Consider the following 115343-nt stretch of genomic DNA (forward strand, 5'->3'; position numbering starts at 1 on the left):
CCAGCTGCTCGGCGTGGCGTAAACGCGCCGCGCGCTCGGCCGGGCAGGTGGACTGGGATGCCGCCTGACGCTCCCGCTCTGCCCGAGCCCGCCGGAAGTTGGGCAGATGATCCCAGACGGCTTGTATTTCAGCGTCCAGGTCGATCTTCGCTATCCTGGATATGCGGCGAATCAGATCCGCGTGGGACCTTAGGGTCTCCAGAGCGGATTTCGGGTGTCCCGCGGCTTCGGCCTGAGACAGGATTCCATCCAGCGTGGGCGCGGGTTTTGGCTCTTGCGGACACGGTGAGGGTGCTCCGGACGCCACCGCCTCCAGGTCATCGAGTTCAGACATGGATCCCCCTTTCACTGAACGGTTTGCGTGGAGGCGTCCGCCACCATCAAAGCGGCGGTCTGCTCGGACAGCCAGGCCAGGGTATGCGGCTTGTCCGCGTGCGCTTGGAGCCAGCCCCGGATCGCTTCGGCTGGAGTTTGAGACAACTCCTCGAAAGCAGGCGCGAGGTGGCTGAGTCCGGCCTCCATGGCCAAGGCCACCGGGTCGTGCCAATACCTGCCCTTGGCTGCGTCGCAGTAATGCAGGGCAAAAATGTAGGGCTCCCGCTCGCCGGGATCTTGCAAGCAGGCATCGAGGCCGGACTGCAGGTCGGTCAGCAGATCCCGGCAACGGCCGTCGAAATCCTCCTGCCGATCCACAGGGCTGGTCTCCTGGGCGACCAAAACCAAGTTGGCAAAGAGGCGGGCGGTTGCCGCCGCCGCGAGGGTGTGAAAATCGTCTTCCAGCATTGGGGTTCTCCGGTTTCCAGTGCGTATAGCCCACGTACCGGGGTATAGCCGGAGCCGGCTGGGATCGGTAGCCGGGATTACGCAACGCTTTTGCCGAGGATGTGGTGCGAGGCTACCGCGTGCCCTATCGCCAGGGCGACCGGCTCGGGAAGATAAATCTGGATGGAGGGCTTCGCCATGTCCACGTCGATCACCAGCCGCTGCCCTTCCGCCGCCGCCCGGTAGGTCCGGTGCGCATGGGTGGACTGATCCGTCAGCAGGACCAGATAGTGAAAGAGCAGACATCCGACCAGGAATCCGGCCGGAGACTGGAACATGGGGAGGTATCCCTCGGGCTTACGCGGAGCCTCCGGGTTATCCGCTATCCACGGCGCATTTCGCACCGTGAGATCGTGGGCCTGGGACATGTGCAGAAAGGCCAGGCTATCGAGGGCGGGACGGATGACCGCATCCCGCAGCAGCCCGGCCACGATCGTGGCGTTCAAGACGCCTGGCGGGGCGGGCGGGACGCCCTGCTCCAGAAACAGACGGGCTTCCAGCAGGGCGAGGGTCAAGTCCGTGGCCGGCAGGACCCGGGCCGCCCGGTCTTTTTTGCTGGGCTTCGGTGTGCTGGTTTTCTTCATGACAACGCTCCAGGATTCCTAGTTCCTGTCGGTATAGCCAGAGCGTGTTGCGATAGCCCGCAAAAAAGGCCGCCAGCAAGGCGGCCAGGGCAGGTGTTCAAGATGGCAAACCATTCTATCCGGTCAGCGAACGCAAAGGGATGGCCTCCCAAGGGACGAAATACGTCTTGACGATGCGATCCGGGAAAGCCGCTGCGCGTTTCTCCACACCGGGCAACGCTCGCAACGGTTCCCGCCAGGATCCGTTGCGATGCCAGAGGGTACCGCTGAGCACCTCAGCAAGTTCAGGACTGCGTACCGCCACCACAAGGTAGGGGAGGCCGTTTCGCCACTTTGCGGCCAGACCCACAAGGGCAAGGGCGTGTTTACTGGCAAGATCCTCACACATAGCCGATTCATACAAGGCATGGCCTACCAGCGTCGTCTCTGGACCTCTCCGCAACGGGGCACAGATCAACGCTCTCAGGAAGGCCTCCGGATCTCGGAGCCCGGATCGGTCAGTTTCCCAACCCCGCTCAGCAGCGCGCTCCTTCGGCAGAAACGCCCGCAGATCTATCCCGTGATGGTCCCACATGGCGTTGAGGAGGGCTTCCTGCCGGTCGGGCAAGCCCATCCCCATGGCCCGGAAGTTCCGGGCATAGGATTCAACGAGCCGGGCCATCCGGCTTACCCGCTCTACTTCCTGGGGGTCGAAGTCGGGAATTCCACAGGAGGGCTTGCGGGGCCGCTCCCGCAACGCCTTCTCGCAGGCGATGAAGTACCTCCGGGCTTCCCGGCCCTTGTGGTTGTTCTCGACCATGGCCAGCTCCTTGGCCATGTCGAGGGTGAGCAGGTACTCGATGGTGCGCTGGGCGCGGGATTTTGAGCTCCCCAAATTTGGGGAGCTCAAACTTTCAATACAAACATAGTCTTGCCCTTCGATGAATCCGAACTTGGCAATACGGTCCTTGATCCAGGTCGAAAAGTCCTTGCCCGCCTCCAAAAAGCTGTGCAGATCGCGGGCATTGGCGGTCGGGAGGGCTTCCTGGTCCAGATCCGCAGTCTGGATGGGCAGCAAACGGGCTATTTCCAGGTCCTGGTTCTGGGAAATGCGCTTTTCCATGGTGATCTCCTTGGCTGTGAGTTCCATGGTGGTATAGCCAAGAGGCGTTGCGGCCAGGGGCTGCGCGGCGTCCGGCATGGCAGCCTGCATTCTGGCGATAAACAATCCTTTATTTTTCAACAACCTTACCACTCTTACCAAAAGCTATACCAGATGGTAAGGGAAAAATGTCTTAATTTTCATAGGTCTTACCATCCTTACCACCCTTACCGCAAAATGACACTCGTAGCGAGGAAAAATTTCGTTTTTTAGATGGAACTGATTCTCATATAGGGGAGAGGTTCGGAAAAATTTTTTTCTCCATATTTTGGTGTCAAAAGCGGTAAGACCGGTAAGGGGCGGTAAGGTATCTGAAAAATAAAGAAAAACTCCCTTACCATCTGGTATAGCTTTTGGTAAGACCGGTAAGGGGGTCGGTCGTTGAGAGGCTCCAGGCAGCAAAAAAAGACCGCCCATCAGGCGGTCAAGGCAGGTGATTGGAACTCACAGCTACATCAGGAGACTGGCCACCGGATGTCTGGGATGTGGGGCCTCCCCCGAATCTGCATCCAACACGATCGGCAAGGCCGCTACCGGTATGAGATACACCTTCACCGATGTCCCTCGTAGCCACGCGACTTTTTTCTCTACGCCGGGCACTTCCCGAAGCGCCGACCCCCAGGATCCGTCCGCGTGCCATCGGGTCCCGCGAAGCAAATTGGCCAGGCCCGGGTTGCGCACCGCCACAGCCAAACATGGACTATCTCCCGTCGTCTTGACGGCCATTCCCGCCATCGCAAGGGCTTTTTCGTCATCGGGGTCCGGGGTGGGCTTTCGCAGCACACGGGCGATGGTCTCCCCCACCGTATCGGTGACCCGCTGTACCCGGTCGTCACCGTTTTCGGTGCTGACGGTCTCTTCGATGGTCAGGATCGCCGAGCAGAGCGCCTGCAGAAACATTTCGGCCTCGCTGGCCTGCTCCCGGGCTTCGGTCACCTGTTCGGCGTGGTCGTACATGACGGCCTTCGCCATGTCCTGCATGGGCACTCCCGGCATGGCTCCAGCCGTCCATGCGGCGGCGATGAGCGTTCCGAAGGTGTCCGCCTCGCGGGCATCTCCCCCGGGGGAGAGATGGGGCCACTCCGATTTCAAGGCGTCCAGGGCCTTCCTGAAGCGGTCCCAGCGCTGGATCGTTCCCCAGAAGAGTATCCGGGCCTCATTCAGGGACAGAACCGCTGGTTGCCTGGACCGGGTGATGAGGGGTCTCAGGTAGATCCGGACGATGCGGCTGGCGTCCGCCGGTTCGAGCGTGGGGTCCGATATGGACCCCAGGGCAAAACTTGTGGCGATACGGAAGCTGCGCCCTTTCTGGTCGGACGTGCCCTTGCGCACGTCGCCGCGGGCGCTGTAGGCCGAGCGCATGAGGGAGAGCATCCCGGCCGCGTTCTGCGCCGCACTCGCGGATTGGCTGGTTGCCTCCCGCTCCAGCTCATCGAGGATGCACGGGGAAGAACTGCTCTCCAGCGCCTGCCGGATGCCGGCGGGGGTGGATTCCTTGCCCATGTCGGTGAACCAGGCGTAGCCGCCCAGAGCGTGGTTCAGATAATCCAGCAAGGTGGATTTGCCGGAGCCTCTGGGCGAGATCAGCCAGATGCTCGGCCGGGCTTCCAGGGCTCCCAGAAACACCGTGGACAAGGCCCAGCCAAGGACCAGGAGGGCGGAACTCCGGTAGCGGAAATTCCAGGTGCCGAAATCCCCCAGGATTCGGCGAAGCACCTGGTCGTATTCCGCCTCGCCCGCCCGGACGTAGGACGGTGGCTGATTCTTGCCCTGGGCCGTGTAAATGTTGCGCCGGTCCTCCGCCAGCCGCTCCACCGGCTGGCCTGTGGCGTCGAGCGCCCCGTCCCGGCGGACGATGACCAGACCACCCAGGTCCGGATCGTGCCAGACCCCGCAACCCCGCACCCGGCTTTCTTCCGAAAAAACTCCCCGGGTGATGCAGGCGTCGGTGATCTCCCGCCCGGCGCGGGCTGCGTCGAAGCGGGGATTGCCGTGCGCGTCCAGGTCCCCATAGTGGCTCTCGAAATACCCCCTGCCCATGATGGCCACCAGCATGGGCTGCTGCGTCAGGGCCGAGAGGGAAACCGTCATGAGGTTGTCTTGCGGCCGCGACCAAAGCACAACCGCGTGGCTATCGCTGCTCATGCCCAGCGGCAGGTATCCTCCGTCCCGCGCCGTGGCATCCGTGTTGGTGGCCCGCTCCACCAGTGGAGCAATCAGGGCAGAGTACGCCTGGCCGGCGTCTTCTCCCGCATCGACTAGCAGGTCGTCGAGGCCTCGATGGCGGAGCGTGCGGGACTTCCCTTTGCCTTCCTGGGCCGGGGTCACCCATCCGGCGGATACCCGCAATCCCGTGATAGTCCCCCGGATGAGCTTCGCCGCCTGAAGCGCGGCGAAGTACACGTCGGCGTTGAGGACATATCGCCCGCCGTTCAATCCGGTATAGCTGTCGATCCGTTCCAGCGGGACTTCGGATTTCTTGAGGGGCCTGCCGTCGGAGTCGAGGAGGACAATCAGGGTGTGGAGCCCGTAGTCTTCCACCAACCGGTGCAGCAGGTCGGCCAGCTCGGGGAGCAGGCCCCGTCTTGCTTCCTCGTCTTTTCCAAGCGGGTTCCGGAACATGCGGATGCCGGGCAGGGCCAGGGTCGGGATGCCGGCCTTGCACCCGGCGATGGCTTTTTTCTCCCCTTCGGTGAGCACGGCGACCCCCGCAGAGGCGTGGGGCAGGGCATCCAGGAATTGAGACGGAACATAGACGTGTGAGCCTGACCCCGAGGGGGCCAGATAGCGGGGCGTTTCCCCATCGTGGGCCCCCAGCAGGCGCAGCCGCAAAAAAGGGACATCCTGATCGGCCATCGGCGCTCCCTTCAGAGCGTAGTACGGGATGCTGTACGCGCCTTCGGCGTGGATGCGTTGCTCCCGGTCCCGTCGCAGAGCGGCCCGGGCCGCGACATGATCCAGGACCTGCGCCCCCCGAACATCGGCCAGCGTCAGGCCCGACCGCGCAAGGTCGGCCTCCGCGAGATTTTGCAGCGTTTGCTTTTCGACCATCTCTGTCACCTGCGCAAGGTTTATGTACATATAGCGGCTATTCGTTGCGTCCCGATGCCGACCGCCTTTCCGGGTATAGCCGGGATCCGTTGCGATTCGTCACCAAGCCCTTCGATCCCCGGATCCCCGCGGGAAAATCCCGCTGTCTGCGCATCGCAACAACCCGCGGCTATACCTACCCGTGGGCCTGGTTCGTCCAGGCGTCGGGAACAGCAGGAGGAATTCTGATGAACTGCGTAGTGGTGGTGGGCAACCGGATTTTTACCCCGGATGAAGTCATGGATATCGCGCTTGGAGACGCCGTCTGGGACAACGCGACCAGGACGCTGACCTATGTCAAAGGAACCCAGGCGGAGGATTTTGAATCTTCCGTGGGTACCCCTATCCAGCTGGCGGCGAACGATGGAAACGGCTTGGATCTATCCAGAGATCCCGGGGGTACCTGGGAAAACGAAGAAGATACGGATCCGCACCTGGGCCTCGATGATCTGGGGGAACCGACGGTGCGATCCCCGGTATTGGAACCCGGGTTTACCGCATTGGAGGAAGAGCGCTTTTCGCCAGCGGCCGCGGAGGAGGCAGCGTTTGCAGGATCCGAGCGCCTGCCGGAGACCCTGGCCGTGCTGTCCGCTGCCGATGCCGTGGTGCTCGACGTCGAGACGACGGCCCTCTCGGCCTATGATCACCCGGTGGCACCGGCCTTCTCGCAGAAGATCGGAGACAAAACCATCAAAGAACTGCTTGTAGCCGGCTGCTCCCTGGACATCCGGCCCAGGGCACGGGTGCTATCCCTCTACGTCCCACAAGACGGGTATCGGGTGGCTTTCGATCTGGCCCGTTTGATGGAAGACCACCGGGCCGCACTGGCCGGAGCCCTCCACGACAAGGTATGGATCGGCCATAACCTGGGTTTCGACTACGCCTGGATGCTGGCCTTGCATCCAGAGGTCCGGCCCCGGCGCATCATCGACACCCTGTTGCTGGCCACGACGCACCGGCCCCAGGCCCTGTACGAGATGCAGGCGGCGCTGGTCACCAACGGGATCCACGAGTGGAACATACGGGACGCCCTCTGGGACTATGTGCAAGGGAAGCTGTCCCGCAAAAAACAGGACGACGGCGACGGCGGGGCGCTGTCCCTGCAATCTCTGTCCCTGCTCTACCTGCAGGAAAGCCTCGACAAATCCTACCAGAAGCCACACAACTGGATGGTGGACCGGCTCACCCGGGCGCACTGGGAGTATTGCATGGGGGACGTGGAAACCCCTCTGCGCATTGCCCGCAAGCTCTTGCACCTGCCCGAAGAGGCGGACGCCGTCCAGATATTGCAAGCCCTGGATGGCGATGCCCGGGCGGCTCCGGCGTACCGGATCCTGGAAACGGCGCTCCATACCATAGCCCGGATGCACCACAAAGGGGTGCCCTGGTCCGCCGAGCGGGCTGCCGCTCTCGATGCGGATCTGGCTCGGGAGGCCCGGGAAGCGGCGGAGAAACTGCTGGAGATCGCGCCCGAGCTGAGGCAGACCATCGAGGTGCCCGGCAAGCCCACAAAGAAGCACCCCGACCCGGAGCCCTGGAAGATTTGCCCCATAGAAGATCTGCTATCGCCCAGCAAGGGGCTGACCGCCCCCGTAAAAGAGGCCATCGCGCACGCCATCGTGCAGGAGACGGGCAATTCGGCCCTGTTTCACTCGCCGGGCGGCGACGGCCCGGCGGAATCCATCACGCTGGACGCGAAGCAGTTGGCCTTCGACTATCCCGATTCCCAAGTGGTCAAGCTGCTGGCCGCCGTGCAAGGCGCGGTAAAAGAGCGGGCGATGCTGTGTACGCTGGCCGCCTGTGCGCGAGACACGCGGGACGGGCGTATCCACCCCCTGACCGGCGTCACGACGATCACCGGACGGACCTCCGCCACCAATCCGTCCTTGCAGCAGGTACCCCGGGACCCCCGATTCCGGGGGGTGTTTGCGGCTCGTCCCGGGCACCGGATCGTGGCCACCGATTTTGCTTCCATCGAGCTGCGAATTGCCGCGGCGCTCGGGGTGCGGGCCTGGGAGGTGCTGTCCGTGGTGGTGGACGCCCTTTCCCGCGGCCGGGACAGCCCACACTACAAAAGCCTTCCCCGAATCCGCAAGCGGATTGGCTGGATACTGGAGCACTGCCCGGACTTGGTAGCGTATCTGAAAAGCGGCGATCCGGACCCGCCGGATAGCCTGATAGAAACCGATCCGCCCGTTTTCGGCGAAGCCGCGATCGAGGACTACGCCCGGTCCGCGGCCTGCGATCTGGCAAAGTGGGTTTCCCGCCTACGCAAGGCAACCGGAGGGGACCCGCAACGCTTACCCTTCCGCGCAGTGTACCTGCACGGCCTGGATCCGCATTTGCTGACGGCCATCGCCATGCGGGCTCAGTCCGGAGAATTTGACCTGCGGGGGATGTCGCCATTGCAGTACCTGCAAAGTCTCCCGGCAGAGGAAACCGACATCCTCAAGAAGCGGATGAAAGACGCCCGGCAGGCGGCGAAGGTCGTCAACTTTGGTGCGCTATACGGCCAGCAGCCGGCTGGTCTGCACCGCTTCGGGGTGGTGGGGTACGGGCTCAGATGGACCGGGCAGGAGGCCGCCCAGGCCCACGAAGCCTGGTTCCGCCTGTACCCGGAGATTGGCCTGTGGCACTGGCTGATCCGTCGGTTTTTCGTGCAAAAAAAGCAGCCGATCCTGAATCCGTACAATCCGGTAGAGGCGGACCTGACCGGCAAGATTTATCGCTGGTCCACGCTGTCCGGCAGGATAGTCCTCTCTTCCAAGCTGACGTCCGCAGCCAACTATCAGGATCAGGGTACGGGAGCGGAAATCGCACTGCTGGCCATTGGCACCCTGCCCCAGGACATCCAGGCCATGCTCATCAATTTCGTGCACGATGAACTGGTTCTGGAGGTCCCGGAAAGTCGGGTAGATGAGGTAGTGCAGATCGTCGAAAAGACTATGGTGGAGGCCGCCAACCGATTCCTGATGCCCTATGGAGTGCCCGCCGCCGTCGAGACGCAGGTGGGGGACGCGTGGGTGCATTGATCTGGCTACCATCCCCACTATCCGCCCATCGCAACAACCCGATGCTATACCCACCCAAGGCCGGATTTCCCAGCCTCTGAAACGCAAGGAGAACGCCATGTCTGGAGTCAACAAAGCCATTTTACTCGGTCACCTGGGCCGGGACCCGGAAATGCGGTACATGCCCGACGGGACCGCCAACGCTACCCTGAACGTGGCAACGTCCGAGACCTACAAAGACCGCGACGGCAACAAGCAAGAGCGTACGGAGTGGCATCGGGCAGTTTTCTGGGGCCGGACGGCCGAGGTCGCGGGGGAATACCTTCGCAAAGGCAGCATGGTCTACATTGAGGGTCGCCTGCGCACCCGCAAATGGACGGACAAAGAGGGTCAGGACCGCTACACCACAGAGATCGTCGGCGACCGTCTCCAGATGGTTGGTGGACGACGGGATGGCGACGCTGACGACCGCGACGGCCAAGGTGAGTCGGACAGAGGTAAGGGAATGGATCCGGTCCCTGGGGACGAGTTCGACAATATCCCGTTTTAGGGGCCCACCATCACCGCGACTCCTGTCAACTACAGTTGACACATGCTTCAGGTGCTTGGCCTGCGGCTTTCGTTCAAAACGGCGCGCTCGGGCCGACCCGCTCGCGGGTAATAAAGTCCAGAACGGGTATAGTTACGCCAGACAAGACGGTTTACAGCGGGCTCGCCAATGGTGCGTCAACGACAGGTACGCAGCGGAAGCAGACATTGCCCCACCCGCAAGGATCGGATAATATCGATCAAAGGCAGACATTGCGTAAGCCATAAATATACGGCCGTCCTAATCAAGCATCGAAAATCTCCCATCAAAAATATGGATATCTTCGAATTCATCAGAAGTTGGAACCTAGATAAGAACCCTACCACGCCACGAACCTTTAAGAAGCGGGAAGTGGATCTGCTTCTCGAAGACATAGAGGCACTCTACACGTCTCCTGCTGAGCCAAAGATTGGGTCACTGAACCCCGGTATCCGGGATGGGCTCGATCTATTCAGTAGCCAGCCGCAGCGCCGTCTCGATTCGCTCAGCGTCCCCATCCTTCTTTCTAAGCGTGTATGGCTCCCAGACCCTGTCTTTTCGGCAATTGCACCAAGTGCAGCCAGTGTTTGGGAAAAAATGCCAGACTCAGGCAGCACCTACTTCACAAATGCACCCGTTATCCACACCGGATGGAAACATGTGGCTCAAATACCAGCTTCACAGCGGAAAGACGCACTCAGGACAATCTTTTCTGTGGCGATACCTCGCCTACTCAAGTTGGAACAGCTCGTACAGTGTGGTGCCATTGGTTTCTACTCCTGGGAGCGACTGGTAGAGGATGATCTCCCAAAATTTCAGGAAACTGCGATGACTCTTAAGGAGTCCGGTTTGGTCGACAAAGTTGGAACGGCTTATCCGCAACATGATTACAGTCTCGGGACGCGCTTGTCTGGCATACGCATCACTATTCAAGACGATCATCCCGTAACAGGAGCGAAAGCTGGAACGCCTCTTTGGATAAGTGAGAAGATGCCTATCCTGGTATACGGATTACTAAACGCGCTTACCTCCGACCGGCTGGCGAGTCGTTTTGAACCTTCGCTGCCAGGTGATCGCATAGTCTATGATTTTGTCCGGTCAAACGGGAAAAGCTATACAGACAAGCCTTCGCAAGATAATTTCCTTCAACTTCCAGCGCTCGACGCTGCGGTATGGGAGGATGTTGTTGCAATCCGGAAGGATTCCGAACTACTGGATCGATTCCGCGAAATGCTTGCTGAGTTGAGTATCGCGGAATCATCACTAGCGGCTGAAGCGATACGGGGTGGGCTTAAGGACCTAGCCAAGGAGTTAAACGCAGACAAAGCCCTGCTTAAGCGAACTGGGTCGTCTACGTTGAATTTCCTGCTGGCGATCCTCGGCGGCACACTAGTTGGGGGTTATACCGGCAATTTAGCTAGCGGTGCCTTAACGACAGCAATGTCGGCCGGGATTCCATATTTAAAGGACCTTGCTGTAACAGCCTTTGGGGGGCAGGCGCGGGAGACTAAGCTGAGGTACGAAGTCGTGACCCGCATCTTACATCGATTCTAAGACATGCCTCTAAACTATTTTCAATGGGAATCTGCCACTCCATGAATATCATAAGTATTGTTGGGCAACCCATTTTTCGCGCAGCGGGCAAATGCCAACTGCAATGCGTTAATATTGCTGGTCGGATTGCACCCGCCCCATCAGATCATCTGAGGGGCACCTCGAATAACCTCAAATTCCCGCATGGACATCGGCGCAACTCTCTGATTCAACGGCATCAGAATTTTGGCGAAACGGGTTTTTCGAGGTCCCCTGAGAATAGTTCATAGGCATGTTCTAAGATCACGGAAATGCACAAGCCTATTTTCGACGCTAGGAAAGTCGGTTATGGGGTCGGATGCTGTCAATCTATCATCGGCAGCAAATGACCGCTTTCTTTGCGACCGTGAGCATCAAGGTGAATTTATCGCTTTCCCTTGGCGCTCGGCAAGCAGCATCGCCTCCCAGGTGGTCGCCTCGCGCAACGACAGACATCCTTGCCCCGTCATCGTCAGAGGATTCCATCTGGTAGACTCTCCTGGTCAGGTGAGGAGGTTACCGATTGCCCAGCCCAACACCAGAGCGCAGCCCGGAGCTCCGCAAGATCATCCACGTGGATATGGATGCCTTCTTTGCAGCGGTCGAGCAACGCGATCGGCCAGAGCTCCGTGGTCTGCCGGTGATTGTCGGTGGCGACCCCAATGGCCGGGGCGTCGTTGCGACGTGCAGCTATGAGGCACGACGATTTGGTATCCGCTCGGCCATGTCCGCAGCCAAGGCCCGTTCGCTCTGCCCCCAGGCCATCTTTGTCCGTCCCCGCATGGAAGCCTATCGGGAGGCCTCCCGCCAAGTGATGGCCATCCTGCGCAGTTACACACCGCTGGTGGAACCCCTGTCTCTGGATGAGGCCTTTCTGGATGTGACTGCCGTAACGGCCAACGGAACCCTGGCAGGCGAGATCGCTCGGGAGATCCTGGATCGCATCCATCAAGAAACGGGGCTAACGGCTTCAGCAGGGGTCTCCTACAATAAGTTGCTCGCCAAGCTAGCCTCCGACTGACGTAAGCCCCACGGGCTTTTTGTCATTCCACCTGAGCGCGGCCTCGCTTTCTTGGCGCCGCTGCCCGTTGGCAAGCTACATGGCGTGGGTCCGGCAACCGTCAAAAAGCTCTCGGCGATGGGCGTGGAAACGGTCTTGGATCTACGGAACCTCTCGCTGGAGTTTCTTGTGACCCATTTCGGCAAGTCGGGAGGCTGGTTTTACGACGTGGCGCGGGCGATCGACGAGCGGCCGGTACAGCCGTCCCGCCAGCGGAAGTCGGTGGGAACCGAACGCACCTTCTCCAAAAACTTGGAGGATCGAAGCGTCATGCGGACTACGCTACAGGAAATGGCCGCGCAAGTTGCGGCCCGCCTCCAGGCCTTGAACCTGGCGGGCCATACCGTGAATATCAAAGCGCGCTTTCCCGATTTTACCACGGTCACCCGAGCATATACGGCGACCGAGGGCATCGGAAGCGTGGATGCTATCGCGGCCTTGCTACCAGAGTTACTCGACCGAGCCGTTCCCAAGAGCGCGTCCGTGCGCCTGCTGGGGATCACCGTGAGCAGCTTGGTCGACGTCCTGGAAGCGAGCCAGGTAGCACACCAGTTGTGCTTGCTGGACGAAATCCTCAACCCGCGGTAAGAATATCGCCAGGGAATGGGCGGTGATGCAGCGGGAGCGGACATTCAGCAGGCTGGCCATCGTCTTCTCAAAACTCATCATCATGGCCGAAAACCGTGCCTTCATACCGATATGGCATTTTGAGAATTACAACTCATTGATTTTCGTTGCGGGCATAATCGGCATAAAAGGCCTCTCAAAAACGGTGGGTTATGACTTCAGAGTCATGCATCCATTTTACCAGGCTATCGGCCGTCATGGGTTTGGCAATCCAGTATCCTTGAAGGGTGTTGCACTGGATGGTCTGTAGTAGATCGGCGCACTCGACGGATTCCACGCCTTCAGCGATCACCCCGACCCCTATACCGTTTGCAGCTACGATGATACCGGAAACAATGGCGAGATCGTTTTTGTTCTTCAGTATGCTTTTCGTGAAGCTGCCATCGATTTTGATGGATGTTGCTGGAAACTTCTGCATATAGGTCAGAGACGAGTATCCTGTGCCGAAATCGTCCAGGGATACGCCCAACCCCCACAGCCGACATTGCTGCAAAATCGAACAGACCAGTCGAAAGTCCGATATCTCTGCGGTTTCCGTGACCTCCAGCGTGATATTTCCCGGAGACACGCTGGGATTTTCAAGCACCAGGCTCTCGATATCCTCCAGAAACTTCGGATCAAGAAGATGAGTAACGCTCACGTTGACGGCTATAGGGATATCGAGCCCCTGGGTTTGCCACGCTTCTGCTTGAATGAGTGCGTTCTGCAGGACGAATCGACCAACCGGGCGCGCCAGTCGCTGGTGGTTCAGGGCGCTTCCGAAACTGGCCGGTGTCAGTACCCGGTCGTCCGAGTGTATTCGGAGCAGAGCTTCCACGCCGACCAATCGCACGCTACCTTGCGGAGCGCGGTGGACGATTGGTTGATAGTGTAGGCGTAGCGAGCCGTATTGCAGCGCCTGGGTAAGCAGCCGTACCGGCTGGATATCGTTTTCTGGGGTTGTTTCGGAAGACGCATTGTACAAGGTGAACTGGTCCTTTCCCCCATGCTTTGCCGCGTAGAGTGCACGATCGGCATGCCGAAGCAAGGTTTCCGGATCTTCATTCTCCAGAGGGTAAAGGGTCCAACCGAGGCTTGCCGAGTTCTCCACACACAGGTCGTCGTTTATTGTGATGGGTTCTCTCAGTGCGTCGAGGATACGGTGGGAGAGAATTTCCAGATCGTCCACACAAGTCAGCTCGCGAACAATCAGTCCAAACTCGTCGCCACCCAATCGGGCACACACATCGCCCGTGCGCAATGCGGACAAGACTCGTCGAGCCGTCTCCTGGAGCACGGCATCGCCGACGGCATGCCCCAAGGTATCGTTGATATCTTTCAGATTGTCTAAGTCGAGCATTCCGACCGCGAGCAGACGGTCGCTCTGGAGGGTAAGGGTACAGTGTCGTTGCAGTTCCGATTGGAACTTGCGTCGATTCGGAAGCCCTGTAAGAACGTCGGTAACGGCCTCACCCTTGAGTTGATCTATCAGGGAGCACTGATGCAGCATGGACTGGGCGGATCGCGCAAAGGCCAGGAAAGGGGCCTCCCCTACCTTCTGGAAATAGTCCTCTGAGTCTCCGTAAAGGACGATGACTCCCGATTGTCTCTCGTCTGGACACGAGAGCCGCAAGGCAATGGCCGTTTGAAACCCGTACCGGCGCGCAGATCGACGCCAAGGTCCGTAGAGTGACCGCTTGGATATACCCATTTCCACCAAGTCGGCTCCGGAGATGGCTTGAAATACAGGCCCTCGCTTGGTGAGCAGATTGCGGCGGATTTTGAGGGTGTTTGCATACTCCAAGGCAGGCCCAACGGCGATCTGCGGGACGATCTCTTGGCTATTGCTAGGACCGATCCACAGCCAAGCCAAAAGGATGTGCGGAGTAGCTTCTACGAGAGTGCGACACAGCCCCTCCAGAAGGGCGCTGTGATCCATTGTGGTGACGAGCTCGGTGGCCTTTTCCAAGAGCGTCGCGGTCAGGCGATAGCGCTCTTCTGCGATCAAGTCGTCGGATATGGGGACCGATTGGCTGGGATAGACGGGCTTCTGTGGCTTGGAGAACATAGGGCCATAGTTAGAACAGGCTGGTTTTATGTCTACGCTATATTACCAGACACAAGGCATCATCGTGTCTGGTGGGTGCTGACCTCTGTGGGCCGATGGCCTAATTTTCTGGGTTTTCCATCTGTCCAGTGAGGGCTGTTTCGAGACAAAACGATTGAAATCATTTCAAGTCCTCCGGAGAAAGGCCAGTCTGCTTGGCAAGCCGCGCCAGCATCTTCGGGCCGATTTCTTCTCCGTCATGAAACGCAAACACCACGTCCGGCCTGCCGAGCGTTCGATGTGATCCTGTCTGTCGCTTGACGCGCCAACCAATCCGGAGAAGTGCGGCCAAGACCAGTCGCGCCTTCAAAGAAGGCCATTGGCTCATGCCTCAGCACGTTCCAGCGTCTCGATAGTGATGGGGGATGCCGCCATTTCACCTTCATCGAGGCGATCCGCTATAGCCCGCAGCGCCAGGGCCTCCACCTTAGCCGCCGCGTCGTTACGCGACACGCCATAACACATGACGCCAGGCAGTTCGGGTATCTCTGCTATCCAACGCCCGTCTTCTTCCTGTTCGTACTCAACATGGAGCTTCATCTGATCCGCCTCGCGCCCTGCGCTCACAATCTGCCTGTAGGGCTATAATCCCAGAATAATTTTGATTATCAACGAATTACCGCTATCAGTCTCTTACCGCCCACGGCGCAGCACCTTGGCTGAATTTACCGCTTTCTATTGGCGGACGGCAAGCACAATCGTCCGATGCCCGTCAGCCCCAGATCCTTGGTCTATAGCCGCCCTCGTTACACGCCATCTGATAGACTCTCCAGATCAGACGAGGAGGTTATCGATTGCCCAGCCCACCAGAGCGCAGCCTCGCTCTCCGCAAAATCATCCACGTGGATATGGACGCGTTCTTTGCGGCTGTGGAGCAACGCGATCGGCCAGAGCTCCGTGGTCTGCCGGTGATTGTGGGTGGCGACCCCAATGGCCGGGGCGTCGTCGCGACGTGCAGCTATGAGGCTCGACGATTTGGGATCCACTCGGCCATGTCGGCGGCACGGGCTCGCTCCCTCTGCCCGCAGGCCATCTTTGTCCGTCCCCGCATGGATGCCTATCGAGAGGCCTCCCGTCAGGTTATGGCTATCCTGCGCAGCTACACACCACTCGTGGAGCCACTGTCGCTGGATGAGGCCTTTCTGGACGTCACTGCTGCCACCGCCGATGGTATCCTGGCGGTCGAAATCGCCCGTGAGATACTGGGCCGCATTCATCGGGAAACGGGGCTGACCGCTTCGGCAGGGGTCTCCTACAATAAGTTGCTCGCCAAGCTCGCCTCCGACTGGCGCAAACCCCATGGGCTTTTCGTTATCCCGCCCGAACGTGGCCTCGACTTCCTGGCGCCGCTGCCCGTTGGCAAACTGCATGGTGTGGGTCCGGCCACTGTAAAAAAACTATCCGCTATGGGTATCGACACCGTCTCGGATTTGCGGGCGATGACGCAGGAGCGGTTAATGAGGTGTTTCGGTAAGGCTGGAGCTTGGTTTTACGAAGTGGCGCGGGGGATCGATAGGCGGCCCGTGCAGCCGACCCGCCAACGGAAATCGGTGGGTACGGAGCGGACATTCTCGGAAAATCTGGAGGATCGAAGGACCATGCTGGCGACGTTACAACAAATGGCCGGGCAGGTTGCGGCCCGTCTCCAGGCACTCGCCTTGGCGGGCTGCACGGTGAACATCAAGGCACGCTTTCCCGATTTTGCCACGGTCACCCGAGCGCACACGGCGACCGAGGTCATCGGGAGTACGGAAACCATCGTGGCATTGCTACCAGAACTACTGGATCGGGCAGTTCCTCAGAGGGCGTCCGTGCGTCTGCTCGGAATCACAGTGAGTGGCCTCGCCCAAATCCAGGCGGCGAGCCGCGGCGCCCGCCAGCTGAACTTGCTGGACGAAATCTCCGATCTGCGGTAAGAACATGTTAAGAGAATGGGAGGTGATGCAGCGAAAGCTGTCATTCGTAATCAATCGGTGTAAATTGCGGGAATCAAGTTCTGAAGCGATTGAATGTTGTTCCGTGAACAGTGCCTGAGTCTGTACTGAGATTCTTGGAGGAATGCGTCATCATGTCAAATTATACCCAGAAACATGATAAATCGGCTCTACGGGTGGCCATTGGAGTAATTACCATTGCCTTTCTCAGCGGCTGTGCCAATATGAGCCCAACGGGTCAAAGAGCACTGAGCGGTGGTGCTATTGGCGCTGCAGGTGGGGCAGTTTTGGGGACGGTAGTTGCTGGCAATCCAGCGGTAGGTGCAGCGGTGGGCGGGGCTGTTGGCGCCGGGGTTGGAGCAGCGCTCCCACAAATTGAGAACGGATTAAACGGCAACTGACCCAAGGCACACGTATCCTTTTGAAAAGTCATGTATCATTCGATATTTCAATTTCCTGGCCGCAGCAGTTGCTGTAGATCGGCAATTCCCCTTTCAACCTCATCTCTCGCAACCGATGGTGAACCCACGGGGGTTGTTGATAAACACAATGGCGAAACTACGGCTCGAATTTGAGCTAGTTCGTTTCTTCCATTGGAAGCAAGGGGATGTTTGCTCCCGCGGATCCGAAGTTTGTGAAGAATCTCGTGATATCGGATGCACTCCCTTGATATGCGGGAGGCACCGCTGGAAGAATCACGCAGTCGTTGCACTTTTTCGTTAGCCCCTTGGTTGGTTGCTATGTTGGAGTTCTGAACTATGTGTTGTTCTGGCACGGATGTTGCGCAACCCGTCAAAAAAGAGAGCACAATGAATATTGTTCCGATTGGTGGCGATGTTGACTTTCCCATCGTGACTCCTTCCAACAATATCTGGCTTTTGCGTTATAGTCTACAAGTAGCCCCTATGCGGGAGGAAGGAGATGGAGCGCATCTCCCCCATTTCTGGTGGCTTATAACTTCTTGTAGATCGTACTGGTAACCGTCCTGCTTGAGTGTTTCATGCAGTACTGCCATCTGCGGATAGTAGGGCTGATCGGATCGCAGATAAATCGTGCCGCTGGCGGACTGCACCGTTCCAAGCCGAAAGCTGGCTCCAGTCCCACGGAGATCGGCCAATCCCCTTCCGCTGACGTCAAAATGATATGCCAATGTTGACTTTCCTCTGATGGTTTCTCCTGGTATTTCCGTAACGTTCTGCAGGTACGGCTGAAGCCGTTGCCAAGGGATAGATGTGAGAATTTGAATAGGGAGAGTCCCGGTGTGACAGCTCCCTCCAGGAGGGGAGGTGTGATACCATGCCTGGTTGCCGATGGTCTCGCTGCTCGCAGTTGCGGAAACCCTAGCAAAGAATTCGGTTTGCGCAGAGGCTTCGCTTTCCCTATTAGTCGGATCTACCGCTCCCCAAGCAGTGATTTGTGCCGGCGGGAACTTACTGATGGCGCTAATCCGAAAATGGAAGGGCGTCGATAAGAAATTCGTGATCCCGGACCGCAGCACTCTGGGCAGAGTTCCGGGATTCTTTACCGAAACTGGAGAGACGCTGGGTGCGACGGGCAAATCCATAACCTGCAGCGAGACCCCATAAACGATCCGCAGAGAAGAAAAAGTAAACCCCCTAGACGTTGCGAAAAAACGTGCCATTTCTTGAGTGAGTTTATATCGCAAAACTCCTCGGGAGTTCAGCCTCTGCAAAAAACAGAGGCAGGACTCCTTGGCTAATTGGCTCAATCCTTAGTGCCGCCAGACACCAGCCCATGGTGGCGGCCCTCGCCGCGGTGCTGGTGCGTAGTAGACCGGCGCCGCAGGTTCATACACGACGGCAGGCGGTGGGGGTGGCGCATATACTACGGGCGGAGGGGGTGCGTAGTATTCGGGTGCGGCATAATAAGCCCCCTGGTTGCTTACCTCCGCACTCAATCCTGGCAGCCCCAACCCCAAGGTGAAACCCAAGCCGTCTCCGTCATCATCATCTGCATAGGCCCCACTTGCACTAAGCAGCAACAATGCTGCTGTAATCAGAGCCATCCAACTTCTCGATTTATTCTTGTTCATTGTTGAACCTCCTTTTTCAAAGAGTCTCACGAAAAGACATATTGTACCCCCAAGCCAATACCGTAATCCGGACTGCCATTGGTTAAGCCTTTATCCACAAACAGCTGGATCCCTGAGCCTGCGGAAGTGAGATTATAGTTCCAGGCTAGGATTAGATCAGCTGGCCCACTGTAGCCGGGCTGTTCTGATTGCGCTCCAGAAAACATCGCCGTGAAAATATTTCGCGGGGTGACTTCAAAGCTGGATCCAAGATTGTAAGTCCAGATGTTTTGCAGATTATCGCCGGGAGGATTGCCCACAATCCGATAGGCCAGGTGCGCGAATGGAAAGATGCGCGTGCCTATGTTGTCATTCAAGCCGACCCCAAACTCATAGTCGTTTCGTCCCGTGCCCAGCCCTTGGGCTGCCGAAGCAGTGCCAAGCTTCACCTTCGCGAAGGGCACAACCGAAGGGACCAGCCCTTGGTTTTGGATCGCAGTATAGTGAGCTGCCAGCCAGATGTCCCCTATGCCACTTGCGCTATGCGTTCCTGTGTTGGTTTGACCCCTACTGGCGATTCCGCCGCCTGAGAGAGTGGCGCCATTAGGTAAACCTGACACGGACAGTTCGGGAACGGTAAGTTTTAGCCGAAGTGTGGAATTCTGGTACTGAAAGTAGGTAGAGTTATAGAAAATATTAAGGTTGCTATTGGTTCCGAAGGAGCCTTGATAGAAGGCTGGCAAATCTCCGATGGTAAACTGACCGGAGGCCTGCGCGGATCCCCACGCCAAGGCAGGAGATGCAATCAGTAGACAGAGACCCGTTTTGTATTTGCGCATTCGAGATCCTCAAAAACGGAAGGAGCTCCAGAGGGCATGTCCTCTGGAGCGAGCACGTCAGTGGCTGAAATGCGGCACCTGAATGTGTGGCCTTTGAATATTCGGGCGCTCTATGTTAGGACGCATAATCATGGGACGAGCCATCATTCCATGCGGATGCATCGCACCGGGTCCAAAGTGATTGCCCCGCATCATACCGTCGTTATCGACGTAACCGTGCCGATGCTGCTGGACTTGGTTGTATGCCTGTGGGTTCCCAGGCATTGCCGGGGTGGCTGGATTTCCGGGACCATTAGGCTGTGCGGGGGTGGCTGCATACGAACGGGCTGGATAGGGAGGGTTCGTGGGCATAGGAGTTGGTGTGCCGGCCGGCTGAGTGGGCACCGAACCCCCAGGTGGCGGTGGTGTCATGGCTGCGGGCGGTGGGGGCATGGCTCCAGGGGTGGGAGCAGTTCCTCCTGGCGGTGGTGGAGGCAATGCCGCAGCGGCATAACCTGCAGTCATCGCAAGACCTATTCCAAAAAATGCTGACGCAAGAGCTTTATTCATGGGTGATCGTCCTCCGTTCGAGTTACCGCCAAGGAATTCAAGCATGAACTATGCCAGATGTGGCCGCAAGTGTTTATCATGGGACAGCATTCGTCGCATGTACTCAAATGGCGACGGTCGTGCATTCATCTGACGGACAACACGCGCAATCACCTTGCACTGCGCCAGTTAGCTTCATGTCTACTTGTCGTCATATCGTGACAGCGGGGAGCTAGTGCCTCTGAGCCTAGAGCAAACCCAACAAATACCCTGCACCGCCCCAAAAGCTGACCCAGGTCACGGCACCGAGAACATTCCAGAGGTAGAAGTCTCGTAATGGAACTTCTGCAGATCCGGAAATATATCCCTGAAGCTGTCGCAGTGGCACCACAAAACGCCCAAAGAGGACCACAATGCTGCCGTATTTCTCGAGGAATCGATGAGTTTTCTGTAAACGATCAGGTGTCACACCGATCCATTTCCCGTGTTTGCGTAGCCAGGAGATGCCCACTCGGTCCGCAAGAAAATACGCGAGAAACCAACCCAGGGAGGTGCCAGCAACGGCGAGAAGGAAAAGCAAGCCCGGATTCAGCGTTCCTTGCGCGGCCAAAAAACCAGAAGCGATCAGAAAGGTCTCCCCGGGAGCAAAGATTACTCCTGCACTCTCGATCAGCAGACTGCCAAACACCATCCAGACGCCGTATTGACCAACAACTCCAGCCCCTGCCTGCACGGTGGCGTGAAGTTCCTGCAGGTATGCCATTGCCTCATGATGCAACCATTGCACGATGTATCGTCATCCTTGCTGTACTGCCCGTTTCTGGGCGGAGATTTTGGGTAACCAGTGATCCGTGGCAAAGTCTGGGAGTCTCTGCAATCGCTCTAGCGCCGCGTAGGCCGCTTTGGGATTGTCTTTGCGTAGCCACAGAGTGGCTTGTTTCTCGGAGGCAAGAATCGCACGATCCGCGGTCCTACGCCCCCACCAGCGAGCAAGCCCAGAAAACAGTCCAGAGGGCGGGTTTTCTGCAGCATGCAGCATCATTTTGTAGGTATGAGGATGCTCTAGTCCGCCGATTCCAACCAAGGTCAGCCAGAGCCTTTCTGCGGTAGTGAGCGGATCAAGCCAAACCGGGCTGACTGCGACACATCGAGCTTCTCTGCCAACAATCGCCGTGAGGTAGGGTGCATCCGGAATGTGCGCGACGTGCGCAATCGTTTTGCTACGATCCAGGTAAATGCTGGTTTTCGTCCCCGATAAACGGCGCGCCTGCGCAAAGATCCTTCGAGTCCTGGGCGATGGCTGAACCGCGTTCCTGCGCAACCAATGGCACGCACTTCTGGATGAGAGGATGACATGCGCGGATACCGTAGTGCTACCCATTCCAGCGGATAGGCCCAGTACCGCGGGGCGGCTCGAAAAACCTCATGGCCACTCGGGGTTTGATAGAATAGCGGTAGGCCGGATTGCAACGGAGTAGACGGGATGATTGCGCGCAGGACTGCGGTGAAGAAGGACCTATTGGCCGATGAGGGGTACGTCCACAAGGTGGATGCCATTGGGGATCCTCTGCAGAAGATCGAGGCGGTGGTCGATTTCTCTGCGTTGGCGCAGGCGGTAGAAAAGATCGCTCCCCGCCCGGAGCAGCCCAAAGGTGGGCGCCCGCCATATCCGACCGAGGTGATGGTTCGGGTCTTGGTGGTCAAGCGTTTGCATGGCCTCTCTGACGAGCAGACGGAGTTTCAACTGCTGGATCGTCGCAGTTTCCGGCGTTTCTGTGGCCTGGAGCACTCCCGCAACATCCTCGATCGTACGACCATCTGGAGCGTTGAGAACCGGATCGGGGTAGACGGTGTCACCGCCCTATTCAACGAGCTGGACCGACAGATTCGTGCCCATGGTCTGGAGGCCCGTGCCGGTCAGATCGTGGACGCCACCTTGGTTCCGGCACCCAGGCAACATTTCACGAAAGAGGAGAAGGCGCTGCTGGAACAAGATGCGGTCCCTGCGGACTGGAAGCCCGCCAAGCGGCGGCAGAAGGACGTCGATGCCAGCTGGACCAAAAAAAAGCATGGCAAGTCCCACCACGGCTACAAGTTCACCGTGAGCGTGGATCGCAAGCACAAGTTGGTTCGGACCTGGATTGCCGACACCGCCAAGGTCCATGATTCCCAGCACTTGGAAGCAGCGCTGGACGAGTGGAACACCAGTGCGGAGATCTATGCCGACAAAGGGTATGTTGGGGCCGATCGAGAGGAGCGTTTACGGGAGCAAGGCTATCGTCCGCAGATTCAGCGCAAAGCGAAGCCAGGCAAAGCGCTTTCTGCCTGTCAGGAGCGACGGAATCGACGCATCGCGAAGGTCCGAGCACGCGTAGAGCATGTTTTTGCCGCCATCCACCAGTGGGGTGGCAAGCAGATCCGCACCATCGGCCAGGCCCGTGCCACCTTCGCCATGGGCATGATGGTGCTCGTCTACAATATGCGTCGCTTGGCCTTTCTGGGGGCGTAATGCGTCCAGAGGTCAGGAAATAGAGGAAAAAATCCTACAACAGGATGAGAAAACGGCTCAAAAAGTCCATTTTTGAGCCTCGACAGGTTTCTTCATGCCGTGTGGTCTGATTTTTGGGGTTTATCGAGGTGCCCCGCGACCAACACCAGCGGCCATTTCCAGGAAGATTCTGTCAAGACTTTCTCCATGCGAATCATTCTTCCCAAAAGATAACGCCCACGGATCTATACGAGAAACGGGGGTGGTTTCCGAGGCTATCTGGGCGGTGACCCTCCCGGTGGTGGCTGTGGAAGGGGCCCTTGGAGGAGGTGGCGGTGGAGGACGAATCCCCAAGCCCGCGAAATATGCCCCAAGGGGCGGCGGAGCCGGTGCCCCTCGAGGAGGGGGCGGTGGCGGCGCTGGGTAGTACTCATAGTAATGCTGGGGGTAGTTGGAGAACCCTGTGGTCTACCCAGACCCACCCAAATCGAGGCTGAAATTCAACGGGTCGGCGTGCGCAACTGCAACCCAGCCAAGACTCGATACGAGCAACACCGAGAGCAAGGATTTCTTCGGCGGCAACATGAAAGACTCCTTATTCCATCACGGAATGCTTAAAACGCCGCTCCAATTCCCACCGTGCCCCGCAACAGGTTGGGGGCGCCGGCTTGGGTGAAATCGTCATCGTGTAGGCCCACAAAGAAATTCAGATTGGCAACCAGAGGATAATAGGCGGTCACCCCCATCTGCAGCAGATTCGAGGATCGGTTATACCGCAGGGGCGGAAAGCCTGTGACGTGGCTGGTTTCCGAGACACCCCCCAGATATCCCAGATACCCGGTTACGTTCGCAAAAGGTAAGGAAGCTGCAGCGTACAAACCGCCGCCAAGGTTGTCGAGGCTCTGAGACGATTGGGAATTCAGATACGCATCGTTCTGCGAGAATCGGTTGTATTCGTAGCCCAGATACGGTCCGACTGCGAGAATCGGGCTTGCTGGGAAGAGGTAACCGATTTTCAGACCAAAGGTGTTGCTGTCACCGCTCGTATAGCCTTGATAGGCAGTGCCGAATTGATGGCGATACTTGGCGGTACCGAAAAGTCCATTCGAAAACAGGCTTCCCCGCACACCGAGGCCGCCGGTAGTGTTGCCATACTGGTTGGTGGTGCCCTGGACATTGCCGGACACGTCGGCCTGATTCATGACCGAGTAAATAGAGGCCTCTGCCGTTGCGGTAGCAGCGAGCAGACCGGTGCCAATCAATACTGCGAACAACCGATTTCTTTTCATGGGATCACTCCTGTTTCACGGCTTGTGAGCAAGGTCAGCAATCCTCGTGCCAACCGCAAAACGCCCTTCCTTTTCGTGGGGATACCGCGGCAAACAGTGTAACCCCTTGGTCACTTCCCCCAGAACTGTCGCCTGAAGGAGACGAGATCAGCCCCAATCGGCCTGGGGAGTGGCATCTCAGCGTTGAAGATGCGAGAGTTTCGCAGCCTGGCAGCGGATTTTACGGATTGGCATCTTTCCTGCTTGGGTTTGCAGAGTACGATAGGGAGGCAGCAATGAATAGCAAGCTTCACAGCCGTATAGTTCTTTGGGGAATCCCATTGGTCTTCTGGGCCGTTTTCGCCACAAGCCTCAGCAGCGCGCGGGCCGATACGCTCAGTTTGGCTTTGGGAGTACCCTCTGCCAGTGTCTGGGTACAACCTGCAGGAGGGGACCTGTATACCGATGGCTACGGTCCGGCATATTCCTGGCGGGCGTATCGGAGAGAGGCGCATTGGGAGCGGCGCTGGGAGAAGCGTCAGCGTAAGGCGGAACATCGCTACTGGAAGGCGCGCCGTAAATATTACAAGAGGATGTACAAAGCAGAGCGCAAGTACGACCGCTCGATCTATGGGTATTGAAGGAGAACACGAATGAACATTGATGGGCGCAAACGCAAGGGCGTGAGGCTAGTTGGCTGGTTGACCCTCCTCGGGCTGAGCCTGGGGCTCACGGGTTGTTACGCAGAAGTTTCACCGCCGCCTCCGGGTCCCGGAGGAGTTTACGGGCCACCGCCACCACCCCCTCCGCCCGGGCCAGGGGCTCCTCCGCCACCACCACCGGGTCCGCCACCACCGCCTCCCGGATACTACAACTGATGGAGGAAGCGCTTCTGCGGCGACGAATCGGTTCTAACCTCTGCCCGCCGTAGAAACGTTTCAACGGTTTTCGCGTAGGTGACGGCAGATGGTGGAGGCGGTTCTCCCGAGGCTACCCGGGTGGGGCCGGCGTTATACGCCTCCAATGCCAAGGTCAGGTTTCCATGAAAGAGCTTGAGGAGGCTTTGCAGAAACTGCGCCCCACCCAGAATGTTCTGTTGCACTTGCCAGGGGTTGACGTGCAAAACCGTCCATGCGGTGGCTGGCATCAGCTGCATGGGGCCAATGGCCCCAGCAGCACTGACTGCTCCTGCCCGCCCTCGACTCTCCACATAGACCACAGCGGCCAGAAGAGCTGGCGAAAGACCCGTCTTGTGGGATGCCAGCCGGATTGGCGCTACAAGGGATCCCGCCAAGCGATGCCAGGCTTGATTCCGCTCCGACACCATCACTTTCCATTGCAACACAACAGGGATACCGGGCGGGGCGGGTTGCAAGGATTGGGGGAGAAAAACGAATAGCGGCAGCAGAACGAGTCCCTGGATCCATCGATCCCGCTGACGAAGTCTGCCCAGGCGCATGGTGATCAATCCCGAGCGCAAGAGGGACTCGTGGGGACTGATTCCCCGCAGACGCGATCAAAAACGGACTGTACATTTGCCGCCAGTTTGTGAAGGACAGGATTTAGCGCCCTATCTCCGGGATCTTTACTCCACACCACGGGTATTGTGGTGTATACCCAGACTCCCGGTGGCCCCTCTCGCAGAAGCCACCGTACCGGAAGAAACATCGCCAGCGCCTCTGACCGGTGAAAGAAGGTCCGGGAAATCCCAGGAAAATCCCAGAACATCACGAGAGAGTCGTTGGCAGGTCGGGCTGCCTTCCCTGACTCATCACACGGAGGGGCATACACATAGAGGAGATCAGCTCCCAGACAGCTCATCTCTGTAATCACCGAGCCTTCGACATCATTGATGGATCGTGGCACCTGACCCGCCAGCTGTAAACCCTCGAATGGGTGATTCATCATTGTCTATTTTGTGACAGCAATGCCCCGGCGGCAGCTCCGGCTGCGCCGCCGACGGCAGCACCCACGGCGGGACTCCCGCCAACCACGGCACCCATCACTGCACCGCCAGCCGCACCGATCGCCCCGCCACTCAAAGCAGATTGTTGGGTGGGCGTCATATTCGCGCAACCCGTGAGAGCCGTCAGGCACAGTGCGAAAAAGCAAGCCTTGCGACCATTGAAGCTAATCCGCAAGGTGGAAGACTGAGGCCGCTCCAGACCTCGTGATTTGGCAAACGAAGACATGGTGTACCCTCCCGCTTGTTGAGACAGCTTGAATAGCAGCATGTTTCGTGCCAAGAGGAAAGATGCAACAATTCTCCGATGAACAGCAGAATTGGCGGCCAACATGCGAAGACTGACTGTAGCCAGATACCTACAGTAGCGAGACGACACTGATGATTTACCCTCACGCGTTGCGTCGGATACTTCAAATCACCATTGTGCTTCTCTTACTGATTCCGCTCTCCGGATGTCTGGCTCTCATTGCACTCAATGGCGCCGGAACTGTTGCCTATTACAATCTGCCGAAGAAGGATCGCCCCTCGTTGCACATTGAAAAATAGGGAGCGTACCATTTTGTTTCAAATTGATGTGATATAACGCTATCTATAGGCAAATTATTCAACACGTTGAATGACCGCTATCAGTCTCAACCGGCACAACACGATAGCTGGGAAACATCTTTGCTGAAGGTTTGCGCCGCAAGCTTGAGTCCCTCCACCATCGTCAGATAGGGGAACAACTGGTCAGCGAGCTCTTGAACGGTCATGCGGTTGCGGATTGCAAGTGCTGCAGCCTGGATCAGCTCCCCCGCCTCTGCCGCTACCGCCTGAACCCCAAGTAGTCGACCGGACTTGGCATCCGCCACCAGCTTGATGAATCCTCGCGTGTCGAAGTTGACCAGCGCTCGCGGGACATTCTCCAGCGATAAGAGACGACTATCTACCGTCATTCCTTGCTCCTTGGCCTGCTGCTCTGTCAGCCCTACCGTGGCCACCTGCGGGTCGGTAAAGACCACAGCTGGCATGGCGACAAGGTCAATACGTGCCTCACCATCCGTCATGTTGGTAGCGGCTAGGGTTCCGCTGGCTGCCGCCACGTAGACAAACTGCGGGGTGTTGGTACAGTCCCCGGCGGCATAGATGTTTTCGGCACTGGTTTGCAAGCGGTCATTCACGAGGATGGCACCATGTGGGTCGATCTGTACGCCGGCAAGCTCCAGATTCAGTGTCTTGGTATTCGCGCTGCGTCCCGTAGCTATCAGCAGCTTGTCTGCGCGTAATTCACCCGTGGGCAGCTGCAGCACAAACTCGTCATCATCGTGCCGGATCTCATTTGCCTGGGTTTGCTCCAGAACGGTGATTCCTTCTTCTCGAAAAATTGTGCTGAGAAGTTCGCCGACGGCGGGATCTTCTTGGGAAAGGAGACGGCTGCGAGCAAGAATCGTGACTTGACTGCCTAAGCGCGCAAAGGCTTGGGCCAACTCGACTGCGACAATGGATGCACCGATGACGACCAGTTGATTGGGGATGGCGTCAGATTCCAGGGCCTCGGTGGATGTCCAATAGGGAGTGTCGACCAGTCCCGGAATGGGTGGAATGGAAGGGCTTGCACCCGTGGCAATCAGGCAACGATCAAAAGGAATCTTGCTATTACCACCATCATTGAGTTCCACGTTCAAGGTCTGTGCATCCAGAAAACTCGCGGTGCCACGCACTACCCTGATCTCCTCTACATTTTCCAAGATGGATTCGTACTTGGCATGGCGCAATTCCTCGACTCTGGCCTGTTGCTGAGTCAGGAGTTTGTCGCGCCGGATAGCGGGAGAAGCCACAGTGATCCCGCTGTCAAAGGGGCTTTGGCTACGCAGATGTGCGACGTAGGCTTGGCGGATCAGGATCTTGGAGGGCACGCAGCCAACGTTCACGCAAGTCCCTCCGATGGTGCCGCGCTCGATCAGGGTGACCTGCGCCCCGCGTTCCACGGCTCTGAGTGCGCAGGCCATGGCAGCGCCGCCGCTTCCAATCACTGCGATGTGCAGTTTTTGCGCATCGCCGGAGATGACGCGACTTGCATCGCGCGGGTGCGCGCCATAGCCGCTCTCGATCACAGCTCCAGTCAACTGCTGTACGTGCACCTCACCCTCCAGCTCGACCCAGGCTGTGGCGTCCGGATAGGAGACCAGCGCCTTGTGCACACCGGGCACGCTTTCAAGGGCTTTGCGCACATGCGCGGCGCAGCTGTCGCAAGTCATGCCGGTGATGGCAAGCATAATGGTTTTGTTTTCGGTCATACGATTCTCCAAGGTGCTGGTAGATTCAGTCCTGCTGGGCAGGGGTTTCACAGTTAGCAGTCGCACAGCGACGATTGCCGGGATTGAACATGTCCCAGAGCGCCGCCGAAACCATGACAATCAGCCCAACGTAGAAAATACCTCGAGATATTTCGCGCGGAAGAAAATGTTGCGTCATGCCGAACACCCCAAGAAGTACCAGAATGGGCCCGATGGAACCCAGCATGGCGCGCTGCCACTGATGGTGCGAGAACCAACCTGCGAGGTTTGCGAGCAGCACCAACCCAGCAAAAAGTGGAATCAACCAATGCATGAATACGCCCTCCCATTGACTGAGGAAACCCAGCCCGATCGCGGCGCCAAGACTAGCTGCCGCAGGAAAACACATGGCACAGCTAAAACTGCCGAGGACGGCACCAAGGACCCCGGCTTTATCGATGATGCGGGTAATGACTGACATGGGAATCTCCTCGAGGTTGTTCATAGCAAGTGCAAAAACAGTTCTGATGGACTATTCTTACAACCGTACCTGGGTACGGAGTCAACAACCGTGAAATCTCAAGAATCGGTACTCACGATTGGCCGCCTCGCGGAAGATGTGGGTGTCAACGTCGAAACGATCCGTTTCTATCAACGCAAGGGTTTACTACGCGAGCCCCCTCGTCCCCCTGGAGGGATTCGTCATTACACAGCAGAGGATGGAGCGCGGCTGAAATTTATCAAATCTGCGCAACGTCTGGGATTTAGTTTGGAGGAAATCCATCACTTACTTTTACTGGATGAGGGCATGCGCTGCAGCAAGGCGGCACAAATCGCTGAAGATCATTTGACAGAAGTTCGCGCGCGTCTGCAGGATCTGCAGAGAATCGAAAACATCTTGGCAAATCTACTCGAGCAATGCAGTCGAGGGGATAAGGATGTGGCATGCCCTCTCATTGCGGCATTGCAAGCGGACTGAACTTAATCCCCAACAACAAGAAAATTTTTCATCTAGCGAATGACCGCTTTCAGTCTCAAGCGGCCATGCCTCAGCGGGAGGATATTCCGCAGGAACGTGCTTGGCAACGATCAGAATCTGGCGGCGCCTGCGGAGGCTAAGTGACCAACCATCCTGCTTGGCGAACCGTGGATCATGACACGGGTCGCTCGTGGTCCTTAATTGTCTGCTTGACGTCATCCATCTTGTCCGACCGGTCAAGGTATTTGTCGTCGAGCAATGTCCATGTCCAAACCCACACCAGCGGCAGGATCTTAACCCTCTGTGCGTGAAACAAGGTAAGGCCGGAACAGTGTTAAACAGAACAGAACGGAACGCAAGATAAAGCCTGCACGGGAAAGCTATACCTTTCCCATGCAGGCCAACAACGGCGGGGCCTCCCCGGTACCTGCTCTGGCGAACCAGCCAGGGCACGCGCACGAGACCCGCCAGAAAATGCTGTTGATCAAATCGTCGGCAATGCCGAAGCCAGCCCCCATCATGAGGGACTGGCCGAAGCCCGAGTGCCCCCGCGCGCTCAGGAATCCGCCTGACTGCTTTATTCAAGAAATACCCGACCGTTCATGGCGGCCATGCGTCTTTCGCCATACCTGTCAGCGTAGGTTGTACCAGACCCCTCGGCCACTGCCGTGCAGGCTTAGCGTGCCGTGATCGACCAGCGCCCGAAAATGTTGCTTGAGCGTGTTGCGGCTAGCCCCGGTCAGTTTCATGACCTCACCGATGGTGACGCGGCCGTGCTCTCGGGCGAACTCAACGATCTGTAGCTGCAGTTCCGGCATGGCCGCCAGCACGATCTTTTCGCGATCGACCTTCTTTTCCAGGCGCCGAACCTGCTCGGCCAAGGATCTCAGGAAGAACATCAGCCACGGCTGCCAATTTGGCGCCTCTGTGCGGATCGTGCCTTGGGTCTGGCGCAAGGCCAGGTAGTAGGCTTCCTTGCTCTGCTCAATCACGCTCTCCAGAGAGCTGTAAGGCACATAGGCGTACCCGGCCTGCAGCAGCAGGAGCGTGGTCAGCACCCGAGAGAGCCGGCCGTTGCCATCCTGAAAAGGGTGGATCTCCAGGAACACGACGACGCACAGTGCAACGATCAACAGTGGATGCAGCCGGGCCGTCTCACGTTCCCGGTTCACCCACGCCACGAGCTCCGACATCAGGCGGGGCGTATCGAAGGGGGATGCGGTCTGAAACACGATACCGATCTGTGCGCCGGCTTCGTCAAAGGCGGCGACACTGTTCGACGTGGTCTTGTAGTTGCCACGATGCCAAGTGTCCTTCTCGCTGTAGCGCAGGAGGATCTGGTGCAACTGCTTGATGTGGTTCTCGGTGATCGGGATGTCCTGCCAGGACGCAAACACCAGGTCCATCAGATCGGCGTAGCCAGCCACTTCCTGCTCATCACGGGTCGCGAAGGACTTGATCTCCAGATTCGACAGCAGATGCTCCACCTCCCGGTCGGACAGCTTGCTGCCCTCGATGCGGGTCGATGAGCCGATGCTCTCGATGGTGGCCACACGACGCAGGGCCGACAGCCGGTCGGGCGCGAGCGTGCCCAAGGCGCGCCAAGCGCCTTTGAACTCATCGATCCGGGCGATGAGGCCCAGGATCTCCGGCGTGATCTGGATAGTGTCGGTTCGCAGCATGAACCAATACTACGCCCATTTACGCCCATTTTTGAGATGCCTGGCTGGCTTGGGTGGCGCTTGATGGGGCAATGACGCTTCATCTCTGTGAATCAGTGAGTTCTGCATCAAGCACCTGTACAGCAATTTCCGGATAAGCCTGACCGCAGCGGGGACATGCCTTGCCGGCCTGGGGAATATTCATCCAGTAGCCGGATACCAGCCCCTTGGTCAGGGCGATGTCTCTTCCCAATACCGAGGCGGCAACAACGTGCCCACCTGGATTGGTGCTCAATCCTGCCAAAATCGTGATTCCAGGGTGCGCCTGCTGGACTTGTCGGCTGATGTCGGCCACGAAGGAGCGATACAGAGTGGGGTTGTTTTCAGCACCTTGGGCCTGGATTTCGTAGACAGGGACATAAGCTGCGATACGCGCAGCCAAGCGCAATCGAACAAACTCGGGGTAAATTTTTCCACGATATGAGGGGTCTACACTGCGAACGAGGTCTGTTGCTGGAGTGGCCACAAGCCATTGGTGGCGATATTCGGCGATTTCTGCCGCCCGACGATAGGCGCCCACGGGATTTTCGCGTTGCGATACTGGTGTTTGCGGCCAGTTTTCAAGATCAACGACCACCGCGCCCGATGGAAGTCGCGAAAGGCGGTTTACATTAGCCGTGGATGCCAGGCGGGTGGCCAATGGTGGCGCGTCTGGACTCCGACCAGAAATCCAGGTTTGCGGGCTGTTCAACGGGCCAGATAGTAGTGCGGCTCCGCCCGCCGCCAGTGCCAATTTGGTGATAGCACTACCGGCGAACAACCAGATCATGTTTTACATCCTGTGCTTCCCAATGTGTCACCCACTCCAATAGCCACAACGGCAAAAGGGTGGGGACAAGTTTTTCTACGGCGCGCACTGTGATGCTCGACATCCATTACCGCGTCTGCCCTGGCGCCGGACATGGCAATGGTCGCCGAGCAAACCCACGGCTCCAGCGCCGCAGCACTCGATCAGAAAATGCTGTTGATGAGATCGTCGCCGATCCCAAACCCGGCCCCCATCATCAGGGCCTGACCGAAGCCCGAGTGCTCCAGCGAGCCCAGGAATCCACCCGACTGCTGCTGCGGATAGCCCTGGGGCATGGCTTGGGGTGTCTGCGGATACCCGGGTTGCCATTGCTGGCCCTGCCCCTGCATCGCCGCCAGATCGTTCTGCGCGGCTTGGTGCATAGCCTGCATGACCATCATCACCTGCTGCTGCTCCTGCTGGACGTTGAGGGCCAGTTCCTTGAGGTCCAGCAACCACTCCCGGGCGTCCTGGTTGCCACCATCGGCAGCAGTCTTGAGTTTGCCGGCGAGCGCCTGCAGGCTTTGCATCACCCCTTGCGCTTCCTGCTGCAGCTGGTTGTATTGCTGCTCTACGGTCTGCAGATCCATTTCACAACCCTCCGTGGTATTTGAATGAGACTTCCCTACATTGGGGACAGACAAAAACCTGGACGGCAAGTTTCTTCTCGAAGGCCTCTTCGCCCTCGTCCGCCAGCTGGCCAAGCACGGCTCCTGCCGCAGCTCCGGCCAGCCCCGTCAATCCGCCCATGCGGATTCCGTGCGCCCCTTTGTCTTCCATGGGCGACTGACAGCTAGGGCAGGTGGCCGTCATGGCCTCTTGATGCTCTCCGAATCCAAACATGGCATGTTCCTCTTCGGCCGGACGTGCTTACGCGGGATTCAACTGCTCGACTAGGTGTTTTCCGGGCTGAAAGCGCACGGTTTTGCGGGCCGGAATCTCGATGGCGGCACCCGTGGCCGGATTACGTCCGGCGCGCGCCGCCCGCTCTTTGATCTGGAATCGGCCCAGATCGCCCAAGACCACCGCTTCGCCGGCAGCGAGCTGCTCCCGGTAAATATCGAGAAGGACATTCAGGGATTTTTCCACGACGGTTTGCGGCAGATCGCTGCGCTCGGCCATGAGACGCACAAGCTCTTTCTTTGTCAGCATGAGACATTCCTCTCCAGTAATCACGGCACCACGCCGGAATATACCGACGAATCCTGCAAGCCCGCAAATTAGCGGTTCCTTTTGATAGGCATGTGGTGGGTCAAAATCCGGGCTTGTTGCGGCCTCGCCAGCCGTAGACCGCCCTCCGCCACAAATCCCAAATAGGCAGTTTGGCGATAATCAGTCGATAGCCGTTCAGGTGTAGCTCGCGGGGTGACCCCCAAAAGTCTGTGGCAGCCCCTTGGATATGCAGCACCGTCTCGCCGTCCCTATCGGCCGTCCCCAGTACAGTAAGCAGCTTGCCGTCGCGCCGGACGACGACGCCGGCCATATTCACGGTGATCATCAGAGCACCACCTTCCGCACCTGACCAGCCCGGCGGATCAGGGCCGAGAGATCGCGGATCGGGGTAGCACGGTCGAACAGAAAGGTCAGAACGGCACCGTCCCGATAGGAGACCGCAACCGGGATGGGTTCAGCCAGCCGCGGCTGGACGGACTTCCCCTGCGCTTCCCGATGTCCCTGGTGGAAAGGTATACCCTTGCGAATAGCGTTTTGCATGACAGCCTCCACGATGCCGCACCGGTGAGGGCGGCTTATGTGGAGTTATAATAACCATAGTTATCAATATGTCAATAACTACGGTTGTTCCCTGACACCAAAAGGTGCGACCTCGCGCTGGCGTCACAACTTATTGGTTCGGCGCATTATCCTGTTGTGCTGAACGACTGTGCCGATAATGGCGATCTGATCCAGATCGGAACGCAGGGTGGGATAGTCGGGGTTCAAAGGCACCAGCTCAAAGTATTCTTGCCCTTTTTCGTTTCTCCCCCGAGGCCTGTATTTTTTAAAGGTGGCCTCCTGGTCGTCGTTTTTGGCGATGACATAATCCCCGGGTTGCGGGGTTATGTCAGGGTCAATGATCACAATATCCCCTGGAACAAACTCCGGCACCATGGAGTCCCCATGGATCCGTAGTGCAAAAGCAAACTTGGATGTATCGACCAAGACGGGCACTTTCTTCTCATAGGCTCCGAGAGCGTATGGATCGGTGACACTGGTCATCTTGCCGGCAGCAACGCAGCTGATCAGCGGCACCGTCCGAATGGGTTCATCTATTGGCTCGATATTGACATCAAAGCCGGGCTTGCGTGGAGCGCTCGCGTCTACCATTTCTCCCTTGCCAGTAGCCAGCCATTCACTGCTGACTCCACATGCTGAGGCGATCTGTATAGTGAACTTCGACGCCCCCCCAGATCGTTCCAATTTTTGGATGCCTGGCTGAGACATCCCAACCGCCTCTGCAAGCTGGGCCTGTGTCAGCCCGGCATGCTCTCTAGCCATCCTTACTCTTTCGGCAAAGGTCTTCATGCTCACCACGCTATAACCAAAGGTATCAGTTGAAAACACACCAGGGTTATTGACAGTTCAATAACCCCAGTTATACTGCGGTTATGGAACCAACACCCTCCTTGTTGCTGGCACTGCAAATTGCAGGTTCGCAGAGAGCCCTGGCCAAACTGGCCGGGGTATCCCAGCCCGCTGTCCACAAGTGGGTGAAGGGGCTGTCCAGTCCGGGGCTAAAAGCTTCCGTTCAGATCGAACGTGCCACCAACGGCGCCATCACCCGCTCCGACCTCCGCCCCGACATCTTTGGCCCCCTCGACGCCACGCCGGGCACCGGGCCCATAGAACCCGCCCAACTCCCTCTTCACAGGAGGAACCATGACCATGAGTAACCTACAGGTCCTGGATCGAGACCAGGACGCGGGAGTCCACCCGCGCATCGACCGGATCCGCTCCAGGCGCGACCGAGAAGAGGAACAAGAGGAACGCGTGTTCAGCATCCGCTTCTGCGAGCTATACCGAAAAGAAACCCGGACCCGGCGGGAAGAGGCGGAACTGTCCGCCCAGTATGCACGGGCTTACGACAAGGCGCACCATGCCGTCGCCTGCCTGGCCCGGCATGTCGGGTTTTCCGACCCGGATATTCTTGCCGACTGCGGGACCACGTTGCTGGATTTTGGCGCCCGGCGCTTCGACTGGCGCGACTACCCCAACGCCACGCTGTTCGGATATTTCCAGGGAATTGCCCGGGCATACCTGCACAAGCACAAGGATTTCCTGACGTTCTCCCGCCGGCTCACGGGCTGCGGGTACGCCACCACAGATATGCTTACCCAGGCCGTGTTCGGTCGCCCCGACGATGAAGACCGGCCAGAGGCCGTGGTAGCCCACGAGCATGATGACCGGACGGTAGACCTGTTTGACAGCCCGGAGTTGAGCTTTCTGGAACCCCTCTATGCGTCCGAGTACGAATCCTCCTTTGGCGAGGATCCGGCCCTCTCCCTGGAGCGGCGAGAGAGGCGAGATGGGGTGGACGCTCAGTTCCAGGCAGTCGAGGAAGCTTCGGCTATCCGCTCAGTCTCCGGTTGGCTGGACTTTACCATTGCCCACATTGCGGAGTCCCATCCGTCCCTGACGGACATTCTGGTCCGTGCCCCCCAAATCATTGACCAACTGGCGACGATCACAGGAGCCCGCCTCACCGACCTCGCCAAGCGCCTGATCACCCGCGTCAAGGCCGGATGCCGGATCGCCCTCACCCTGCTGCAGGCGCTGCGTGAGAGGCTGCATCCGGAGCGGAACCGCCGGGCCAGGGATCTGATCGACGAGGTTCTATTGCCCCTGGAGGCCCAGGAGATTCCGGAGCCAGAACCATCCGGACCGGAATTGCGGGACCCGCCCGCCCTTCCTGAGGCTGTGGCCACCCTCCCGATTCCGGACGTCCCGGAACACTTGGCCGTACCCGGCCCATGCCTGGATCTGGCGGCGGCCATTCCCACGGAAGACCGGGATCTCGGATGGCTCATCGACACCGAAGATCTTCGGCAAGGCCGCGTACCGCCGCCAAAGCCTCGCTACGTCCCGGTCGATCACGCCCCCGTGGATCCCCCCGGTGTACCGCCGTTGCTGGACGAGCACGCACCCCCTGGCGGGCCGCCCGCCATCGTATTCCATGGCTTCTCTTGCAAACCGGCACCTTGGGACACCTGGCGGAAGTTCACCTCCTTGGCGGGGGTGATTCCACGCCTTCCCGATCCACCACCTGCAGTGTGGACCCAGCGCGCACCGGAATGGCAGATCGGGAGGTGAACCGTGGATCGTCTGTTGACCGCAGCCGAACTGGCCCAGGTTCTGGGACTGTCCCGCAAGACCGTCGTCAGCCGTGACCCCAGGACGCTCCCGCTGGCGGTGCTTCTGCCGGGTTCGCGAGGCCGCCGCTGGCGGGAAAGCGACGTGCAAGCCTGGCTTTCCGGACTGCCGCAAGCCCTGCCGGCGACCCCCACCGCGCCGCGCCCTCGTGGGCGGCCAAGAAAGGAGGTGTCATGAGGAGCCCCATTCCCTATCTGGGCGGCAAGGGCCGCATGGCGGACAAAATCCTGCCCCTGTTACCCGCGCCCAACCGGTTCCAGACCTACGTCGAACCCTTTTGCGGTGGGGCCAGCCTGCTGTTTGCCCGCCGTCCCATGGGTATCGAGGTGATCAGCGACCGTAACGGGGACGTGATCCACTTTTTCCACGTGCTGCGTCACCGTGGAGAAGAGCTACGGGAATATCTGCAAAACACGCCTTATGCGCGGGCGGTCTATGACCAGTGGTCCGACCCGCGTTACATCTGCTCTGACGACATTGAGCGCGCGGCCCGAACTTTTTTCCTCGCCCGGGCAACCTTCATGGCCGAGACGCAACGGCCAGAGGATCGGGCTCCCGCGGGCTTCGCGGTGGCGAAGTACCTGGACAACCGCGCCCGGTCGATGCGGAACAAGGTGGACGAGGAATTATTGCTGGCCCGCGACCGGCTGCGGAAAGTCATCATCGAGCAGGCCGATGCGCTGGAGATCATCGAACGCTACGACAGCGAGCATGCCGTCCTCTACTGCGACCCGCCCTACATGGCGGAGACCCGGAAGGGGGGAGGCTACGCCCACGAGTACAGCGACGAGGATCACCGGGCGCTCCTGGAGCGTCTGAAGCGGAGCCCGGGTCATGTCGCCATCTCGGGCTACGCGCACCCCCTCTACGCCACTCTTCTGGAGGCCGACGGCTGGGAGCGCCGGGATTTCGCCTGGCACTGCAACACGGTGCGGAACTCGACAGGCAAGGAGAACCCGGCCCTGGAAGCGCAGCGCACGGAATCCCTCTGGCTGAATCCGCGCCTAGTGGAGTATCACGCGCAGAATGCCGCCCGGCAGCAATCGATTTTTGGGCATCTGGAACTGGCCTGAACCCGACCAAAAGCTATACCCGCCACGGCTGGCTATACCCAGGCGGAAAGAGCACTTTGGGGGTGATCCGTGGCAAAACCAGCGAAAGAACCAAAGGAACGCCGCGATCTGCGGATGGAGGTCGCCAACCGGCTCCTGGAGCACATCGAGCAGGGCACGGCACCATGGCAAAAGCCCTGGGAAGCCGGGCAGATTCTGCCCCCGATCAACGCGGTGACCGGCAAGCCCTATCGGGGCGTGAACTACCAGAATCTGATGACCCTCTCCCCGGATCCTTCGGATCCGCGCTGGTGCACCTACAAGCAAGCCCGGGAACAGGGCTGGCAGGTACGCGAAGGATCTTCGGGTATCCCCATCGAGGTCTGGAAGGAATACGAGCATAAGCGCACCCCGGAAGAGATCGAGACGATCCGCCAGGAATCCGGAAAGTCGATCCAGGACATAGAAAAGACCGAAAAACGCCTGGGTGTGCGCTACTACAGCGTCTTTCACGCATCTCAGATCGAAGGCATCCTGCCCCTGGCGCGCCCGGAGCGCGGCCATGGATTGAAAGGGCGGCCCGACCCCCGGCTGGATGGCCTGTCCGAAGCCATGGGAATAGCCGTGCGCCGGGGCGGCAGCAAAGCCTTCTATCGTCCCGGTGAAGACTTCGTGCAGATGCCCAGGATCGAGGATTTCCATACCGCCACCGGTCACGACACTACGCTTCTGCATGAGCTATCCCATGCGACCGGACATCCCCAGCGCCTGAACCGGGAGTTCGGAAAAACCTTCGGGGATCAAAAGTACGCCATCGAGGAACTGCGGGCCGAGATGTCGGCGGCCATGACCGCCGCCGCTTTGGGTATCGGTTTCGACCCTGCCGCGCAAACCGTGGAGGAAGGCCGCGAGACCGGCAACTCCGCGGCGTATCTTGCCTCCTGGCTGGGTACCCTGCCCGAGAAGGAGCGTAAGCAGATCCTCATCCAGGCCATCAAGGACGCCCAGGCCATCAGCGATTTCCTCATCGAGCGCACGCCAGCGTTACAGGTGGAGCCGGGTCGCGCCCCGGAGCCTGCTCCAGAGGCAGATCCGTCCCCGGAAATTCCGGCCACCAAATCCATACTGACTCAGGTCCCCGACGATGTGCGTCCCTTCCTAGGCGTCCGGCAGGCCGCCGTCACGGACGAACTCCTGGGTGGCGAGGAAAAAGCCTTTTTCTCGGACAAGATGCGGGAGCTGCAGGAGATCCTCCGGCAGATGCCGGCGACCTACGAAAGCGACGGCCTGCCGGACGGCGAGCGGCCCGTCTCCCTGCGCTACTTCGGCCCTAACGGCGCCCAGTGGTTCATCATCGAGAAGGACCGCGGTGACCCTGAAAATGAGGGTCCTGGTTTCCCAAGGCAGATACAGGCCTTTGGTCTTGCGGATCTAGGTATGGGGTACCCAGAAATGGGGTATATCAGCATCCCGGAGATCACCCGCGCCGGGGCGGAGCTGGATTACCACTTCACGCCGACCACACTGTTGGAGATCAAGCGGGAGCATTATCCGGATCTGCTTCCCAAGGAACAGGAGCCGGAGCAGCCGACCGCTGCGATGGCGGACCTCAGGGAGCAGGCGCTGGCAGCGTACCAAGCCTTTTACGACGCTCTACCGGAGCGCGCCGAAGCCTTGATTCAGCGGACCATGGAAGTCTCCAAATCCCTGGCCCCGGCAGACTTTGCCGGTCACGAAAAAATGCTGCGCGAATACCGGGCGGACGTTGATGAGACCTTCGGCATCATCCGTGAAGGGGAATACCGCGGATCGTCGCGTCCGGAGGTGGAGTTGATGCAGGCTCTGCCCGGGGAGTCGATTTACAACATTCCGGAGGTGAAAGCGCGCTTCGCGCAATCCTTGCCGGTTCAGGACCGGATAGGGGAAACCCGCCACGCCCTGGAAAGCGACTTCAAGAATCGCCTCAAGAAACACGGTAAGGAGCTGCTGGAGTCTGGGTCACTGCAGGACCCAAAGGAAATCACCCTCGCTTGCCTATGGAAAAGCGGCGCCGTGGTCCGGCCGGGCAGCGGGATGGCGGATAAGTTTGTGCAGGCGGTCGAGGACAGGAACCTTGAGCACGTAATTCGCTGGATCGGCACCAACAGTCAGAACCCCGGCTCTGAGGAAGCCTTTTCCCGCCTGACCGGAGTGAAACTCGGGAAGACGCAGAAAGAACGTGTGGCGCAATTGCAGGAGTGGGCGGGCCCTGATCGTGTGGCGGCCATGGAACAAGCGCATGCGGAGCGTAGAGAAAAACGGGAAGAGGAGCGCAAGGTTCGGGGCGTAACCCACGCCTGGGGAAATTTGCAGTCGTTCCGGGTCCATATGGGGGACGACCGGATCATCGATGGTCAATCCTATGTTGCAGAGAAGGTGGCTCAAGGCCAGGACCACGTGGTCTCCCGGAAGGAGGGCGCGGTAACCGCGTACTACCTGTTGAACCCGGAAACCCGTGATCTCAGCGGGGTACGCAAGCCGGCATTCACCCAGTATGCCAAAGCGGTATTAGCACTGAATCCCGAGGGTGACGTGCGCAAGGCCATGGAGCGGGCGGGGCTATCTCAGCACCTGCCTATCGTGGAAAAGCCTCCAGTGGAGCCGTCTGGGGTACCAGATCCCGCCAGCGAAAGGGAAACGACGGACCCCTTCGAGGCCAAGCGCCGCGCCGTGGTGCAGGCATTGGAATCCTTGGGATGGGAGAAGCGGCCTGGAGAGCCGGAGGGTGGCAACCTGCTCAAAAAAGCCTTTCTGGTGCGCAAGGACCCCGCCAAGGGAGGAGAGTATTTCCGGGGAAAGGCCGGGTTTGAAACGCAGGCCGACGCCCACGTGCGCACCAACGGTATCCGGGTGGAGTTCGGGGATAACCCGTACTTCGTGACGGATCCCACGGCCATTACTGTGGGCCGCACAGCGCCTGCCCCGGAAGCGGTGGCCGAACGCATCGACGCCCAGACCAAGGCGCAGATCGCCAAAGCGTTCGAGCACCTGGGAGTGACGGCGGTGGTGGATGGCGGGACAAAAAGCATCCCGGGAAAGCCCGAACCGTCCCGCGACCCGGCTTCCGCTCTCCATGAACTCTCCCGCGCCCTGGACGCCCTGAACGGGCATACCTTGCCCGTCACCCAAAAGGACGGCACGCAAAAGACGGTGGCGGCCCGGGACTATCTGGAAGCTGGCCTTGGCCGGGGCATGACCGCCACCGAGGACCTGGGGAGCGCCGTGCGCTGGTACAACCCGGAACACGGAACGCGGTTCTCCCGGACCATCACCGATGACAAGCTGGCGGCCGCGCTCAAGCAGGCCGCCGCCGTGGATAGGAATGTGGGCAACGCCATACACGCCGCCCAGCGCAGCAAGGTCAACGAATTGGAATTCGAATAGGAGACGGGCATGGGATGGTTCAGCGGGATATTCGGCACCAACCAGGCACATGCGACCGGCGGCAATCTCTGGATCGGAGCCGATCCAGAGCATCTGCAGCCCGTAGACGACCCGGAGGGCTTGGGCGGCTACCAGCTTGCCATCGACAAGCTGACCCGCGAGACGGCCCCGAAGCGGATATATCTCCGGTCCGGCGATCCAGAGGACCTGAGCATGGTCCGGAAGGCCCTGGAGTATCTGTCCTATATCGGCGGCGAGATTGCCGTCGCGGAGCAGATGCCGGACGACGAGGTGGCTGCGATTTTTGGTGTGGATGTGCCCATCTATCGGGCGGCGTTGGCGGATCCCGACGGTAATGCGGGGGAGCATGCCGGATGACCCAACGGCAGCACACCCGCCCACGAGGAAAACGCACAGGAGAAAGACATCATGGTAACGCAGGCAGCGATTGAGGAATCCCGAGAGGTGTTCGAGGCGGCGGACTCGGCAGGCCGCATGGGGCCAACGGAAAAGTCCCGCGCGGTTCCGAAGGTCTTCAAGAAAAAGCTGACCCTGCCCATCACAGGCGAGATAGACCTTCCCCAGGTGGTGCAGGAGGCCATGAATTATCGGGTGGAGATGGTCCCTCTGGTCCTCGATGAGGGCTCGGTCCTCGCACGCTCCGAACTGAAGCCCGGCGAGCAACCCATTGCCTACGAGGTGCTCCGGAGGGGGAATGATCTGGAAGGATTGGACCCCCAGTTTTCCGTCACGTTGGATCGGATGCGCTTCGACACCCGCCAGGATCCCCAGGCGGCGGAAAAAGCCATCCAGAAGGCACGGGAACTCGCCGCGCAGAAGCTCGGCATGAGCCAGCTGATCCCCGGATACGACAAAGCGACCCCGGAAAACCAGGAAAAGCTCCTGAAATCCGCCTTCCATGACGCCCTGGACGACGGGAAGGCACGCGCCAAGATTCCTGAACAAAGCCAGGAATCCGGCCCGGCCAAGCCTGGACCAAAAAGCCCCGAACCGGACAACGCGGAGCGGCTCCAGAACTGGCCCGACGCACAGCGTACCCCGCCGGCCAAAGCGCGCCCGGTTTTCGAGCGCCACGCCCCGGAGCCCCTTCTGGCGCACAAGAACCGGCCTTTGGTTTTGGACTACGGGGACCATATTACGGTCACCCGGCGGGCCATGATGGGTATCGGCACATCGGCGAGACAAAGGCGCGAGCAGGCCGTCAGCACCGCCCTGCAGGCCGCCGTACAGCGGTTCGGGGAACCCGTCCACTTCGAGGGCAATCCCCAGTTTTTGCGAGAGACCGCAGCAATGGCCGTGAAGCTGGGGATTTCGTTGGAACCCGGCAGCAAGCTGGCCGAAGAGGTGTATCGGGAGGCTCAGGAACAGGCCGCACGGGAGCGGGGGAACATGCTGGGTCCGGCCAGAAAGGCACCGGAGCCGCAAAAAAACCTGCAGCAGGATCATGGATTGGAACGGTAAAAAAGGAGAGCAGTCATGCCAGTACGAATGATGCAGCGCAACAACCTGGTCAACGGCTTCATCGAGCTCAACGACGAGGCCACGGAAAAGGCTCTGGCCCAGGCCAAGGCCGAAATCGGCGACGCCGCCTGGAAACAGGGGCATAGCCCGGAGAGCGAGCAGGTTATCCGGGCCGCCCTGAAAGCGCAGGGGGCCCGCTACGAGACGGAACTGAGCGGGCAGCTCACAGGGGTTTCCCTGGCTGAAACCCAGGCCAACGGCGCGAAGTTCCAGAAACTGCGCGTTACCCTGGAAAACGGCGAGGACAAGACCATCCTGTCGGCCGACCTGGGAAGCGAGTACGCCCAGCGCCTCATCGCCAAGCTGGATCGCGCGACCCAGGAGCACGCAGGCCAGATGGTGACCATCGGCGGCTTCGCGGAACCGGTGGAGAAAAACGGGCGATCCTTCACCAATCACGTGGCCACCCTGAAAGACGCCCAGAAGCAGGAAATCCAGGCCGCTCCCGGGCACTTCGAGCGGGCGAAGGAAGCCATCGACAAGGCGCAGGAGCCTCTGCGGCAATCCGGCATGGGAGAAAACCGGGAGATCCTGAACCAGGTCGCTCGGGCCGCGCGGGAGCAGTATTTTGCGAGCGTAGTTACGGATCTGGCCGGCCGTCTCAAGGAGCAGGGCGTCACCCAGAAGCAGAGGCTCCCACGCCTGGAAGGCCACCAGAAGGACGAACAGGGGACCTGGCGCAGCGTAGGGCTCTACGCGGACCAACAGGGCAAGCCCCGCGGCGTCCTGGTAGTCGAGAACAAAGGGCAGGGCTTGAAGGAGCGCCACAGCGTCGAGTTTCAGGAGCGCACCTCGAAATCGGGTATCCCCATGCTGGCCGCATCCGTGGCGCGGGAGGATGGAAGCAAGCTCTACGTCAACGTCCTGCCCCATGAGAACCGCAGCACGGGGGAGAAATTCCTGTCCGCCTCTTTCGGGGAACGGGACCCGGCAGGCACCTTCCGGCAGATCGAGGGCCAAGGCGGCGGTCTGAAGCCCAACGAGGCCATGATACAGACCGGGGACAAGGACCGTACGGTGCAACTGGTCCACGACAAACTGGGCGTGGACGTGCTGGCGAAGCACCGCGAAAAAGGGCAGGAACTGGTCCAGGGAGTGGAGCGGTGAAGCACGGACAGGCGCTGGAACAATGGGCCCTGGCCGATCTCGGCAGGGTCAAGGACGAGCCGCGGCGGGAGCGCCTGAAAAAGCTCCTGGCGGAACTGCACCGGCACCCGGACAGCCATACCCTGCCCGTGGGGTCGGTGCAGAGGCAGCTGGTCGAGTCCCACGAGCGCCGGGTCCTGGAGCACGCCATGCACCTGGGCTATGTACCGCCGGAAAAGGCGATCCAGGACCTGGGCATACATCTGGGTCTGGAGTTGGGTCTGGGACCCTGAGTCCTCCCTGGGTACGCAACATGGCCGTTTCCCAATGGATCGTCGAACCGGGTTCATCAACGGCCCGCCGCTTTCCATCGACAATCCGCCAATCATCCGATGGGCAAATTTCTCAGAGTGGTAATCCGTTGATATACAGGATGGCCTGTATTGCCCATAGCTCGGCGACCTGGCCAAATGGCCGGTGTCGCCACGTTGTCACGACGCTGGCAGCGCCGCGGGGGAACGCTCCTGCGCCGTCACCGCATGGCCTCCCACGGGTTGATGACGTTGAGGCCGGCCGCCTGGAACGGCGCAACGTCGCGCGTGGCGACCGTGAAGCCGCGCGCTTTCGCAATGGCGGCGATGTAGCCGTCTGGCGTAGGGAAGCCCTTGCCGGCAGAACGGGCGGTAACGGCCAGATCGGCGTAGTGCCGGGCTGCGTCGGTGTCGAAGGCAAGCACGCGATCCCCGAATAGTTCCAGCAGGCCATCCAGCGTTTGCGACAGCGTATCCTTGCGCCGGCCAGACGGCAGGGCACCGATGCCGAACAGCAGCTCGGCAAGCGTGACGCTGGACAGGTAAAGCGTTTCGGCAACCTGCGCATCCAGCCACGCCCGCACGGCGGAATTCGGTTCCGCTTTCATCGCCTCGGAAATGACGTTGGTATCCAGGACGATCATTCAAAGCTCATCGGCTCGGCCGGAGTCTTGTCGCGGAGCTGGTTGAGATGCTCCGCTTCGTCATCGGTCAGCCCGACACGGCGGCCCAGTTCGGCCAAGGCCGTGCCCAGGCGAAGCCGCTCCGATGGGCGCACGGTCGATTCGAGGATGTCACGGATTTCTGCCTCGGTGCTGCGGCCGTGCGTTGCCGCACGTACACGAAGCGCGCGATGCACCTCGTCCGGCAGATTTCTAACGGTGACTGTCGCCATGTTGACCACCTGTGCATTTGTGCTATCAATGCAGTCATTCTAAGCAGACTGATATCTCCGCGCAACAGGTCGAAAACATGGCTGATCCCTTACTTGCATTCGTAGGAGCAAAAGACGCTGTCTGACGGAAGAGGGCGGATGGCCCCAAGCCGGCCGCACCGCCCATCCCCTTTTTGGCTGGCTATACCCGAGCAGGAACTTGCAAAAGGATTTGCTCTGGCATGCACAAGCCCGCCCTTTCCACCGTATTCATCGGCGCGACGGCCATGGTCACCTTGCCCTTGGCCACCCTTTTCGCCATTGGGCGTGCGGAACACTGGTCGCTCAACATCACGACCTGTATGCCGCTCGGTTTCTACCAGCGCGGCCCGAGGCCCTTGCACCTGAAAGATGGCGATCGGGTGTATTTCTGCCCGCCCGTCCATGAGCATCTGCCGATCTCCTTCACCGGCCCATCCGCCATGGTGGATGCCGCCCCCAAAGGGGACAACCCGGCCCTGTACGAGGCCATCACCGGGCTCTGGCTGGAGCACGCGCCCCATGGCCAATGGGCCTGCGCCGGTCAGCTCATGCCCTTCGCCAAGATCGTCGCCGCAACGGCGGGCCAGACCGTGGAGATCACCCGCCAAGGCGTCATCGCCAACGGTCGTCTGCTTCCCAACAGCCGGATCGTGTCCCGGGTGGACGGTATCCCGGTCATCCATCTGCCCATCGGCACGAAGCTCACCATCCCCAAGGGCTATTTCTGGGACTACGCCCCTGGCACCTTTGCTTACACCAGCGCCTACTACGGTCCCGTGCCGGCGAAAAACATCCTGGGCAGCCTGCAACCGGCCCTGGTGATCCCGGGAAGTCAGTATTGGTACACCGACAAGATCCAGAAGGAGAAACCATGATTCTGCCCGCCCTGATCCAGCAATGCGCCCCGCAAATCGCCCCGGCCACCATGACGGCCATCGTCCGCGTCGAGTCCGGGGGTAACCCACTCGCCATGTGGAACAACACCACCCGAAACCTGGTGATTCCAAGCAACCGGCAGCAGGCCATTGCCTATCTGCGGCAGGCCATAGCTAGCGGGCAGCGGGTGGACGTGGGCCTCGCCCAGGTAGACACGGAGAACTTCGCCACCTTCGGATTGACACCGGCTACGGCGTTCGATGCCTGCACCAATCTCCGGGCGGGTGCGCAGATCCTCACGGCGGCTTATCGCCGGGCGGTGGCCACCTTCGGTCCCGGGCAAAGCGCGCTGTATCACGCCTTCGAGGCGTACAACTCCGGGCGATTGTGGGGCGATGGCGTCTATGCCAGGCGTATTCTGGCCGCCTTCGGCCATCCGTTTCCCTTGGGCGCAGGGGGTGTGTGTCCCCTCTCTAGCCCAAGTCATGGCCGGGCGTACCGGGTGGAAACGGTGCGATGGAATCCGGGACGTGCCCATGCGAGGCCAGAGCCATCACGGCTGGCCTATGTGCTGACCTGGGGGCCCATCACGCGGACACCTTCCCCTGCAGCCCCTTGAACGAGACGTTCTCCGCATAACGGTCCAGACGCTTCCGATCCGGTCGCCACGCAGCTACTCCACCGCTGGCCTGAACCAGCTCCGGCGGGAGCGTGTCGCCCGCTGTTCGGGCGAGCCAGGCGATCTTCGTGATCTGGTCCTGCGCGTCGCGGATATCCGGGTCGCCGTCGAGCAGGCCGTCCTGCGGGTCGTCCCCATCCGGCTCCTGGGCCGCGCCAGAGGAGTCTGCCAGGGCTTCTACGGATTTCAGGCCGGAGGGAGATTCGGGATCCTGAGCGGGGACGGCGTCTCCCTCCTGCTTGACGGGATCGGCAAAATCCTCGTCCACCAGAGCGGAGGCCTCCGGCGGGGCGGCCACCCGCTCCGCCTGGCCATGCCCCAAAAGCGTCTCGTAGTAGTTGTCCGGACGCTTGCTGATCTCGTCCCGATGGTCCGGCGGGTTCATCTGCGCCCTTTCCAGGAAGGTCTCATTTTTGAAGTACAGGATTTGCCTGCCGTACACCGGCGCGAATCCGGCCACCATGACGATCATGTCGCCGGCCTGCACGATGTCCGATCCCTTCTTGACCGGGCCACGCAGGCGCAGGACCTCGTCCGGGGTCAGGAGATCCCGGGCCTGGTAGGTGATAGACCGGCTCTGTCCTTTGGGGGACGGCAGAAAGGACCCCTCCAGGCTTTGGGTAGTGTTCTCCATGGCGATGGTCTTCTTGCCCAGGGTCTTGGAGAGCCATTCCGCCGTCGTCACGTCGTTGGGCGCGTAGAAGATGCGCACGTGGCAGTTCTCGACGATGACCGAGCCGCCCGCCTTGCCGTAGCCGTGGCCTTCGTCCTCCAGCTGCGACTTGCTCTGGGTGATCAGGAAGAGCTTGACGTTGTAACCGGCGAAGAAGGCGATAGCGTCCTGGAAGATGTCCATCTTCCCGAGGCTCGGGAACTCGTCCAGAAGCAGCAGCAAGGGGTGCTTGCCCTTGCAGACCATACGCCCCGCTTTAGGGATCAGCCGGTCCTCGCCGGTGAATTTCGAGGCGATGAGGTTCAGGACCAGACGGATGAGGGGCTTCAGGCGGTTTTTGTCTTCGGGGCTGGTCACCAGATAAAGGGACACCGGCTGGTCGGCGTCCTGGAGATCGGTGATGTGGAAGTCCGAGTATGCCGTCCACTGGGCGACGATGGGATCCCGATAGAGGGAGAGGAAGCTCATCATGGTGGAGATCACGCCCGACTTCTCGTTGGGAGCCTTGTTCTTCATTTCCTTGGCCGACTGGGCGATGACGGGGTGGACTTCCGCGTCCCCGTACTGGCTGACCCATACCCCTGCCAGCCGGGAGCTCTCTGGGCGGTGCTTTGTCCGCATCATCTCGTCGAAGGCATCGTCCACGGAGGCCAGCTTCGGATCGTTCAGGAAGGCGGCAACACCCCGCATGGTCTTGTCCTGCCCGGCGTAGAGCACGTGCAGGATGACGGAGGTCAGCAGGGCAAAGCCCGTCTTCTGCCAGTGATCGTTCAGACCCTTGCCATCGGGATCCACGATCATGGTGGCGATGTTCATGACATCCTTGACCTCGAAGGGCGTACCGATGCGGACCTCTTCCAGGGGGTTGAAATGGCAGCACTGGGTTTCGGTGCCCCGGTCGCCGTTGTTGGCCTCCACGCCATTTTCCGGGTCCGCGTCCAGACCGAAACCAGGATTGAATTTCAAGATCCGATGCCCGATGGATTTTCGCCAGCCAGCGGTCAGCAAGTAGTTTTCGCCCTTGATGTCGTGGACCACCACACTTTCCTGCCAACCGCCCAGAAGGGTCGGCAGGACCAGACCCACCCCCTTACCGGAGCGGGTGGGCGCAAAGCAGATGATGTGCTCCGCGCCCGCATGCTGGAGATAGACGGTGTGCCCTTTTTCGTCCACGAAGCCCCCCACGTAACAGACGCGGGGCCGGCCCTGACTGTCGGGGCTGGGAGCACCCCAAAGGGCGCGGCGGACGGCCTGTCTGAGCCTGATGGACAGGCTAGACTTAGCCATGGCCAGCAAGGCCATCTGCTCCACTTCCTCACGGCTCGCCCAGTGGGCCGAACCGTGCAGGCCGGTCTCATAGATCTGTTTTTGCAGTCTTCCGGCGCGGATGAACTGCCAGGCCGCCATCGCCAAAGTGGGCACGGCAGCCATGCCCCCCGCCACCTCGACCGTCTTTTGCATCCTGGGGTATTGCCAGAACTGGACCGCCATTTTGCCCAACTCCAGCGGAGAATATATGGGCAGCCCCAAGAACGGTTTGGCAACGTAGCCGGGGAAGAAATTCGGCGCGTACGCACCGATGACGTAATGGACGCCCAAAGACGCACCCAGATAGGCCGATGCAATGCCAGTCATGGCGGTGGCGATCATGCCCAGCGCCGGAGCGTTGCGGATCTGCTGCTGCTTCCGGTAGTCAAGAATGTTCTGATCGGGCTGGTGGACACGCGCGGCCATACAGGGTCCTTCTGCAAAAGAAAACGGGCTATTCCGGTATAGCCAGCGTGGCGGCGGATCGGCAGGTCTTGCAGACGGCAGGCCTTACTGACGGCAGGAACTGGCCGGTGGTGGACACCCGATGACGAAAAGCGGGGCTTATCGGTAGCGAGCGAGGCTATACCAAAACGGACCCGTTGCTATTCAGGATCGTCATGTTCCGCCGTCCCGGCTTTGCCATTCCCCTCTCGGCCCTCTGCGGGGCCTCGTGGATGCTGCCCATGCCCTGGGTAGGCCCGCTGCTCTCCCTGGCCTTCGTGGGCCTCGTGCTGGCCCAGAAAAAGCCCCTGCGTCGCTATCTCGTAGCCTTGGCCTACTACGGCGCGGGCAGCGTGGGATTGCTGCGCGGGGTGGCCGTCTTCTTCGGCCCGCACGCGCCGTTCTGGGAAGGGGCTTTCCTCTGGCTGGGATCGTCCGCCTTGCTCGCGGCGGGATGGAGTCTTGCGGATCGTCCCTGGAGAGCCATCGTTGTCCTGCTCTTCGATGCCCTGGTGCCGCCCCTGTCCTTTTTTGACTGGCTCTCGCCGCTGGCGTCCGCCGGCGTGTTATTCCCCGGCTTCGGAGGGGTGGGACTGATACTCACACTTGTCTGGGCGATAGGTGTCTGGTACCTGTTGTGGCCTCTGGAAGATCGGGATCAGGCCTGGACCGCGGCGCTACTCTTCGGCGCCGTCATGATTGCCAATGCCTGGCCCATGCTGTACCCCGCCCAGCCTCCAGCCGGATGGCGCGGCGTGGATCTCCACGTGGGTCCTGCCACCACCAACATCCTGGCCAACCAGGCGCGTCACACCGCGATCCTGCGGGAGACCATGGCCCGGTCCCGGAATGCCAAGGTCCTGCTGCTACCGGAAACCCTGGAGACCGACTGGGCAGGCAATGCCTGGGCCATCCAGCAGGTGGTGCCCCGTGGGCAGACCTGGCTCGTGGGGATGTCCGTGCCGAGGCGACCTGGACTGCTGACGGACTCCATTGTTGCGTTACAGCATAACAAGCCGCAGAAGATCCTGTTCAATTCGGCCTTTCCGGTGCCAGTCTCCATGTGGCATCCCTGGTCCCGGGGCACAGGCTATGTCGACAGCCAGAACGTGGGCTACGAGGCGTCCTGGTGGGAACCCGCCCGGAAAATCGGCGGGATCCGGGCCTGGGCCAGTATTTGTTATGATCAGCTCTTGCCCTGGGTCTGGATGGAGGCCCTCATCCAGCACCCGCAGGTGATCCTGCTCACCAACAATGAGTGGTGGGCACGAGGCACAGGGATACCCACGGTTCAGCGAAATACTGCCTGGGCCTGGGGCAGACTGCTGGGGACCCCAGAGATCAAGGCGGAGAACACTTGACTCATCAGAAATCCAGGGTTACTCCCTTTCGGCCGACTACGGCCCTAATCGAGTTTATTGATCTCTAGATGGTTCCTTCGTACAACATCGACAAATAAACTCGGTGTAGGTTACGCTACACAAGACGGACAAGTGGGGTCGGTCAGGCTACCGGCTATTGCGAGGTGTCCGTGCGCGTAGCACGAAACGCCAGTAGAAGCGGTAGAGCCCTGTCGGAAAGCCGGAAATATAGTTTCAAAGGGAGAGGAACTCCAACCGCATGGCATTGCACCCGAATTTCCCACGCTCTCCCTACGAGATATTGCCTCCAGACTTACGCTGGTTCCCTGCGGCGGAAGAACTGCGCAGCACCGCCTATGAAAAACTTTTGCCGCCCCTAGTCGCCAAGGTTCGTGAAGAGGTCAAAGTGTGGCGTGATGCCGGCTACGCGGGCGCATCGGCCACCTCACGCGACTTGCTGACTTGGTGGTTTGACATCGATCACCTGATCGAGCAGGTCGATGGCGCACAAAGCCAGTTCCGCTATTACTTCGCGCAGCGCGAAGCGGTCGAGACGGTCATCTGGCTTTATGATGTGCGCGGTGCGCGCGACAAGTTCGATCTGTTGCGTTTCGACGCCTCTGGTGCCGTGTCGGCCAATATGTTCGATGAGGCTTGGCCACGTTTCGTGGTCAAGATGGCAACTGGCGCAGGCAAGACCAAGGTGCTGTCGCTGCTGATCGCCTGGAGCTACTTTCATAAGCTCTATGAGCCGGATTCGGCGTTGGCACGCAACTTCCTGCTGATCGCACCCAATATCATTGTGCTCGACCGTCTTCGCAGCGACTTCGACGGGCTACGCATCTTCTTCAATGATCCGGTGCTGCCTGACAATGGCCATGCTGGCCACAACTGGCGGGACGATTTTCAGATGGCCCTGCACATCCAGGACGACGTGCGCATCGTTCGGCAGACAGGCAATCTTTTCCTGACCAACATTCACCGAGTCTATCTCGGCGAGGTGACAGAGCCCTCGCTGGAGGATGATGACCTGCGCAACTACTTCCTCGCGCCGTTCGGTGCCAAGCCCGTTGGCAAGACCACCGACAGCAACACCGACCTGGGCGAAATCGTGCGCGAGATCGATGAGCTCGCCGTGTTCAATGACGAGGCGCACCACATCCACGACAGCCGCTTGGCCTGGTTCCAGTGCATCCAGGACATCCACCACAAGCTGCTGCAGAAGGACCTGCAGCTATCCATTCAGGTGGACGTGACGGCCACCCCCCGCCACGACAACGGCGCGATCTTCGTGCAGACGGTGAGTGATTATCCGCTCGTCGAGGCCATTGCCCAGAACGTGGTCAAGCATCCGGTGCTGCCGGATGCTGCCAGCCGCGCCAAGCTTGCCGAGCACCAAAGCCCGATCATCTCCGAGAAATACGCCGATTACCTCAACCTGGGCATCGAGGAATGGCGCAAGAGCTACGCCGAACACGAGAAGCTGGGCAAGAAGGCGGTGCTGTTCGTCATGGTAGACGACACCAAGAACTGCGACGAGGTGGGCAGCCACTTGGAGAAGATTTGTCCGGAACTGCAGGGCGCGGTTCTGGTGATCCACACCAAGAACAACGGCGAGATTTCCGAGGCGGCCTCCAGCAAGAGCAAGGAAGAGCTGGAGCTGCTGCGCAAGCAGTCCAATGAAATCGACACCTGGAAGTCGCCCTACAAGGCGATTGTTTCAGTGCTGATGCTCAAGGAAGGTTGGGACGTGCGCAACGTCACCACCATCGTCGGCCTGCGAGCCTATGCCGCCAAGAGCAACATCCTGCCGGAGCAAACCCTCGGGCGCGGCCTGCGCCGCATGTATTTCGGCAGTGAGCAGCGCGAGACGGTTTCGGTCATGGGCACCCCGGCCTTCATGGATTTCGTGGAATCCATCCAGAACGAAGGCGTCACCTTCGACCGTGTGCCGATGGGCGGCGCCGACGGGCGCGCACGGCAAGATTCTCTTGTCGTTGAGGTTGAAACGGAATCCCCTGACAAAAATATCGACGAACTCGACATCGCGGTGCCGCGCCTGACCCGGCGCTACAACCGGGAATTCAAAGACCTGACCGAGCTGGAGCCAGAACACTTCGGCAACCAGAAGCTGCCGATCAAGACCTTCTCGCCGGAAGAAACCCGCGAAATCGTCTTCAAGACCATGCTCGAAGGTGAGGTCGATCACACGATGCTGCTGGATGGCAGCGGCCCAGGTGATTACCGTTCCGTGGTGGCATTTTTTGCGCGTCAGCTACTCAAAGATTTACGCCTCGTTGGTGGCTACGACCAACTCTATCCAAAGGTCAAGACCTTTCTCCGCGACCATCTCTTCACCAGCTCCGTCGATCTGGAAGACCCGGTGGTCCTGCGCAACCTATCCGAGCCGGAAGTTGGCAAGGTGGTATTCAACCACTTTCGTGCAGCGATCAACGCGCTGACGATCTACGAAGGCGACAGCTCGCGGATCGACGGTTACATCCGGTTGCGCGACACCCGGCCGTTCCGAACCGAGCCGCGCGGCTTCGTCCAGGCGAAGAAATCAGTGTTCAACCGCATCGTCGGCGAGGCCAATGCAGACAGTCTGGAACTGGCCTTTGCCGCGTTCCTGGAGAGCGCGCCCGACGTGCAGGCATTCGGCAAGAACTACATGGCCGTGGGCTTTAAGATCGAATACGTCAAGGCCAACGGCGAGCTATCCACCTACACGCCGGATTTCCTTGTACGTACCACGGACGGCAAGGTATGGATCGTCGAGACCAAGGGCCGCGAGGAGATCGACTTGCCGCAGAAAATGGCTCGCCTGCACCAATGGTGCGAAGACGCAACTGAGGCTAGCAAAAACAATGGGGGGCCGAGCTACCACTTCGTCTATGTCGATCAGGAGAGCTTCACGCAACACAAGCCTTCCACATTCGCGGGGCTGGCCAGCGTATTCCGTGACTACCAAGACCAAGAAAGCAAGGGCTAAGCATGGCAAAACAAGACAAGAAAGCCTATGACCTGAGCGAAGCCGAGCTACGCGACCTAGTGACTTTGATCCAGCAAGGCAAGGCCTTGCCGGAGAAATATCGCTTCATCCTGTTCGAGGACAAGCGCGAAGTCGAGTTGGTCTGGAATGGCAAAACGCGAGACGTATGTACCACGGTGCTGCCCTTTCAGACACTGGAGCACGTGGACGAGCCGCGCACCGAGACCAAGACCCAGGGCGAGCTATTCGATCCTCGCGGCCGGCAGGTCAAGGGGTGGACAAATAAGCTCATCTGGGGCGACAACAAGCTGATCCTGTCTTCGCTCAAAGCGGGTGCCCTGCGCCAGCAGATCGAGGACGCCGGCGGCCTCAAGCTGGTGTACATCGACCCGCCCTTTGACGTTGGCGCGGACTTCTCCATTGACATCGAGATCGGCGGTGAGACCTTCCACAAAGAGCCAAACCTGCTGGAACAGATCGCCTACCGCGACACCTGGGGGAGAGGGGCAGATTCGTTCATCAGCATGATCTACGAGCGGTTGATTTTGATACGCGATTTGCTGGCGGAGGACGGGAGCATCTATGTGCATTGCGATTGGCGGTTAGATAGCCTCATACGGCTAGTGCTTGACGAAGTATTTGGTAGAGGTGGCGACAACGGTGCCGCTGGATTTCGTAACGAAATCATCTGGCACTTCACACAGGGAGGGAAGGGGGCGAAGCATTGGGCCAGGAAACACAACACCATCTTTTATTTCTCGAAAACCGATAGTCCCATCTTCAACCAAGATTCTGTGCGCTTTGCCTTTACACCTCACAAGCAAGACGAAAAAGGCGAAAACTACGGCGGCCGCATGGGAGTAGATGAAGATGGTCGCCGTTATGTGGAAAAATGGGGGACAGGGAAGAAGAGGCTGTACCGATACTACCTTGACGAAGGTAAGCTACCTGAAGACGTCTGGTCCGACATTCAATCAATTCAGTCCGCGGCTTCGGAACGTTTAAACTATCCCACACAGAAACCTGAAGCCCTACTTGAACGCATCATCAAAGCCAGCAGCCATGAAGGGGATCTCGTAGCTGATTTTTTCTGCGGTTCTGGTACCACGGCAGCGGTGGCGGAAAAACTGGGACGCAAATGGATCGCCACCGACCTCGGCAAGTTCGGCATTCATACCACACGCAAGCGCCTGATCGACGTTCAGCGCAAACTGAAAGTCGCTGGAAAAGACTTCCGTGCCTTCGAAGTGTTGAACCTGGGCCGCTACGAGCGGCAGGCATATCTCAACGTCGGCGGCCGCCTTACCGGCAAGCAGAAGGAACAGGCGCTGACCCAAAAGGAAAACGAGTTCCGCCAACTGATTCTCCGCGCCTACAAGGCTACCGGCCTCGGCGGCAACGAAGGCGCACAGCCGCAAGACGGTTTCTTCCACGGAGCGCGCAATGGGCGTCTTGTGGTCATCGGTCCGATCAACCTGCCCGTGGGGAGACTGTTTGTCGAGGAAGTCATCACCGAGTGTCGCAAGCGCAGCGCGTCCCGTGTGGATATACTGGCCTTCGAGTTCGAGATGGGATTATTTCCGGCAGTGCTTGAGGAGGCTCGCAGCAAGGGCATTGATTTGTCCCCGAAATACATCCCCACCGAAGTATTCGACAAGCGGGCCATCGACAAGGGTCAGGTCGTGTTCCACGACATCAGCTTCGTCGAAGCCACGCCGCGCTATAACAAGAAGAACAAGTTCGCAGTGACCATCGAACTGACCGACTTTTCCGTCTATTACACCCAAGGGGCCGCCGAGGCTGCAATTGCCGCCATGAAGGAAGGCAAGAGCGAGGTGATGTGCGAACAGGGGCAACTCTATAAGGCGAGCAAGAACAAGGAAGGAATTGTCACCAAGGAACGTCTGACTAGGCACTGGACGGACTGGGTGGACTATTGGGCCGTGGACTTCGACTACATGAGTCGCAAGGAGATCATCAAGGTGCCCGTTGGCACTGGCATCAGCGAGTTCGCTTCTCTTCCTGGTCTTGAGGCATCGCAGGGTGAAGTGGCCTTGCCGCAGTTCGAGGATCGCTGGACGGGCGGCTACATCTTCGAGAACGAATGGCAGAGCTTCCGCACCCGCCAGAACCGCGATCTAGAGCTGATTACCACCGTGCATACCTACGACAGACCCGGGCGTTATACCGTAGCTGTGAAAGTTATCGACATCTTCGGCAACGATACGATGACCCTAGTGCCAGTGAATGTTGGTTAATGCACCCCGGAGTAAAAATATATGAATGGCGGGCAGGAGATAGGGATGATGCAAAATAACATGACACGATCCCAAGCGCTTAACGAGGCGCTGAAACAGCCCAATGGTGCCCGGTTCTACCGTTGTGCGCTTCAGGTTAATCCTTTTGCTTATCACAGTCGCCATGCCAAACAGTCCACCTTTCAAAACGGAGCTGAATACAACGCGGCGATCATCGCGGCTTGCCATGCCAACAAGATCGAGGCCATTGCCGTTACCGATCATTATCGGATCAGCGACTCCCTGAGTTTAATCAATGAGGCTCGTGCGGCGGGTATTTTCGTGTTCAGTGGCTTCGAGGCTGCGTCCAGTGATGGTGTCCATTTCTTATGCCTCTATGATCCCAATAAAGACGGCCTCATGGAACGTTTTATTGGCGATTTGGGTGTGCACGATCACACTGCACTTTCACCGCTAGGTGACAAGAACTGTCTTGATCTGCTGGATCGCGTCCATCGCCAGGGTGGTATTGCGATCGCCGCTCATGTCGCAGCAGACAACGGTTTGTTGGCGACACTTGAGGGTCAGCCGCGCATAAACGCGTGGAAGTCCGACAATCTTTGCGCCTGCGCGCTGCCTGGGCCGGTTGAAAACGCACCGCAAAGCATGCGCGGCATCCTGAAAAACAAAGATGCGGCGCACAAACGCGAGCGCCATGTCGCCGTCATAAATGCCTCCGATGTGAATAGCCCAGAGGATTTAGCTGAACCGCGGTCAAGCTGCTTTATAAAGATGTCGGCACTGTCGGTAGAAGGCCTACGTCAAGCTTTTCTCGATCCTGAATCTCGGATACGTCTACACAGCGATCCGCATCCAGAGCCACATGCGGAATTCATCGCCATGGCCTGGGAAGGTGGTTTCCTTGACGGAACGCGACTGCACTTCAATGGTAACCTGAATGTGCTAGTGGGTGGTCGGGGGACGGGGAAATCAACTATCGTCGAAAGTCTTCGCTACGCTCTGGCGATCGACCCCATTGGAGATGAGGCAAACAAGGCGCACCAAGGCGTTCTGAGACACGTCCTGAAAAGCGGCACCAAGATTTCACTGCTGGTACGATCTCATCATCCTGCGAAGCAGGATTACACGATCGAGCGAACAATACCCAATCCGCCTGTTGTCAAAGACGAGTCTGGTGCAGTTCTAAATTTGTTGCCCTTTGATGTGGTGCCGGGCGTTGAGATATTCGGCCAACATGAACTTTCTGAGCTGACCAAGAGTCGTGAGAAGCTGACGCTTCTACTGGAGCGGTTTGTCAAACGTGATCCGAATGCCGGTGCCCAGAAGGCGGAATTGCGCCTGGAACTGGAGCGCTCGCGCGGCCGGATTGCCGATGTGCAAAGAGGAATCAAGCTGATCGACGAGCGCCTCAGCCTTTTGCCGGGCCTGGAAGAGACACAAAAGCGATTTCAGGATGCCGGTCTAGAGGAACGCCTGAAAGAGAAGAGTCTTCTGGTGCGGGAAGAGCGAATTTTAGCGACCATCAAGGAAAGACTGACTCCGGTTGCGACATTGCGCCAGGAGCTAGCCGAGTTCCTGCCGATCGATACTGCTTTTTTATCTGCGAAGGCGTTGGAAGGTCTCCCGAACAGCGCGATGCTGATCGGGGGTGCAGCCATTCTTGACCAAGTAACTGTGCAACTTCAAGCAATCGCCATGCTGATTGAGCAGACACTTTCCATGTCCAACGCTGGCCTGTTGGCATTGCGTAGCCGTTGGGACGAGCGACGGCAAATAGTAGAAGTCACCTATCAGGCACTCTTGCGCGAACTTCAGAAGTCCAAGGTTGACGGTGAGGAATTCATCCACCTACGCCGCCAGATCGAGGAATTGAGGCCGCTCCGGGAAAGGAAGGAAACCCTCCTTCGTGACTTGGCCGCTTACCAGGAAAACCGGCGCAATTTGCTCGATACCTGGTTCAATTTTCAATCCGCCGAGTACCGCGCCCTGGAGAAGGCAGCCAAGAGCGTCTCCAAGAAACTTAATGGTCGGGTGCGGGCCATGGTCACGATGGGGGGCAATCGTGAGCCGCTCGAAAAGCTATTGCGGGACCAAATTGGCGGCAACCTGGCTGCGCTGCTAGAGCGTTTGAGAAGTCGCAATACCCTGTCGCTGCTGGATTTCGCACAACGCTGCCGTGAGGGTAAAGATTCGCTCGTCAGCAACTACGGCCTTCCGCCCGCGGCTGCAGAGCGGCTTGCCCAGGCAGGGGCTGATATTTTTATGAGGCTGGAAGAACTGGAGTTACCTGCAACCACCAAGATCGAGCTGAATACATCGGCCGAAGGCGAGCCGGAAACGTGGCAAACAATCGAAGCTCTTTCGACAGGTCAAAAGGCGACGGCCGTTCTCTTGCTGCTGCTGCTGGAGTCTGAAGCCCCTCTTGTTGTAGATCAGCCTGAAGACGATCTCGACAATCGCTTCATTACCGAGGGCATTGTGCCGACGATGAAGGGTGAAAAACGTAAACGGCAGTTTGTCTTCTCGACACATAATGCCAATATCCCGGTCCTTGGTGATGCCGAGCTGATTATCGGTCTTTCAACTGGCATTCAGCATGAGACTGTTCAAGGGCGCATCAACGAACGGCATATGGGCTCGATTGATATGGAGCCCGTGCGCGAAATGGTCGAGGAAATTCTTGAGGGTGGAAAAGCTGCTTTTGAGATGCGCCGCCAAAAATATGGCTTCTAATGGCAGGAAGCTCACACGCTAACCCAAAATAGCTTCCGGGTCGGCTGGCGGCAAGAGCGCCACCGAACAATACAAGGTATCTACACGCCCCGCACCGCCGCCACCAGAGCCCCAGCCGAGATATGCGTATAACGCTTCAGCATCTGCGTGGACTTATGACCGGTTATAGCCTGCACCGTCATGATCGGCAAGCCGCGCTCACAAAGGCGGCTGGTAGCCTCGTGACGCAGATCGTGAAAGGTCAAACCCTCAATACCTACCTTCTTGAGCGCCTTGAAATAGCTGGCCCGCATGCCGTCGGTGGTATAGCTCCAGACCCTGCTTTTGGGGTCCGTACTGTGCCGCTCCCGCTGCCGCTTGAGACACTCTTCCGCAACGATGGACAGCGGTACCAGACGGGTCTCCCCGTTCTTCGTATCTTGCAGAAAGACTGTGTGATTGCGGAAATCCACCCGATCCCAGGTCAGGCCCATGATCTCGGCTTGGCGCATGGCCGTCTCGATGGCAAAACGCACGATATCCGCTAGTTCTGGATTCGTCTTTTCACACACCGCCAACAACCGCTCTTCTTCATCGCCGACAAGCCTTCGGTCCCGTCCCCGGGGGAGTTTGGGCTTGCGCACCAGGGGCACTGGATTGATGAGATCGGCCATACCCCATTCCGACCGGGCAATGGTGTAGAGATGTGAGATCAGTGCCAGGTATAGCCGGATGGAGTGCGGACCCAATCCCTTGGGGTGCGCTTCGCTGGGCCGCTCCCAGTGCTTCACCATGAGGGCCAGCCGCTGGCCGCTGATCTCCGCCAAAGCCAGATCCCCGAACGTGCCCTTGAGATCGGCCATGATGCCCAATTCCCGCCTCCGGGTGGTGAGCTTCTTGTCCGGGAGAACGTCCATCTCATAGCGCAACAGCGCGTCGGCAAGACGGTATTGCCGGGCCTCCAGGCGTTGACAAACCTCTGCGGGGGTCTGCCGGTCGAGTTCCGCTTCCTTCTTGAACGCCCAGGCCGTGGCTTCGGCCTTGGTGTCGAAGGTGGCCGACAGGTAAGGATAACCCTGCCTGCGGATCTGCACCCGCCAATACTTGCCACGACGGTTGATGCTCGCCATGCTCGCCTGCCTTGTCGGAATCGTTTCAGACAAGGTATTCGGCTGGTGTGCCAAAATCAAGAGGCTGTGGAGTCCGTATCTATTGGGATTCCGGCAGGAACAGGGGATTTTTTGTCCGCCGATCGGATTGGCTGTTTCTGTGCCAGAACTGTGCCAATCGCTTTATTCTGGCGCTCTGATTTATCTTTATCTATTTGATTTATATGGTGCCCAGGGGCGGAATCGAACCACCGACACGAGGATTTTCAGTCCTCTGCTCTACCGACTGAGCTACCTGGGCGTGAGGATGGCGATTTAATCCGACTCCGCTGCTGAAGTCAAGGCAAGGGCCCGCTGATACACGCGACGATGGGAAACGCCGCTCTGGGCTTCGGCTATGCGCACCGCCTGGGCGAGAGGTAGCTCTTGGAGCAGTGGACGGAGCCAGCGGTCGAGCTCGACTTCGGTAGTCTCGTGTGCCGGTGCGCCGGCCACGACCAGGCACATTTCTCCGCGCTGACGCTCAGGCGCCGCGGTCAACACCTCCCATACCTCTTGCAGAGTTTCCCCGAGGGCTTCCTCATGCAACTTGGTGATCTCTCGGGCTAGAACCGCTGCTCGGTCGCCAGCAAAGGTATCGATCATGTCCTGCAAGGTGGCCAGGATCCGATGCGGTGCTTCATAGAAAATCAGGCTGCGGGCTTCGTCACGAATGGCCCGCAGTCGCTCTTGGCGTGCCCCCCGTTTTGCGGGCAGAAATCCCTCAAACACAAAGCGGTCTGTTGGCAGTCCGGCCAGTACCAGAGCTGCCAGAGAAGCGGAGGGTCCGGGGACAACGATAATTTCCGTCCCCGCTCGGCGTAGTTCGCGAATCAGGGGATAGCCGGGATCAGAGACGAGGGGCATGCCGGCATCAGAGATCAGCGCAAGTTGCTCGCCGGCCTGCAGAAACGCGAGAATGCGTGGGATCTGCTCGCGTTCGTTGTGCTCGTGCAGCGGTTCCGTACGCGGTTGTAGGCCGATGCTTTGAAACAGGCGCTGGGCATGGCGTCGGTCTTCGACCAACACCCGGTCGACCGCACCCAAAACCCGCCGTGCTCGGGGCGAAAGGTCCTCGAGATTGCCAATGGGCGTCCCTACAATGAATAAACGACCGACGGCTTTTTCCATACGAATTGACGCATTCGCCACTAATTGCGCACCTGCAGTCTTCTCCCTACACTCTGCCCATGTACGGAACTCCCTCTTCTTCTGCGCCCTTGCTCTGGCGCTCGATTGGAGTGGCGCTGCTTGGGGCGTTGCTCAGTGCCTGCGCCAGTATGCCACAGTCGCCGAGCGAAGCACCCTCTGCGACAACCTCTGCGCCAGCAACGATGTCCACGCCCGAGATCAGCCAGGCACAGGAAGGCGATCGTCTCTTGGCCCGAGGGCAGGATCTCGCTGCTGCCAAGGCCTACATCCAGGCGGCGGCGGCAAGTGGTGAAGAGAAACAGCTCGATTATCTGCTCAAGGCAGCACAGGCGTCCCTGGAGGGCAAACGGCCGCAAGTGGCGGAATTGCTGAGTGCCGAAGTGCTGCGCTTGACCCATGAGCCGTCCCAACGCGCGTCAGCATTATGGATTCAGGCGCAGGCCTACTTACACGATGGACAGAATAAGCTTGCCCGCGGTTCGTTTGCCGAGTTACTGAGTACTAGTGGTGTTGCCACGGGCCGCCGTGCCGAGGTCATGGAACAACTGGCCAAAATTTATGAAGGCGAGAATCATGACCTTACGGCGCTAGATTTTCTCGTGAAGCGGGACGCCCTATTGTCTGGGCCCGAAAAAGAAAAAAACCGGCAACAAATTCACGCTCTTCTTGATGCGCAAAGCGCGGCGAAACTGAAAAATTGGCAAGGCCGAAGTGGCGACCCCATCGTGCAGGAGTGGCTTGCATTTGCCTTGATCGCTCGCGACCATGCCGACCCAGGCAGCCGGGAGGCGGCCTTTGCGGCTTGGTTACAGGCGCATCCTGGTCATCCCGACATCCATTATGAACATCACTCTGCCACCGCAGTGACAAGCGCGGCGCGTGGCGCAATTTGCACGTTATTACCAACCACTGGGCGCTTTGCCGATGATACCCTGGCTTTTGTGGCCGGGCTTCGAGCGGCAGCCCAGCAACAGTCGGGACCAGTAGTCCAGGAGTTGAGCGATACGAGTGACCCCGCTTTGAACGCTACGGAATATGCTTCGGGCGTGGAGGCAGGGTGCAAGGCCTTTGTGGGTCCTGCCTTACCGCAAGACATCCGAGCCGTGCTCGGGGCTCGGCATCCCAGTGATCCGCCCATACTGCTCTTGGGTAATCCGGGCAGCCATGTCCCAGCAGGAGTCCATGACTTTGATATTAGCCTGCGGGTAACAGCGCGGCGGGTAGCCGAGGACGCCTACCAGGCAGGATATCGGCAGGCGGCTGTGCTTTATCCCCTGGATGCGGAGGGCGCCAATCTGCAGGCAGCCTTTTTGCAAATGTGGAAAGGCCTCGGTGGCGCGGTGGCTGGCGTCGCGCATTACCGCGCTGGTGATGGCGCAACCGCCGTACGGGAGGCCGTCGGCCCTTCACTCGGTCGCCGCGCATTTGTGTTTTTGGTCGCTTCACCAGCGGATTTATCCGCCATTGTTACCGCCATTCGTGCGCGTAGCGCGCGGCCAATTTTATTGGCCGGAATCCCTAGCTTCGGTGCGGAGCATACTGGCGGTCTGGCAGATGCTCGCACTTATGCCCTGGGGATGCCCTGGGTCTTCGATCCGAATATCGCCAACGGCCCCGCCGCTCAGGCGGTGAAGCAGAGCTTGCCGCAGGCGACAGCCAAGCAGTGGCGGATGGCGGGATTGGGGGTGGAGGCCTATGGGCTGTTGGCGCAGATCCTGGGGGCAAGTGCTTCTGCCCAGGACAGTGCGGGGGCGATGGGCATTTCGTCACCGCCGGAGCACGACGGTAAACGCAGGCTGCGCTGGGTGAGCTGGCAGGATGGCGTCATGCAGGTTCTACCGCAATTGCCGGAACCCTGAGGCATGCCATCCCCCACGCAAGAGATTGGTCAGCGGCACGAGGAGCGCGCCGGGAATCTGCTCCACGCCAGCGGTATGCGTATTCTGCAGCGCAATTTTCGTTGCCGTACGGGCGAGATCGACCTGATCGCCCAGGATCAGGAGCATGTGATCTTTGTCGAGGTACGTAGCCGCCGGCATGATCGACAAGGGAACGCCGCAGCAAGTATTGGTCCGCGCAAGCAACAGCGGATCATTCGGGCGGCGCAATATTTTTTGTTGCGATATCCCCAGTATCAGCGCTGGCCCTGTCGTTTTGACGTCGTCAGTTTCGACGGCGATGCGCCTGGGGAGTGGATTCGCGACGCCTTTCAGGTACCGAGCCGATGACCTCATCCTCCTACTGGCAAGAGCAACTGCAAGAACACCGCACCGTTCTCGCTAACCTCGACGTCCTGGCGGCGCCCTGCCATCATGCCGAGACGCTTATTCTTTCCACCCTGCGCCGCGGCGGAAAATTACTGAGCTGTGGCAACGGCGGCTCGGCAGGGGACGCGCAGCACCTCGCTTCCGAGCTGGTCAATCGTTTCGAGGGCTGGCGCCGCCCGCTGCCGGCCGTAGCCCTGAGTTGCGATGGCGCCGTCTTGACCTCAATTGCCAATGATCTCGATTATGACCAGGTCTTCGCCCGCCAGGTAGCCGCCCTGGGCCGCTCCGGCGATGGCTTGGTGGTATTCAGTACCTCGGGAAACTCGGCCAATGTCCTCGCCGCCGTGCAGGTGGCGCAGGAGCGGGGGATGTGGATTCTCGCCTTTACCGGACGGGATGGCGGCGCCCTGGCTGCGCTGCTGCGCCCCGGCGATATCGAACTGCGGGTGCCCCATACGCGCACCGCCCGAATCCAGGAGATCCATCTTCTGCTGATTCATAGCCTTTGTGCAGCGGTCGATGCGGCGCAGCGCGAGGCATCTCCCTCGCCGTCTGATCTGTGTGCGGCGAAGATCTTGAATGATTGGGAAGAGCTTGCGCAGCGCGTGGCCATTCAGCGGCCCCTGGTGTTTACCAATGGGGTCTTTGATCTTTTGCATCGAGGGCATGTCCAATATTTGCTCGAGGCGCGTGCCGAGGGGGCCTGCCTGGTCGTGGCGGTAAACGGCGACGATTCGGTACGCCGACTGGGCAAGGGAAACGACCGACCGATCAACTCCCTGGTGGATCGCCAAGCCGTGCTCGCTGGCCTCTCTGCCGTAGATTTTGTGACTACCTTTGCGGATGATACGCCCTTGCGCTTGATTCAGCGGTTGCGACCAGAGGTGCTGGTGAAAGGGGGCGACTGGCCGGTGGAGAAGATTGTTGGTGCTACCGAGGTGGAAAGTTGGGGGGGGCGAGTTCTGAGTATTCCCTTCCAGCATGAGCGCAGTACCACGAGTCTGCTGCAGCGCATTCGGGAATCGCAGCCATGACGCAAAACGCCATTGCGGGATTGAAGGCCTGCCTGGGTGCCGAGCGCGCGCGCGACGATATCTTTACGCGCGAGCTGTATAGTCGGGACGATACCCCGGAAGTGTGTATGCCCGCGGTGGTACTGTTCCCCCATAGCCATGAAGAGGTACAGGCCATCGTCCGCCTCGCGGGGCGCCATGGTTTGCCGTTGACGGCGCGCGCTGCGGGCTCGGGAAATGTGGGGGGCGCCCTTCCCGTTGCCGGCGGGGCAGTGGTTTCTTTTGAATGCATGCAAGAAATTCTCGAGTACGCGCCGCAGGAGCGCTTGATACGGGTGCAGAGCGGCTGCATTACCGCGGAAATCGACCGGATCGCCGCTGCCGATGGCCTGAGCTATCCCCCCGATCCCGGCAGCAGTCCCTACTGTCGGATTGCTGGCAATTTGGCCATGAATGCCGGCGGACCCCATGCGGTCAAATATGGTGTCACCCGCGATTATGTGTTGGCCCTGCGCGCGGTTACCGGACGCGGAGAAACACTGGATACGGGGGTGCGCACCAGTAAGGGCGTGGTCGGCTATGATCTCACGCGCTTGTTGGTGGGCAGCGAGGGAACCCTGGCCCTGATCACCGAAGCGACTCTGCGCCTCGTGCCCCGCGCGCCGGAGCGCGCTCTGCTGCGGGCAGCCTATGCCCAGACCCGTGCCGCCTGTGCGGCGGTGAATCGGGTCATGCAGCAGGCAATTCTTCCCAGTGCAGTAGAGTTCATGGATGCGCATGCCTTGGCGGCCATACGCCATATGGGTGCGGCGGCTTCGCTGCCGGAGGCGGCGAGTGCCCTGCTGATGATCGAAGTCGATGGTGCGGCAGAGACCATCGCGTCGCAACTCGAGCTGATGGCATCGGCCCTCGCGGGAGAGGGATTGCTGCAGCTGGAAACCGGGCAGGACGCGGCAAGCATCGCGGCGTTGTGGACCGCACGCAAAGCCCTCTCGCCCGCGACCAAGGCAATGGCTCCCCTGAAAATCAACGAAGACGTGGTAGTGCCGGTGCCAAAGCTGTGCGAATTGCTCGCCGTCATCGACGAGATCGCGCGGACGGAGCATTTGCAGATCGTCAGCTTCGGCCATGCCGGTAATGGCAATCTGCATGTGAACCTGCTCGTCGATCCGGCGCGAGACGACAAGATGCTCCACGCGCAACGAGGTCTCGACCGGCTGTTTCAGACCGTGCTGGCCCTCGGCGGGACCCTCTCTGGCGAACATGGCATCGGTAGCGTCAAGCGCTCGTTCGTGGCGCGCGAGCTCGATCCTGTGAGTCTCCACCTACAAAAGCAGATCAAGTCTCTTTTTGATCCCCATGGGATTTTGAATCCCGGCAAACTGTTTCCCGACGACTGAGTTCATGCAGCCTTTTTTCCACGCCATTCAGCCGGTGCGGCAGATTCAGCTCAAAAGCTGGACGGAAGATTTCGACATGGAGCGGGTCTACGACGGTCCTGCGCACCGCATGTTGCGTGACGGCGATACGCGGGTGGTGCTATTTCGCTCCGGCGTGGTCTGCTTCTATGCGGCAGGGCCGGCCCTGCAGGCACGCATCATGGCGCGCCTGCAAGCGGAATTCAACGCGATAGGAGAACCGCAGGTAGAAGAGTTACAACTGCGGGTTGGCGAGCGCGACGGCGTGGGTAAGGAGGGGGTCGTGCTGCGCGCCTTCGACGACGAGCGGCTCTTCCTCGTTGCCCTGCGCTTGGCGCAAAGCCTGGCCCTGGAACTGCATGAGGAGGCCGTGGAAAACCTTCTCGAAACGACCCTCAACCTCCTCTCCGAGGTGACCCGCAGTGGCCGTCTGCCAGGGCGTCGGGGCGGCTATTTACGTTTTCTTGCCTCGACCTCGGCAACCCGCACGGAAATCCTGTCCCGCCTCGCCGTTCTCGACAATCCCGATATCGTCTGGGAGACCCCGGGCCTGGAACTGCTCTCCCGCGAGCTTTCGGCAGATCTGGAACTCACCAGCCGCTTTCGTGCCCTCGATGAAAAGCTGGATGCCATTCGTGAGGGGCTGGAGGTGATTGTTGTGGCCAGCCGCCACGAGCGGGAAACGATTCTGGAGTGGATCATCATCATCCTGATCACGGTAGAGCTGCTGGTGATGTTGGCCGGATACCTCTGGTAATGGAAACTGAACCGCCCCTGCTGGATATGCTGTCGGCCTCGCCGCAACGCATGACCCGCCTGGCACGGAGCAATGACCCGGCGCAGGTTTTGGTCATCGCGCCCTCCTGGGTGGGTGACACGGTCATGGCGCAAGTTCTGTTTCAGGTGATGCGACGCCGCTGGCCCCAGTTGCAGATCGACCTCCTCGCGCCGCCGAGTACAGCCCCTTTGGGGCAACGGATGGCGGAAATTCGCCAGACTATCCTGCTGGATATCCCCCATGGGCGTCTGGGCTGGGCGGCCCGGCGGGAGCTGGCGCGCAAGCTCGTGCCCACGGATTACGATTGGGCCATTTGCCTGCCCAACAGTTTCAAGTCGGCGCTCATCCCCTACTGGATGAAGATCCCAGTACGCAGTGGTTTCCGCCGGGAAATGCGCGGCTGGTTGCTCTCCGACCCCCATCGCCTCAATCGCAAAAAATTGCCGCGCACAGTGGATCAGTATGTGTCTTTGGGGCTCCCACCGCGGCTGCCGCAACCGCGCGAGCTGCCGGCGCCGCGCCTGGTGGTGGACCAAGATGCGCGAAGTCTGGCCTGGCAACAATTTGCCCTGGATCCCCATAGTCATCCTGTAGCGCTGGCGCCTGGGGCGGAGTTTGGGCCGGCCAAGCGCTGGCCGGTGCACCATTGGGTCGAGCTTGCCCGTGCCTTGCTCGCGCAGGGCCGGCAGGTTTGGCTATTCGGTAGTCCGAAGGACGCGGCGATTACCCAGGAAATCGCGGCCCAGGTGCCGGATGTACGGGATTTGGGTGGAAAGACGACGTTGTTGCAGGCGATTGACCTGCTGTCCCTGGCACCAGTCACCGTCAGTAACGACTCTGGCCTGATGCATGTCGCCGGAGCGGTAGGTAGCCAGGTCGTTGCCTTGTATGGCCCGACTCCCGTGCAAATGACGCCGCCGCTCTCGCCGGGGGCGAAACTGTTGCATCTGGATCTCCCCTGCAGCCCCTGTGGCAAGAGGGAGTGTCCGTTACGGCATCAGCGCTGCCTCGAAGAGATCAGCGCCAGCATGGTGCTCGCGCAGATCCCTGCGCCCAGAATATAAAAAAAGCCCCGCGAGCGGGGCCAGTCAGAGGAGGAGCAATGCCGAAGCACTGCAGGGTTGAAAGGGTTAGATAGGAAAAGCCATCATTCGGTAACCGTCTTTTCCACCTTGATCGTAGAGTTGACCTCTACGCGCTGATTCTGGAAACGGCCCGCGGGCGTCGCGTTGCTGGCGACCGGGTCCTCGTAGGAATGTCCCTTGAGCACCATGCGATCCTGCGCCACCCCATGGGCCTCGAGATACTTCGCTACGCTTTCCGCGCGCTGTTTCGAGAGCTTGAGGTTGTAGGCATAGCTACCGACCTTGCTGCAGTAGCCGTTCACATCCAGGACCGCATCGGGATGCTTTTCGGCAAAGGCAGCGACCTCATCCAGGACATGGATGTCGTGGTCGAGAAGCTTGTAGGAATTGAGCTTGAAGTTGATCCCAGTGATGGTGATGGGTTTGCTCTCCAATACGGTTTTCTGTACGGGGGCAATCGGTGCAGGGGCCGGAGCAGGTACTGGCACCGGCGTGGGTGCTGGGGCGGCGACAGGAGCCTTACCTGCGGGACAACCTTGGAAAGGCGCTTCGGCACAACCGGCCGCGGCGAGCACCAGCGTAGACAACAATAGCGTGGGGATGTAGCGCATCTTTTTTTCCTCCGAGCAGGGTGCGGCGCAGTGCCGCACCCATTCGAGCCTTAGAAATCGTAAGTTAACATCACGCGGTTGTAGATGAAGTAACCGGTGCTCAGATCACCGTGGGCGACCTCTACGCGATCACGGATCGACAGGCCCTTCAGGAAGCCTTGCGGAAAGTAGGTCAGATCGCCGTAGATGTCATTGGCGTAACCCGCATTCTGCAGATGGTATTGGGCATAGGCCGTTTGGAACAGGAATTGATTGCCCAAGAGATGTTGGGCTACACCAATCTTCCAGCCAGAACCGGGCCCCATTTCCACCAGGCCGCGGATCATGGACGTGGTATAGAGGGGGTCGGTGGCATAACCCACAGTGTACGGGGATATCACGGCACCGCCGCCAATGGCGCCGGGATGATATTCGATCTGGTTGTAGGCAGCCGTGAACGCGCCCTTGCCGAGGAAGGCATTGCCGCCGTCATAGTCAAAGCCCGCCTTCACGCCCCAAACGGTGCTGTTGACGCCGTTGCCCTTGAAGCCGTCGATCGTTCCGACACCGACGTTGCTGCCATTGAGCCGGCTACTGGCATCCCACTCCCGGACCACCTGTGCTCCGATGAACGGATTGATGCCCGCCCCGGTCTTGAAGGTATAGGCCGCATCACCGTAGAACATGTTGGCGAAGCCGTAGAAATTGTAGTACCAGGCTTGGGCGTCAATCCCATAATTCTTGTAGCTGGTACCAAAGGCCAGAATACCATTGGCAGCGGGTTCATTGATCGGCAAATCTGCGGCACCGCCATAGATGGGATCGCCGTCGAAGCCCGTCTTGTAATACAGATTGTCCAGGTAGTAATTGCCGGAGGTTCGGCTCTTCCAGCGGAACATGCGCATCCCGTAGAGATTCCAGCCGCAATAGGGTGTTACCTGTGCAAACACGCCTTGGAACGTGGCCGGAATGACACGGGAGTCGGAACTGTTGACGAAGGGTGTGTTGACGATCTGGTTGCCGGCGCGAAGCAGCACAATATCCGGCATGGAGTACTGCAGATAGGCCTGGCCAAGAGCGTTGATAGACGTGCCCGTGCCCATCAAGGTAACGTCGGGATCTACCCGATTTGCGCCCAGGCTATTGGCGGTGTAGAAGCCGACATCAGCGCTGAATCCCGCAAGAGAGGCGGTATGGGCGTTGATGTAGCCACCGAGCGAGAATGCCTGGAGGTTGGTCGCATTTTTGCCAAAGAAGCGGTTGAACTGGTACATACGGACTTGTCCGTCCACTTTGCTGTGGAGGATGAAATCTTTCAGGCTATCATTAGCCTGAGCGACGGTGCTGAAGCCGCCAAGGGCCAGCAGGACAGCCAGGGCGGTGGTGCGGTGCTTCGACAACATGGGCATTCTCCTCTTCGGTGTATTTACAACAGCCACAACATATCAGCGAAATGTGACAGCTTGATGACATTCCAATGAATCTTTTGTGACGTTATATCCTATTAGATATAAAATAACTACCCGAAGAGGAGCAGTGGTTCAGTGTGCAGCGGCCAGCAAACCTTGCGCCTCCGGGCTCAAGGGAACCTGCCAGACCGTGCTTTTCTCTCCATCGATACCAAAGTCATTGTCACTGATGAAGAGCAGGCTCTTGCCGTCCACCAGGCTCATGCCCTCGATCTTGCCCAGGCCTCTGCCAAAGGTATCGCTACTCTCCCAGATCGGTTGCAGGGCGATGGTCTGGACCCCCATCTGGCTGGGGTCGCTCTGGGTCTCCAGACTCGGCTGGGTGGCTGGATGAGCCCAAGCCGTACCGATCAGGTTGCTCGCGCCCTGGATGTTTGCCAGCAGCACGGCGACCTTGTGCCCGGCACGCAAGAGGATCAGCACACGATGATCATCCACCGCGCTCAAGGCCGAAAGCTTGAGATCCTTCTGTTTGAGGCCAGGGGCAAAATCTTCGATCTTGGGGAATTCCAGGGCGTAACCACCGGCCATGCCCGCAAAATTTCCCTGCGCATCCAAATGCAGGGCGATCAAGCGATCCATCCGCCCATGCTTGGCGGCGTTGGCATCGGGATTGGCCAGGGGGCTTTGCAGCGCGACAAAAAGCAGCTTTTGGTCTGGCGCCAAGGCCATCCCCTCAAAGCCGCGATTCAGGGCGCGCCGAGCCAACAGGGGCGGCAAAACGGCGCGTACCGGGACGGCACTCCCTTGGTAGTATTCTGCGCTGCCTTTGGGCACCAAGCGCTCCACCACCTCTCCGTTGCTCGTCACCCGCAGGAGGCTGGGGCCATATTCCTCGCCGATCCAGAAGCCGCCTTGCTGCAGCGCAGCGATGCACTCGCTGTCTATCCCATCGGCGCTGTTAGGCAAGGGCTGCAGCTGTGCAGAGACGGGATGCTCCGCGTTTGGCAGGGCGGGTGGCAAGCCGGTGAGTTGTTGACCATTGGCGGCGTGTAACGGGATCGGCTTGCCACGCAGCTGAACCCCATGCGCCCCAATCTGGAGGGGATAGATGCTCGGTGTATACGCAGGGAGGGGAAAAATCACTTCGGGCTCTTGGCAAACCGCTTTGCCGAGGATTTTGCCCGAATGCTTGCAGGGGATGTTCGGTCCCCGGTCACTCACGGAATAGAATTGATCCCAGGGCGTGCCGGCCGCATGGGCTAGCCCACTGCCCGGACCTTCGCTGAGGTGCAGCGAGTGACCGACGACCGAGACCTCTGCCAGGGACTGGCGTAAAACGGCACTATCCAGCTCGTCGGCTTGGGCGACAGACGCGCCCGTAAGCACAAGAGAGAGTAATAAAACCAACTTTTTCATCGGCTTTCTCCGGAAAAAAGCCTCCCCCGAAGGAGAGGCTCTATGCGTAAAAACGCCGGGGCGTACACCGCCTCGGTCGCTGCATCAGAACAGGAATTGCCCGCGGAACTGCACGAGGTTCAGGTCGGTGTTGTACTTGGGATCATTCCACCACGTGGCACCTGCCGGCTGCGTGCCGGGGATGTCGCCCACATGGGCGTGGCTGTAGTCGAGCATGAGGCGGACATGCTCATTCGCATACCAGTTCAATCCTGCCGTCAGGTTATAACCCCGGCCACCGTAGATACCGGCATTGGCGTCGTTCAGGTTGAGGCGATCGTAGCGCAGGGCCACTTCCCAGGCGCCACCCTTGCCGATGTCCTTGAGATAGTGGAATTCCCCAAGCTTGGGTTTGAAATTGCGCGACTGGCCGGTGAGAATGTAGCTGGCCTGCACGTAATAGCCATTGAAACTGGCCGTAGGCAGACCCAGACGACGGGAGACGTTCGTGCCGACATAGGCACCCTCGATAGAGAAGGGGCCCGCCACCGCCGCGGTTTCCAAGGTGTAAATGAACTGACTGCTGGGATTGCTGACATAGGCCTCCAAAAGCTTGGTGCCGGAGACGCTGGTTTCGGGACGGGTGCCGTAAAAGGCCGCGGCATTCTTGTCCCCAAAGCCGGTATAGTTGAGGTTGGCACCAAAATAGAGATCACTCCCCTTGGCGTGCACGGGAACGTAAGTGGCGCGACCGGAGATGGTGTAAATGCCACTTTGGTTGGTAGCGGTATTGGAAATGCTCGCTAAACTTTGCTGTGAAGTATAAGCCGTGCGTGCGACGCCGCTGTATTTGGTGTACTGCTTTTCATCCAAGGCATTCATGAAGCCGCCGAGTCCGAGCATCCAGTTGTCGCCGCTCTGGGTGATCTTCAACCCCATACGCCGATCCCCGTAGGTGTCCAGGCCTTCCAGCAGGGGACGCTCCATGAAGACGTTGTCGTTGGAGCTGTTCAGCTGATCCATGGTGAAGAAGGTCTTGGATTGGCCGAGGGTGATAGTGTTGCCGGGCATCACGCCAGTATAGGCAAAGTAGGCATCCCTGAAGCCCGCCGCGCCGGAATCGGTGAATTCATACTGGAACTTGAACTTCCATTCATCGGCGATCTTGCCGGCGGTGAAGATCCGCGCTCGGCGCAACTTGGCCCCCGCCGGCCCCATGATGTCGCTGACCTTGCCATTGGGCGCGATCACCGATTTGTTGAAGTAGGTGGCATAGTCGGCCTGGATGCGGCCGCCCAGCATCAAAGAAAAATCATCGCTGCTGGACCGCAGGACCGTGGATTCGTCGGCCTGGGCGCAGAAGGGTACAGCGGTTAGGGCGGCCAAGGCCACCAGAATGGTTTTGTTACGCATTGTCGAGCTCCCTGTACAGTAGGTGGATACTGCAAAGAGCACGACCCGTGGGCAGCCTCTGAGTAGAGACTGCTCTAGATAGTTGCATACGCTCTTTACACTATCGATTTGATTGCGGAATCCTAGCAGAACTTTGTGACACTTTTATGAAGGTTCCGTGACACTTTTGTGACAAGCGGAGACTGCCCAGGTTGCGCGCCCTGGCGTATGATATTGACTTCTCTTCCCAGAGAGGCGTCGTCGATGCCGATTGAGATCCGCCAATTGCGCACCATTGAAGCGATCCTGCAGCATGGCAGTATTGCGGCGGCGGCGCAGCGCCTGCATCTGACGCAATCGGCCCTGTCGCACCAGCTGCGTGGGTTGGAAAATGAACTGGAGATCAAAATCTTCGCTCGCGACGGTGGTCATCCGCTACGCCTCAGTCCGGCGGGGGAGCGCCTCTATGCCCTGGCGCGGGAAGTGTTGCCTGCCCTACGTCGCACCCAGGAAGAATTGCGCCGCTTGGCCAGTGGTCGTGGCGGGCGCTTACGTATCGCCGTCGAGTGTCATACCTGCTTCGATTGGCTTACCCCAGCGATGGATTGCTTTCGCAGTGCTTGGCCAGATGTGGAGATGGATATCGTGTCGGGTTTTCAGCAGGATCCGCTCCTGCTGTTACGAAACTATCAGGCGGACTTGGCGATCCTGAGTGCGCCAGAATCCGTGGCGGCGGGAGACATCGAACTGCACACCCTGTTTGGCTACGAGGTGCTGGGGCTGCTGAGTCCGCGGCATCCGCTGGCCAATCAAGCCTTTCTCCGCCCGGAGGATTTTCTGGAAGAGACGGTCATTACCTACCCGGTCGAAGATCAACGCCTCGATCTTTTCCGGGAATTCCTGCGACCAGCGGGGGTGCAACCGTGGCGCCGTCGGCAGGCGGAGTTGACGGTGATCATTCTGCAGCTCGTGGCTTCCGGCCAGGGTGTGGCGGCACTGCCGGCCTGGGCAGTCAGTAGTTATGGCGACCGGGGCTATGTCCGCGCCCTGCCTCTGGGGCCGACCGGCCTCTGGCAAGAGCTTCAGGCCGCCACCCTTCCCGGGCAGAGTGCGCAGCCCCATCTACAGGCCTTCCTGCAGGAACTTCGTAATAGCGCCCAGCGAGAGCTGCGTGGTATTCGCCATCAGGAAAGCACGGTCGAAACATCGGTATCGGAGCCCCTATGAATTCTCCTCAGACCCTGGATTTTGACGCGGAGCTCTTGCAACGCTACGACCGGCCCGGGCCGCGTTATACCTCTTATCCTACTGCACCGCAGTTTTCTGCGGACTTCGGAGAAACGGCGTTGCGCCGTGAGCTGCGGGAGAGCAACGCCCGCGCTCGCCCCCTGTCCCTGTATTTTCATATCCCCTTCTGCGAGAACCTCTGTTTCTATTGTGCTTGTACCAAGGTGGTAACACGCCATCGCGAGTGGGGTGCGCCCTACGTGCGGCGAATTCTCCAAGAAATGGAATTGCTGCGCCGGGATGTGGATGGCGAGCGGCCGGTGGAGCAGCTGCATTTCGGTGGCGGCACGCCAACGTTTCTGCTGCACGGAGATTTGGAACGTTTGGTGGATGGGATTCAGACGCAATTTCAGCTCCGCGATGATGACTCGGGAGAATATGGTATCGAGGTCGATCCCCGGGCGATTGAGCCGGGGGTCTTGGCTTTGCTGCGGCAACGGGGCTGGAATCGGCTCAGCATGGGGGTGCAGGATCTCGATCCCGCGGTGCAGAAAGCGGTGCATCGGGAGCAGAGTCTGAGCCTGGTGGAGGAGCTGATGCAGGAAGCCCGGGCGCTGGGTTATCGCTCCATCAGCCTGGATCTGATTTATGGTTTGCCCTTGCAAACACCAGCGAGCTTTGCAGAGACGGTTGCCGCCGTGCTGCAGTTGCGTCCCGATCGCCTTTCCCTGTTCAACTATGCCCATCTGCCGGAGCGCTTTGCGCCGCAGCGACGCATTCATGATGCCGATTTACCCAGTCCGGCGCAAAAACTACAGATTTTGCAGGAGAGTATTGCCGCATTGCAGGCGGCGGGCTATGTGTACATTGGCATGGATCATTTCGCCTTGCCCGATGACGAGCTCACGCGAGCGCAGCAGCAGGGGCAGCTCTATCGCAATTTTCAAGGGTATTCGACCCATGCCGATGCCGATCTGCTGGCCGTTGGCATGAGTGCCATCGCCATGATTGGCCCCAGTTACAGCCAGAATCTGAAGGATCTCGAACAGTGGGGAGCGCAGCTCGACGCCGGACACTTGCCCGTGGAGCGAGGCCTGCGACTCAGCGCGGACGACCTGCTGCGGCGGGAGGTCATTACCCGCCTCATCTGTGATTTTCGTCTGTCGATTCCCGCCATCGAGACGCGTTTCGGGATTGCTTTTGATCCTTATTTTGCGTCCGCGATTCCCGCTTTGGCACAGATGGAAGCGGATGGTCTGCTGCGCCGCTCCGCGACAGAGATCGAAGTATTGCCGCGCGGTCGCCTCCTGGTGCGCCACGTCTGCATGGCCTTTGATGCCTATCTGGAGCGCGGCAAGACGCAGTTCTCGCGGGTGATTTGAGGGTTTGTTCATCCTCGGAGTGGGGGTGCTCAGGTTTCCACTCGCGTAAGCACCAGAACCTTGAAACTCTCGCCCATCTCCTGGGGCAGGGTCAGACGCTTGACCTCATTGTTGAGGGCCAGGGCGCCCTCTGCTCCGGCTTGGGCGAGCAGCTCGGCATAGACCTCGGGCAGACCATGGTCGATGAGAAAACGGGCGAGATTGCCATACCAGGCCACCTGCAGACCCGCGCCTGCAGCCTCGTCCAGCAGGGCGGAAAAGTTCACATGCGCGGTCAGGTCACAAAGGCCGGGCCAGAAAAACGGGTCGTCTAGGACGTGATGCCGATAATAGCCGCGCAGCGTGCCCATGCTGCGCTGCGGATGATAGTATTCGCGCGCTTCGTGACCGTAATCCACAAGGACTAAGGCACCCTGCTGCAGGCTGGCGGCGACTGTACGCAACCAAGCCGTGGCGCGTGGACAGAGTTCTGTGCGGTAGCCTGTCGGCCAGGCTGCCGCATACGGTTGCAGAGGCGCGAGATCCGCATCGTCCAGAGGGTTGGGATTCGTTGCCCAGACAAAATCTCCCTCTTGCCAGATCACCCCGAGTTCGTGCAGCAAACCATCGCTGCACTTCTCGACCACCGTGACCGGCAGGGCATCGAGGAGCTCATTAGCGAGCACGACGCCGTGCCAGTGCTCAGGAAGCGACTGGCGCTGCCTGACGGTCGGTAGAACGGCGCGCTGCTCGGCCTGGAGGCTGGGACTCAGGTCCAGAATCGTGTAAGGGATGTCCGGCAGGCGGGTGTGCAGTTGCGCGGCGAGGGCGCCGCTGCCCGCGCCAAACTCGAGTATGCCGTCGCGCCCGAGATAGGGTGTCAGGCTCCGCACCAGGACGGCGGCAAATACCGAGCCCATCTCTGGTGCCGTGATAAAGTCGCCGGCGGCACCAAAACGCCGCTGCCCCGCCATGTAATACCCAAGCCCCGGCGCATAGAGGGCGAGTTCCATGTAGCGGGCAAAGGGAATCCAGCCCCCGGCAGCGGTGATCTCCTGGCGAATCCGTTCCTGCAGGGTGTGGCTGAGGGCCGCTGCCTCCGGTTCGGGCTGAGGCAGGGAGTTCGTCTTGCGCCCCTCGGGGGATTGGGTTACAAAACCTTTGATTATGGGCTGCATGGAACTCCTGGTGAAGGCTGCGGAAAAGGTGGTACTGGTGACTGGTGCGGCACGTCGTGTGGGCGCCGTCATCGCTCGGGAGCTGGCCGCGCGTGGCTGTCATCTGGGTCTTCACTATAGACGATCGCGGCAAGAGGCCGAAGCCCTGGCCGCGGAGCTACGGCGGGAGCATGGCATCGAGGTGGAGTTGCTGGCTGGCGATCTGAGCGAGCCGAATACCCCGCAGCGTTTGGTGCAACAGGTGATCGATCGCTTTGCGCGCCTCGACGGTCTGGTGAACAACGCCTCCCTGTATCGTCCCGCCCCATTTGCGGAGTTGCGCCCCGAGGATTGGCAGCTCATGGAGCAGATCCATGTGCGCGCGCCCCTGTTTCTGAGCCAGGCAGCGTGGCCGCATTTGCGCGAGCAGCGGGGAGCCATCGTCAACATTGGCGATATCCACGGTGAGATCCCTTTGCGCGGCTATCTGCCCTATAGCGTGAGCAAGGCTGGGCTGCTCGCCCTGACGCGCTCCTTGGCCAAGGAGCTGGGACCGGAGCTACGGGTAAATAGTGTCTCGCCCGGTGTCGTGCTCTGGGCCGAAAGCCAGGATCCACCGGATGGGGATCGTGCCGGACTGCTGGCGCGCACAGCCCTCAAACGCGAAGGGGAGCCGGCGGATATCGCCCGTACGGTCGCCTGGCTGCTCTTCGATGCCCCCTATGTGACCGGGCAGAACATCGTCGTCGACGGTGGGCGCATGGTATATTGATGCCATGACGGAACCGGAACGTAGTCCTATCCATTTTTACAGCGAAGAGGAACTCGACCTCCTCGAAGAGAGCGATCCCGTCGCTGCGGCCAAGATCGCGCACGCGCAGGCGATGGCGCAGCGCCTGATTGGCCGCAAACGCAGTTTTGCCCCGGGGGATCCGCTCCCCGATCCTGACGCTGTTGCCGAGGCCGTTGCGGCGGTGCGTCGGATTCTCAATCGCGATGGTGGTGATATCGAACTGGTCACTATCGTCGAGCGAGACGTGCGTGTGCGCATGAAGGGCGCCTGTGCAGGGTGTCCCAACGCGGTGATCGACCTGCAGCAGGTGGTGGAAAAGATCGTCGGCGCGGTAGCCGGTGTGGCCAGCGTGAGCAATACTTTTTGAAGCCGCCCATGCCCAGGGTGGGTTTCGTGAGCTTGGGCTGTCCCAAGGCCACGGTGGACAGCGAGCGGATCCTCACCCAACTTCGCGCCGAGGGCTATCAGATGGTGGGTGACTATGCCGGCGCCGATCTGGTCGTGGTGAATACCTGTGGCTTCATCGACGCGGCGGTGGAAGAATCCCTGGAGGCCATCGGCGAGGCCCTGGAGGCCAACGGACGGGTGGTCGTGACCGGCTGTCTGGGCGCCAAGGAGCAGGGCGAATTCATTCGCAAGGCTCACCCGCAGGTCCTGGCGGTGACCGGACCGCAGGAGAACAGTCAGGTCATGGAGGCCATCCACGCAGCCTTGCCTCCGGCCCATGACCCGTATACCGACCTCGTGCCGCCCCAGGGGCTGCGGCTGACACCTGCGCATTATGCCTATCTGAAGATTTCCGAGGGCTGCAACCAGTCCTGCAGTTTCTGCATCATCCCCAGCATGCGCGGCAAACTCGTGAGCCGCAATCCCGACGCCATTCTGCAAGAGGCCGAGAACCTGGTGGCGAGCGGGGTGCAGGAATTGCTGGTGATCTCCCAGGATACTGGTGCGTATGGGGTGGACCGCAAATACCGGACGGCTTTTCATCAGGGGCGCCCGCTCAAGACGCGCATCACCGATCTCTGCGCGGCCCTCGGCCAGCTGGGGGTGTGGGTACGATTGCATTACGTTTATCCGTATCCACATATCGATGAACTCCTGCCTCTCATGGCCGAGGGCAAGGTCTTGCCCTACCTGGACGTGCCCCTGCAGCATGGGAGCCCACGCATCCTCAAGGCGATGCGTCGCCCGGCAGCAGCGGATCGTACCTTGCAGCGCATCCAGGCGTGGCGCGCCGCGGTGCCCGATCTGACCATCCGCAGTACCTTCATTGTTGGCTTTCCAGGGGAGACAGAAGCGGAGTTTGCGGATCTACTCGACTTTCTGCGCGCCGCGGAACTGGATCGGGTGGGCTGCTTTGCCTACTCGCCGGTGGCGGGCGCTGCCGCCAACGATCTTCCGGATCCGGTGCCAGAAGCGCTGCGCGAGGAGCGACGGGAGCGCTTCCTGGAGCTGCAGCAGGAAATCAGTGCGCAACGGTTACGGCGCTGGTTGGGCCGCGAGCGTGAGGTCTTGATTGACGAGTTGCTGCCCAATGGCGAGGCAGTGGGTCGCAGCGCCAGCGATGCACCGGAAATTGATGGCATAGTGCAAGTGCGAGGACTGACTCAGGGGCGCGTCGGTGCGCGGTTGCGGGTCTTGATCCGGGAAGCGGACGCCTACGATTTGTCGGGAGACGCCATCGCCCCAGCGTGAAGTGGGATCAGAATCCATTTCAATAATGATTCTCATTAAATAAAATGCCGATAGAAGAATTTCTGTCGGGAGCGTCCATGTCCATCCAATCTGAAATCCCTGCTGCGTGCGCCCTGGCGCAGCTATCTCGCGGGTCTGGGGGCCGTATCCACAGCATTCTGGGGGGTAAGGAGGAAAGCAAGCGTCTGCAGGTCATGGGCTTGCATGCCGGTTCGCCGTTTACCCTGCTCCTTGGCCTGCGCCAGCATGGCCGCAAACGGCGACCGGCCGCTGGGCTCCTCGGGCAAAGCTGATGCAAAGTCCATTGTTTCGGATCCGTGACTTGCTCCGTGCCGGGGAGAGCCTGCGTGCGGTGGATATCGCAGAGCGGCTGCAATTGCCGCCAGAGCTGGTGGACGCTGGTCTGGAGCACTGGCAGAGTCGGGGTCAGATCGCCCGCCTACTGCCTCTGGTACAGAGTGCTGCCGGCAGCTGTCAAAGCAATTGCGCTGGTGGCGGCTGTGCCCGCTGTGGACAGCGCCCATCTGCCGCGCTCACAGAGCCACGCTACCGTTGGCGGGGGTAACGGCACGCGAGATAGGCAAGCAGACAGAACCGAAAAGGACTAGCGTTGTCATAGAGGTATATCAACAAATGCAGGGAACTCCTCATGCCGCAATTCCAGTCCTCTCTCGTGCCGCCGCGTGCCTTGGCTTATGGCGTGCTGTTGTCCGCCACTGTGCTGCTCAGTGCCTGCGCCCAGCAGGTTTCGCCAACCAGCCAAGTTCATCCCGCGCCAACGAGTACGGCCGCCCAGCCAAACGTGAGTACTCAGGCCCTGAATCAAGCACAGGAGCAGGAAAAAAACCTTTCCTATGGCCCCCTTGGTGGCCATAACGAAAACCTATCGGATGCCGAACTTGCGGCGCTGCCGCGGCATCTGCGTGTACATTTTGCGCAGAACAGCTTTCATGTCAGCGCCCATGCGCAGCAGATCACGGCGGAAAATGCCCGTTTTTTGCTGCGCTTTCCCAACCTGCACGTCCGTCTGGAGGGCAACTGCTCGCAGCCCGGCACGCAGGAATATAACCTTGGTTTGGGTGAGTGGCGTGCGCACGCGATCAAGGAGCTGCTGGAGGCGGATGGCGTGCCGGGTCGCCGCATCAGCACCGTATCCTTCGGCAAGGACAATTTACTCTGTAACCAGAATACCGCGGCTTGCTGGCACCGGAATCAGCGCGTCGACTTCGTATATCGTGCCCAGACCAGCGGAGAATGACCAGCCCTCAGCGCCGCTTTCGTAGCCTACCACGCTCGCGCCCTCTCTGGCTGGCGGGCGCTTTCCTCATCGGTTTTTTGGCGGTCCTGGGGCGCGACATCCAGGTGCAATACCTGCAGGCGCGGCATTTGCGTGCCCAGGGGCAAATGCGCTACCTGCACAATCAGCGCCTGCCGGCGCAGCGGGGGGTGATCTTCGGCGCCAACGGGCTGCCCTTGGCGGTCAATACCTCTGCGAGTACGGTCTGGGGTGATCCCAAGGTCTTGGGTAAACACCAGGCCCAGTGGCCACGTTTGGCCCAGGTGCTCGGGATGAGCGTGACGGAGTTGGGACAGCGTTTGGCGGGCGGGGGGGCTGATTTTGCTTACTTGGCCCGACAACGACCGCCCAGTGTCGGGAAAGCGGTCCGTGCCCTCGGCATTCCTGGCGTTGGCGTCTTACCGAGTTCGCGCAGCTATTTTCCCCTGGGTGCCGCCACCACACCGCTCATCGGTTTGGTGGATCAAGCGCACCAAGGTGCCACAGGAATGGAACTGAGTTACAACCGCTGGCTGGCGGCCCATCCAGGCTCCGAAAAGGCTCTGTACGACGGGCACGGGCAGATCGTTCAGGTGCTGAAGGTCTCGCATCTTTCCCAGCCCGGTCATGCCATCCATCTAACCATCGATCCGCAAATGCAATACTGGGCCTATATGGCATTGCTGCGCTCGTTGCGACAATTTCACGCCTGGGAGGGTTCGGCGGTGCTGATGAATGTGCATACCGGCGCCATCTTGGCCATGGTCAGCGCGCCCAGCTGCAATCCCAACCAGGAGAGCTCGTGTCAGGCAGCAAGTGATTATGTCAACAATGCGGTACACCAAGCCTTCGAGCCGGGATCGGTGATGAAACCCTTTGCCATCGCCGCCGCTCTGGCTAGCCATAGCGTGTCTCCTACGCAAAAGTTCAACGTTTTTCATCCCCTCTGGGTAGGCGGATATCCAATCACGGATGATGTCCGCCACCATATCCTCAATATTGAGCACATCCTCAAATATTCGAGTTGCATCGGTACCGCCAAGATTGCCCTGCTTACCCCCAAACGCACCTTATATCAAATGTACCAAGCGGTAGGTTTTGGCCGAGTGCCGCCGCTGGGCTTGCCCGGCGAAACGGCGGGGGTGCTGCCGCCCTGGCAATCCTGGGGAGCTGCCCGCCACGCGACGATCTCCATTGGTTATGGGGTCTCGGTCACCACACTGCAGCTCGCGGCCGCCTATGCGAGTATTGCCAATGGGGGTTGGTATGTGCGTCCACATCTCTTCGTCGGTGAAAAGGTACGTCGGCATCGGGTGATGCCGGAGTGGGTGGCCAACGATCTACGGCGCTGGTTGCAATCCGTGGCCCGCCCCGGTGGCACCGGTATCTTGGCCGCCATTCCCGGTTATCATGTAGGTGGCAAGACAGGTACCTCGAACATGGCGAATGGCAAGGATGGATTTTTTCATCATCGCACCAATGCGACCTTTGTTGGCTTTGCCCCCGGTCCGCATCCAGATTTGGTCATGGCGGTCAACCTGCGCGGTAGCCACTATTCCTGGAATTTTGGCGGGATCGAGGCGGCACCAGTGTTTCGCTACACCATGCGCCGTGCCCTGCGCACGCTGGACGTGGCGCCACGCTGTAACATCGGTGGCAAGTTTCTACAGATCCGGGTGCCAGCCGGTTCCGACCTGCACGAACTCGCGCTCCAATACCACAGCACCAGCAAATATCTGATGCAGATCAATGGTCTCTCGAGTCCGCAAGCGCTTCAGGCTGGGGCCTATTTCCAGGTACCTATGCCCCTGGGAGAAAAGGATTTCTGTCGGGTGCAAACCCCCGCCGTGAGCCGTGCCCAGGCAGAGATCTGGAGTGAGGGCGGAGGGTAAGCAGAGCGCCTTCGCCGCGTAGGCAGCCCTTGGTGTCGGTGTTACCCTGTGCGGGGCGCAGCGATGGGAGGATAGGAAGCAATGCGCAGTAATGTCCTGGATGAAGATCTGCAAGTCTGTGGTGAGGCACCGCGCACGGGCTTTCGGCGGGACGGATTTTGCAGTGGTGGCCCGCAAGATCTGGGGTCGCACACCGTCTGTGCCGTCATGACCGAGGAGTTTCTCCGTTACACCCTTGAGCACGGGAATGACCTGATTACCCCCCATCCGGAATGGGATTTCCCCGGGCTGCGCCCGGGCGATCGCTGGTGCCTTTGTGCTGCCCGTTGGGAAGAGGCACGTCAGGCTGGAGTTGCACCGCCGGTGATTCTGGCCGCCTGCGACAAGCTTTGCCTGCAGATCATCCGCCGCGAGGATCTTTTTGCCCACGCGGTTGTTGAGGGTATCGAGTGAGGATCCAGACCATGGATCAGATCACCCTCCTACGTCCAGACGACTGGCACCTACACCTGCGCGACGACGCCATGCTGCGTGCGGTGCTGCCGGACACGGCGGCGCGCTTCGCGCGTGCCATCGTCATGCCCAACCTGAAGCCACCGGTCACCACCGTGGCAGACGCACAGGCCTACCGGGAGCGGATTCTGGCGGCGCGGCCAACGGGCTCGAATTTTCAGCCGCTCATGACACTGTATCTGACGGAGACGAGTTCCGCAGAGGAAATCCGCAAGGCGAAAGAGAGTGGCATAGTGCAGGGCGTCAAATATTATCCGGCTGGCGCCACGACAAACTCGGAAAATGGGGTGCGCGACTTGCGCGTAGTCTACCCGGTCTTGGCGGCCATGGAGCGCTGGGATCTGCCCCTGCTGTTGCACGGCGAGGTCACGGATCCCGCCGTGGATGTCTTCGATCGCGAGTCAGTTTTCATTGAGCGGGTGTTGCTTCCGCTGCGGCGTGATTTTCCCGCCCTGCGCATGGTCCTGGAACATGTCACCACGCAGGGCGCCGTGGATTTTGTGCACAGTGCCGGCCCGCACATGGCGGCGACCATTACTGCCCACCATCTGCTCCTGAACCGCAACGCCCTCTTCCAGGGCGGCATTCGCCCGCATCATTACTGTCTGCCGGTGCTGAAGCGCGAGCAGCACCGCCAGGCCCTCATCGCTGCGGCCACCAGCGGCAGTCCGCAGTTCTTTCTCGGCACAGACAGTGCGCCTCATGCGCAGGCCGCCAAGGAATCTGCCTGTGGCTGTGCCGGGATCTACACCGCGCATGCCGCTATCGAACTCTATGCCGAGGTCTTTGCCCAAGCCGGCGCCCTGGACCGGCTGGAAGGTTTCGCGAGCCGGCATGGCCCGACCTTTTACGGCCTGCCCTGTAATACGGAGCAAATCACCTTGCGGCGCGAACGTTGGACGGTTCCGGCAAGCATTGGCGCTGGAGAGGAAATGGTGGTGCCCTTTCGCGCAGGTGAGAATATCTTGTGGAGACTTGTATCTGGATGGGCCTCGACTAATTGACTCATTTCCAGAGGTGCCGGGAATTGTAGGAAAAAAGGAGAGCAGTAGTGGACGTTGGAAAAAATGAAATTACGCCGGTGCGATGCCAGTCCTGTACCAACGCGGGAAAGCTTGATTTTCATTTTGATTATGCTTATCAGCCAATTGTTGACGTTCGCTCCGGGAAGGCGTTTGCCCACGAAGCACTGGTTCGTGGAGCCAATGGTGAAGGTGCCTCTACCGTTTTAGATAGAGTTACAGAAGAAAATCAATACCGATTTGATCAAGCTTGCAGAGTTAAGGCGGTGGAAGGAGCCGCAAGGTTAGGTATCAAGGAAAATATCTCTATTAATTTTTTGCCAAATGCAGTATATCGACCGGAAGTCTGTATTCGTACCACACTTGCTGCGGCAAGAGCAAACAACTTTCCAGTAGAAAGGATCATCTTTGAAGTAACTGAGGGGGAAAGAATAAATGATGGTCCGTGGTTTGCAGAAATTCTGAGAGAATACAAAAAGATCGGCTTTCAGACGGCGATAGATGATTTCGGTGCGGGGTATGCTGGATTGAAGCTTCTATCTGATTTTCAGCCGGACTTTGTAAAAATTGACATGGATTTGATCAGAAATGTGCACCAAAGTCGGGCCAGAAAATCGATAGTTCGGGGAATTTGTGAAATTTGTGTAGAGTTGGATATTCTGGTTATAGCGGAAGGTATTGAAGATAAGCGGGAGAGGGATTTTCTGCGAGACGTTGGGATTTATCTCATGCAGGGATTTCTTTTCGCCAAGCCGGCATTTCGCGGGGTTGCAGCCATTGATCCGAATTCTTTGCTCTGATTATTATTCTTTGTATGAGGGGTTAAATTGATTTACGGTGAGCCGCAAGCTGGACCTGCACCGCTGCTGCGTATCGTGAACGATGCGCGGCACAGCGTGGAGATTGGCGTTTACTACCTGTCGGATCGGCAATTACTCCAGGCGCTGGCTGCGGCGCGCCGCCGCGGCGTACAGGTGCGCCTGCTGCCCGTAAAGCCCCTCTACATGCACGCCAAGATGATGGTTGGGGAGCAGGTCGCCTTTGTCGGCTCGGAGAATTTCAGCGAAACCAGCCTGCAACAGAACCGGGAGATGGGGGTGTTGCTGCGGCAAGAGGCCGAGCTATCCGAGCTACGTCAGCAATTTGCCAAGGATTGGGCGCGCGCGGACCGTTGACCGTGTCGCTGTACCCTACTCAATTATAATGGTAGCGGCAGGCGATAATGACGAGTTCGGCATCGGTAGCGCGATAGACCAGACGATGGGTTTCATCAATGCGTCGCGACCAGTAGCCGGAAAGATCTGCGCGCAAAGGCTCCGGCTTGCCGATCCCAACAAAGGGGTCGCGAGCAGCGGCCTCGATCAGAAGATTGATACGACGCAGGGTTTTTTTGTCCTGCAATTGCCAATAGAGATAACTATCCCATGCATCGGGGACGAACTTGATAGCACGCGCCATCAGTCGTTGGGGAGTAACCCATGTTGCTGTGCGAGTCCCGCCTGATCCTGGGCAAGCGCGCGGGCGAGAGCGGCAGCATTGGCCGGATTGGCGGTGAGATATAAAGTTTCCATGATGCTGTTGTAACTGTCCAAAGACATCACTACTGCATCTCCTTCCGCGTCACGTCGACTGATGACGGTGATGTCGGCATCCCGAACCACGCTGTCGAGAACAGATTTGAGTTCATTGCGCGCTTGGGTGTAGCTAATGACTTTCATGGCCGGGTACCTGTGCAATTACTTGTCCAAGTTTAGGGCGATGGTGTGGGCGTTGCAAGCGCATCCTGGGCTAGGCGTTGGCGCAGTCCTCTTCGGGGCCAAGGAGATCGGCAAGGGTTTCGCGCCGGCGGATGCAAGTCGCCTCGTTGCCATGGACTAGGACTTCGACGGCGCGGGGGCGGCTGTTGTACTGACTGCTCATGGCAAAACCGTAGGCGCCGGTGCCGAGGATGGCCAGGTATTCGCCGGCGGGAACGCTGGGGATGGTGCGGTTCTTGGCAAAGAAGTCGCCACTCTCGCAGACCGGGCCGACGATGTCGCAGGCCTGCAGCAACGCCGGTGTCTCCTGCAATGGCAGGATCTCATGCCAGGCGCCGTAGAGGCTGGGACGCAACAGGTCGTTCATGGCCGCATCGACGACGCAGAAATGCTTGTCTTCGTTTTCCTTCCAATACTCGACCTGGGTCAGCAGGACCCCGGCATTCCCCACCAGGGAGCGCCCAAGTTCCACGACCCGCCGCACGGCAAGTCCTTCCAGGGCCGCATCGAGGACTGCAGCATAATCGGCGGGGCTAGGGGGATGTTCGTTGTGATAACGAATGCCGACGCCGCCTCCCAAGTCGATATGTCGCAAGGGGATGCCATGGGCCCGCAGACGCTCATACAGATCCCGCAAGCGCCGCGCTGCGGCAGCGATGGGTTGTAGATCGATCAGCTGGGAGCCAATGTGGGCAGCTACGCCAATGAATCCAATGCTCGGCCACTCCGCCGCGCGCCGATATAAGGCCTCGGCGGCAGCAAGGGGAATACCAAATTTGCTCTCCTTGAGGCCGGTGGCAATGTACTGGTGTGTGCCAGGATCGACGTCCGGATTGACACGCAGGGCGACGGGTGCGCGATAGCCCAGCTCTGCAGCGACCTCTGCAATGCGCTCCAACTCTGCCGCAGACTCGACATTAAGACAGAAGATACCTGCTTCCAGAGCGGCTTGAATCTCCGCACGACTCTTGCCGACGCCGGAAAACACAATTTTTTGCGGATCGCCACCCGCCCGCAGAACCCGTGCGAGCTCACCACCTGAGACAATATCGAAGCCAGCGCCCCACTGCGCGAGGTGGCGCAGCAGATGCAGATTGCTGTTCGCCTTGACCGCATAGCAGGTCAGGGTCTGCTCCCCCAGGGCGTGGGCGAAGGCATGATAGCGCTCGCGCAGATACATTTCCGAATAGACATAAGCGGGGGAGCCGAAGCGCTCGGCAATCGCGGCGAGGGCGCAGTCGTCGAGGTACAGTTGCCCATTACGATAGTGAAGCGGATGCATCAGTGGCCGCTCGTCGTCGAAGCCGTGGGCGCCGGGGTCTTTGGCAGCGTGAGAGGGGTTTTTCGACCGCAGCCGGCCAGCGCCAGGCTGCCCAAGAGTAGCAGGATCAAGCCTGGGTGCAGCAAGCACTTCATGCGCTTTCTCCCTGCAGGCGCTGGCGCGCCCGCGCGATGGCCGCGCGTACCTGCGCCGGCGCCGTACCACCGAGGTGATCGCGGGCGGCAACGGAACCTTCCAGGGTCAGGACGCCGAAGACGTCGGCATCGATGGCATGGGAGAGGCCCTGCAGTTCTTCTAGGGGCAGCGCCTCCAGGCCGATGCCGCGATCCTGTGCCAAGCGCACCGCGCGCCCGACGACGGCGTGGGCATCGCGGAACGGGACGCCCTTGCGGACAAGGTAATCGGCGAGATCCGTCGCCGTTGCGAAGCCTTTTTCCGCTTCGGCGCGCATACGTTGCGGGTGGGTCTGCAAACCGGGGAGCATTCGTACCAGCAGTTGCAGACTCATTTCGACTTCATCCAGGGCGGTGAAGAAGATGCTTTTGTCCTCCTGGTTGTCCCGGTTATAGGCGAGTGCCTGCCCCTTCATCAAAACGAGCAATGCGGTGAGCTGTCCCATGACCTTGCTGCTTTTGCCGCGAATGAGTTCTGCAACGTCGGGATTTTTCTTTTGTGGCATGATACTCGAGCCGGTACAGAAGGCGTCGGGCAGATCGATGAAGGCGAGGGCTGCCGACATCCAGTAAATCAGCTCTTCCGCCAGGCGGGAGAGGTGTACGGCAATGATCGAGAGCGCCGCCAGGGTTTCGAGAAGAAAATCGCGGTCGGAAACGGCGTCGAGGCTGTTCTCGGCAACGTGATCGAAGCCCAGTTCGCGCGCCACATCCCAGCGATCGATGGGGAAGGTCGTTCCGGCCAGGGCCGCCGCGCCCAGGGGCAGCACATTCACCCGCTTGCGGGCGTCGCGCAGGCGCTCCGCGTCGCGGCGGAACATCTCGACGTAGGCCATACAGTGATGGCCAAAGGTGACCGGTTGCGCCACCTGCAGGTGGGTGAGGCCGGGAAGGATGGTTTCCACCTCCCGTTCCGCCAGGTCCACGAATACTTGTTGCAGGTCGTGCAGCAGGTGCAGCAGCCGGTCGATGGCGCCGCGGGTGTAGAGACGCATGTCGGTGGCGACCTGATCGTTGCGGGAACGGCCGGTATGTAGTTTCTTGCCGATATCGCCGATCAGTTCAATCAGACGACTCTCGATATGCATGTGGATGTCTTCGAGGCTGTCATCAAAGGAAAAACTGCCGCTACGGATTTCTGTGGCGATCTGTTCCAGGCCCGCGCAGATGGCCTCGACCTCTGCAGCGCTGAGCACCCCAACGCGTCCCAGCATGCGCGCATGCGCCAGAGACCCGCGGATATCCTCCGCGTACAGCCGCTGATCAATGGCAATGGAAGCCGTAAAGTGCTCCACCAGGACATCAGTATTGGCGGCAAAACGGCCACCCCACAATTTCTCACGCATCGCAGATCTCCTCACTTGGCCGGACTATACCCAAAGCGCTGGACGTGGACCAGTTCATTCATGCAAGCGGAAGATCTGCCAGATCCCGTCGCGGCGCAGTCCATGCAGGAGCGTGAAAGCGACGTGGCCGATCCAATACGCCCAAACGAAATTGACCAAAGCCTTGTGTAGAGGAATCAGGGCGTTGAGGATCGGTCCCGGAGGTGTTCCACCCTGGGGCAGAAAGAAAAAGATGGCAGTGCCGGTGAGGGCCATCCAGGTGACGAGGAGCAGGCCAAGGCCGTGGAGGAGGGCGGCGACGCCGGGATGGGGGCCAGGCGGCGACAAGCGTCCGCACAACAGGGCACGCAGGTCCGCCGCGATGGGCTGCCACGGCCCACGTAAAGGGAAGAGTTGGTTGCGAATGGCCGGGGTGGTGAAAATCCACAACCACTCCCAGAGCAGGAAGAGCGCTGTCGTCAGGCCGATCCAGGCGTGGGTGCTGAAGAGGAACTGGGTAACACTGCCGTAATCGGCGTGCTGGAAATCCGGGGTCATCCACAGCGAGCTGAACAATTGCCACGTAACGCCAAAGGCGATGCCGGCGTGCAGCCAGCGTGCTTCGCGGGGCCAGGGATTTGGAGAGGTGTGCACCATTTTTCCTCCACAGATCGGGCTGCCATGATAATGGCTTCATTCGGTTGCAGGAAGGTACGGCTATCCTCTATAAACGGACGTAAGAATAGGATGATACAGAGGTGGGAGCGCAATGATCATTCTCTATGTATTGAATACCTTGCTGGCACTAATGATCGTCTTGGCCGTTTGGTTTCCGGCAGAGACGCGGCGCGTGCTGGAACGGTTGGGCCTGTGGGAATGGGTGCGAGGGATTGATCGCGTGGTTTTCAGCCGCTGGGTGGAACGACTAGGCACCTTCCTCGTGGTCGCCGCGCTGGCCCTGTTCATTTCCATTGCTCTGGGCGGGCATCCTTGGGATTGGGTTCTGCCCGCTGGAGAAGGACTCTTTTTTGGTGTTGCGTTGTGGCTAGTGGGGTACTGGTCGCGGCAGAAGCCTTGAGAGAACAGTCAGAACATCCTTACGGATCGCGAGGTGGAAAAAGATCCGGGAGATGTCATCAGCCCAGATCTACCGGTGCCACCTTCTCCCAACTTCCTGACGCAGATTGGCGGTGTTCGGAGGGATGCTTCCCTGTTTCAAAATATCCAGAGTCGGCAGAAACACCCGCGCGCCATGTTGCTGAAGATGGCGTCGAGCATGGCGGTAGAGGGCGACGGGCTGAGGGTGGCCGCCACGATAGGCCATGTCTACCAACAGCAGGTGCAAGATGCCGGCGCCAAAGCGCCAGATGTGCTCTACCTCTCGGACCCGACGGCGGAGCCGCACGGTTGCGGTGCTGGGGTGTAGATGTCCCTCTCGTCCCAAGGCCCAAATCTGCAGCGCATGCCCAAAGGTCTCCCACATGATCAGGCCACTCTGGCGGCTGTGGCGGAGGATCTGGGGGACCATGCGCAAGGTGCGTCGTGTCTCCCCTGTCCACAAGCTCATGGTGGCAAACATGACCTGCATGAACAGCCACATGTTGCCTTGCCGGTCGGGAGAAAGCTGGTCAATGGCCTGCTGAAAGCGTGCGATCCCCTGCTCCGGACGTCCCTGGAGAATATCGATGAGCCCCAAGTAGCCCATGGCGGCTTCCAAGGGCCGTTCGCCCGTGGCCTGTTGTATATGGGCTGCCCAATCTTCTGACCATCGATCCACGACCCGTCGCAGGTATTGTTGTGCGGGCCCCAGGCTACCGCGCCAGAACAGGGTCCAGCCCAGGGCATAGTTGGCTACGGAGCGGGTTGCGCGATCGGGCAGATCGGTGTAGTTCGTCTCGGCCAGGCGGATGGCCGCGCGCAGACCCGCGTGGCTATTCTCCTGGGAGCTGGCGGCGATCCACTGACCAAAGCGTACCCCCAAAAGGGCCCAACTCCCGTGTTCTTGTGTGGCGCAGATGGCGTCCAAGGCCTCCATGGCCTGCAGGACCGGTGCAGCGCTGTACCCATACAAGGCCCGCAAGGCAAAGTAACGGGTGGCCTCCAATTCCAGGCGTCGTGGGTCATCGTCAAGCAAATGGGCCAGGGCCGCATCGGCAAAAGCGACGGCGCCCGTGTAGGCACCCATGACGAGCGCTCGGCGGCTGGCCAGAAAGTAATACTTACGCGTCTCGGGCCAGGCTTCCGCCGCCGCGAAGTGGCTGGCAATGACCCCAACCTCGGCATAATCCCGCCGCACCAACTCTTCGGCCCAACGCTGATGGAGAGGTTGCCGATGCTGAGGAAGCAAGGCGTCGTACACGCTCCGGCGCAGTAGCTCGTGACGGAATTGCCAGTATTGGCCCTGATGGGTCAGGAGGCCGCGCTCCTCCAGAATCTGCAACTCCCCCTGCAATTCCGGCTGCGACCGTTCACCCAGGGCAGCAAGGTCACGCAGCTGAAACGGGGCGCCAATGACGGCTGCAGCCTGTAAGGTGGGCAACGCGCTGCCGCTCCGGGCAACATAGGCATCAAGAATCACTTCTACCTGGGCCGGTATTTGTTCCAAGGCGCGTTCGGCGAGGCTGGTGGCGAGGCCATCGAGATAGAGCGGAATTCCCCCTGCGCTTTGAATGATGGCTTGTTGAATGGGCGGCTTGGGTAACTGGGGCAGGCGCGCCGCCAAGAAGCGTCTCGCCTGGGCGTCATCCCAGGGGTACAAGCTGAGCACTCGTTCAGGGCAGGGCAGCGCGTCCATGGGCGGTGGCGCAGAGCGGCTGGTGATCAACACCAGGATCGGACGCTGATCCAAGTTACGGAGAAACTGCCGAAGCACGTCGAGGGATGCCGTGTCCGCCCAGTGCAGGTCTTCGATGACCGCAATGTGGTGTCGTGGCAGCAGATGGGTGGAGAGCAGTTCCAGCACACTTTCTTGCAGCAGGAAGCGATAGTCGTGGAGCAATTGTCCGGCGCTGTGCTGCCCCGCTTTGTCCTCCAGGCCCAGCCAAAAGCACCATAGTCGTAGCAGCAAGGGATCCTTGTCCCGCAGGAGGTCGAGCATCCGTGCCACCCGTTTACGGGCCGCTTCCCCGGTGAGCTCATCCAGGTGCAGGAGTCGCCGAAACGTGGCTGCCAGGGGATGCAGCAAGCTGTACTGCTGCAGAGGCTGACAGGCAAAGCGGACGATCGGACACTGGGTGGTCAGGGCGCCTAAGGCGTGTTCCAACAGTTGGGTCTTGCCCAAGCCTGCCTCCCCCACAATCCAGATGAGTTCACCCGTTTGTTGCGCATGTACCCGCTCGGCGGCGGCGACGATAATCGCCTGTTCCGTCTCACGACCAAAGAGCGGTAGGGATGGGATCGGGTTTGGAGAATCGCTATCCACTTGATAGGCGGTGACGGGGGCCTCGGCATCGGTAGCAGCGGACTCGACCAAGGCCTGGATCTGAATGCCTGGGCTGTTGGGTGCCAATAAGAAGCGCGCCGTCGCACTCAACACCACACCGCGCCCCGAACGTTGCCGGCGCGCAAGGTCTATGGCGTGGACAAAGAGTTGGCCGATGGGTGGGTGGGCGGCATCAACAATGACTTGACCGCAATCGATCCCGAGTTGGGCGGCTTGGGGAATCATTTTGCTCAATTGCTGCAGGGCCAGGGCAGCACGCAGGGCCTGTTGGGGACCGTCCTGACAAGGCACCTGGACGCCAAACAGCAGCTCGATGTAGCCCTGACTGGTGACCCGCAATTCGGCGTCGTGGGTTTGGGCAACGGCTCGTGCGGGCTCTAGGTAATGGCGCAGGAACTCGTGACGACCAACGTCGTCTTCGATTTCGTCCCGAAAGGTAATGACCAGGACGGTGACAAAGCGCAGTTGTGCTGGCCCAGTCGTCACGCTGGGGGCGGCTGTTACGGGTGCATTGGGCAGGGATTGTCGTGTGTGTTCATAGAACGCGGTGATCTCTGGTCCGGGTTTGTTACCGCTTTGGGTGATCTTGCGCTCCCGAAAAGTCTCGAAGAGATATAGGGCGTGGGTATCTTTACGCCCGAGTACGAGCAGTTGCATGGCAGCGAGGTGGGCTTGGTCGGATAAGGGAAATTGCTGTATCCATTGGTTCACCAGCCGCTCTCCGGCACTTTGGTCACCCGCCTGGTGCAGGTGCTGCAGGGCGCTGGTGTAGCGCAAGCACAGGTGCTTTTCGAGACGCTGGCGCTGATCGCGCAACCAGACAGGAAAGGCGTCGTCGCTATCCTGTTCCTCTCCTGGCAGCAATGGTCCGCGATACAGGGCGATGGCGCTTAAATTGACGCTAGGATCTTCGGTACTCGCCACTAAAAAGTCCTGGACGTCGGCGCTGAGGGGATAGGCGGGGTTCCAGGCAACACTCTGTCGGGACACCGCCAAGGGACTGCCGAAACGGTTATATACGGCAGATAACTGAAACAGGGCTTGGCGCAGCTGCGCCCGAGGGTCGGTGCTGCTTTCTTGGGAAAAAAGCTGTCGGGCAAGGTGGCTTCTCTCGTGAGAGCCGGGTTGTAGAGCCAGGTAAGCCAAGAGGCGACGAACCCCGCGATGCGGGGTCGGTAGCGTGGTCTGCCCTAGAACAAACCCGGGAGGGCCCAAAAGAGCGATTTTCAACGTTGGAATGCGGGTACGCATGGAAAGACTCCTTATTATCTTATTGTACTATAAGAAATAAATACAAAACGCACAAGAAACGATATATATGCTGCTTTATTGATAACATTCTCATCACAAAACCGCAGCGCGCCTTACTTACAGTTAATTGTAATGATAGGTGATGCGTACCACCGATTCGTCGCCCCTATAAGGAGAACACCGCTCATGAATGCTGTTTATCGCTTGATCTTTAGTCGCGCTACAGGCCAGCTCCAAGTCGCTTCGGAAATCGCACGCGCTGGTAACGCAGGGGTTGGGCGGCGTAAGGGTGCAGGCACGGCACCTCGCGCGGACCGCGCTCCCGCGCGAGCCCTTGGCCTTGGAACAGGCTTGCGTGCTGCCCTACGCTCGGCCTTGCCGCTATTGGTCTTGGGGGGCGGAGCGGCGTTGCCAGTCTTGGCTCATGCTGCACAGCAATCCATCAACAATAGCACTAGCAGTCTCACTATCACTGGCAGCGGCACAAGTTCAGTCATTGTTGGTCCCGGTGGCACGATCACAGGAACTCTTACAAACGAGGGAACGATACGAGGGAGCGCAAACACTTCAGGTATTAGCATCAGCGGTAGTGGTGTGATCGCGACACTCAGCAATAGTGGATCCATCGGTGGCAAGATTGCAGTGGGTAACTCGGGCAAAATTGATGACCTGATCAATCTCGGCGGTACGATCGCTGGCACGGAGGAAGGGTTCGTCAACCTGGGCTCCAGTGCTTCTGTGGGTACTCTGGTCAACGCAAGCGTGATTACTGGAGCGATTAGTGGTATTGAGAATAACGGCACGATTGCGACTTTATCGAACAGTGGTGCATTGATCATCGGCGGACACAGTGGTATTGCAAACGCAGGCTATATCGGTAACTTAATCAATAGCGGTACGGTCAGCGGAAACACTTTTGCAGGACTCCGCAACGCCTTTGGCAGCATCGGAACGGTGACGAACGTCGGTACTATTTCGGGCGCTGGTACAGCAGGTACTGGAGTGGTCGTCACTAATGGTGCTATTGAATACATGAATAATACCAGTGCGGGTAGCATTACTGGAGTAGCATCGGGCATTTTTAATGACGCTAGCATCGGTACGCTATCCAATTACGGTGTTATCAGTGCCAAAGAGGATAATGCCATAGAAAACCAGGGCACTATCGGTCAGATCATTAACGGTGGTTTGATTCAGGCGGGTAGCATTGGTGTTGCCATCCGGCTTGGGGGGGCCGGCACGACATTGACAAATACCGGTACCATTATTGCTGGGAGTTTGTCTTCCGCCATACTTATAGATAACAATAATCCATCAACACTCATACTTGGTGCGGGTAGTGACATTCAGGGTGCAATCGATACAGGGAGTTCTTCCAGTACGATTCTCATGAATGGTGCCCAGGCTGTGGGCAGTAATACGCCAATTCAAGGTTCCAATAGCACTCTGACGATCACTTCTGCTGGCGATGTCACCGTGAATGACAGTTGGACCTTGGCGACGGTAACGAATGATGGGACTCTGGCGGTGGGGGGGGGGCTGGTTGGTGCCAGCACCATTGCTCCGGGTACCTTAAGCTTGACCGGCAACTTCGCGCAGGGTCCTGGTGGCACCCTGGAAATGGCCATTACCCCCTCAGACAAAACGGCGGGCACAGACTACAGCCAACTGAGCATTACCGGTACGGCGAGCCTTGATGGCACTCTCGATATCGTGCCCAACGGCACGGCGTCGTCCTATACCTTGGGCGCAAATTATGACTTGATTCACGCCGCGGGAGGGTTAATCGGTACCTTTGCGAACGTAAACGGTTTGCAAGCGCTGACAAACTACGTCTATCCGCAGATGCGTTATGGGAAGAACGATGCAAACCTGGTCCTGGTGGCGGCTGGTACTCCGGCCCCAACACCGGCTCCGGCCCCAGCCCCGGCCCCGGCCCCGGCCCCAGCCCCAGCCCCGGCCCCAGCCCCGGCCCCGGCCCCGGCCCCGGCCCCGGCCCCGGCCCCGGCCCCGGCCCCAGCCCCGGCCCCAGCCCCGGCCCCAGCCCCAGCCCCAGCCCCAGCCCCAGCCCCAGCACCAGCTCCGGCACCAGCTCCAGCTCCAGCTCCAGCTCCAGCTCCAGCTCCAGCACCGGCTCCAGCACCGGCTCCAGCACCGGCCCCAGCCCCCGTCTACCCGTCTAGCGAGGTATTGAGCAAGGCCAACCTCTTCTATCAGGGGCGGGTAGTCGCGGCCTCTACCTTTGCCGTCAATATGGGCGCTATTAACCAGGCCCATAAATATCCGACTTATCTATGGTAGAATAGCGAGTATGGAACGGATAGATGTGCGCAAGTTGACGGTAGAGGGGCGGAATCTGCTTCGGCAGATGGTGCTGCGGCTACGCCAGCAGTCTGGTATGCGGGTGGAAGACCTGGCCAAGGTCTCTGGCGCCCATCCCTCGACCATTCGCGGGTGGTTGGCGCAAGCCAAACGAGAGGGGGGCAAAAGCCTTGATGAACGGCCGCGAGGGCGTCCTGTAGGGGCCTGTCGCAGATTGACGTTGGCTGCGGAAGCCTGGGTTCGGGATCAGATCGTGCAACGGGATCCGCGGCAGTTGCAAATGCCTTTTGCCCTCTGGACCCGGCCGGCCATCCGGCAATTGATCCGGGATCGCTTTGGGATAGATCTGCAGGTGCGCCTGGTAGGCAAGTACCTCAAGCGCTGGGGTTTTACGCCCCAGCGTCCGGTCAAGCGAGCGATGGAGCAGAACCCAGAAGCAGTGCGCCAATGGCTGGAAGTGGATTATCCCCAAGTCCGAGCGCGCGCCCTGCGCGAGGGTGCAGTGCTGTACTGGGGCGACGAAACGGCCGTCAAAGAGGACGCCCATTGGGTGCGTGGATATGCGCCCCAAGGCCAGACGCCGCTCCTCGAACATCCAGCACGATGGACCAGTCTGTCCATGATATCGGCGATCTCACCGCGCGGAGAACTTGCCTTTGAGATGGTGGAGGGCAGCATCAACACCGAGCGTTTCATCGCCTTCCTGGAAAAGCTGATCCGCCATGCCGAACAGAAGATCTTCCTGATCGTCGACAACTTACGGGTGCATCACGCCAAGGTGGTAACGGCCTGGCTGGCCGATAAGAAGGACCGCATTGAGCTCGTGTTTCTGCCGCCTTATGCGCCAGAGTCCAACCCGGATGAATACCTCAACCGGGATTTCAAAACGGCCCTACGCAACGGGCCTATGAGCACAGACAAAACCACCCTCTTGGCAAAGGCCATGGCCTTCATGAATGGTCTCTGTCTCCTGCCGGAGAAGGTCTCTCGCTATTTCCATCACCCTGCCGCTCGTTACGCTATGTTGGATATTTAAGGGCCTGGTTAATAATGCCGTAGTGTCTACCTTGTTGGACGGCGCCGGCCAGGTAGACGGACGGGATGGCCCGCAGTTTACCGATAGCCGCCTGGGGAGCTGGGTCAAAGGCTTTGGTGCCTTTGGACGCTCCGACGGTGCCAGCATCGAAAACTATGGCGGTGTGGCCGGTTACGGGCTGGCCGTCGATCCCCATTGGGTGGTGGGCGCGGCCTTCGCGGGCGCGGGCACCGGGGCGAGCACCTTCTACCAAAAGGTTACCACCAACAGCTTTGGTGGCTTTGCCTACGCCATCGATACCCAAGGCCAATTGCGCATCTCCGCGACCCTGGGCGCAGGCTATCTGCACCAAAACAGTAATCGTGGCATCTACACGCCCGATAATCAGCTCTATGAAACGGCCACCGGTGCGACCAACGGCTGGTACTTTGGTGCGGGCCTGCAGGGGCAGTATTTGATCCCCTTGGGGCAGAATTTCTTGATGCCCTATGGCCGGATCAACTACATCCATACCCAGTTCAACGGATTCAGCGAGCAGGGGGCGGGCAACATTGCCAACCTGAACATCACCTACGGCGGCATCCACACCAATGTGACAGCCTTCAGTGGCGGATTGCGTGCCGGCACGGATCTGAATCTGGGGGGTATGACCCTGATTCCTTGGGTCTCTTTGGGAGGCACGGCCTATGCCGGTACCTTGCACGTTGCCCAGGCAGAAACCGTGGGTCTGTTGAGTACCACCGAGATCGGGCTGGTGGCCCCCAACGGCGCCCTGGACACGGGCTTGGGCCTGATGCTGAAGGGGCATGCAGTGCCCTGGACCGTCAAGTTCAACTACAACGGCCAGTTCGCTGGTGATACCCATCTCAATCAGTTTGAGCTGTTGGCGAACTATCGTTGGTGATGCGATGAAGGACGGGAAGCCGGGACGATTGTCCGGGCCTTCCGTGGTAAGAAAACAGTGAACATTGCCGTTCACCAGTCTTTGGTGGGTGGCAAATAATCCTTACAGCGCAACAGACTACGAAATGCCGGAAGGACGCCCTATGAATCGCATCTACCGCTTGATTTTCAACCGTGCCCTGGGGTGTTTGCAGGTGGCGTCTGAGCACACCAAGGGCCACGCCAAGGCGCCGGGTACGGGCCGGGGAGCGCGCAGGCTGGCAAGGCACCTGACGCTGACGATGCTCTTGGCTTGCGGTATGCCGGGACTCTCCCAGGCAGCGGTGATGGCACTGAGCAGCACGACGGGCACCGCCGGTAAACCAGGACAAAAAGGGACTGGCTGGGCCGCGGGACTGCCGAATGAGGGAGTGCCTTCGGGAGGAGGTGCCCTGGGTGGCTACGGCCTAGCGGGCAGCAACGGCACCCTATCGACCATTTACGCCGACTACTGGGGCAGGGCGGGCGCTTATTATGGTAGTCAATGGAATCATCCTCTAGGGGTGCCGGGCAAACCGGGTAGCGAGGGTACGGGTACTGGTGGCGCCGGAGGGAACAGCGTCCATGCCGTTTTTTACGATTCCAAGAGCAGTGGCGGCGGCGGCGCGGGTGGCCTGCCGGCGTTTACGGGCCTGACGGCCAGTGATGACGATAGCGTAGCCAGTGGCGTTACCATTGCCGGTGGCGTCGGTGGGGCCGGTGGTTCTGGATCTTCTACTGCGGGCGGGGCGCTGGGAGAAAATGGCCCGGCGGGGTCGGACGGTGGCGGCGGTGGCCAGGGCGGCACAGCATTTTGGGGCAATGATTTCCAGCTCGACAATGGGGGCGAGATTGTCGGGGGTGCTGGTGGCCAGGGTGGTGCCGGCGCCAACGGCGCGGCTGGGGCAGACGCGCAGTCTGGCTATGGCCCGGGTGTTGGTGGTGCGGGTGGCACTGGCGCTGCCGGCGGTAGTGGTAATGACGCGGTCCAGGGTAGCGGTTTCACCATCACTAACGCGCTGACAGGCAGCATTGTGGGTGGAAATGGTGCCGCCGGTGGGACGGGTGGCGCGGGCGGCAGAGGGGGTACCGGCACCGTCAATGGCGTGAAAGGTGGGAATGGCGGCGCTGGGGGTGCTGGTGGCGCCGGCGGGGCCGGGGTAAACGGCAGCAATTTTTCGCTGATCAATGCGGGGACGATTGTCGGTGGTTCCGGCGTCGCGGGCGGTTTGGGTGGAGCCGCTGGCAAGGGCGGTACGGCCGGGTCCACTAGTGGTACGGTGGGCGCGAATGGCGTCGCTGGCCTGGACGGCGCGGGGGGTATCGGGGGGGCGGGTGTCGTCGCCACCGGTGGGTCGACGATTAGCAATACTGGCAGCATCGAAAGCGGTGTCAACGCCGCAAACTTTACCGGAACGACGGCGCTTGCTGCCGTGGAGTTCTCCGGCAGCGGGAACACCCTGACCAATACCGGCTCCATCATCGGGGTGCAGGGCACCGCCATCTCCATGACCGGTGGTGCAGACACCCTCATCCTCGACACCGGCAGTGACGTGCAAGGCACGATCAATGCCGGCACTACAGCCAGCACCGTGGAGCTGCAAGGCAGCCAGAACCTGGGCAGTATCGCCCCCATCAGCGCGCCCGATGGCACCCTCATCAATCAGGGTACCTTGAGCGGGCAGTCATACGGCATCGTCAACGTCGCGACCATTGGCACCTTTGTCGCAAATGCTGACGTGTTGGGCGCGCTCGCTGCTTTGAATAACAGTGGGACCATTTCCGCAAGCAAGACGGGTCTGTTCAATGATGGCTCCATCGCTGTACTGACCAATGGCGGCAGTATCAGCGGAGCAGGGCAGTACGGCATTCACGATAGTGGCCAGATGGGGCAGCTCATCAACGCGGGCGTCGTTACCGGAAAGACGGGCATTGATCTGGACGGCGCCAGCACGACCCTGAGCAACACGGGCACAATCATCGGCACGGGCGGTACGGCGATCAGCATGGCCAACAGCCCTGATACCCTGATTCTAGGCACGGGCAGTGACGTGCAAGGCACCATCAATGCGGGGACCACCGCCAGTACCATCCTGCTGGAAGGCGATCCAGTGATGGGCACAACCACGCCCATCAACAATCCGAACGGCTCTCTGACCATTGCCCAATCCGGTAACTGGACGGTAAACGACACCTGGACTGTGGGCACGGTCAGTAACCAAGGCATCCTGACCATCGGCGCGGTGACGGGGACGACCACGGCGCCGGGGCTGCTGAACCTGACGGGTAATTACGTCCAGGGTTCGACGGGCACCCTGGCCATGCTGGTGACACCGCAAGGCACGACGGCGGGTACGGACTACAGCCAGTTAGCCATCACCGGCTCTGCGCAGCTGAACGGGGTGCTGGATATTCTGGATATGGGCAGCTTTGTCCAGGGCGATGCGGGCAATACCTATGATCTGATCACCGCCAGCAAGGGAATTGCCGGCACCTTCGCTCAAGTCAACTATGACCCAGCCTTTGCCAGTTATCTGACGCCGGTGATCAGTACCGTGGGCAATGATCTGGTCCTGACCTTGGATGCGGCGACAGCCGCGCTCACAGTGGCAACGATTGCGACCTCCGTTCCTGAATTCACTGTGGATGTCAGCAAAACCAACGGTGTGGTGGTAGCAACAACGGGCACGATTTCCGGGACCTTGTCCAATACCGGAGTGTTGTCGATCAACGCTCCTCCCTTCATTCAAAATTCTGGTGTGATAGGGACGCTGGAAAACTCCGGGATTATTAACTCGACCCATGGCGATGTCATAGACAACGCTGGAAGTGTATCGGTATTGAGTAATTCTGGCACGCTGCTTGGGAATCGTGTTGTTGTTTACAATTATGGAACGGTTGGTGATTTTTCAAATCTTGGATTGATTCAGGGCGAGAGTAATTCGCTAGACGGCCTATATAATCTTGGATCGATGGCCACTTTGAGCAATTCTGGAACCATAACCAGTATCAAAACTGGTATTGGCCAGGGTGGAACTATTGGTCAATTTAGCAACAGTGGACTGATTTCTGGCAGTTTGGGCGTAGATTTTTACACATCTGATTCTACCTTGGACAACACCGGTAGAATTGTGGGTACCAGTGGTACCGCTGTCAGTATTGGCGGCGGGCCAAATACCCTTATTCTGGGTGCCGGTAGTACCATACAAGGCACTATCAACGCTGGCACTACGGCCAGCACCCTGGAGCTGCAAGGCAGTCAGAACCTGGGCAGTATCGCCCCCATCAGCGCGCCCGATGGCACCCTCATCAATCAGGGTACCTTGAGCGGGCAGTCATACGGCATCGTCAACGCCGCGACCATTGGCACCTTTGTCGCAAATGCTGACATGTTGGGCGCGCTCACTGCTTTGAATAACAGTGGGACCATTTCCGCAAGCAAGACGGGGCTGTTCAATGATGGCTCCATCGCTGTACTGACCAATAGCGGCAGCATCAGCAGCACCATTGACGGCATCTCCAACAGCGGCAGCATTGGTAGTCTGAACAATGAACAGGTTGGCATCATCTTCGGTACCATTGATGGCATCTCCAACAACGGCAGCATTGGCAGTCTGGCCAATGTTGGTGCTACTAACGGCGAGTTTGGCGTTTCCAATTATAACGGCAGCATTGGCAGCCTGAACAATGAAAAGGGCGGCAGCATCATCGGTACTGCTGTCGGTATCTTAAACAGCGGCAGCATTGGCAGCATTGGTACCCTAAGCAACAGTGGCAGCATTGGTGGAGGGGAGTACGGCATTCAAGACAGTGGCCAGATGGGGCAGCTCATCAACGCGGGTGTTGTCACCGGAAAGACGGGCATTGATCTGGACGGCGCCAGCACGACCCTGAGCAACACGGGCACGATCATCGGCACGGGCGGTACGGCGATCACGATTGCCGGCAGTCCAGACACCTTGATTCTAGGCACGGGCAGCGACGTGCAGGGCGCGATCAATGCCGGCACGACGGCCAGTACGATTTTGCTGGAAGGCGATCCAGTGATGGGCACAACCACGCCCATCAACGATCCGAACGGTTCTCTGACCATCACCGGCGACTGGACGGTAAACGACACCTGGACTGTGGGTACAGTCAGTAACCAAGGCATCCTGACCATCGGCGCGGTGACGGGTACTACCACGGCGCCAGGAATGCTCAGCCTGACGGGAACGTATATTCAAGGCACCACGGGCACCCTGGCCATGCTGATCACGCCCCAGGATGCCACACCCGGCACCGATTACAGTCAGCTTGCCATCACCGGCTCTGCGCAGCTGAACGGTGTGCTGGATATTCTGGATATGGGGAGTTTTGTTCAGAGTGATACTGGTAATGCCTACGATCTGATCACCGCCAGCAAGGGAATTGCCGGCACCTTCGCTCAAGTCAACTATGACCCGGCCTTTGCCAGTTATCTGACGCCCAAGTTCAGCTATACCGCGACCGACGCCATCCTGACCCTGGATGCCACGGTTATCCCGCCGACCATTGCGACCATCTCCACGAGTATTGCGGATTTTGCCATCAACAGTAGCAAGACCAGCGCCGTAGTCGTTACGCCCACAGGCACGGTCAGTGGCAGCTTAAGCAATGCCGGGAGCATCAGCACGGCCGGAATAGCCATCAATGACAACGGCAGCGTGGTCCAACTGGTCAATACCGGACGGATGCAAGGCAAAACAGGCGTCAATTTAGTTGGCGCGAGTAGTACCTTGAGCAATACCGGCACGATTATCGGCACCGGCGGTACGGCTATCAGCATGGTCGGCAGCCCTGATACCCTGATCTTCGGCACCGGTAGTGACGTGCAGGGCACCATCGATGCGGGCACGACGGCGAGTACGGTGGAACTCGATGGTGCAACGCTGGGGACGGCGGCACCGATTGTCCTGACCAATGGCACTTTGTTGAACGCAGGCACTGTGCCGAGCGGCGGCATCGGGATACTGGTGACGCCCACGCTAGTGGCCAAGCCACTTGCTGCCGAGGTCTTGGGTAGTCTGGCGATCCTGAACAACCAGGGCCTAATTCAGGCAAACTCGCCCATGGCTGTTGATGCGCAGAGCAGTGTGGGTACGGTAATCAACAGTGGGCAGCTCGTAGGTATCGGCACTTTGGCCAGCAATGCGTTTGGTAATGCCGGGTCCATCGGATCTTTGATCAACACGGGACAGATTTTGGCCACACTAGGGACCGTCGGCCACTCCTTTGTCTCGGCACTTGGTAATACGGGGGGTAGCATCGGAACGCTGGTCAATGGCAGCCTGGGCCGCTTGCAGGGCGTGGCGACGGGCCTAACCAATGGCGACAATTCGACCATTGGTAGCCTGAGTAACAGCGGCAATATTTCTGGCGGTCTGGAGGGCGTGGATAACCTGGGCGTTATTGACACCATGATCAACGCGTCTTCAGGCTCCATCAGCGCACTGCGTAATGCGGATTCTGGCACGATTGGGGGCAATAAAAAGACGGCACTGAATAATGTCGGCAGCATTGGATCTCTATCGAATTCCGGGACAATCCACGGTACGGTCTCCGGTCTTTACAACGCCGGTAGCATTGGTACGTTGAACAACCAGACGACGGGACAGATGAATGAGGTTTTCCTCTTCTCTGGCAGCGTTGGCCAACTGAATAATGCGGGCAGCATCAGTACGGTAGGCAGCGTTGGTCTGGAGCTTTTTAACCTGGGAACTCTTGGCACCCTGAACAATAGTGGTGCCATCAGTGGTGGCAGCGAGGCCCTGATCAACCAAGGAATAGTGACGAGTTTAGTTAACAGCGGGACTATCCTTGCCGCCGGCACCGGCCTGGGCAATGGCGGGACAATCACTGCGCTCAATAATTCAGGAACCATCACCAGCCAGCATGTCGCCGTGAGCAATAGCTATGGCACTATCGATAGCTTCCAGAATACCGGTACGGGAACTATCAACGGTGGCAAGACCGGGGTGTTCAACGAAGGCGTGCTAGGTAGCCTGGGCAATGGGGGTGTTGTAACGGGCAGCATCACGGGCGTTTTAAATCAGGCTAGTATCGGTACTCTGATTAACATCGGTACCATCAGCGGAGCAGGGCAGTACGGCATTCAAGACAGTGGCCAGATGGGGCAGCTCATCAACGCGGGTGTTGTCACCGGAAAGACGGGCATTGATCTGGACGGCGCCAGCACGACCCTGAGCAACACGGGCACGATCATCGGCACGGGCGGTACGGCGATCAGTATGGCCAACAGCCCTGATACCCTGATTCTAGGTACGGGCAGCGACGTGCAGGGCGCGATCAATGCCGGCACGACGGCCAGCACGATTTTGCTCGAGGGCGATCCAGTGATGGGCACAACCACGCCCATCAACGATCCGAACGGTTCTCTGACCATCACCGGCGACTGGACGGTAAACGACACCTGGACTGTGGGTACGGTCAGTAACCAAGGCATCCTGACCATCGGCGCGGTGACGGGCACCACCACGGCGCCAGGAATGCTCAGCCTGACGGGGGATTACGTGCAAGGCTCCACGGGCACCCTGGCTATGCTGGTGACACCTCAGGATGCCACACCCGGCACCGATTACAGTCAGCTCGCCATCACCGGCACGGCGCAGTTGAACGGCGTGCTGGATATTCTGGATATGGGCAGCTTTGTCCAGAGCGATGCGGGCAATACCTATGATCTCATTACGGCCAGCAAGGGGCTGACGGGCACCTTTGCCTCGGTCAATTACAACCCGGCCTTTGCCAGTTATCTGACGCCCAAGTTCAGCTATACCGCGACCGACGCCATCCTGACCCTGGATGCCAAGGCCCCGGCCCCAGCACCGGCACCAGCACCAGCACCAGCACCAGCACCAGCACCAGCACCAGCACCGGCACCGGCTCCAACACCGGCTCCAACACCGGCTCCAACACCGGCTCCAACACCGGCTCCAACACCGGCTCCAACACCGGCTCCAACACCGGCTCCAACACCGGCTCCAACACCGGCTCCAGCACCAGCTCCAGCACCAGCTCCAGCACCAGCTCCAGCACCAGCACCAGCTCCAGCTCCAGCTCCAGCTCCAGCACCAGCTCCAGCACCGGCTCCAGCTCCCGAGTTGGTTCCCTACCCCACCAACGAGCCTCAGCTGGTCTCCAAGGACTTCAATACGGGGTATAGCGCTGTCAATGCTCCCTATATCAACAATCAATCCTTACATGTAGCCCTGAATACCGTGTTGGATGGTTCTCAAGGCGTACTCGCTGCTGACGGCAAAATGCACTTCACCAGCACGCGCCTGGGTACCTGGGCGAAGGGATTTGGTGGTTTTGGCCGTAGCAATGGCGACAACGTCAGCGATTACGGTGGCGTTCTGGGCTACGGAGCCCGTGCTGGCCGCCATTGGGTACTGGGAGTCGCCCTGTCTGGCTCCGGCACAGACACCAGCTCCGTCTACCAGCGAGTCAACGGCCACAGCTTTGGCGGCTTTGCCTACGGCATCTACACCCATGGCCACCTGCGCATCTCCGGTGACTTGGGTGGGGGCGTCCTGACCGCTGACAGCACCCGCGATTTGCTACCCACTAGCCTGGTGGCCAATGGGAGCACCCAGGGCACCTTCCTAGGTACGGGTATCCAGATGCAATACTTGGTACCTCTCGATCACGCTTTCCTCATTCCCTATGGCCGGATGACCTATCTGCATACGGCCCTGTCTGCGTACACCGAGCATGGCGCTGGCCTACTCGACTTGCAGCTGGGGCGTGAGGCCACCAATATCGGCGACTTGACCCTCGGGCTCCGGGCCGGCGTTGACCTGCACGCCCAGGGACTGACCTGGGTCCCTTGGGTGTCGGCAGGAGGGAGCGCCAATGTCGGCACACTGCACCTCAATGTCCTGCAAAAGGTCGGTCTAGCGGGTGCCAACGAAAATATTGCCCGCACCCTGGTTGCCCCGGCGGGTGCCTTTGATCCCGGTCTTGGCTTGACGGTTCAGGGACACGGTCCCTGGATTGCGAAGTTCGCGTGGCAGGGGCAGTATGCCGGCAACACCCACTACAACACCTTTGATCTGATAGCGCGCTACCAATGGTGACACCAAACTCTCCCCTCGAAACCCCTAGCATGACCCTTCCCGAGGCCCTGCAACGGGCCAACGCCCATTGGCAGGCCGGTCAGGCGGCACCTGCGCAGCAGCTCTGTCAGCGTATTTTGGCGGCCGTGCCCGGTCAGCCCGATGCCCTGCACCTGCTTGGCCTCATCGCCCACGCATACGGTGACACCGAGCAAGCCATCGTCATGCTGGCCCAAGCGACCGCCCATCCCCAAGCTGCCCCAGTGTATTTCAGCAACTTGGCCGAGCTCTACCGTCTGCGCGGTCGACTACCAGAAGGTGAGGCGGCTGCACGGGCTGCCCTGGACCGGGCCCCCGAACTGGCCGGAGCCTGGAACAATCTGGGTATCCTTCTGCAGGAGATGGGGCGCTACGACGAGAGTCGGGAGTGTTTGGAACGAGTGCGCTGTCTGGAGCCCAACAACCCCCAAGTGCTCAATAATTTGGGAAATACCTGTTTGCGACAGGGCGATCTGACCCAGGCGGAACAGTATTGGCGTGAGGCCATTACCCAGGATCCTGGGTACGCCCAACCTTATAGCAATTTGGCGAAAATGCTCACGGATCGCGGGGACCCAGAGGCCGCGCGGGCAGCTGGACGGCAAGCCATTGTTCTCAACCCCCACTTGGCGGATGCCTACATCAACCTGGCCGCTGTTGAACTCGAGGCCGGGCAGACGGCAGAAGCCTTGCATTGGCTGCACGCCCTGCTGGCCTTCGCGCCCCAGCATGCCGGTGGCTTGGCAACACGCGCCATCTTGTATGTGGAGCAAGAAAACCTGCTGGCCGCAGCCGCTGATGCCGAGGCGGCGGTAGCCCTGGCACCCCAGTCGGCAGACGCCCACTATGCCCTCGGACGCGTCCGGCAGGCCCAAGGCAGCACTGATGCTGCCCTGAGCGCTTTTGTCCGAGCCGCTGAGCTCCCCGGTACCAAGACCGAAGACGCGGTCATCGCGGCGGCGGTTCTGCATATGGAGGAGGGGCATAAAGAGACCGCCGATCACACCTTCGCCCAGCTGATTGAACGTTTTCCGCAGTCAGCTAGTGCGTGGTACAACTGGGCCGACTTGCACCAATTCGGTCCCGAAGATCCCCGGATCGCCCAGATGGAGGCCCTGCTGGCCAGCCCGCAGCGTCTGCCCCGGGATCAAATGCGGCTGCACTTTGCCTTGGGTAAGGCGTTCTTGGACGTTGGCGATGGGGATCGGGCCTTTGCCCACTTTCATGCCGGCAATGCCCAAAAAAGGGCGAGCTTTGCTTACGATGCCGATCAGGTTTCGGTCTGGACCGACGCCATCATGGGGGTGCTCACCCCGGAACGCTACCAAGCCCTGACTGGTCAGGGCCAGGGTCAAGATGAAAAGGACCCTGGTCAGCCGATTTTTGTGCTGGGTCTGCCCCGTTCGGGCACCACCCTGGTCGAGCGGGTGTTGGCTGCCCATTCTCATGTCCAAGCCGGGGGCGAACTCAGCGCCCTGCAGCAGGTCATGAGCGAGCAAAACTACCCCGAGGTCTTGACCCAGATCACGCCCGGCAAGTTACAGGAGTGGGGCGCGGCCTATCTGGCCAAGACCGCACCCCTGGCAGGAGGGCACCATTACCTGATCGACAAGATGCCCGGCAATTTCTTCTATGCGGGTCTCATTCCCTTGATCCTGCCCCAGGCCAAAGTCATTTGGTGTCGCCGGGATCTGGTGGATACGGGGCTGTCCTGCTACACCAAACTTTTTTCCGGTGAGCAGCGGTTTTCCTACCGACTCGACGAGATTGGCCGCTTTGCCCAAGACGCCTCGCGCTTGCTCACCCACTGGCAGGCGTTGCTCCCGCCTGATCGCTTCCTGATCGTGGATTACGAAGCGCTGGTCGCGGACTTCGAGCCCCAGGTACGGCGTCTCTTGACCTTCCTGGGACTCGACTGGGAGACTGCGATCAACGACTTCCATCGTCGGCCTGGCCGGGTGCGCACGGCCAGCGTCAACCAGGTCCGAGAGCCTCTGCATGGGCGCGCCGTGGGTCGTTGGCGGCCCTATGCTGCCCACCTTCAGCCCCTGCTGACGACACTGGGCGTTGACCCGGAGGCGGCACCGAGCCCGGCGCCTGATCATCTGCCCGTCGCTGCCCCCACCAGCGCAGGGCGACGGCGCGCCACGACCCCCTGACATGTCCGGACCCCCCAGCCCGTCCCTTGAAGTCGTGGCCCGGCTGCTGGCCCATGGCCAGGCATTGATTCACGCCGAGTTGCCGGCGGCGGTAGACACCTTGCTCCGGCCCTATCTCGCGGGAGGAACGGCGCCTATTCCGCTGTGGAAGCTGCAGGTCCTGGCCTTACGGCGACAGGGCCGCTTGGCCGAGGCTTTGCCCATCCAGCAAATGATCGTCGATACCGTTCCTGGCGATCTACCGGCCCGTTATGACCTGGCAGAGATGCTGATCGCCAGCGGCGATTTTCAGCGTGGCTGGCGGGAGTATCGTTATCGATACGATCTCACGCACACCAAGGTCCTGACACGTCACGTGCAAAAGCCGCGCTGGAGCGGCCAGCCTTGCCCCGGGCAAACGCTGCTGATTCATGACGAGCAAGGCTATGGCGATACCTTCCAATTCCTGCGCCTGGTGCGTCCGGCCCAGGCCCGTTTTGCTGGGCGGGTGGTGTTAGAGGTCAACCCCGAGGCCCTACCCTTTGCCCAGCGGGCCTTTTCTGACCTTGAGGTGACTCCGCGTGGGGCCTTGCCTCCCGACTTCGATGTGCATGCGCAACTCATGGATCTTCCCGCCGCGCTGGGCCTGGAGTTACACGACCTTCCCGGTAGCATCCCCTATCTCAGCGCCGATCCCGCCCGCCAGTTGTCCTGGCGCCAACGTTTGGACGCGCTGCTCGGGGCAGGGACGCCACGGGTCGCCCTGGTGTGGGCGGGCCGACCCACCCATCCCAATGACGCCAAGCGCTCCATGCATCTGATGGATTTTGTCCCGCTGGTATCGGCAAATATTCCTTTCCTTGCCCTGCAAAAAGGCCCGGCGGCTCTAGAGGCCGCCCCCAAGGGGTTGAGCCTCCACCGTCTGGACACGGAGATTCATAGCTTTGAAGATACAGCAGCCATTCTTGCGGAGACCGACCTATTGATATCCGTAGACTCATCACCGGTGCACCTGGCCGGCGCCTTGGGCAAGCGGGCTTGGGTCTTGCTGCCTTTTGAGGCGGAATGGCGGTGGATGACCCAGCGGCGGGATACCCCGTGGTATCCCAGCCACCGACTGTTTCGCCAGCCTCGCCCCGGCGATTGGCAGGCCGTGTTGGCCGAAGTCGTGGACGCTTTACGAATGGAGCCCCTATGCCCCTGCAACTGATGCACGTCGATGCCATCGCCCTGACCGCCTGGGCGGGCTTGCTGAGCCCCGGCGAATGCCAAGAGCTCATCGGTATTGGTCGCCAGCTGTTGCAACCCGCCATGGTCACGGATGAGCGGACGGGTGCTGAAGTCAGTCATCACCAACGTATTTCTGAAATGGCATGGCCCCGCCGGGAGGATTTCCCCCTTCTGGGCAAGATCGCTGACGGCATTGCGCGACTGACCGGGGTCCCGGTGGCCTGCCAAGAGCCTTTGCAAATCCTGCACTATCGCCCCGATGGGGAATATCAACCCCATTTCGACGCCTTTGCCAGTGATAGTCCCGCTTTGGCGCATGGGGGTAATCGTCAACTGACTCTGATTCTTTATCTCAATACCGTTGAGGCTGGTGGAGAGACGGCCTTCCCGGAGTTGGGGCTACGCGTGTTTCCTATTGTCGGTGGCGGCGTGCAGTTTCGCAATCTTGATGATCAGGGCCTGCGTCATCCCCTCTCCCTCCATGCGGGCCTGCCCGTAGTTCAGGGAGAAAAATGGATCGCCACCCAGTGGATTCGCCAGAGTCCTTACGCCGGATGAGCGGTGGATCAACAGAATTCGCGGCGCCGTTCCAGGATTCGACGATATTCCTCTGGATCCCGCAGAGCCGTGAGTTGACCGGCGCGGGGGAAGTGCTTGGCCTCCAAACGCAGCAGCCAGAAACGTAGGGCAGCGGCCCGCATGTAGGGAAACCACAAGCCATGCTCCCGCCGCTCGAAGGGACGCACACTCTCGTAGGCCTGCCAGAGCGCGGCGGCGAGATTCTTGTCGAGACTGCCATCGGGGAAGGAGCACCAGGAGTTGGCTACTACCGCCAAGTCGTAGAGCCAAGCGTCGTCGCCGGCATAGTAATAATCAATGGTACCGGTGATCTCCACGCCCTGGAACAAGACATTGTCGGGGAACAGATCGGCATGGATGACCCCACCGGGAAGCTTGTCGCGCAGCCATTGTTTTTGCGCCTCGCGCTCGTCGACCAGGAGTTCGCGTTCCGCCGGGCTGAGTTTGGGGATCAGGCGCCGCCCGGTCTCCTGGCACCAGTTGAGACCCGCAGGATTGGGGTGCTCCTCGGGGAAGTCGCGCCCGGCCAGATGCATGCGCGCCAACAGTTGGCCGAGGGCCGTAATCTCCCCCTCGCTCGCTGCCCGGTCTTCAATCGACTGCCCGGAAAGGCGCTGCACAATGGCCGCCGGCTTACCGCAAAGCTGTCCCAGAATCTCGCCGTGGCGGGCATGTACTGGGGCCGGGCAGGGAATACCGTGTTGACTAAGCCATTCCGTTACATGCAAATAGTAGGGGATTTCGCTGACTGGCAGGCGCTCAAACAGGGTCAGAACGAATCGCCCGGCGCTGGTGTCGAGAAAATAATTGCTGTTTTCGGTGCCGGCACAAATGCCCTCGATTTTTTCCAAGCTGCCCAAGTCATAGTCGGCCAGAAAGCTCGCCAGGTCGGCGTCGGGGATGTCGGTGTAGACGGCCATGGATTACCAGCGCAGCAGAATCCATTGGGGAACGTCCATCCGCTCGGCGTCGGAATTGGGTTCGCGGGTAAAGCCGTGACCATTCCTGTTGACCAGGTAATAGGGGGGGAAGGGCTTGGGGGGAATCACCTTGACCATATACATCTGCCCATCGGCCTTGAATTCCTCGATCTTGGAACCCTTGGGCACATGCAGTTCGGCCTTTGGGACACTGTGCTTGGGGGGAGCGAGACGAGGCAGGTGGTAAGGATACTTTTCTGGGCCACCATCCGCCAACGCGACAGCCGTGAACAGGAAGGCAACGAGACCCAAGAACAGCGCAAAATGACGTGACATGATGGAGTTCCTCCCTCAGAGGTTGAGCAGGGCCTCGGTTTCCGCCGCCGATGGAGCAAAACCGCGTTTCTCATAATGGTTGAAGATGGTCGCGACCACCGCATCCGGATCATCCAGCACCGTGACCAGCTGCAGATCTTCCGGATTGATCGTACCGTGGGCCAGCATTGTGCTCTTCCACCATTCGATTAGCCCACCCCAGAATTGCGAATCAAAAAGAATGATGGGCATGCGTCGGGTTTTCCCAGTCTGCACCAGGGTCAGGCATTCGGCTAGCTCGTCCAGGGTGCCAAAGCCGCCCGGCATGACCACGTAGGCGGCAGCATATTTCATGAACATCACCTTGCGCGAGTAGAAATGTTCGAAAGACAGGGAAATGTCCTGATAGGGATTGCTGTGTTGTTCATGCGGCAGCTCGATATTGAGGCCGATACTGAAGCCGCTCCCTTGGTGTGCCCCGCGATTGGCGGCCTCCATGATGCCGGGACCGCCGCCACTGATGACCGAAAATCCAGCGTTGGAGAGCTTTTCCGCAATCGTCAGGGTTTGTTGATACCAGGGATGCTCCTCGGGCAAGCGGGCGGAGCCGAAGATGCTGACGCAGGGCTCGACCGCCGCGAGCTTCTCATATCCGCGCACAAACTCCGCCATGATCTGGAAGATTTTCCAGGCTTCGCGGGTGAGGCGACTCTCACCGCCGTCACGGAGTCTTTCGCTGTCTAGGGGTGCGCGCATGATGTGGGTCTACCGTATCGCCGCCAATTTTCCGTATTATGGCGGAAAGCAGCGGAAAAGTCCTTATCATGGCCGAAAATCCTCGCATCCTCGTCGATGCCTCCAGTTTCCTCTATCGCGCCTTCCACGCACTGCCCGATCTGCGCGCCCCGGATGGTTTGCCCACGGGCGCCATCTACGGTGTAGTGAATATGCTGCGGCGTTTGGAACGCGAGTATCCGCAGGGTGAGATCATCGTCATCTTTGACGCCCCCGGGCCGACCTTTCGCGATGAAATTTTCAACGAATACAAGGCACACCGCCCCCCTATGCCGCAGGAACTGCGGGTGCAGATCGAGCCACTATTGCAGTGGATTGGCGCTACGGGCTTGCCGCTCCTGCGCGAGCCAGGCGTAGAGGCCGACGACGTCATTGGCACCCTGGCGCGGATGACGGAGGCGCAACGTCCAATCCTCATCATCAGTGGCGACAAGGATCTCGCTCAACTTATCGATGACCGCACCCAGATTATCGATACCATGAAAAACACCCTGCTGGATGCGGCGGGGGTACGGGAAAAATTTGGTGTCGAGCCGTCACAGATCATTGATTACCTTGCTTTGGTTGGCGATAAGGTGGACAACATTCCGGGGGTTCCTGGGGCGGGGCCGAAAACCGTGGCGAAGTGGCTCGCCCAGTATGGGACGCTGGAGAATCTTCTCGCCCACGCCGAAGAGATTGGCGGCAAGATTGGCGAGGCCCTGCGCGAGAGCCGGGAATTTCTGCCGCGCAGTCACGACTTGGCACGCATTCGCTGTGATCTCCCCCTCCCTGCGCAGGATTACCAACGGCGTCCCGCCGACATCGCGGCGCTCCTGGCTCTGGCCGAGCGTCTCGGCTTCTCGACTTGGCGGCGCGAATTTCAGGCGCAGCAAGGGGGCGGCGATGCGCCCGCGCGACCCGCCTCGATGACCGACCCCATTCATCGTGATCGCTATTGGTTGATCGATACGGACGATGCCCTGATGACACTGCGGGAGCGCCTGGAGGCGGCGCAGCTGGTCGCCATCGATACCGAGACGACTTCCTTGAATCCGCATGAGGCCGATCTGGTGGGGATTTCTTTTGCTTGGCAGGAGAATGGAGAGACGCAGGCGGCCTATCTGCCCGTCGGGCACCGCGAAGGAAGGCAGTTGCCGCGGCAACAGGTTCTGGCCGCGTTACGGTCGTGGCTGGAGTCGGAGCGCCCCAAACTGGCGCAGAATGCCAAGTTCGACTGGCAGATCTTCTGGGGACAGGAGCTTCGACCCCAAGGCCTCTTGCGTGACACCCTGCTGGCCAGTTACGTGCTCGATTCCAATGGTCCCCACGATCTCGATCATTTGGCCGAACGCTTTTTGCAGCACGAGAACATCCGCTACGAGGACGTGACGGGTAAGGGCAAGAAGCAGCGGAGCTTTGCTGCGGTGCCCATCGACGAGGCGTTGCCCTATGCGGCAGAGGATGCAGATGTTTGTTTGCGTCTCGATGCTCTACTCTGGCCGCAAGTGGAAAAAGAGCCAGGGCTTCGCCGGGTATTCAACGATATCGAAATGCCCTTGGTTTTGGTCCTGGCGCGCATGGAGTGGGCCGGAGTAAGGATCGATCGGGAGCAACTGGAGGCGCTGAGCACGGAACTGGCCTCAGCCATGGAGCAAGTAGAGCGGGAGGCGCAAGCGCTCGCCGGGCAGGTCTTCAATCTCTCTTCGCCCAAGCAAATCCAGGAAATTCTTTTTGACAAGATGCAATTGCCCGCGCTCAAAAAGACCCCCAAGGGCCAGCCCTCCACCGATGAGGACAGCCTGGCCCAACTGGCCAGTCATTCGCCCCTACCCGGTCTGATTCTGGAATATCGCAGCTTGGCCAAATTGCGGAATACCTATGCTGATGCCTTGCCGCAGATGATTCACCCGCGCACCGGTCGGGTACACACCCATTATCGTCAGGCGGTGGCCTCCACCGGGCGCCTGTCCTCCAGCGATCCCAATCTGCAGAACATTCCCGTCCGCAGCGAGCAAGGACGTCGGATTCGTGCCGCCTTTATCGCTGCTCCCGACCATCTCCTGATCAGCGCCGACTACTCGCAGATCGAGTTGCGCATCATGGCGCACTTGTCCCGGGATGCAGGTTTGCTGGCTGCCTTTGCGGCGGGAGCGGATATTCATCGTGCGACGGCCGCCGAGGTCTTCGAGATTGCGCCGGAACAGGTGAACGACGAGCAGCGGCGGGCGGCAAAGGCGATCAATTTTGGCCTGATTTATGGCCAGACCGCCTTTGGTCTGGCGCAACAGTTGGGGGTCGACCAGGCCAGCGCCCGGGCCTACATGCAGCGCTACTTTGAGCGCTATCCGGGGGTGCAGGAGTACATGGAACAGACCCGCGCGCAAGCGCGCAAGCAGGGGTATGTGGAAACCCTCTTTGGCCGGCGGCTCTATGTACCCGAGATTCAATCGCGCAATCCGGCCCGGCGCAACTATGCTGAGCGCGCTGCCATCAACGCCCCCATGCAAGGGACGGCAGCGGATTTGATCAAACTGGCGATGATTTCCGTGGATGCCTGGCTACAAGAGGATGTTGAGCGCGGCAGGATGATTTTGCAGGTCCACGATGAGCTGATTCTGGAGGTTCCAGAGCCGGGCCTGGAGGCAGCCTGTGCGGCTTTGCGGGCACGCATGGAAGGGGCGGCAGCGCTGGCGGTACCCCTGAAAGTCAGTTTAGGTTGGGGACATTCCTGGGCTGAGGCCCATTCTTGACCATCAATGGGTGGCGTTGTTGTGGAACATCTTGAGAATGGCGTCGCTGCTGAGTTCTTCCCCGTTCAGCGCCATCGCCAGGACCTCGCCGCCAATCACCTGGGGGGCGATGATCATCTCTGGTTGAACGCGCTGCACCCGCTTGAGATTTTTGCTGTCATTGACGGCGGCGACCGTCTTGGCGGGGCCTTGTAGCTCGCGTACGGCGAGAATGATGAAGGCATTTTCCGAGTCGTCGGCCCGCAGGGCGAGCACGGCTGCCGCTGCACTCGCGTCGGCCTGATTGAGGACATCGGTATCGCTGGCATCGCCAATGATCACATCCTCGGCCTGAAAGTAGGTGTCATCGGGTTGACGCAGTAGAATCACTCGCACCACCTGCTCACGCTGCTTGAGCTCGCGGTAACTGTTTCGCGCCAGTGGCGTGTCGCCGACAATAAGATAGTGATTTTTCAGAGACATTACAGTATCCCTCGATAATCTCATTAAAATTGAACTTTACTTTAGTCTTTAGCATCAAAGGGGGGTAGCTTTTCCCGGACTTCACCTCCCTGTCCGGGATGGGAGTCCTCTCCTCCCTTTGAGGACTCGTTATTGTCCCCCGCTTCTGGCGGGGGGCTTTTTTCCAGCCACAGCGCCAATTGTGTTTGTAGTTCGGCAAGCCCTTCGCCCTCCTTGGCGGAAAACAACTGCGCCGTACTCCCCTGCATTTCCCCGGCGCGCAAGACCTGCAGCAGCGTCTGGCGGGCGGCGCCACGGGAAAGCTTGTCGGCCTTGTTGAGCAGGACATGCACGCGACGCTGGTAGTGCGCGGCAAAGCGCAAAAGGTCACGATCGAAGGGCATGAGCGGATGCCGGATATCCATGACCAGGATCAGTCCGCGCAGGCTCCGGCGATCACGCAGGTAGCTACTGAGCAGTTCTCCCCATTGCTTCCGCATGGCCTCGGGAACCTTGGCATAGCCGTAACCCGGCAAGTCGACCAGGCGCTGTTCTGTTGTCCCCAAGGTAAAGAAATTCAGCGCCTGAGTCCGGCCGGGAGTGCGGCTTACGCGGGCCAGCGCCCGTTGTTGGCAGACGCGGTTGAGCACTGAGGATTTGCCCACGTTGGAGCGCCCCGCCATGGCCACTTCGGCACCGTCGTCGGCGGGAAGTTGGCCACTGCGGGTCACACTCAGCAGATACTCCGCCTGTTGCAGGGCAACAAAGGGCTGGGATCTGGCGGCGAGATGGGGCTTGGTATGGTCCATGCTTGGAGCATAGCCGGGCTGCACAGCGGCTGGCAATTCCTAGCGGAGTCGCTAGACTGCGGGGCAGAGAAAAGAAACGGGAGGTAGTTTTGCAGACCGCAAGCGGTGTTCGGCCTGCGCAGTCGTCGCGCCTGCGGCTGCTGGTGCAGTTCTTGGGATCCATGCGTTTGGCCGTCAGTCTTCTGGTGCTGCTCGCCATTGCATCGGTCATCGGCACAATATTGAGTCAACAGCAGCCCTACGAAAACTACCAGCTCCAGTTTGGCAGCTTCTGGTTCCAGGTGTTTCGTGAGTTGGGCCTCTACAACGTCTACCGGACGGTCTGGTATACCGGGATCGTCGCCTTCCTGGTGCTGTCCACGGCCACCTGTGTTACCCGCAATTCGCCGCGCATGCTGCGCGACATGCGGGCGCTGCCGGTGCGGCAGCGGCGTGGGGCCATCCGGGCGCAGGATCAGTTTTTTGCGCACGATCTTACCCTTTCTCCTGAGGCCATGAGCGCAGGCCTGGCGGATCTGCTGCGCAAGGCAGGTTTTCGCCCGCGTCTGGAACGCGATGGGGATGATGTTTATGTGGCGGCGCGCAAGGGGCGCTTTCATCGGCTTGGTTATTTTCTGACTCACCTCGCAATCATCCTGATCTGTGCCGCAGCCCTCTACAATGCCGATATCCCGGTGAAATGGGCGGAATGGACCGGGGCGTTGCGCCCGGCGACGAATTTCGACCTGCCTTTGTCTCAGATTCCGCAGGCGGCCTGGATGCCGCTGCACAACCCTGCCTATCGCGGCATCATCACTCTACCGGAGGGGCAGACGGCGGATGCGGTTTTCGAAATGGCAGGCAACGGCTATCTGGTGCAGCCCTTGCCCTTTCGCATTCATCTGCGCTCTTTTCATGTCAGCTATTATTCCACCGGCATGCCGCGAGACTTCGTTTCTGACGTCGTGCTCTATAGCCCCACCGGGAAGGAGCTGAAGAGCGGCATTATCCGTGTGAATCATCCGCTGGCCTATGATGGCGTGGAGATTTACCAATCGAGCTTCAGTGATGGAGGCTCTCTGCTGCACTTGCAGAGCTATGTACTGGGCATGCCCGCAGTGCATCCCGGCATGCTTTCCGGCCGCGTCGGACAGACCCTGCAGGCAGGGAATTCCGGCTATTCGGTACAACTGAAGAATTTCTCGCTTTATAACGTCATGCCGCGCGCGGCTGTTGGGGAGAAGCCCGATCCCCAGCATCCCATGGTCAACCTGGGACCGAGCTACACCTACATCGTTCATGACCCGCATGGCGGTGCTGCCGAGTTCAAGACCTATTTCAGTCCCATCACCCGGGCCGGACAAAGCTATTTTGTACAGGGCTACCGGCAGGCGCTCGGCGCTCCCTATCACTATATGTACCTTCCGGTAGGCCCACAGGGTGGGGTCACCCTGTTTCTGAATTATCTGGCGGCCTTGCAGATTGCCGCACGCAGCGGTGCGCAGGCCTCTCCGGCAGAATTTCAGCAAATTTTTGCCATGCTCGCGGCACGCGTCGCGCCCTCGATGTCGAGGGCTGAGCAAGATCGCTTTGTCCAGGCCAGCCTCGATGCCTTGGCGCAGATGCGTGACTACCCTGCCCCTTTCCTTCTCCGCCTACAGTCTTTCGATCACCGCTGGGCGGCCGGTCTGCAGGTCACCAAATGGCCCGGTACGGTGCCGATCTACTGGGGTTGTGTCGCGCTGGTTCTGGGCATTTTCATCCTGTTTTATCTGCCACAGAAGCGGATCTGGGCGCTGATCGAGAAACGGGA

Annotated in this window: 99 protein-coding genes and 1 tRNA gene (2 of these 100 running past the window's edge); 54 read left to right on the forward strand and 46 right to left on the reverse strand. The window is 59.6% G+C overall.

The window, feature by feature from the left end:
• The 5 genes from M5D89_RS02905 to M5D89_RS02925 all read right to left on the reverse strand — a co-directional run.
• On the reverse strand, window positions 1-334 hold the 5' end (the start) of the coding sequence (locus M5D89_RS02905; protein WP_215851127.1) for a hypothetical protein. 890 nt of this gene lie to the left of the window's left edge; 334 of the gene's 1224 nt are visible here — the first part of the coding sequence; it begins with the start codon at window positions 332-334; its stop codon lies beyond the left edge, outside the window.
• 11 nt (window positions 335-345) lie between these two features.
• Window positions 346-783 carry a hypothetical protein gene (locus M5D89_RS02910; protein WP_215851128.1) on the reverse strand — a complete coding sequence of 146 codons (438 nt, stop codon included), beginning with the start codon at window positions 781-783 and terminating at the stop codon, window positions 346-348.
• Between the two features lie 77 nt (window positions 784-860).
• The gene (locus M5D89_RS02915) at window positions 861-1406 is read right to left on the reverse strand and encodes a hypothetical protein (RefSeq protein ID WP_248884279.1); all 546 of its coding nucleotides are present in this window, start codon (window positions 1404-1406) and stop codon (window positions 861-863) included.
• 115 nt (window positions 1407-1521) lie between these two features.
• The gene (locus M5D89_RS02920; protein ID WP_226823188.1) at window positions 1522-2586 is read right to left on the reverse strand and encodes an antA/AntB antirepressor family protein; all 1065 of its coding nucleotides are present in this window, start codon (window positions 2584-2586) and stop codon (window positions 1522-1524) included.
• Window positions 2587-2997: 411 nt separating this feature from the next.
• The gene (locus tag M5D89_RS02925) at window positions 2998-5628 is read right to left on the reverse strand and encodes a DUF3854 domain-containing protein (protein ID WP_248884280.1); all 2631 of its coding nucleotides are present in this window, start codon (window positions 5626-5628) and stop codon (window positions 2998-3000) included.
• Between the two features lie 197 nt (window positions 5629-5825).
• On the opposite strand from M5D89_RS02925, the gene M5D89_RS02930 reads away from it, so the two are divergent.
• The 5 genes from M5D89_RS02930 (at window position 5826) to M5D89_RS02950 (ending at window position 12436) form a co-directional block, all read left to right on the forward strand.
• Window positions 5826-8669: a DNA polymerase gene (locus tag M5D89_RS02930; RefSeq protein WP_248884282.1), complete on the forward strand. Its 2844-nt coding sequence runs from the start codon at window positions 5826-5828 to the stop codon at window positions 8667-8669.
• A gap of 97 nt (window positions 8670-8766) precedes the next feature.
• Window positions 8767-9198 (forward strand): single-stranded DNA-binding protein, encoded by a 432-nt coding sequence (gene ssb / locus M5D89_RS02935; protein ID WP_215851611.1) that lies wholly within the window; start codon window positions 8767-8769, stop codon window positions 9196-9198.
• A 312-nt stretch (window positions 9199-9510) separates the two neighbouring features.
• Window positions 9511-10770 carry a hypothetical protein gene (locus M5D89_RS02940; RefSeq protein WP_248884283.1) on the forward strand — a complete coding sequence of 420 codons (1260 nt, stop codon included), beginning with the start codon at window positions 9511-9513 and terminating at the stop codon, window positions 10768-10770.
• 541 nt (window positions 10771-11311) lie between these two features.
• Entirely contained in the window at window positions 11312-11809 is a 498-nt protein-coding gene (gene dinB / locus M5D89_RS02945) for a DNA polymerase IV (RefSeq protein WP_248884285.1), read from the forward strand.
• Window positions 11810-11833: 24 nt separating this feature from the next.
• Window positions 11834-12436, forward strand: a complete 603-nt coding sequence (locus M5D89_RS02950; protein ID WP_346347727.1) for a DinB/UmuC family translesion DNA polymerase — start codon at window positions 11834-11836, stop codon at window positions 12434-12436.
• Window positions 12437-12611: 175 nt separating this feature from the next.
• On the opposite strand, the gene M5D89_RS02955 is transcribed toward M5D89_RS02950, so the two are convergent.
• The 3 genes from M5D89_RS02955 to M5D89_RS02965 form a co-directional block, all read right to left on the reverse strand.
• Window positions 12612-14522, reverse strand: a complete 1911-nt coding sequence (locus tag M5D89_RS02955; RefSeq protein WP_248884289.1) for a putative bifunctional diguanylate cyclase/phosphodiesterase — start codon at window positions 14520-14522, stop codon at window positions 12612-12614.
• A gap of 160 nt (window positions 14523-14682) precedes the next feature.
• Window positions 14683-14889, reverse strand: coding sequence for a type II toxin-antitoxin system HicA family toxin (locus M5D89_RS02960; protein WP_248884291.1), 207 nt, complete (start codon window positions 14887-14889; stop codon window positions 14683-14685).
• Complete coding sequence (locus M5D89_RS02965) at window positions 14886-15101, reverse strand: type II toxin-antitoxin system HicB family antitoxin (RefSeq protein ID WP_248884294.1); 216 nt, start codon at window positions 15099-15101, stop codon at window positions 14886-14888. The genes M5D89_RS02960 and M5D89_RS02965 overlap by 4 nt, the downstream gene beginning before the upstream one ends.
• A 254-nt stretch (window positions 15102-15355) precedes the next feature.
• Between M5D89_RS02965 and dinB (M5D89_RS02970) the strand changes: the two genes are divergently transcribed.
• Together dinB (M5D89_RS02970) and M5D89_RS02975 are read left to right on the forward strand one after the other, a co-directional pair.
• Window positions 15356-16477: a DNA polymerase IV gene (gene dinB, locus M5D89_RS02970; protein ID WP_248884296.1), complete on the forward strand. Its 1122-nt coding sequence runs from the start codon at window positions 15356-15358 to the stop codon at window positions 16475-16477.
• Window positions 16478-16629: 152 nt separating this feature from the next.
• A complete protein-coding gene (locus M5D89_RS02975; RefSeq protein ID WP_248884298.1) occupies window positions 16630-16896 on the forward strand; it encodes a YMGG-like glycine zipper-containing protein in 267 nt (88 codons plus the stop codon).
• 1678 nt (window positions 16897-18574) lie between these two features.
• Here M5D89_RS02975 and M5D89_RS02980 read toward each other — a convergent pair.
• Both M5D89_RS02980 and M5D89_RS02985 read right to left on the reverse strand, forming a co-directional pair.
• Window positions 18575-19366, reverse strand: coding sequence for a hypothetical protein (locus M5D89_RS02980; protein WP_038471426.1), 792 nt, complete (start codon window positions 19364-19366; stop codon window positions 18575-18577).
• A gap of 775 nt (window positions 19367-20141) precedes the next feature.
• Window positions 20142-20681: a DedA family protein gene (locus M5D89_RS02985; RefSeq protein WP_014002098.1), complete on the reverse strand. Its 540-nt coding sequence runs from the start codon at window positions 20679-20681 to the stop codon at window positions 20142-20144.
• A 699-nt stretch (window positions 20682-21380) separates the two neighbouring features.
• Between M5D89_RS02985 and M5D89_RS02990 the strand changes: the two genes are divergently transcribed.
• Window positions 21381-22403 (forward strand): IS5 family transposase, encoded by a 1023-nt coding sequence (locus M5D89_RS02990; RefSeq protein ID WP_248886423.1) that lies wholly within the window; start codon window positions 21381-21383, stop codon window positions 22401-22403.
• A 593-nt stretch (window positions 22404-22996) separates the two neighbouring features.
• Here the strand turns inward: M5D89_RS02990 and M5D89_RS03000 are convergent.
• Entirely contained in the window at window positions 22997-23671 is a 675-nt protein-coding gene (locus M5D89_RS03000; protein ID WP_248884300.1) for a hypothetical protein, read from the reverse strand.
• Window positions 23672-23946: 275 nt separating this feature from the next.
• Between M5D89_RS03000 and M5D89_RS03005 the strand changes: the two genes are divergently transcribed.
• Window positions 23947-24291 (forward strand): hypothetical protein, encoded by a 345-nt coding sequence (locus M5D89_RS03005; RefSeq protein ID WP_038471420.1) that lies wholly within the window; start codon window positions 23947-23949, stop codon window positions 24289-24291.
• A gap of 227 nt (window positions 24292-24518) precedes the next feature.
• On the opposite strand, the gene M5D89_RS03010 is transcribed toward M5D89_RS03005, so the two are convergent.
• From M5D89_RS03010 to merC, 4 genes are all read right to left on the reverse strand, one after another.
• Window positions 24519-25130 carry a lytic transglycosylase domain-containing protein gene (locus M5D89_RS03010; protein WP_248884302.1) on the reverse strand — a complete coding sequence of 204 codons (612 nt, stop codon included), beginning with the start codon at window positions 25128-25130 and terminating at the stop codon, window positions 24519-24521.
• Between the two features lie 424 nt (window positions 25131-25554).
• Window positions 25555-25842 (reverse strand): YMGG-like glycine zipper-containing protein, encoded by a 288-nt coding sequence (locus M5D89_RS03015; RefSeq protein ID WP_248884304.1) that lies wholly within the window; start codon window positions 25840-25842, stop codon window positions 25555-25557.
• Between the two features lie 406 nt (window positions 25843-26248).
• Entirely contained in the window at window positions 26249-27892 is a 1644-nt protein-coding gene (merA, locus tag M5D89_RS03020) for a mercury(II) reductase (RefSeq protein ID WP_248884305.1), read from the reverse strand.
• A 25-nt stretch (window positions 27893-27917) separates the two neighbouring features.
• A complete protein-coding gene (gene merC, locus M5D89_RS03025; RefSeq protein WP_248884307.1) occupies window positions 27918-28352 on the reverse strand; it encodes an organomercurial transporter MerC in 435 nt (144 codons plus the stop codon).
• Window positions 28353-28442: 90 nt separating this feature from the next.
• Here merC and merR point away from each other — a divergent pair, with 90 nt between their 5' ends.
• Window positions 28443-28850 (forward strand): mercury resistance transcriptional regulator MerR, encoded by a 408-nt coding sequence (gene merR / locus M5D89_RS03030; protein WP_248884308.1) that lies wholly within the window; start codon window positions 28443-28445, stop codon window positions 28848-28850.
• Window positions 28851-29482: 632 nt separating this feature from the next.
• Here merR and M5D89_RS03035 read toward each other — a convergent pair.
• The 8 genes from M5D89_RS03035 to M5D89_RS03070 all read right to left on the reverse strand — a co-directional run bounded on the left by M5D89_RS03035 (window position 29483) and on the right by M5D89_RS03070 (window position 33881).
• On the reverse strand, window positions 29483-30532 hold the full coding sequence (locus M5D89_RS03035) for a Fic family protein (protein WP_248884309.1): 1050 nt from the start codon (window positions 30530-30532) through the stop codon (window positions 29483-29485).
• A gap of 79 nt (window positions 30533-30611) precedes the next feature.
• The gene (locus tag M5D89_RS03040; RefSeq protein WP_248884311.1) at window positions 30612-31340 is read right to left on the reverse strand and encodes a hypothetical protein; all 729 of its coding nucleotides are present in this window, start codon (window positions 31338-31340) and stop codon (window positions 30612-30614) included.
• A 182-nt stretch (window positions 31341-31522) separates the two neighbouring features.
• Window positions 31523-31948, reverse strand: a complete 426-nt coding sequence (locus M5D89_RS03045) for a hypothetical protein (RefSeq protein WP_248884313.1) — start codon at window positions 31946-31948, stop codon at window positions 31523-31525.
• Between the two features lies 1 nt (window position 31949).
• Window positions 31950-32201 carry a hypothetical protein gene (locus tag M5D89_RS03050; RefSeq protein ID WP_215850670.1) on the reverse strand — a complete coding sequence of 84 codons (252 nt, stop codon included), beginning with the start codon at window positions 32199-32201 and terminating at the stop codon, window positions 31950-31952.
• A 27-nt stretch (window positions 32202-32228) separates the two neighbouring features.
• Window positions 32229-32510 carry an HU family DNA-binding protein gene (locus M5D89_RS03055; protein WP_215850669.1) on the reverse strand — a complete coding sequence of 94 codons (282 nt, stop codon included), beginning with the start codon at window positions 32508-32510 and terminating at the stop codon, window positions 32229-32231.
• A 100-nt stretch (window positions 32511-32610) separates the two neighbouring features.
• Window positions 32611-32856 (reverse strand): hypothetical protein, encoded by a 246-nt coding sequence (locus M5D89_RS03060; protein ID WP_215850668.1) that lies wholly within the window; start codon window positions 32854-32856, stop codon window positions 32611-32613.
• A complete protein-coding gene (locus tag M5D89_RS03065; RefSeq protein ID WP_248884315.1) occupies window positions 32856-33071 on the reverse strand; it encodes a hypothetical protein in 216 nt (71 codons plus the stop codon). The genes M5D89_RS03060 and M5D89_RS03065 overlap by 1 nt, the downstream gene beginning before the upstream one ends.
• A gap of 123 nt (window positions 33072-33194) precedes the next feature.
• Entirely contained in the window at window positions 33195-33881 is a 687-nt protein-coding gene (locus M5D89_RS03070) for a LexA family protein (protein WP_248884317.1), read from the reverse strand.
• 83 nt (window positions 33882-33964) lie between these two features.
• Here M5D89_RS03070 and M5D89_RS03075 point away from each other — a divergent pair, with 83 nt between their 5' ends.
• From M5D89_RS03075 to M5D89_RS03110, 9 genes are all read left to right on the forward strand, one after another.
• Window positions 33965-34249, forward strand: a complete 285-nt coding sequence (locus tag M5D89_RS03075) for a transcriptional regulator (protein WP_248884319.1) — start codon at window positions 33965-33967, stop codon at window positions 34247-34249.
• Window positions 34236-35666: a hypothetical protein gene (locus tag M5D89_RS03080; RefSeq protein WP_248884321.1), complete on the forward strand. Its 1431-nt coding sequence runs from the start codon at window positions 34236-34238 to the stop codon at window positions 35664-35666. The genes M5D89_RS03075 and M5D89_RS03080 overlap by 14 nt, the downstream gene beginning before the upstream one ends.
• Window positions 35667-35669: 3 nt before the next feature.
• A complete protein-coding gene (locus M5D89_RS14405; protein WP_431307145.1) occupies window positions 35670-35903 on the forward strand; it encodes a helix-turn-helix transcriptional regulator in 234 nt (77 codons plus the stop codon).
• Window positions 35900-36799, forward strand: coding sequence for a DNA adenine methylase (locus tag M5D89_RS03085; protein WP_248884323.1), 900 nt, complete (start codon window positions 35900-35902; stop codon window positions 36797-36799). The genes M5D89_RS14405 and M5D89_RS03085 overlap by 4 nt, the downstream gene beginning before the upstream one ends.
• A gap of 69 nt (window positions 36800-36868) precedes the next feature.
• The gene (locus tag M5D89_RS03090; RefSeq protein ID WP_346347700.1) at window positions 36869-40201 is read left to right on the forward strand and encodes a zincin-like metallopeptidase domain-containing protein; all 3333 of its coding nucleotides are present in this window, start codon (window positions 36869-36871) and stop codon (window positions 40199-40201) included.
• 9 nt (window positions 40202-40210) lie between these two features.
• Complete coding sequence (locus M5D89_RS03095; RefSeq protein WP_248884325.1) at window positions 40211-40579, forward strand: hypothetical protein; 369 nt, start codon at window positions 40211-40213, stop codon at window positions 40577-40579.
• Between the two features lie 51 nt (window positions 40580-40630).
• Entirely contained in the window at window positions 40631-41683 is a 1053-nt protein-coding gene (locus M5D89_RS03100) for an LPD7 domain-containing protein (protein ID WP_248884326.1), read from the forward strand.
• A 15-nt stretch (window positions 41684-41698) separates the two neighbouring features.
• Window positions 41699-42850 carry a hypothetical protein gene (locus M5D89_RS03105; protein ID WP_248884327.1) on the forward strand — a complete coding sequence of 384 codons (1152 nt, stop codon included), beginning with the start codon at window positions 41699-41701 and terminating at the stop codon, window positions 42848-42850.
• Entirely contained in the window at window positions 42847-43122 is a 276-nt protein-coding gene (locus M5D89_RS03110) for a hypothetical protein (RefSeq protein WP_248884329.1), read from the forward strand. The genes M5D89_RS03105 and M5D89_RS03110 overlap by 4 nt, the downstream gene beginning before the upstream one ends.
• Window positions 43123-43361: 239 nt before the next feature.
• Here the strand turns inward: M5D89_RS03110 and M5D89_RS03115 are convergent, their stop codons facing one another.
• Window positions 43362-43784 carry a type II toxin-antitoxin system VapC family toxin gene (locus M5D89_RS03115; RefSeq protein WP_215851306.1) on the reverse strand — a complete coding sequence of 141 codons (423 nt, stop codon included), beginning with the start codon at window positions 43782-43784 and terminating at the stop codon, window positions 43362-43364.
• Entirely contained in the window at window positions 43781-44035 is a 255-nt protein-coding gene (locus M5D89_RS03120) for a FitA-like ribbon-helix-helix domain-containing protein (protein ID WP_215851307.1), read from the reverse strand. Before M5D89_RS03120 ends, M5D89_RS03115 begins: the two co-directional genes overlap by 4 nt.
• Window positions 44036-44256: 221 nt before the next feature.
• Here M5D89_RS03120 and M5D89_RS03125 point away from each other — a divergent pair, with 221 nt between their 5' ends.
• Both M5D89_RS03125 and M5D89_RS03130 read left to right on the forward strand, forming a co-directional pair.
• Complete coding sequence (locus tag M5D89_RS03125) at window positions 44257-44931, forward strand: S24/S26 family peptidase (RefSeq protein ID WP_248884330.1); 675 nt, start codon at window positions 44257-44259, stop codon at window positions 44929-44931.
• Window positions 44928-45551, forward strand: coding sequence for a lytic transglycosylase domain-containing protein (locus M5D89_RS03130; protein WP_248884332.1), 624 nt, complete (start codon window positions 44928-44930; stop codon window positions 45549-45551). Before M5D89_RS03125 ends, M5D89_RS03130 begins: the two co-directional genes overlap by 4 nt.
• On the opposite strand, the gene M5D89_RS03135 is transcribed toward M5D89_RS03130, so the two are convergent.
• Entirely contained in the window at window positions 45520-48018 is a 2499-nt protein-coding gene (locus M5D89_RS03135; RefSeq protein ID WP_248884333.1) for a type IV secretory system conjugative DNA transfer family protein, read from the reverse strand. The genes M5D89_RS03130 and M5D89_RS03135 overlap by 32 nt on opposite strands.
• Window positions 48019-48212: 194 nt before the next feature.
• Between M5D89_RS03135 and M5D89_RS03140 the strand changes: the two genes are divergently transcribed.
• From M5D89_RS03140 to M5D89_RS03155, 4 genes are all read left to right on the forward strand, one after another.
• The gene (locus M5D89_RS03140) at window positions 48213-49397 is read left to right on the forward strand and encodes a carbon-nitrogen hydrolase family protein (RefSeq protein ID WP_248884334.1); all 1185 of its coding nucleotides are present in this window, start codon (window positions 48213-48215) and stop codon (window positions 49395-49397) included.
• A gap of 259 nt (window positions 49398-49656) precedes the next feature.
• A complete protein-coding gene (locus M5D89_RS03145) occupies window positions 49657-52389 on the forward strand; it encodes a DEAD/DEAH box helicase (protein ID WP_248884335.1) in 2733 nt (910 codons plus the stop codon).
• A gap of 2 nt (window positions 52390-52391) precedes the next feature.
• Window positions 52392-54647: a DNA methyltransferase gene (locus tag M5D89_RS03150; protein ID WP_248884337.1), complete on the forward strand. Its 2256-nt coding sequence runs from the start codon at window positions 52392-52394 to the stop codon at window positions 54645-54647.
• A 45-nt stretch (window positions 54648-54692) separates the two neighbouring features.
• Window positions 54693-57380, forward strand: a complete 2688-nt coding sequence (locus tag M5D89_RS03155) for a TrlF family AAA-like ATPase (protein ID WP_248884338.1) — start codon at window positions 54693-54695, stop codon at window positions 57378-57380.
• 80 nt (window positions 57381-57460) lie between these two features.
• On the opposite strand, the gene M5D89_RS03160 is transcribed toward M5D89_RS03155, so the two are convergent.
• The 3 genes from M5D89_RS03160 to rsmI form a co-directional block, all read right to left on the reverse strand.
• A complete protein-coding gene (locus M5D89_RS03160; protein WP_248884339.1) occupies window positions 57461-58489 on the reverse strand; it encodes an integrase in 1029 nt (342 codons plus the stop codon).
• A gap of 204 nt (window positions 58490-58693) precedes the next feature.
• Window positions 58694-58769 (reverse strand) — tRNA-Phe (locus tag M5D89_RS03165).
• A 14-nt stretch (window positions 58770-58783) separates the two neighbouring features.
• The gene (gene rsmI / locus M5D89_RS03170; RefSeq protein WP_248884341.1) at window positions 58784-59638 is read right to left on the reverse strand and encodes a 16S rRNA (cytidine(1402)-2'-O)-methyltransferase; all 855 of its coding nucleotides are present in this window, start codon (window positions 59636-59638) and stop codon (window positions 58784-58786) included.
• 59 nt (window positions 59639-59697) lie between these two features.
• On the opposite strand from rsmI, the gene M5D89_RS03175 reads away from it, so the two are divergent.
• The 6 genes from M5D89_RS03175 to waaF are packed head-to-tail and all read left to right on the forward strand — an operon-like array spanning window position 59698 to window position 66199.
• Window positions 59698-61518: a penicillin-binding protein activator gene (locus M5D89_RS03175; protein ID WP_248884343.1), complete on the forward strand. Its 1821-nt coding sequence runs from the start codon at window positions 59698-59700 to the stop codon at window positions 61516-61518.
• Between the two features lie 3 nt (window positions 61519-61521).
• Window positions 61522-61887, forward strand: a complete 366-nt coding sequence (locus tag M5D89_RS03180) for a YraN family protein (protein ID WP_248884344.1) — start codon at window positions 61522-61524, stop codon at window positions 61885-61887.
• Window positions 61884-62960, forward strand: a complete 1077-nt coding sequence (rfaE2, locus tag M5D89_RS03185) for a D-glycero-beta-D-manno-heptose 1-phosphate adenylyltransferase (RefSeq protein ID WP_248884345.1) — start codon at window positions 61884-61886, stop codon at window positions 62958-62960. The genes M5D89_RS03180 and rfaE2 overlap by 4 nt, the downstream gene beginning before the upstream one ends.
• Window positions 62957-64339, forward strand: coding sequence for an FAD-binding oxidoreductase (locus tag M5D89_RS03190; protein ID WP_248884347.1), 1383 nt, complete (start codon window positions 62957-62959; stop codon window positions 64337-64339). Before rfaE2 ends, M5D89_RS03190 begins: the two co-directional genes overlap by 4 nt.
• Before the next feature lie 4 nt (window positions 64340-64343).
• The gene (locus tag M5D89_RS03195; protein ID WP_248884349.1) at window positions 64344-65114 is read left to right on the forward strand and encodes an RMD1 family protein; all 771 of its coding nucleotides are present in this window, start codon (window positions 64344-64346) and stop codon (window positions 65112-65114) included.
• Window positions 65114-66199, forward strand: a complete 1086-nt coding sequence (gene waaF, locus M5D89_RS03200) for a lipopolysaccharide heptosyltransferase II (RefSeq protein ID WP_248884350.1) — start codon at window positions 65114-65116, stop codon at window positions 66197-66199. The genes M5D89_RS03195 and waaF overlap by 1 nt, the downstream gene beginning before the upstream one ends.
• 83 nt (window positions 66200-66282) lie before the next feature.
• Here waaF and M5D89_RS03205 read toward each other — a convergent pair whose 3' ends face one another.
• From M5D89_RS03205 to M5D89_RS03220, 4 genes are all read right to left on the reverse strand, one after another.
• On the reverse strand, window positions 66283-66831 hold the full coding sequence (locus M5D89_RS03205; protein WP_248884351.1) for an OmpA family protein: 549 nt from the start codon (window positions 66829-66831) through the stop codon (window positions 66283-66285).
• Window positions 66832-66881: 50 nt separating this feature from the next.
• The gene (locus tag M5D89_RS03210; protein WP_248884353.1) at window positions 66882-68213 is read right to left on the reverse strand and encodes an OprD family outer membrane porin; all 1332 of its coding nucleotides are present in this window, start codon (window positions 68211-68213) and stop codon (window positions 66882-66884) included.
• A 138-nt stretch (window positions 68214-68351) separates the two neighbouring features.
• Window positions 68352-69638, reverse strand: coding sequence for an esterase-like activity of phytase family protein (locus M5D89_RS03215; RefSeq protein ID WP_248884354.1), 1287 nt, complete (start codon window positions 69636-69638; stop codon window positions 68352-68354).
• A gap of 84 nt (window positions 69639-69722) precedes the next feature.
• Window positions 69723-71030, reverse strand: coding sequence for an OprO/OprP family phosphate-selective porin (locus M5D89_RS03220; RefSeq protein ID WP_248884355.1), 1308 nt, complete (start codon window positions 71028-71030; stop codon window positions 69723-69725).
• A 243-nt stretch (window positions 71031-71273) separates the two neighbouring features.
• Between M5D89_RS03220 and M5D89_RS03225 the strand changes: the two genes are divergently transcribed.
• Together M5D89_RS03225 and hemN are read left to right on the forward strand one after the other, a co-directional pair.
• A complete protein-coding gene (locus M5D89_RS03225) occupies window positions 71274-72236 on the forward strand; it encodes a LysR family transcriptional regulator (protein WP_248884356.1) in 963 nt (320 codons plus the stop codon).
• Window positions 72233-73618 (forward strand): oxygen-independent coproporphyrinogen III oxidase, encoded by a 1386-nt coding sequence (hemN, locus tag M5D89_RS03230; protein WP_248884357.1) that lies wholly within the window; start codon window positions 72233-72235, stop codon window positions 73616-73618. The genes M5D89_RS03225 and hemN overlap by 4 nt, the downstream gene beginning before the upstream one ends.
• Window positions 73619-73647: 29 nt before the next feature.
• Here hemN and M5D89_RS03235 read toward each other — a convergent pair whose 3' ends face one another.
• Window positions 73648-74775 carry a class I SAM-dependent methyltransferase gene (locus tag M5D89_RS03235; RefSeq protein WP_248884358.1) on the reverse strand — a complete coding sequence of 376 codons (1128 nt, stop codon included), beginning with the start codon at window positions 74773-74775 and terminating at the stop codon, window positions 73648-73650.
• Between M5D89_RS03235 and M5D89_RS03240 the strand changes: the two genes are divergently transcribed.
• The 11 genes from M5D89_RS03240 to M5D89_RS03290 all read left to right on the forward strand — a co-directional run bounded on the left by M5D89_RS03240 (window position 74774) and on the right by M5D89_RS03290 (window position 83123).
• Window positions 74774-75526, forward strand: a complete 753-nt coding sequence (locus M5D89_RS03240; protein ID WP_248884360.1) for a pteridine reductase — start codon at window positions 74774-74776, stop codon at window positions 75524-75526. The genes M5D89_RS03235 and M5D89_RS03240 overlap by 2 nt on opposite strands.
• A gap of 4 nt (window positions 75527-75530) precedes the next feature.
• Complete coding sequence (locus M5D89_RS03245) at window positions 75531-75914, forward strand: NifU family protein (RefSeq protein WP_248884361.1); 384 nt, start codon at window positions 75531-75533, stop codon at window positions 75912-75914.
• Between the two features lie 26 nt (window positions 75915-75940).
• Window positions 75941-77245: a 30S ribosomal protein S12 methylthiotransferase RimO gene (gene rimO, locus M5D89_RS03250; RefSeq protein ID WP_248884362.1), complete on the forward strand. Its 1305-nt coding sequence runs from the start codon at window positions 75941-75943 to the stop codon at window positions 77243-77245.
• A gap of 77 nt (window positions 77246-77322) precedes the next feature.
• Window positions 77323-77538: a hypothetical protein gene (locus M5D89_RS03255; RefSeq protein WP_248884363.1), complete on the forward strand. Its 216-nt coding sequence runs from the start codon at window positions 77323-77325 to the stop codon at window positions 77536-77538.
• A complete protein-coding gene (locus M5D89_RS03260) occupies window positions 77538-77810 on the forward strand; it encodes a FeoC-like transcriptional regulator (protein ID WP_248884365.1) in 273 nt (90 codons plus the stop codon). Before M5D89_RS03255 ends, M5D89_RS03260 begins: the two co-directional genes overlap by 1 nt.
• Window positions 77811-77894: 84 nt before the next feature.
• A complete protein-coding gene (locus M5D89_RS03265) occupies window positions 77895-78503 on the forward strand; it encodes an OmpA family protein (protein WP_248884367.1) in 609 nt (202 codons plus the stop codon).
• The gene (locus tag M5D89_RS03270) at window positions 78500-80413 is read left to right on the forward strand and encodes a peptidoglycan D,D-transpeptidase FtsI family protein (RefSeq protein WP_248884369.1); all 1914 of its coding nucleotides are present in this window, start codon (window positions 78500-78502) and stop codon (window positions 80411-80413) included. The genes M5D89_RS03265 and M5D89_RS03270 overlap by 4 nt, the downstream gene beginning before the upstream one ends.
• Window positions 80414-80494: 81 nt before the next feature.
• Window positions 80495-80866 carry a DUF2237 family protein gene (locus tag M5D89_RS03275; RefSeq protein ID WP_248884370.1) on the forward strand — a complete coding sequence of 124 codons (372 nt, stop codon included), beginning with the start codon at window positions 80495-80497 and terminating at the stop codon, window positions 80864-80866.
• Window positions 80867-80877: 11 nt separating this feature from the next.
• Window positions 80878-81930 (forward strand): dihydroorotase, encoded by a 1053-nt coding sequence (pyrC, locus tag M5D89_RS03280; RefSeq protein ID WP_248884371.1) that lies wholly within the window; start codon window positions 80878-80880, stop codon window positions 81928-81930.
• 47 nt (window positions 81931-81977) lie between these two features.
• Window positions 81978-82748: an EAL domain-containing protein gene (locus M5D89_RS03285; RefSeq protein ID WP_248884373.1), complete on the forward strand. Its 771-nt coding sequence runs from the start codon at window positions 81978-81980 to the stop codon at window positions 82746-82748.
• Between the two features lie 27 nt (window positions 82749-82775).
• Window positions 82776-83123: a phospholipase D-like domain-containing protein gene (locus M5D89_RS03290; protein ID WP_248884374.1), complete on the forward strand. Its 348-nt coding sequence runs from the start codon at window positions 82776-82778 to the stop codon at window positions 83121-83123.
• 19 nt (window positions 83124-83142) lie between these two features.
• On the opposite strand, the gene M5D89_RS03295 is transcribed toward M5D89_RS03290, so the two are convergent.
• The 6 genes from M5D89_RS03295 to M5D89_RS03320 form a co-directional block, all read right to left on the reverse strand.
• Window positions 83143-83406, reverse strand: a complete 264-nt coding sequence (locus tag M5D89_RS03295) for a Txe/YoeB family addiction module toxin (RefSeq protein ID WP_248884375.1) — start codon at window positions 83404-83406, stop codon at window positions 83143-83145.
• Complete coding sequence (locus tag M5D89_RS03300) at window positions 83406-83666, reverse strand: type II toxin-antitoxin system Phd/YefM family antitoxin (RefSeq protein WP_248884376.1); 261 nt, start codon at window positions 83664-83666, stop codon at window positions 83406-83408. Before M5D89_RS03300 ends, M5D89_RS03295 begins: the two co-directional genes overlap by 1 nt.
• Before the next feature lie 70 nt (window positions 83667-83736).
• Window positions 83737-84987 (reverse strand): diaminopimelate decarboxylase, encoded by a 1251-nt coding sequence (gene lysA, locus M5D89_RS03305; RefSeq protein ID WP_248884377.1) that lies wholly within the window; start codon window positions 84985-84987, stop codon window positions 83737-83739.
• Entirely contained in the window at window positions 84987-85121 is a 135-nt protein-coding gene (gene lptM, locus M5D89_RS03310; RefSeq protein ID WP_248884379.1) for an LPS translocon maturation chaperone LptM, read from the reverse strand. Before lptM ends, lysA begins: the two co-directional genes overlap by 1 nt.
• Window positions 85118-86506: an argininosuccinate lyase gene (gene argH, locus M5D89_RS03315; protein ID WP_248884381.1), complete on the reverse strand. Its 1389-nt coding sequence runs from the start codon at window positions 86504-86506 to the stop codon at window positions 85118-85120. The genes lptM and argH overlap by 4 nt, the downstream gene beginning before the upstream one ends.
• A gap of 54 nt (window positions 86507-86560) precedes the next feature.
• Entirely contained in the window at window positions 86561-87142 is a 582-nt protein-coding gene (locus M5D89_RS03320; RefSeq protein WP_248884382.1) for a cytochrome b/b6 domain-containing protein, read from the reverse strand.
• A gap of 112 nt (window positions 87143-87254) precedes the next feature.
• Between M5D89_RS03320 and M5D89_RS03325 the strand changes: the two genes are divergently transcribed.
• The gene (locus M5D89_RS03325; RefSeq protein ID WP_248884384.1) at window positions 87255-87563 is read left to right on the forward strand and encodes a hypothetical protein; all 309 of its coding nucleotides are present in this window, start codon (window positions 87255-87257) and stop codon (window positions 87561-87563) included.
• Window positions 87564-87632: 69 nt separating this feature from the next.
• Here the strand turns inward: M5D89_RS03325 and M5D89_RS03330 are convergent, their stop codons facing one another.
• The gene (locus tag M5D89_RS03330) at window positions 87633-91178 is read right to left on the reverse strand and encodes an ATP-binding protein (RefSeq protein WP_248884386.1); all 3546 of its coding nucleotides are present in this window, start codon (window positions 91176-91178) and stop codon (window positions 87633-87635) included.
• A 186-nt stretch (window positions 91179-91364) separates the two neighbouring features.
• On the opposite strand from M5D89_RS03330, the gene M5D89_RS03335 reads away from it, so the two are divergent.
• The 7 genes from M5D89_RS03335 to M5D89_RS03365 all read left to right on the forward strand — a co-directional run bounded on the left by M5D89_RS03335 (window position 91365) and on the right by M5D89_RS03365 (window position 107518).
• Complete coding sequence (locus M5D89_RS03335; protein ID WP_248884387.1) at window positions 91365-93479, forward strand: beta strand repeat-containing protein; 2115 nt, start codon at window positions 91365-91367, stop codon at window positions 93477-93479.
• Between the two features lie 10 nt (window positions 93480-93489).
• A complete protein-coding gene (locus M5D89_RS03340; protein ID WP_248884388.1) occupies window positions 93490-94536 on the forward strand; it encodes an IS630 family transposase in 1047 nt (348 codons plus the stop codon).
• Window positions 94537-94558: 22 nt separating this feature from the next.
• Window positions 94559-95440, forward strand: a complete 882-nt coding sequence (locus M5D89_RS03345; protein WP_248884390.1) for an autotransporter outer membrane beta-barrel domain-containing protein — start codon at window positions 94559-94561, stop codon at window positions 95438-95440.
• 142 nt (window positions 95441-95582) lie between these two features.
• Window positions 95583-103574 (forward strand): ESPR-type extended signal peptide-containing protein, encoded by a 7992-nt coding sequence (locus tag M5D89_RS03350; protein ID WP_248884392.1) that lies wholly within the window; start codon window positions 95583-95585, stop codon window positions 103572-103574.
• 29 nt (window positions 103575-103603) lie between these two features.
• Window positions 103604-105751, forward strand: coding sequence for a tetratricopeptide repeat-containing sulfotransferase family protein (locus M5D89_RS03355; protein WP_248884393.1), 2148 nt, complete (start codon window positions 103604-103606; stop codon window positions 105749-105751).
• Between the two features lies 1 nt (window position 105752).
• Window positions 105753-106940 (forward strand): glycosyltransferase family 9 protein, encoded by a 1188-nt coding sequence (locus M5D89_RS03360; protein ID WP_248884395.1) that lies wholly within the window; start codon window positions 105753-105755, stop codon window positions 106938-106940.
• The gene (locus M5D89_RS03365) at window positions 106925-107518 is read left to right on the forward strand and encodes a 2OG-Fe(II) oxygenase (RefSeq protein WP_248884397.1); all 594 of its coding nucleotides are present in this window, start codon (window positions 106925-106927) and stop codon (window positions 107516-107518) included. Before M5D89_RS03360 ends, M5D89_RS03365 begins: the two co-directional genes overlap by 16 nt.
• Before the next feature lie 8 nt (window positions 107519-107526).
• Here M5D89_RS03365 and M5D89_RS03370 read toward each other — a convergent pair whose 3' ends face one another.
• From M5D89_RS03370 to M5D89_RS03380, 3 genes are read right to left on the reverse strand one after another with little or no spacing between them, the layout of a single operon-like run.
• Complete coding sequence (locus M5D89_RS03370; protein ID WP_248884399.1) at window positions 107527-108459, reverse strand: homoserine kinase; 933 nt, start codon at window positions 108457-108459, stop codon at window positions 107527-107529.
• Window positions 108460-108462: 3 nt separating this feature from the next.
• Window positions 108463-108795, reverse strand: a complete 333-nt coding sequence (locus M5D89_RS03375; protein ID WP_248884401.1) for a DUF2782 domain-containing protein — start codon at window positions 108793-108795, stop codon at window positions 108463-108465.
• Between the two features lie 15 nt (window positions 108796-108810).
• Window positions 108811-109530: an LOG family protein gene (locus tag M5D89_RS03380; RefSeq protein ID WP_248884403.1), complete on the reverse strand. Its 720-nt coding sequence runs from the start codon at window positions 109528-109530 to the stop codon at window positions 108811-108813.
• Between the two features lie 68 nt (window positions 109531-109598).
• On the opposite strand from M5D89_RS03380, the gene polA reads away from it, so the two are divergent.
• Entirely contained in the window at window positions 109599-112301 is a 2703-nt protein-coding gene (gene polA / locus M5D89_RS03385; protein ID WP_248884405.1) for a DNA polymerase I, read from the forward strand.
• Between the two features lie 3 nt (window positions 112302-112304).
• Here polA and M5D89_RS03390 read toward each other — a convergent pair whose 3' ends face one another.
• Together M5D89_RS03390 and yihA are read right to left on the reverse strand one after the other, a co-directional pair.
• Complete coding sequence (locus tag M5D89_RS03390; RefSeq protein ID WP_248884407.1) at window positions 112305-112763, reverse strand: NAD-binding protein; 459 nt, start codon at window positions 112761-112763, stop codon at window positions 112305-112307.
• A 41-nt stretch (window positions 112764-112804) separates the two neighbouring features.
• Window positions 112805-113551 (reverse strand): ribosome biogenesis GTP-binding protein YihA/YsxC, encoded by a 747-nt coding sequence (gene yihA, locus M5D89_RS03395; protein WP_248884409.1) that lies wholly within the window; start codon window positions 113549-113551, stop codon window positions 112805-112807.
• Window positions 113552-113640: 89 nt separating this feature from the next.
• Between yihA and M5D89_RS03400 the strand changes: the two genes are divergently transcribed.
• A protein-coding gene (locus M5D89_RS03400) for a cytochrome c biogenesis protein ResB (protein ID WP_248884410.1) crosses the window boundary here: on the forward strand, window positions 113641-115343 show its 5' portion. Its footprint extends 130 nt past the window's final position; the window shows 1703 of its 1833 coding nt (coding positions 1-1703); it begins with the start codon at window positions 113641-113643; its stop codon lies off the right edge, out of view.

This window comes from Acidithiobacillus acidisediminis, from assembly GCF_023277115.1.
Taxonomy (GTDB): Bacteria; Pseudomonadota; Gammaproteobacteria; order Acidithiobacillales; family Acidithiobacillaceae; genus Igneacidithiobacillus; species Igneacidithiobacillus acidisediminis.

Bases quoted from the DNA above. Each gene is read 5' to 3' on its own strand.
- M5D89_RS02910 (WP_215851128.1), bottom strand. From the start codon at position 783: ATGCTGGAAGACGATTTTCACACCCTCGCGGCGGCGGCAACCGCCCGC.
- M5D89_RS02915 (WP_248884279.1), bottom strand. From the start codon at position 1,406: ATGAAGAAAACCAGCACACCGAAGCCCAGCAAAAAAGACCGGGCGGCC.
- M5D89_RS02920 (WP_226823188.1), bottom strand. From the start codon at position 2,586: ATGCCGGACGCCGCGCAGCCCCTGGCCGCAACGCCTCTTGGCTATACC.
- M5D89_RS02925 (WP_248884280.1), bottom strand. From the start codon at position 5,628: ATGTACATAAACCTTGCGCAGGTGACAGAGATGGTCGAAAAGCAAACG.
- M5D89_RS02930 (WP_248884282.1), top strand. From the start codon at position 5,826: ATGAACTGCGTAGTGGTGGTGGGCAACCGGATTTTTACCCCGGATGAA.
- ssb (WP_215851611.1), top strand. From the start codon at position 8,767: ATGTCTGGAGTCAACAAAGCCATTTTACTCGGTCACCTGGGCCGGGAC.
- M5D89_RS02940 (WP_248884283.1), top strand. From the start codon at position 9,511: ATGGATATCTTCGAATTCATCAGAAGTTGGAACCTAGATAAGAACCCT.
- M5D89_RS02955 (WP_248884289.1), bottom strand. From the start codon at position 14,522: ATGTTCTCCAAGCCACAGAAGCCCGTCTATCCCAGCCAATCGGTCCCC.
- M5D89_RS02960 (WP_248884291.1), bottom strand. From the start codon at position 14,889: ATGAGCCAATGGCCTTCTTTGAAGGCGCGACTGGTCTTGGCCGCACTT.
- M5D89_RS02965 (WP_248884294.1), bottom strand. From the start codon at position 15,101: ATGAAGCTCCATGTTGAGTACGAACAGGAAGAAGACGGGCGTTGGATA.
- M5D89_RS02975 (WP_248884298.1), top strand. From the start codon at position 16,630: ATGTCAAATTATACCCAGAAACATGATAAATCGGCTCTACGGGTGGCC.
- M5D89_RS02980 (WP_038471426.1), bottom strand. From the start codon at position 19,366: ATGCGCAAATACAAAACGGGTCTCTGTCTACTGATTGCATCTCCTGCC.
- M5D89_RS03000 (WP_248884300.1), bottom strand. From the start codon at position 23,671: ATGAAAAGAAATCGGTTGTTCGCAGTATTGATTGGCACCGGTCTGCTC.
- M5D89_RS03005 (WP_038471420.1), top strand. From the start codon at position 23,947: ATGAATAGCAAGCTTCACAGCCGTATAGTTCTTTGGGGAATCCCATTG.
- M5D89_RS03015 (WP_248884304.1), bottom strand. From the start codon at position 25,842: ATGTCTTCGTTTGCCAAATCACGAGGTCTGGAGCGGCCTCAGTCTTCC.
- merA (WP_248884305.1), bottom strand. From the start codon at position 27,892: ATGACCGAAAACAAAACCATTATGCTTGCCATCACCGGCATGACTTGC.
- merC (WP_248884307.1), bottom strand. From the start codon at position 28,352: ATGTCAGTCATTACCCGCATCATCGATAAAGCCGGGGTCCTTGGTGCC.
- M5D89_RS03035 (WP_248884309.1), bottom strand. From the start codon at position 30,532: ATGCTGCGAACCGACACTATCCAGATCACGCCGGAGATCCTGGGCCTC.
- M5D89_RS03040 (WP_248884311.1), bottom strand. From the start codon at position 31,340: ATGATCTGGTTGTTCGCCGGTAGTGCTATCACCAAATTGGCACTGGCG.
- M5D89_RS03045 (WP_248884313.1), bottom strand. From the start codon at position 31,948: ATGGATCTGCAGACCGTAGAGCAGCAATACAACCAGCTGCAGCAGGAA.
- M5D89_RS03050 (WP_215850670.1), bottom strand. From the start codon at position 32,201: ATGTTTGGATTCGGAGAGCATCAAGAGGCCATGACGGCCACCTGCCCT.
- M5D89_RS03055 (WP_215850669.1), bottom strand. From the start codon at position 32,510: ATGCTGACAAAGAAAGAGCTTGTGCGTCTCATGGCCGAGCGCAGCGAT.
- M5D89_RS03060 (WP_215850668.1), bottom strand. From the start codon at position 32,856: ATGATCACCGTGAATATGGCCGGCGTCGTCGTCCGGCGCGACGGCAAG.
- M5D89_RS03065 (WP_248884315.1), bottom strand. From the start codon at position 33,071: ATGCAAAACGCTATTCGCAAGGGTATACCTTTCCACCAGGGACATCGG.
- M5D89_RS03070 (WP_248884317.1), bottom strand. From the start codon at position 33,881: ATGAAGACCTTTGCCGAAAGAGTAAGGATGGCTAGAGAGCATGCCGGG.
- M5D89_RS03075 (WP_248884319.1), top strand. From the start codon at position 33,965: ATGGAACCAACACCCTCCTTGTTGCTGGCACTGCAAATTGCAGGTTCG.
- M5D89_RS03080 (WP_248884321.1), top strand. From the start codon at position 34,236: ATGACCATGAGTAACCTACAGGTCCTGGATCGAGACCAGGACGCGGGA.
- M5D89_RS03085 (WP_248884323.1), top strand. From the start codon at position 35,900: ATGAGGAGCCCCATTCCCTATCTGGGCGGCAAGGGCCGCATGGCGGAC.
- M5D89_RS03095 (WP_248884325.1), top strand. From the start codon at position 40,211: ATGGGATGGTTCAGCGGGATATTCGGCACCAACCAGGCACATGCGACC.
- M5D89_RS03100 (WP_248884326.1), top strand. From the start codon at position 40,631: ATGGTAACGCAGGCAGCGATTGAGGAATCCCGAGAGGTGTTCGAGGCG.
- M5D89_RS03105 (WP_248884327.1), top strand. From the start codon at position 41,699: ATGCCAGTACGAATGATGCAGCGCAACAACCTGGTCAACGGCTTCATC.
- M5D89_RS03115 (WP_215851306.1), bottom strand. From the start codon at position 43,784: ATGATCGTCCTGGATACCAACGTCATTTCCGAGGCGATGAAAGCGGAA.
- M5D89_RS03120 (WP_215851307.1), bottom strand. From the start codon at position 44,035: ATGGCGACAGTCACCGTTAGAAATCTGCCGGACGAGGTGCATCGCGCG.
- M5D89_RS03125 (WP_248884330.1), top strand. From the start codon at position 44,257: ATGCACAAGCCCGCCCTTTCCACCGTATTCATCGGCGCGACGGCCATG.
- M5D89_RS03130 (WP_248884332.1), top strand. From the start codon at position 44,928: ATGATTCTGCCCGCCCTGATCCAGCAATGCGCCCCGCAAATCGCCCCG.
- M5D89_RS03135 (WP_248884333.1), bottom strand. From the start codon at position 48,018: ATGGCCGCGCGTGTCCACCAGCCCGATCAGAACATTCTTGACTACCGG.
- M5D89_RS03140 (WP_248884334.1), top strand. From the start codon at position 48,213: ATGTTCCGCCGTCCCGGCTTTGCCATTCCCCTCTCGGCCCTCTGCGGG.
- M5D89_RS03145 (WP_248884335.1), top strand. From the start codon at position 49,657: ATGGCATTGCACCCGAATTTCCCACGCTCTCCCTACGAGATATTGCCT.
- M5D89_RS03150 (WP_248884337.1), top strand. From the start codon at position 52,392: ATGGCAAAACAAGACAAGAAAGCCTATGACCTGAGCGAAGCCGAGCTA.
- M5D89_RS03155 (WP_248884338.1), top strand. From the start codon at position 54,693: ATGATGCAAAATAACATGACACGATCCCAAGCGCTTAACGAGGCGCTG.
- M5D89_RS03160 (WP_248884339.1), bottom strand. From the start codon at position 58,489: ATGGCGAGCATCAACCGTCGTGGCAAGTATTGGCGGGTGCAGATCCGC.
- rsmI (WP_248884341.1), bottom strand. From the start codon at position 59,638: ATGGAAAAAGCCGTCGGTCGTTTATTCATTGTAGGGACGCCCATTGGC.
- M5D89_RS03175 (WP_248884343.1), top strand. From the start codon at position 59,698: ATGTACGGAACTCCCTCTTCTTCTGCGCCCTTGCTCTGGCGCTCGATT.
- M5D89_RS03180 (WP_248884344.1), top strand. From the start codon at position 61,522: ATGCCATCCCCCACGCAAGAGATTGGTCAGCGGCACGAGGAGCGCGCC.
- rfaE2 (WP_248884345.1), top strand. From the start codon at position 61,884: ATGACCTCATCCTCCTACTGGCAAGAGCAACTGCAAGAACACCGCACC.
- M5D89_RS03190 (WP_248884347.1), top strand. From the start codon at position 62,957: ATGACGCAAAACGCCATTGCGGGATTGAAGGCCTGCCTGGGTGCCGAG.
- M5D89_RS03195 (WP_248884349.1), top strand. From the start codon at position 64,344: ATGCAGCCTTTTTTCCACGCCATTCAGCCGGTGCGGCAGATTCAGCTC.
- waaF (WP_248884350.1), top strand. From the start codon at position 65,114: ATGGAAACTGAACCGCCCCTGCTGGATATGCTGTCGGCCTCGCCGCAA.
- M5D89_RS03205 (WP_248884351.1), bottom strand. From the start codon at position 66,831: ATGCGCTACATCCCCACGCTATTGTTGTCTACGCTGGTGCTCGCCGCG.
- M5D89_RS03210 (WP_248884353.1), bottom strand. From the start codon at position 68,213: ATGTTGTCGAAGCACCGCACCACCGCCCTGGCTGTCCTGCTGGCCCTT.
- M5D89_RS03215 (WP_248884354.1), bottom strand. From the start codon at position 69,638: ATGAAAAAGTTGGTTTTATTACTCTCTCTTGTGCTTACGGGCGCGTCT.
- M5D89_RS03220 (WP_248884355.1), bottom strand. From the start codon at position 71,030: ATGCGTAACAAAACCATTCTGGTGGCCTTGGCCGCCCTAACCGCTGTA.
- M5D89_RS03225 (WP_248884356.1), top strand. From the start codon at position 71,274: ATGCCGATTGAGATCCGCCAATTGCGCACCATTGAAGCGATCCTGCAG.
- hemN (WP_248884357.1), top strand. From the start codon at position 72,233: ATGAATTCTCCTCAGACCCTGGATTTTGACGCGGAGCTCTTGCAACGC.
- M5D89_RS03240 (WP_248884360.1), top strand. From the start codon at position 74,774: ATGGAACTCCTGGTGAAGGCTGCGGAAAAGGTGGTACTGGTGACTGGT.
- M5D89_RS03235 (WP_248884358.1), bottom strand. From the start codon at position 74,775: ATGCAGCCCATAATCAAAGGTTTTGTAACCCAATCCCCCGAGGGGCGC.
- M5D89_RS03245 (WP_248884361.1), top strand. From the start codon at position 75,531: ATGACGGAACCGGAACGTAGTCCTATCCATTTTTACAGCGAAGAGGAA.
- M5D89_RS03255 (WP_248884363.1), top strand. From the start codon at position 77,323: ATGTCCATCCAATCTGAAATCCCTGCTGCGTGCGCCCTGGCGCAGCTA.
- M5D89_RS03260 (WP_248884365.1), top strand. From the start codon at position 77,538: ATGCAAAGTCCATTGTTTCGGATCCGTGACTTGCTCCGTGCCGGGGAG.
- M5D89_RS03265 (WP_248884367.1), top strand. From the start codon at position 77,895: ATGCCGCAATTCCAGTCCTCTCTCGTGCCGCCGCGTGCCTTGGCTTAT.
- M5D89_RS03270 (WP_248884369.1), top strand. From the start codon at position 78,500: ATGACCAGCCCTCAGCGCCGCTTTCGTAGCCTACCACGCTCGCGCCCT.
- M5D89_RS03275 (WP_248884370.1), top strand. From the start codon at position 80,495: ATGCGCAGTAATGTCCTGGATGAAGATCTGCAAGTCTGTGGTGAGGCA.
- pyrC (WP_248884371.1), top strand. From the start codon at position 80,878: ATGGATCAGATCACCCTCCTACGTCCAGACGACTGGCACCTACACCTG.
- M5D89_RS03295 (WP_248884375.1), bottom strand. From the start codon at position 83,406: ATGGCGCGTGCTATCAAGTTCGTCCCCGATGCATGGGATAGTTATCTC.
- M5D89_RS03300 (WP_248884376.1), bottom strand. From the start codon at position 83,666: ATGAAAGTCATTAGCTACACCCAAGCGCGCAATGAACTCAAATCTGTT.
- lysA (WP_248884377.1), bottom strand. From the start codon at position 84,987: ATGCATCCGCTTCACTATCGTAATGGGCAACTGTACCTCGACGACTGC.
- lptM (WP_248884379.1), bottom strand. From the start codon at position 85,121: ATGAAGTGCTTGCTGCACCCAGGCTTGATCCTGCTACTCTTGGGCAGC.
- argH (WP_248884381.1), bottom strand. From the start codon at position 86,506: ATGCGTGAGAAATTGTGGGGTGGCCGTTTTGCCGCCAATACTGATGTC.
- M5D89_RS03320 (WP_248884382.1), bottom strand. From the start codon at position 87,142: ATGGTGCACACCTCTCCAAATCCCTGGCCCCGCGAAGCACGCTGGCTG.
- M5D89_RS03325 (WP_248884384.1), top strand. From the start codon at position 87,255: ATGATCATTCTCTATGTATTGAATACCTTGCTGGCACTAATGATCGTC.
- M5D89_RS03330 (WP_248884386.1), bottom strand. From the start codon at position 91,178: ATGCGTACCCGCATTCCAACGTTGAAAATCGCTCTTTTGGGCCCTCCC.
- M5D89_RS03335 (WP_248884387.1), top strand. From the start codon at position 91,365: ATGAATGCTGTTTATCGCTTGATCTTTAGTCGCGCTACAGGCCAGCTC.
- M5D89_RS03340 (WP_248884388.1), top strand. From the start codon at position 93,490: ATGGAACGGATAGATGTGCGCAAGTTGACGGTAGAGGGGCGGAATCTG.
- M5D89_RS03350 (WP_248884392.1), top strand. From the start codon at position 95,583: ATGAATCGCATCTACCGCTTGATTTTCAACCGTGCCCTGGGGTGTTTG.
- M5D89_RS03355 (WP_248884393.1), top strand. From the start codon at position 103,604: ATGACCCTTCCCGAGGCCCTGCAACGGGCCAACGCCCATTGGCAGGCC.
- M5D89_RS03360 (WP_248884395.1), top strand. From the start codon at position 105,753: ATGTCCGGACCCCCCAGCCCGTCCCTTGAAGTCGTGGCCCGGCTGCTG.
- M5D89_RS03365 (WP_248884397.1), top strand. From the start codon at position 106,925: ATGCCCCTGCAACTGATGCACGTCGATGCCATCGCCCTGACCGCCTGG.
- M5D89_RS03370 (WP_248884399.1), bottom strand. From the start codon at position 108,459: ATGGCCGTCTACACCGACATCCCCGACGCCGACCTGGCGAGCTTTCTG.
- M5D89_RS03375 (WP_248884401.1), bottom strand. From the start codon at position 108,795: ATGTCACGTCATTTTGCGCTGTTCTTGGGTCTCGTTGCCTTCCTGTTC.
- M5D89_RS03380 (WP_248884403.1), bottom strand. From the start codon at position 109,530: ATGCGCGCACCCCTAGACAGCGAAAGACTCCGTGACGGCGGTGAGAGT.
- polA (WP_248884405.1), top strand. From the start codon at position 109,599: ATGGCCGAAAATCCTCGCATCCTCGTCGATGCCTCCAGTTTCCTCTAT.
- M5D89_RS03390 (WP_248884407.1), bottom strand. From the start codon at position 112,763: ATGTCTCTGAAAAATCACTATCTTATTGTCGGCGACACGCCACTGGCG.
- yihA (WP_248884409.1), bottom strand. From the start codon at position 113,551: ATGGACCATACCAAGCCCCATCTCGCCGCCAGATCCCAGCCCTTTGTT.